Here is a 115,343-nt window from a genome sequence, read left to right as displayed (position 1 = left end):
AGGATCACTATTCGTTAATTACGACGAAAAGCAAGTGCAGAAAAGCTTGTCTTATTTAACCAAAACCAATGTGTTGGTGGCACTGACGGCGCCTGAAGTGGATGCCTATCGTGTTTCCAGGCTTTATGCCGCGCCTTATAGTTTGCGCGCGGGAATCCCCGAGATTATGGAATTAAAGCCTGCAGTGCGCCAGGAGTTGTCGCTGCCTGAGAAAAACCTGTTCATTCCAAAACGCTTGACGGTAAAAACCGGTTCTATGCTCGAGGAGCAGAATGATACCGTTAACTCTAAACCGGAATTGATTTTAAATAATAGAAATATGCGTGTCTGGTATACCCAGAATCGTGAGTTTATTCAGCCTCGTGCCACTATTAATCTGCGGATCAAATCTCCGCTTGCGTCATCTAATGCAGCTGGCGCTGCTCAGGTGCAGTTGTTTGTTGCGTTGGTCAACGATCAATTAAATGAGTTTGCATATCCCGCGCGGCTTGCCGGGATTGATTTGTCGTTGGAGGCAAATGCGAGTGGTTTTGACATTAAAATTTTTGGATATTCTGGTCGCCAGGGGTTGCTAATAAATAAAGTGATGGAGTCAGTGCGTGCGGGAAAATTCAAGGAAGAGCGCTTTTCTCTCATTAAGGAAGATTTGTTACGCGATCTCCGCAATCAGAATAAAGACCTGCCTTATCAAGTATTGCTCAAGCAAATTCCAGTTTTGCAAACTACACCGTCTTGGAGTAACTCGCAGCTGATAGAGGCGCTTGAAAAAAATACATTTGAACAGTTTAATCGATTCGTAAGTCGGCAGTTACTCGATGCGCGTATTGATGCATTTTTTTACGGGAATTATTTTCGCGCTGAAGCGCTCAAGTTAGCTGTGTTGGCGGAACACGAATTATTAAACCGCCAGGCTGTGCGCGATCTGCCAGCGTTAAAAGCATTGCTTTTGCCTGCGGCTTCCGACAAGCCCTGGCTCTACGTACAAGATATTGCTCAAAACGACTACATTATTGAGCTCCTTATCCAACCGCCGTCTGCTTCTACTGAAGACAATGCGCACATGTTGCTGGTTCGTCAATTACTGCAACCTGCGTTTTATCATCAACTACGCACGGAAAAACAATTGGGTTATGTGGTGGCCGCCGTAGCTATGCCATTGCGTACGCAAGAAAACACGCTAATGGTAGTGCAATCCCCGGTTGCTGATGAAGCAAAACTAATTTCCGAAATTGATCAATTCCTTGATGAGCAGGCCGAAACAATTGTTGAAAACTTTACCATTAATCAACAATCGTTAATTAGTGAGCTGCGTGAGCCAGCAAGGTCCTTAAAGGAGCAGAGTGATCGCTACTGGAATGCGATTGTAAATTTAGATGAGCAATTTTCGCGGCGACTGGATTTGGCTGATGCAGTTTCACGCATTACGCCTGAGTCACTGAGAAAATATTATCGTGCAGTATTTATGGATAAAAATCGCCGCCTTTGGTTGGGCTCGCAGAAACTAACGCAGCGTGAAAACTTTTTTCTTATCGATGATGTATCGGCTTACAAGAAACAAATTCAAGTCTCGGAGGTAAAGTGATTTCTTAAGGATTGTTTAGCAAATAATCGCGTGGTTCAAAATGATGCGCTCATTTGCTTTTTTATGGTGCAATTAGAGTAAAAATTATCAAAATTTTTACTGATTTCTGCTTGGTGAATCCGAAAATTTTGGGTAATAATGCCAGCCCTGTTGCCGACCTGATTTTTTAAGAGCGTTGATGTATTTAAATCTCAATGGTTGGTTAATAGCGCACCAAAGTTGTGCCCCTCCAGAGTGTTACCGTGTTGGCTAGGGCTGGTAAAAAATTCCCACTTATGCAAGAATTCGGGGATTTTTTACACAAGAAAAAGGAAGCTTCCTCCTGTAACTCCATGAAAAACTTGCATTTTTGTGCAAATTTTGTGCGAAGCCCAGATCCAAATTCCTAAATAGATACTACTGCTACATGATATGCGCGCTCGCGCATAGCTGAGGAGATTTGAATGCTACAAGATATTGATGCCATTGAAACCAAAGAGTGGCTGGACGCCCTTAAATCAGTTGTTCGCCATGCGGGTAAAGACCGCGCTGCAGAACTGCTGAAAGCTCTGTCCGAGTCCGCTGTAAACCATGGCATTGAGCAGCCTTCTTCTATTCAAACTCCCTATCGCAACACTATTCCTGTAGATAAAGAAATCCAATCACCTGGCGACTCCAAGCTGGAGCGCAAAATTCGCTCAATTATTCGCTGGAATGCCATGGCGATGGTAATGAAGGCCAACGATAACGATGACGGCCTGGGTGGTCACATCGCTTCATTCGCTTCATCAGCCACTTTATATGATGTAGGTTTTAACCACTTTTTCCGCGGCAACGACGGCGACACCCCCGGCGACCTGATTTACTTCCAGGGTCACGTTTCTCCCGGTATGTATGCGCGTTCATTCGTTGAAGGTCGTTTGAACGAGTCTCATCTGGACAATTTCCGTCGCGAAGTAAATGGTGGTGGTTTGTCTTCTTACCCACACCCTTGGTTGATGCCCGACTACTGGCAGTTCCCAACCGTTTCTATGGGCTTGGGTCCAATCAAATCTATTTATCAAGCGCGTTTTAATCGTTATATGGAAGCCCGTGGCCTTATTCCTAAAACTGATCGCAAGGTTTGGGCGTTCCTTGGTGACGGTGAGTGCGACGAGCCGGAAAGCCTGGGTGCAATTTCCCTTGCTACCCGCGAGAAGCTGGACAACCTTATTTTCGTAATCAACTGTAACCTGCAGCGTCTTGATGGCCCGGTGCGTGGCAACGGCAAAATCGTGCAAGAGTTGGAAGGTGTATTCCGCGGTGCTGGCTGGAACGTGATCAAAGTTCTCTGGGGCCGTGGCTGGGATAACTTACTCGCGAAAGACAAAACCGGCCTGCTGCAAAAGCGCATGGACGAAGTGGTCGACGGCGAGATGCAAAACTACAAAGCCAATGGCGGTGCTTATACCCGCGAGCATTTCTTCGGAAAATATCCGGAATTGCTTGAGTTGGTAAAAGATATGACCGATGACGAGATTCTCGCATTGGCACGTGGTGGTCACGATTCGCACAAGGTTTACAACGCTTACTATCAAGCCGTAAACACTAAAGGCAGACCAACTGTTATTCTCGCTCAGACCGTAAAAGGTTACGGTATGGGTTCTTCCGGTGAGGCGATTAACAAAACTCACTCGGTGAAGAGCCTTGTGATTGAAGATCTGAAAAAATTCCGCGATCGTTTTGAATTGCCGATCAGTGATGAAGAGCTGCCAAACCTGCCTTACTACCGTCCGGCGGAAGACAGCCCCGAGATGCAATACATGAAAGCGCGCCGCACAACCTTGAAAGGTTTTGTGCCTTCGCGTGATGCGAGTTTTGATCCTTTACTGGTACCCGCATTAGAGGCTTTTGCTGCGCAGTTAAAATCGACTGGCGATCGCGAAATCTCTACCACTATGAGTTTTGTGCGTATCCTGTCATCGCTGGTGAAAGACAAGCAAATCGGCAAGCAAATCGTACCGATTGTTCCCGACGAAGCGCGTACCTTCGGTATGGAAGGTATGTTCAAGACTGTTGGCATCTACTCATCTGAAGGTCAAAAATACGTCCCACACGATGCGGGTCAAATGATGTCCTACCACGAATCTGCCACCGGTCAGATTCTGGAAGAAGGTATCAACGAAGCGGGCTCTATGGCTTCCTGGATTGCTGCTGCAACATCCTACAGCAACTACAAAAAGCCGATGATTCCGTTTTACATTTATTACTCTATGTTCGGTTTCCAACGTATTGGTGACTTGGCTTGGGCGGCTGGCGATTCACAGGCGCGCGGCTTCTTGATGGGGGCGACTGCTGGTCGTACCACCCTGAACGGTGAAGGTTTGCAGCATCAGGATGGCCACAGCCATGTATTTGCCAACACCATCCCTAACTGTCGTTCTTACGATCCAACTTACGCTTACGAGCTGGCAGTGATCATTCAGGACGGCATCAAGCGTATGTACCACGACAATGAAAACGTGTTCTATTACGTTTCATTGATGAACGAAAACTACCAACATCCGGATATGCCTGAAGGTTCAGAAGAGGGTATCATCAAAGGTATTTATCAATTGGAAAAAGGTGCTGGCAAAGCCAAAAACCGCGTTCAATTGCTGGGTGCCGGTACTATCCTGCGTGAAGTGCGTTTTGCCGCAGAAATCCTGCGCAGTGAGTTTGATGTTGAAGCTGATGTGTGGAGTGTTACCAGTGTGAACGAACTGACCCGTGACGGTCAGCGTGCTACCCGCTGGAACATGCTGAACCCGACTGAAGCACAGCGTAAGCCTTATATTACTCAGGTATTGGAAGGGGCTGAAGGTCCGTTCATTATCTCCACTGACAACCTGAAAACCTATTCCGAGCAGCTGCGTGCCTATGTTCCTGGTCATTACACTGTGTTGGGAACTGAAGGTTTCGGCCGCAGTGATACTCGTACTCAATTGCGTCACTTCTTCGAAGTTAATCGTTACTTCGTAGTAATTGCCGCGCTCAAATCTTTGGCAGACCAGGGCAAGATTAAAGCCGATGTGGTTGCCAAAGCCATCAAGAAGTTTGGTATTGATCCGGATAAAGCGGATCCTATGAGTGTATAAAGCCATCGCCCTCTCACAAAGAGGGCGATGTTGTTTGTACTCCCCAAAACATTTATCAAATGTAGCAATAACCGATTAATGAGGAACTACTACAGTGGCAATTCAAACTATTAAAGTGCCAGATATTGGCGGCGCAGAGGGCGTTGAAGTAATTGAAATCTCCGTGAAAGTGGGCGATGTGATCGCAGAAGGGGATTCAATTGTCGTGCTTGAAACTGACAAGGCTTCAATGGAAATTCCCGCCGACAAAGCCGGCAAAATTGTCGCTATTAAAGTGAATGTGGGTGATAAGGTCTCGCAAGACAGCCTTCTGCTCGAAGTGGAGGCTGAAGGTGAAACTGCAGCAGCGCCGCAAGCAGCCCTTGCTGCCGCACCTGCCGCTGCGCCTGTAGCCGCACCTGCTCCGGCCGCAGCGAGCGCGGAAATCAATATGGTGGTTCCGGATATTGGCGGAGCCGAAGGTGTGGAAATTATTGAAATTGCAGTGAAGGCTGGCGACGAAGTTGCAGCGGGTGATTCCTTAATCGTCTTGGAAACCGATAAGGCCTCCATGGAAATCCCGGCAGAAGCGGCCGGAAAAATCGTTAGCCTCGCGGTAAAAGTTGGCGATAAAGTTTCTCAAGGTGCGGTGATTGGGGTGCTGGCTACTGTTGGTGGCACTGCAGCTGCTCCTGTAGCAGCCCCAGCCAAGGCAGAAGCGGCTCCCGCCCCGAAATCAGAGGCACCAAAAGTAGAAGCACCTAAACCGGCACCTGCTCCTGCTGCAGAAGTTGAGCAAACGGGTGATGTTTACGCTGGCCCAGCTGTGCGCAAACTCGCTCGCCAACTTGGTGTTGATATGGGCAAGGTGTCTGGCACTGGTCCACGTGGTCGTTTGCAGAAAGATGATATTCGCGCATACGTGAAGCCAATTGTGCAGGCTGCTCAATCGGGTGCTTCGCTGGGTGGTGGTTCCGGTATTCCGGCCCTTCCTGTGATCGATTACTCCAAATTTGGTGAAATCGAAATCGTTAAGATGAGCAAGATCAAAAAGCTGACTGCCGAGGCCATGACTCGCAGTTGGTTGAATGTTCCGCGCATCACGCAATTTGACGATGCTGACATTACTGACTTGGAGGCATTCCGCAATAGCATGAAGGCTGAAGCTGAAAAGCGTGGCAGCAAGCTGACTCCATTGCCATTCATTGTGAAAGCGGTAGCTGCGGCGTTGGTTGCTGAGCCTTCTTTCAATGTGTCTATGCATCAAGACGGCGAAAGTATCGTACACAAGAAGTTTGTACATATTGGTATTGCGGTAGATACCCCAATCGGCTTGCTGGTGCCTGTCGTGCGCAATGCCGATAAGAAAGGCTTGTTTGAGTTGGCCGATGAAATCAACGTGTTGGCCAAAAAAGCGCGTGATGGAAAGTTGACTCCGGCTGAAATGCAGGGCGGTTGCTTCACTATATCCAGTCTGGGAGCAATGGGCGGCAACGGCTTTACCCCAATGGTGTCTGCACCGACTGAAGTCGGTATTCTGGGTGTATCCCGTGCGCAAATGAAGCCGGTGTGGAACGGTAAAGAGTTTATCCCGCGCAACATGTTACCACTGTCATTGTCTTATGATCATCGCGCAGTAAATGGTTCTGATGCTGGCCGCTTTATGACTTATCTGGTTTCAGTAATTGGCGATTTGCGTCGTTTGTTATTGTGATAGGTCTGTTGTATTGATGTAAAAAAGGCCAGCAATTGCTGGCCTTTTTATTTTCCGCAGATACACTTTTGTTTTTTTAGCATTACAGTTTTTTCAATATTACATTTGGCTCAGATAATAATGTCGGCATAAATATTCGGTTATCTTCCTTTTGCTGCGAGTAGGTAACCATGACAACCAAACTATATTTTCTTGCAATTTTTTTTAGCGCTTTGGGGTTGAGTGCTTGCCAAACTATTACTCAAATTAAAGATCCCGCCAATACCTATACACCAGAAGTTACCTATCAAAAATTGATTGGTGAATATTCATTTATTTCAATTCCCGATTACACGCTTCCACCTTCGGTAAAAGAAATTAAAAACATCAGCTATGTGCGTTATGGAAACCGTGTATTACAACTGGATTTGTATTTACCAGCAAACAAAAGAGATCAATCACGGCCTGCGCTAATCTTTGTGCATGGTGGTGGTTGGGGGGGCGGGTATAGAACCAATTTTACACCTTTCGCAATAGCTATGGCAGAGCGGGGTTATGTGGCAGCGACTATTAGTTATCGTTTATCTGGTGAAGCACAATATCCGGCTGCGATTTACGATGCAAAAGCAGCGGTTCGCTGGCTGCGCACTCACGCTGAAAAATATGCAGTGAACCCGCATCAAATTGCGCTTGCCGGGGGGTCTGCGGGAGGGCAAATTGCCAGCCTTACTGGCGTAACCTCAGGTATTGCCAAATTCGATCCCCAAGCGCAAACGTCTGCTGTTTCTAGCGATGTACAAGCCATTATCAATATCGATGGTTTATCAGATTTTACGTCTGAAGCAGCGCGCTTGCATGAAGATGACCCGCGTAAAAAGCCATCTGCTGCCGGTGCCTGGTTTGGTGGGCGTTATGCTGAAAAAGCGGAGCTGTGGCATGAGGCATCGCCGATATTTTATGTTAATAAAAAGACACCGCCGATTTTATTTTTGATCAGCGCCCAGGAGCGATTCAGTGTTGGGCATAGGGAAATGATTGAAAAGATGAAGCCGTTAGGAATTCCGTATCAAGTGACGAAAATCTCTAATACACCACACTCCTTTTGGTTATTTGATCCTTGGTTGCAACCTTCTGTTGATGCCGTGGTTACGTTTCTCGATAAGCAATTCAAGGTAGTGCGTAGCGATAGTGGCCCGTAATCGGATACGCAAATAATACATCTTCCAGTTGCGGGCCGGCGCCGATATTGTGAACGATAAGTCGGCGTTGTCCATCTGCTGAAAGTCTGTCGGTCACCACACCTATGTGCGGTAATTTATTGGCAAGCATCCAGGTAACCAGATCACCGGGTTGATAATCTATTGTCACTTGGGTTAACGGAAGTTTCTTTCCGTGACGAGTGAAAAAAGTTTGCAGGTTGGGTACACGTCTATGATCGATATTGGTGTCGGTTTTTGTTTGTCCCCAATTGCGCTTTGCTGGATACAGTGAAAAATTTTCGCGCATATCCTTATGCACCAACTCTTGCAAATCTACTCCTATTTTTCGATAGGCCCGAATAACAACATCGGTACAAACGCCGTATTGTTGGGGTATATCGCCCATGGGATAGCTAATCTTAAAATACGCACCGTTATAGGTGATGTCATCCTGAGTTTGAGCGAGCGCTGCCGCAATAAAAGTTTTCTGTTTGGCCGAGGGTGTCTCTGCGTTCAGTACTGAAACTGGCAAACTGAACAGCAGCAAACATAGACAGCGACTAATTGTTGTCATGATTGGCGATAAATAATCTAGAGTGAGGGTGCTTTTTGCAATTTGGTCTTCCAGTAGAGCAGGCTGGAAAAAACGCTTACGTATCTGGTTAGCAGCAGCACTGTGCACAGCCCCAGAATAACGCCGCTGCTATTGGCGAGCATGTCAGTCATGCTAAAGGTGCGCGGCGGATTAAAGTGCTGGCCAATCTCGATTGCAAATGAGTAAACGATTAAAAGTGTTGCGCGTCGCCAAAGTACCCAGTGAGGGCGAGCAAAGCTAATTGAAAAGGCAGCTACAACGTAGCCGGTAAAATGCATTAATAAGTCATTAAAAACCGGGACGGAATTTTCTGGATGAGGTGTTAAGCCGAGATAAGTGTAGATAATCAATAATAGATAAAACTGCGCAACACAAACTAATCGCCACAACATGAGAATCTTCCTCAAAAAATTTCGGAAAAGATAACAGCTTTGCTAATTGTAGGCGATCTTGTTGTGTTTATTTAACCAAGCTTACCAGCGGCTCGGCGGCGTAAAGATCTTGCGGTGTATTGATATTAAAAAACGGATCATAGGTATCTGCGGCAAAGGTCACTTCTACCATTTTTTGTTGTTTAACCCATTCTTGCAAACGCGGTACATCCCCGGTCATTAATTGTTGTTCGATTTTATCCGCCAGAGACACATGCCAAAGCGCAAACACCGGATGGCTGCGCAAGCGGGAATTTGCGATGACAAGTAGGCTGTGATGGCTAGCTGCAGCAGCTAATAATTGGGGAACCAAATCCAGCGGAAAAAAGGGTGTGTCAGAAGCGAAGCTCACCAGCCATTCGGCATTGGGATTGTCTTTACGCATCCAATTTAGTCCGGCGTGAATACCGGCCAGGGGGCCCAGGTTGCCGGGCAACAAATCTGGTACAACCGGTAGGCGGTTACGTGCAAAACGCAGGCTGCTGCCGTTGGCATTCAACAGCAGTTTTTCTACCTGGGGTTGGGCGCGCTCAACAGTCCGTTGCAGCAGGGTTTTACCGGCGAGTGGCAGTAGGCATTTGTCGCCTCCGCCCATGCGTTTGGCAAGGCCGCCGGCGAGAATGATGCCAACAACGGATTGGGATTTACTCATAAAAATAACGTGTAAAAAGTTTGAATAAACAGTCGATAACGGAATCTGTAAAAGGGTTCGGCTGGGCCAGACTTGGTCGATGATTGGCAAATGGCATGTCCCGGCTGGTGGCGCAATAATCCTTTTATTTATGTCGCCTAGTGTAGCTGTTGCGTTGCTCAAGAACCATTATTTTTCGCGTGTTTCGCGTAAAAAGCCTGTGTATTGGTAGTATTTATCGGCTATACCCCGGCAATAAATATCGTTAGGATTGCAGTAGCCAGTTATCGGCAGGAAAAAATCATAATCAAAAACGTAAAAGGAACATGCATGATGCAAAGCTCCCCTTCAGTTTTTCTACGCTCCCCGTATTTTTGGGCTGTTTTCTTGATGCTTTCCTTTTTTGCATCGGTGGCCGCAATTAAATTGATGTTTTTGGCTGCGCCCGGTTTAAACCTGGACATCACGTTTTCGCGCGAGCAGGCTGTCGCTGCTGCACGGGTTTTCCAACAGCAACAATTTTCAAATTTAAAAACCGAGCGTTCCGCTGCCGTTTTTATTAGTGATCGAGGGCTGCAAAATTACGTAGAGCTGGAAGCGGGCGGCATAAAGGTATTTCAAACATTAATTCCGCAGTTGGATGCGGTGACTCATTACTGGAAAGTGCGCACTTTCTCCCCGGGGCAGGAAGAAGAATTAATTACGGCGTTTAGTCCGCGCGGTGAACCTATTTCGTTTGCCTATTTAATTTCGGAGAAAACTCCGGGCGCCGCGCTAGAGGAAAAAGCCGCGCGTGAATTGGCTGAAAGCGGTGCGCGCAAATTTATGGGCGAGCGATTTAACGCGTACAAAACATTTGAAACCAAGCAGCAGCGCCAAGCAAGCGGACGAGTGGATTACACCTTTACGTATGAACATGTACATCTCGCGGTTGGTGAAGCGCGTTTTCGCATCGCATTAAAAGTAGCGGGTGATCAATTGGTTGCCGTTGATACCTTTAAACATATTCCTCAGGCATTCAATCAACGCTTTGATGAGATGCGCTCGCTCAATACTCAGATCAGCCAAATAGCCAGTTATTTAATGGCCGTGATTTTTGGTTTGGGCGGTTTGGTGGGAGGTGGAGTTTGGTTGTTTCGTCGCCATCAATTGCGTTGGATAAATGCATTTGGACCAGCGTTAGTTGTTGGGGCAGGGCTGGGCGCGGCGTTAATCGCAAATATGCCAGTGGCCTGGATGAATTATCAAACTACCAGTTCTGAACAAACATTTATTTTTCAACAGCTGGCACAGGCAGGCGGTGCATTACTATTCGCCTCGCTGCTATTCGCAACCATTTATGCTGTGGCTGAAGGGCTTACACGCAACGCGTTTGCTGAGCACCCACGTTTGTGGGATATGTTTCGACCAGCGGCTGCCTCTCCTGAAATTTTGGGGCGTTTGTTGGGCGCGTTTGCCTGGACCGGATTTTTCTTGCTTTATGCAATGGCGTTTTATTGGTTCAGTACAAAAGTTTTGGGTTGGTGGACTCCGGCAGACATTACAGTTGATCCGAATATTCTTGCCAGCTGGCGGCCCGCATTAGGGCCCATTTTTACGGCGTTGCAGGCGGGCACCTGGGAGGAATGTTTATTTCGGGCTATTCCATTATCGCTTGCCGTGATCATTGGTAATCATTACGGCTTCCGCAACAAGCTGGTCATTTTTACCTTGATTGCACAGGCATTAATTTTTGGTGGTGCTCACGCAAATTATCCCAATCTTCCCGGATATAGCCGTCTCATCGAATTATTTATTCCTGCGTTGGTATTTGGTTTGGTGTATCTGCGCTTTGGTTTGATGGTCTCTATGATCACTCATTTTGAATATGACTTGGTGTTAATGAGCTTGCCGATTTTTACAGCGACCGATGTAAGCTTATGGGTTGATCGAGTGTTAGTTGTTCTTGCCGGCGTTGCACCGTTATTGGTATTTGCCTGGGCGTGTTTGAAACGGGGGCAATTTACAGCGTTGGCCGATGAATGGCGCAATGGCGTCGTTGAAGTTGTTGTTCCGGTGAATTCGCCTAGCGAGCCTATTAATGATGCACCTACGACTACCCGTGCAATTTTTATCAAACCAGTGTGGTCAGCTGCCTTGGTAATTATTTCTGTTGCCTTGATTATCACAACGGCAACCAAAGCACCACGCATTGATTGGACTCCTTACTCCTATCAAATTGATCGCCACCAGGCCAGAGTGGCGGCGGAAAATATTCTGCGCGAAAAAAATATCACTTTGACTGGGGGGTGGCACTCCAGTGTCATCACCCATAACGGGTGGTCGCAACCACTGGAGTATGTATGGCGAGAAACGGGTGCGGACAAAGTCCAAGGTTTGATTGGGAAATACCTGGATAAACCTTTTTGGGTTGTGAGCTGGCGTAAATTTGACGGGCCAGTCGAAGAGCGTGCAGAAGAGTGGCAGGCCTGGTTGTATCCGGATGGTAGCCTTCATGAATTAGTGCACAAGCTACCTGAGGCAAGGGCAGGAGAAAAATTATCGCGCGAGCAGGCCATTGTTAAAGCACAGGATTGGATTCGCCAGTTGAACTGGGCTGACCCCATGTTGTTGGAAGAAAAATCGGTGGAGGAAATCCAACGTCCTGCGCGCAGTGATTGGGTGCTGACTTATCTTGATAAACGCGCGTATGACCATAACAACGCGCGCGCAGCAATCATTATTAAATTGGCCGGTGATGAGGTGGTGAGTTATGTACGCACCATCGATATTCCTGAGGCCTGGACGCGTGCCGAAAGTGAAGAATATTCTCGTCAGCAACCCTATCGAATAATTGCGCAAGTGGCATTACTTGCCCTGGTTGGTTGTGCAGCATTGTGTTTTTTCCGCAAACAAACGACGCGCAGTTTTAGCTTCAAGGCGGCGTGGCCATGGATCGCGGTGGGCGTTGTTGCACAAGTGGTGGTGACGCTACTCTGGTTTGACCAGATACTAGGCGCTTTACAAACTACAATGGGTTGGTGGATACAAATCGCGATGATGCTGTTTGGAATGGGTGTTGCGGTGGTTGCCCAAGGTGTAGTGTTATTTTTTGCCGCTCAGGCAATTCACGGGCAGCGCCCGCGTCCGGATACCAACCTCGCGCGTGATTTTATGTTGGGTGCCACTTTGGCATTCGCGCTCACTGGCTTTCGTTGTCTGTTGGAGTTGACCTTACCTTCCACGTGGGCGCCGGGCTCGTACTCAGCAGATTGGGCGACGCCGATTCCCTGGCTCACAACCATCCTGAATGGTTTTAAAGGCGTGTTTCCGTTTGTAATATCGATCATCCTCGCATTGGGGTTGGTGCGCTTCAGCAGCAAGCCCTGGCGCTTTGCATTAATCAGCCTATTGGCACTGATCTGGCTATTTTGCTCGTCGCTGGCCAGCCGGGAATTTCCGCAGTTACTAGGTCAGCAGCTTTACCCTTTTATTGGTGTGGCGTTGGTGATGTTGCTGATTCGCTCACAACAGATGGGTGTAGCGCTTGTGATGTTCGGCATGCTAATTGTCTTGCGCCAATTGGGTGTAATGCATGCGATTTATCCGGGGGCCTTATGGCACGCGTTGCTCAGCGCAGTAATTTGTAGCCTGTTAACTTATGGATTAGTACGGCATTGGTATCGTCGTGGGTTAGAATAACTGGCGGTATCTGGCGCGCTGAAAAAGGCACGGCATTCAGTGCCTTTTTTTGTTTGCGCATACTGCTATCTTTAATTGATGAATTTGGTGGAGTTGTCGTATGGAATTAAAGCTGGAAGATTTTCGTCGCGAATACACCCAAGGTGGATTGGAGTTTACGGATCTCGCGGCTAGCCCATTCGAACAATTTCAGCGTTGGATGGAGCAGACCATTAAATCCGGCTTGCCAGATCCCAATGCGATGACAGTGGCGACGGTTGATGCGACTGGGCAACCTTCCCAGCGCATTGTGCTGCTAAAGCACATGGATGAAAGAGGTTTTGTGTTTTACACCAACCTGAATAGTCGCAAAGCCCAGGAGTTGAAACAAAACCCCAAAATCAGTTTGCATTTCCCCTGGTATTTTCTGGAGCGGCAAGTGAAAGTTTGCGGTGTGGTTGAGCAATTGTCGGCGGCAGAGGTTTTGAAATATTTTGTAACCCGCCCGCGTGATAGCCAACTGGGTGCATGGGCGTCCCAACAAAGCAAACCTATATCATCGCGTGCGCTGTTAATGCAGCAATTCGAATCCATGAAGAATAAATTCGCCAAGGGTGAAATTCCGGTGCCGGACTTTTGGGGTGGCTTCCGTGTTAATCCTCACCAAATTGAATTCTGGCAGGGTGGTGCGGCGCGTCTGCATGATCGTTTTCAATACAACTTGCAGACGGATAACTCCTGGTTCATCCAACGTTTGGAACCATGATAGGTACAATCATGGCACTAACGTAGGTTGGGTTAGGTACGAGTTACACGAGTACCGTAACCCAACAAAGCAACGTCAATAAACACCTAAAAACGCTGAACTATATTCGCCCAAAAAATGAAATTTATTCAATTAAAAACTCCCGGCGATGCCACTCAACTTTTTATCGATGAAGGTGAAGTTCCTGTGCCTAAATCGAATGAAGTTTTACTTCGCGTTCACGCCGCCGGCATTAATCGACCGGACATTTTACAGCGCCAGGGCTTATACCCACCGCCAGCAGATGCATCGCCAATTCTCGGTTTGGAAGTGGCGGGCGAAATTGTTGCGTGTGGTGATCAGGTTGCTCGTTGGCAAGTGGGCGATAAAGTTTGCGCATTGGTTAACGGGGGTGGATATGCTGAATATGCCCTTGCACCGGAAGCCCAGTGTTTACCAATTCCTGAATCATTTTCTTTCGTTGAAGCCGCTACGCTACCGGAAACTTTTTTTACCGTGTGGCACAACTTGTTTCAGCGCGCGCAAATAATGGCTGGAGAAACTCTGTTGATTCACGGCGGCACCAGTGGTATTGGCGTTTGCGCTATACAATTGGCGGTCGCTTTTGGTGTTAACGTAATAGCTACGGCAAGTAGTGCAGAAAAGTGCGCGGCCATTACCGCTTTGGGGGCAGTGGCCATTAATTATCGCACGCAGGATTTTGTCGCGGTTGTTAAACAGCTAACTGCTGGCCAGGGTGCCAATGTGATCTTGGATATGGTCGGTGGTGATTATATCCAACGTAACTTTTCTGCTGCCGCAAAAGAGGGGCGCATTGTAAGTATTGCTTTTTTAAATGGCAGTAAAGTGAATATCGATTTGATGCCGATAATGTTAAAACGTTTAACCTTAACCGGTTCTACCTTGCGCGCTCAGTCTGCTGTAGCAAAAGCAAAAATTGCGCAAGAGTTGGAGTTTAGGGTTTGGCCATTTTTTGCGGCGAAAAAAATTAAACCAGTAATCGATTCGGTATTTTCATTTGCACAAGTAGTTGATGCCCATCGGCGGATGGAATCGAATCAGCATATTGGAAAAATTGTTCTTAACTTGGAGTGACAACCAGCAGAATCGGATTAACTATGCAAGACTCGCCGTGAATACCCTTCGGGACCTGCCGGCAATAAATTGCGGTCGTTCAGTATACGCAAAACATGTTTTGCTTTTTGCATACTTCACCCTTGTAGGCTCGAACCGGAATCCATGCCTCATATGGTATATCATAGTTAATCCTATTCTGCTGGTTAAGGGCTTCGTAAGGAAATAAATAATGCAAAGTTTATTAAATAGTCGTCGCCCGTTGGATGGCGTTCGCGTTATTGAGATTGGCCAGCTGCTTGCCGGTCCTTTTGCGGGGTGTATGCTCGGTTACTTCGGTGCGGAAGTGATAAAAATAGAACCGCCTGAAGGTGACCCTATTCGTGGTTGGCGCGTGTTGGAAAACGGTACATCCCATTGGTGGCGTAGTATTGGGCGCAACAAAAAAAGTATTACGCTCGATTTAAAAAAACCGGAAGCTCAGAAGATTGCGCGGCAATTAATTGATAGCGCTGATGTAGTAATCGAGAATTTTCGTCCGGGCGTGATGGAAAGTTGGGGCTTGGGTCCAGAAGAAATTAAAAAGACTAACCCTAAAATTGTTTATGCGCGTATTTCCGGTTATGGCCAAACCGGTCCTTATGCAACTAAGCCGGGTTTTGCTTCTGTGTGTGAGGGTATGAGTGGCTTTCGTTATGTCAATGGATTTCCAGATCAGGCACCGGTGCGCCCCAATTTAAGTATTGGCGATACTATTTCCGGCATTCACGCCGCTTTGGGAATTGCTTTGGCGTTGCTGGAGCGCGAGCGTAATTCGGGTGAGGGGCAGGTGGTTGATGTTGCCCTTTATGAATCCATGTTTAATTTGATGGAAGCCGTAGTGCCGGAATTTTCCGGGGCCGGCGTGATTCGCGAGCCTTCGGGTACTACGGTGACCGGGATTGTGCCCACCAATACCTATCGCTGCAAAAACGGAAAATATGTTGTTATTGGCGGTAACGGTGATTCCATTTTTCAGCGCTTGATGGAAGTAGCAGGGCACCCGGAGATGGCGCATGATCCGCGCATGGCAAATAATGCCGGTCGGGTAAAACATGAGTTGGAAATTGACAATGCACTGGCTGCCTGGTGCATGAGCAAAGACGCTGATGACATTTTACAATTACTTGAGGTGGCGCTTGTTCCTGCCGGGCCGATTTATAATGTGCACGATATGTTTGCTGACCCACACTTTAATGAGCGTGGTATGTTTGAATCGGTGGAAATCAATGGCAAGCCATTAAAAATTCCGGCAATCCTGCCTAAACTTTCCGATACACCGGGGCGCACCGATTGGCCAGGTGGCAATGTGGGTAGTCACACTCAGGAAATTTTACAATCGCTATTGGATTTTTCGCCAGAAAAAATTCAGGAATTAAAGTCCGCAGGTATTATTTAGATGAATCTCAAACCCGGTTTATATCGCCATTACAAAGGCAATGATTATTTTGTGTTTCAGGTTGCCACTCACAGTGAAACCCGTGAGCCTTTGGTTTTTTATCGCTGTTTGTACGGCGACTATTCCTGGTGGGTGCGCCCACTGGACATGTTTGCTGAAACTGTCGAGTTAGCGGGGGAAACTATTCCACGTTTTCGCTTTGTGCGCGAATTAACGGTTGCCGAGCAGGAAAATTATCTCGCGCCTGTGGTGAGAGATAATAGGGCGAGAGAAAGTAATTCGTGAACAACGATTCAGTCGCAAATTATTCGGCAGATGATATTCGCTGGATGGAATATGCTATCCAACTCGCTGCAAAAGGCGAAGCGCTAGGTGAAGTACCTGTAGGTGCCGTTATCGTAAAAAACGGGGCTATTCTGGGGGAAGGTTTTAATCAGCCGATTACTAGCAATGATCCAACGGCGCACGCGGAAGTTGTCGCATTGCGCCAGGCAGCGAAACATATAGAAAATTATCGTTTAATTGATTCAACCATTTACGTAACGCTTGAGCCGTGCACTATGTGCGTGGGTGCTTTAGTGCACGCGCGTATCGCACGTTTGGTGTTTGGTACAACGGAACCAAAAGCCGGTGCCGTGGTGAGCAAGGCTCAATTGTTGGGAAGCGATTTTTTTAATCATCGTATTAATTATTCCCGCGGACTTTTGGCAGAGCAGTGTCAACATCAACTCAGTCAGTTTTTTGCGCAGCGTCGCGCACAAAAACGAAAAGAAAAATCATCTGAAAATTAATCTCACTAGAAGAAATTAATTTTCTTGGCTGCTGGTATTTATTTCCGTTTATAACTTCCCCGTTTGTACTCTCCGGGCATTGGTTCTTGCCATTGATTCTCGTTCATGAGCAATATTTATCCTATTGATCCTAACTGTCGCATCAGATAGCAATAGGTTTGACGCGTAAAGTTGCATATTTGTGAACAAATACCACTTTTCAGTAAAGAATATTTTATTTACCCTCTAGAAAATTATTTTCAATATGAGATACTGATTAACAATAAGAAGAAAATAATTTACAAACCGGAAAATACGATTTTTGGTTATAAGAAAAAAGTGCCGATTGTTATAAGTGGCACAAGAAACCACAAACCGTGCGATAACGAGAGAAAGCCAAAAAAGACAATAGATTGATTTTATTGCTCTTTTCCGTTTCGCCACCCAGCTGTATTTGAATGTCATTTACTCGATGTGAGCCAACTGGCGGTTGATGCTTCGGCGGTTTTTCTACACCCGAAAATCAGCTCATTACAACAACACATTCACACGATAAGGCGCGAACGATGAAAACCCTGATTGTTTATGCACATTTATTGGCTGCCTGCGTTGCTGTGGGCTTATTGCTGATTCAAGACTTGGCGTTGGCTAAGACTCGTGGTGGACGTTTGTCTGACTCAGCGGTGCGGGAGCTCACAAAAGCAGCCGACATTATGTTTATTGCCCTGGTGCTGTTATGGATTTCCGGCCTGGCGCTGGTGTTATTGGGTTATTTGGAAAACCCGCAGCAGTATTTGCTGAATGAAAAGCTTTGGGCGAAGTTCACGGTCGTGTCAGTGCTTACCGTTAACGGTATTGCATTGCATTACTTTAGTTTTCCCCGCGTTATCTCCACCCGTGGGTTGCTGGGGCAGCCTTCTGTAGACCAGGTTCTGGTTGCCCTGACGGGCGCAGTGTCTTCTGTGTCCTGGTTGTTTGCCTGCTATCTGGGTATCGCGCGGCCATGGAATTACGCCGTGGATTATAGCTACGTGATGTTTATCTATTCCGGCCTATTGGTGTGCGCTTTCATTGTGGCGGGTGAGGTATTGCGCGGGATGCGTAAAAATCAGACTCAAATGACAACCTTGTCAGAGCGTATTTCCGAGCAACTACCCGTAAACGCTTCACGCAAATTTGATTAAGGAATTTGCCGGCAATTTGCCGGCTTTTGTGGACCACCGCGGCACGTCAGTAATAGCCGTGATGTGTTGATGTAGCTCTAGTTTCGACTTGCTGTTCAGTCGACTTAATAACAACCAATAACTGGCTTGGCAACAACCGTTAATCCCCGCCGATTGTTTTCGGTTTTTCTTCGAGGAACGCATTATGAGTAGCTTTAAAGCCTCAGCGAAGAACCCTCGTCCTTTGGGTGTGTTATCTCGCACTCTGGGGGCGCTTGGGTTATCACTGGCTGTATCCACGCTTTCCATCCATGCCCATGCCGCCTGTGTGTACACAGTTAGCCAATGGAGTAATGGATTTACAGGCACGATAAAAATAACCAACGAAACCGCAGCGGCGGTGAGCAACTGGAGCGTGAGTTGGCAATATGCGGGCGATAATCGCATCACCAGCGCGTATGACACCACGTTAACCGGCACCAATCCTTACACCGCTAAAAATGCGGGTTGGAACGGCGCTCTCCAGCCAAATGCCAGTGTTACCTTTGGTTTCCAAGGGACCAAAGGTGCTGCCGCCGCTGAGATACCGGTGATAACGGGCAGCCTGTGTGGCAATTCCGTCAGCTCCAGCTCTCTGGCGTCTAGCAGTTCTTCACGCTCCAGCAGCTCCATTGCGTCCAGCAGTTCTATCGCACCGAGCAGTTCTTCGCGTTCCAGTAGTTCCATTGCGCCGAGCAGCAGTTCTACACCCAGTTCAATTGCTTCATCGTCCTCAGTGGCGGCAGTTGGTTGGACATTAAATGCCACCGACTCTTACCTGAATTTCGCGACCACCAAAAATACCCACAATCTGGAAGTTCACAACTTCACCAGTATTGGCGGTGATATCAATGCAGCCGGTGTTGCCACGCTGACCATCGATTTGAATACCGTGAATACCGGCATTGCATTGCGCGACCAACGTATGCGCGATCTGTTGTTTGAAACAGCGGTTAATCCAACCGCGACAGTGACTGTTAATGTTCCTGCAACCCTGATTAGTGGTTTGGCCGTTGGCCAGGCGACGCAAACGGATATCACTGCCACCCTTAACCTGCACGGTGTAACTGCGAACATCACTACCAAAGTCTCTGTGCAAAAACTGACTGCGACTCGTGTAGTAGTGCAAAGCCTGCCGCCAGTGTTGGTAAAAGCGGAAACCTATAACCTGACTAACGGCGTGGAAGCTCTGCGTGCAGCGGTGGGAATTGCTTCGATCAACGCCTCTGTCCCTGTGGACTTTGCGCTCGTCTATGACGCCCGTTAATTGGATGAAGCAGAGAGAGAAATTATCATGAAAAAATTACTGCAAGTATCGATGCTCTCCAGCGGGATTGCCCTGGGTCTTATGGCCTCAAGTGCGGCAATTGCTCAGGGAGCTTGTAGCATCGGCCTTCAAACCGAAAACAACTGGGGTTCAGGCGCCCAGTACAAAGTAACAGTAACCAATACCGGCGCGGCTAAAACCAGTTGGGAATTGTGCTGGAATTTTGCTGGTAGTGAAACTGTGTCCAGTCTGTGGGAGGGTACCTATACCCAGACCGGCAATAAAGTGTGTGTGAAGAATGTGGGTTACAACGGTAATCTTCCAGCAAGTGGTACGGTTTCTTTTGGTTATATCGCAACTAACCCTGGTGCGGCGCCAGTTGGGTACACACTGAATGGTGTTGCATGTGGCGGTACAGCCTCCAGCAGCAGCGTAGCAAGCAGTGTTGCAAGTAGTGTGGTTAGTTCGGCTTCTTCCAGCGTAGCGCCAGTTAATGCAGCGCGCTGGTTGCTGGATACCGCGAACTCCAACTTCTATTTCACCTCAGTGAAAAAGAGTACTGCTGGTGTCGAAACTCCGGAGAACTTTACCTTCACCCAGCTGCAGGGCACAGTGTCCTCGTCAGGTCTTGCCACTCTAACTATTCCGCTATCGAGTATCAGTACTAACAACACGGTGCGTGACCCGCGCATGCAAAGTATGTTGTTTGAATCTGCTTACCTGCCAAATCTGCATTTCACTACCCAGTTGGATCTGGCAGCGTTAGATGCTCAGGCTCCCGGCAGTATCAAAGTGCAAAGCGTAACTGGTAATCTGGTGTTGCACGGCGTAGTAAAATCCATCGTATTTGATGCGGTTTTGATGAAGCATGCCAACAACAGCATCAGCGTGTCGCCACGTAAGCCTATCGTCATTAACTCGGTTGATTTTGATATGGCAGCGGGCGTGGAAGCGCTACGTGCGATCGCAAGTTTGAGCACTATCGGTGAAAAGGTACCGGTTTATTTCAAAATGTTCCTGAAGGGTGATAACCCAACCAATGTGCCCGCTATCAGCTTGCCTACTGCGCCGATTACTCCTTCCGGATTGACTGGAACTGTAGTTGCGTCTGGCACCAGCTTGAACTGGGCAGACGTCAGCAGCAACGAAACCGGCTTTCTGGTTCGTCGTAAAGGGGCAGACGGCCGCTGGGCGACAGCAAGTAATCTGAGCGCTAACAGCGTTAGCTATATGGACGCGCTGACCTTGTCTGGCAGCTATGACTATAAAGTACTGAGCTACACCGACAGTATTCCATCCGCGGCGACTGCGCCTATTACGCTGGTTATCGATAACGGTTCAAGCTCATCTGCAAGTTCAACCTCGGTTACTTCTTCTGTCTCATCCGTAAGCTCATCGGTTCGCTCGTCCGTCGGTAGCTCCAGCAGTGCCGGTCCGATTGTTGGGAATGCAGCAAACGGCTCCAGTCTCTGGCAGCAGCGTTGCTATGGCTGTCACGGTGATACCGAGAAATTTACTGACGGTAGCTTCGCGATTCCAGTTAATCCGAATCGCGCGTATTACTATCAAACCAAGGGCGAGCAGTTGGCCTTGCGCGATTACATTGCCAAGTACATGCCGCAAGGGGAAGCTGGCAGTCTGACCGCGCAAAACGCAGCAGATCTGGAAGCCTTCCTGTTCACCAAACGCGCACCGTCTGATGGTATTCCGGACAACAGCATTGCGTCATTCTCCTGCCCGAGTACCGCAACTGCACCCGGTCAACGTGTGCTGCGTTTGTTGACTCGTGCAGAGTATCAACGTTCCGTTCGCGATCTGGTGAATTATCAGCAGGATGTAATTTCCCGTTTACCTGACGATGCAATTTCTGGTGCTTTCCAAAACAACAATCAGTTGTTGGTCGATAGCGCGCGTTATACCTCTTACGTATCGACCGCTGAACGTATTGCGGACGATGTGGCGACCCGCTGGAATGCTGTGCTGGCCTGTACTCCAGGCGCTGCAGGTTGTACCGACAAGCTGGTAACCGATTTGGGTCAACGTATTTTCCGTCGCCCACTGTCTGCCACAGAAAAAACAGATTACCTGGCGTTGGCCAAGGGTACTGCTGATGGTCGGACTGAAGCAGAAGGCATGAAAGTAGCGTTGGCCGCAATGTTGTCTTCACCGCAATTCCTGTATCGCTCGGAGTTGGGTGAATTGTCTAGTGGCAGCATCTACAAGCTGAACGCTTACGAAATTGCGACTTATCTGGCATATACCTTCACGGGTTCTACTCCAGACGCGAATTTGATTGCGGCAGCAGCGCGCGGTGACTTGAACACTGCAGCCGGCATTCGCGCTCAAGCAGCAACCTTGATGAACTCCGCTAACACCAAAGTGTTGATGGGTGAGTTGGTTAACCGTTGGTTGGGTACCGAAAAACTGGCCACTCAAAATAAAGTGGGCGTTGCTAACTTCGCAACTCTGGCCGGCGATATGCAGTTGGAGTTGGGTAAGAACTTCTCGGCAGCCGTGTTGGATTCAACGTCGACCTTCGCAACGGTTTACAACCCCAACTTCACCTACGTTAACCAACGTTTGGCGACTCACTACGGTCTGACCTACAGCGGTACTGCCGATGCGGACGGCTTTGTGAAAGCTAACACCAGCGATCGCGGCGGTATTTTGGTATCCGGTGCGTTCATGTCGCGATATGCCCGTGACAACGATGCCAACTTGATTACCCGTGCAGTTGCCGTACGCCGTAAGTTGATGTGTCAGGATATTCCTGAACCACCATCAGGAGTTTCTTTGGACCGTGAAGCGCTGGCTAAGAAACACGCTGCCTTCTTCGCTGATCCAAAAACGACTGAACGTATGATCGCGGACAAAATCACCGAGCCAACGACCTGTTCTAACTGCCACTTGGAAATTATTAACCCACTGGGCGGCGGTATGGAAAACTTCGATGCAACCGGTCGCGTGCGCACATCAGACTTAAGGGGCAATGCGATCGATGCGTCAGCAGTGTTCTTCTCGCCCTATCAGAAGTTGCAATTTACCAATGATCCGGACCGCGTGATTTACAAACCTGAGATTGTCTTCAACGGCGCGAAAGATCTGGCTCGTCTGATGGTTGAGCAACCCGATATTTCCAAACAAGCCAAAGCCTGTCTGGCAACTCAGTTCGTCAGCTTCAGCAGTGGCGTGAGTTCGCTCTTCCTGATCGACAAGGACAAGACTCGTGAAGTGCCTTTCAACATGTCTGATGCCGAGAAAACCGCCTATCGCTGCAATATTGAGAAGTTAACCAACGTGCTCAATACCAGCGGACCGCGCGCCATGCTGCAGGAAATTCCTGCGCTGGATTCTGTGATCTACCGGCAGGAGTGGGCGCGCTAAGGCGCGCTCCATTCTCCTTGTAAACGAATTGGAGTCAAAAAAATGAGATATAAAGATTGCTTCGATAAAGAACGCCGGGATTTCCTGGGTGCAGTTAAACGTTCGGGTATTGCACTAGGCGCAATTCAGGCTTCGAGTATGCTCGCAGGCGTACTGATGGCGCGCGTTGCCGAAGCGCAAACCGGCCCAGGTAAATCCGTAGCTGTGTTCATGCCCGGAGGTTGTACCCCGGCCAAGTTCTTCCCAACCGGCAGTACTTTGCCAATACAGACGGCACCGCTGCAAAGTCATTATGCAGCCGGTCGCATTGCGCTGTTGAAGAACGCCACCATGATGAATGGTGGTCACGGGGTTATGTTTAACCGTTTCAACGACCCAAACCCTTGGGGTAAGCAAAGCTTTGATGTGAATTTGGGTAAAACCCTGAGCGCAAACTCAAACGCACCGGTGAAATGGTTGAATCTGGGAACAACACCTGTTTCAGAGCTGTCGCGTGATTCTAACGGCATTCCTACCATCACTAGTCCGCAAGCCGCGTTGGATGTCTTGTTTGCTGGCGGTACAGGTGGCGGTGGCGGCGGCGCAGTTGCTCCGCGTAAATCGCTGGTCGATGTGCACTACAAGGCGGTCAACGAACTGAAAACCAAGTTGGGCCAACACGAAAAGGACAAGCTCGATAGCCATTTCAACGCTATTCGCGAATTGGAGAGCACCATTAGTTCAACTAATACGGGCGGCTCGTGCCCTACGATCAGCAACACTAGCGCCGTAGGTTTTGACGCGACGTCACGTCTTATGACTGACATTGCTGTTTTGGCGCTGAGCTGTAATTTGTCGTACTCAGTTTCGTTGGCCTTTGGTACTGATGAGCATACCCATGTACTTGACGGTGCCATGATCAAAAACACTCAAGGCGTTTACACGCCGAGACCTTCGCACGACTCACACCACAATCAGGGTAACCCAAGCTACGCCGGTTACTACGATCAGGATGTGACTTACTACATGTCGTTGACCCAGCAGTTGTTGGATAAGTTGTTAGCCAAGGGGTTGATGGACTCGACTGTGGTAACCCAGGTGTCTGACATGGGGAACGTTGACGCTCACGGTGGCCAAAATTGTCCAATGCTGGTAGCCGGTGGCGGTGTGCGTGGTGGTGTGATTGATGTGGGTGGCCTGAGTCAGGTTAACCTGTTCCAAACTGTTGGTGTGCGCCTGAAAGCCAATCAGGGGACCAACGGCAGTCAGTTCAGAAACTGGAGTGGCACCACCATCTCTGGTTTGTTTTAAGGCTTAATAACGACGGCGGGCAGTCTGCCAACTCGGGCTGCCAATGCTGGAAACAGGGATGTTTCATTCAGCCGGTTGCGAGGTGTGTAGGAGAGCCACTTTGTCGCTGGCTTTTTTATCGTCTGAAAAAGGGAAATGGATTTGATAGAGCTTCTTTAGGGCCATAAATGAGTTGGGGCCGCATAAGCGGCCCCATACTGAATCTGTCCCTAGGTCGAAGTAGTCAAAATTTGCGACGAGTTTCCTTTCGTATCCCTGACCGCCTTTCCTCCTGCGCTAGTGCAATCCTTTGATGCCTCCCGAGGCATCGCTTCCTTAACAGGTGGGCGCATCCATTGACCTTTCCTGGCCAGCGCACATCATTGTCTACTTCCTTGATGGTTCCCATTATCCAGACTTGGCGGCTGACGAACTAGTCGCATATTTCGCTAAGTTTTGTAGGAAATTGACTACAACCTATAACTGAAATTATAAAATCACCATTACTTTATAACCTTATAGCAGGGTATGTACTCCCTGCCGGGAAGTTTCATTCGGCTTTGACGTGCAAAGGACTCAAGCAGCTCGTCTACCGGGTGCATGATTTCGTAGTCGCCATGCAACTCAAAGTGCCCGAATCTCTCAATCGCGCAAATGCCTTCCTCTTTAACGTTACCTGCCACTATTCCTGAAAAGGCGCGACGCAAATTGGCGGCCAACTGGTTTACCGGCTGGTTTTTGTGCAGCTCCAGATTGCGCATATTGTCGTGGGTAGGAATAAACGGCTGCTGTAAATCCGGGCTGATTTTCAGTTGCCAATTGAAGTAATAAGCATCATCGCTGTGTTTGCGAAATTCACGTACCTTTTTAATACCGTCTTTCATTTCGCGCGCGACCTCATCGGGGTCGTTTACGATAATTTTGTAATGAGACTGGGCTTCGGCCCCCAAGGTATCGCCAATAAACTTGTCGACACGTTTGAAATATTCGGCAGAGCTTTCCGGGCCAGTAAACACCAGCGGGAAGGGGATATCTTTGTTCTCCGGGTGCAATAAAATACCGAGGATATAAAGAATTTCTTCAGTGGTGCCTGCACCGCCGGGGAACACAATAATGCCATGACCCAAGCGCACAAATGCTTCCAGCCGCTTTTCAATATCCGGCATGATTGCCAGCTGGTTCACAATTGGATTGGGTGCCTCCGCGGCAATAATTCCCGGTTCGGTAATGCCGATATAACGGCCGTTATTGATACGTTGTTTGGCGTGGCCGATAGTGGCACCTTTCATCGGGCCTTTCATGGCGCCCGGGCCGCAGCCGGTACAGATATCCAAGCCGCGCAAACCCAATTGGTAGCCGACTTCCTTGGTGTAATCGTATTCGATGCGATTAATAGAGTGACCGCCCCAGCAGACCACCAGATTCGGGTCCAATCCCGGCTTTAATAAATTAGCATTACGCAGCATGTGGAATACTGCATCGGTAATACCTTCCGAACTGGACAAATTAAATTTAGGATTGCCGTTAATTTCGTCGTTGGTATAAATCACATCGCGCAATACGGTAAAAAGATGTTCACTGATGCCGCGAATCATTTTGTCATCGACGAAGGCATTGGTCGGCGCATTTTTTACGGCGAGTTTAATACCGCGTTCTTCTTGCACAATACTGATATCAAAATCCTTGTAACGCTCCAGCAACTCTTTGCCATCGTCCAGATCGTTACCGGTATTGAGTACGGCGAGTGAGCAGCTGCGAAATAATTTATATAAGCCGCTCTGGCTGGAATCCAACAGTTTTGCCACTTCCATTTTGGAAAGGATATTCAATTGGTCGATAGGGGAAATTAATGCGTCTATCGTTTTGTACTCGCCGTTGGCGTGGAGTTCAGGTTGATTCGGATTAAGGTTGCTCATGGTATTCCTTAGCATCCAGTGATGCGCTGGTCGGTAATATTTCTAAGGCAGTTGCTACTAGTGTAGTGTTATTTTGTTAGCTGTGTATGCTGCGTTTGTCTCTCCGCCTGACAAAGCGTCAAAAAAGCGGATAAATTTATTGGGTAGTGCAAAAATTAATCGAAATGAGGTGCTTATGGGCTATTTGCCTTGTGTTGAAGTGGAGAACTCTCCAAGTGTGCCGGTGACTGCCAGTGTAATTTGGTTGCACGGTTTGGGCGCCGATGGGCATGATTTCGCGCCGTTGGTTCCCGAGTTGCAGTTGCCAGGATCATTGTCGATTCGTTTTATCTTCCCTCATGCGCCACAAATTCCGGTCACTGTGAATGGCGGTTATTTTATGCCTGCCTGGTACGACATTCTGGAAATGAATCTGGAACGAAAAATTGATGAGGCTCAACTCGTTGCGAGTGCAAAAGCGGTTCATAATTTAATTCTTCGCGAGATTGAGCGCGGTGTTTCTGCCGAGCGAATTATTCTTGCCGGCTTTTCGCAGGGCGGGGCAGTGGTGTATCAGGCGGGTTACACATTTAATAAAACACTCGCCGGTTTTCTGGTGTTATCCAGTTATTTTGCAACGCATAGTAGTATTCAAATTGACGATACAAACAAAACTACTCCATTGCTGATTCAGCATGGTACTCGCGACCCGGTGGTGTCTCCATTATTAGGTGAGCGCGCCTTCCAGTTTACGCAAGGGTTTGGTGCTAATGTCAATTATGAAACCTATGCGATGGAGCATACGCTCTGTGGTGAGCAAGTCATTTCAATATCGCGCTGGTTGCAAGAGCGCCTGGCTTGATTTGGCTATTCAGTTAGGCAGGCGGGATCAAATTGATACTCGCCATCGAGCCAATCAACAATTTCCTGTGCAAATGGATTGGGCAAAAATTTTTGATAAGTATTGCGCAAATTTTCTTTTTCACTGTTCGTTAAGTTTTTTAAGCCTTTGTCTTGCAGTTGTGAAATATCTTTTTTTAGTTGTGTTGCGAGTTGATCTCCGCATACTTCTGTGCAAAGTTCTTCGAAGACTTGTTTGGGGTTGTAGTTGCCTTGTAACTCATAAGCTTTGGGTAAACTGGCGAGTGGAATTTGTGAAAGCCATGCTTGATTCATTGGATTGATCGCATGGCCAGCAATATTGCCCGGCAGTAGTGCGTGGGTTTTATCAAGCGCGCGCAACTGCAAAAAATTAGACTTAACGGCGCCGTCATTTACTGGATAGTTATCCCATAAAAACGGCTTTCGTCCGAGCAGAGTGGTGACTTGGTCCAGATGCGACTGAGCGTATTCAATTGAGCAGACTTTTTCCCCGGTCCAGAACATGTCTATCTTTGGGTCAAGACGCTCAGCAAATGTTTGCCAATAGTTTTCCGGCATAGCCCCAAATACTTTTTCCAGCACAGGATCAAAGCTGTAATAGGTTGGGCAAAAAATTATTTTTTTTGCAGTAGATACTTGCGCGGCTTGATGGGCAATATCAATTTGAATTTGCGCCAAGCCAGGAATATCGCCGCGCATGTCATCAAATAGTATGCAGAGAATATCAGGTGTCAATTCATTAATTTGCCGAATTCGTTGCGTGAGCATTGTGCGTTGATCGCGTGTGGCATCCAGATAAATTTCATGGGGACTTAAGCCAATACCAAATTCGATACCGGCATCCTTGTAAATTGCCCGCAATTTTTGCAGTTGTTGTCTTTCAGTGACAGGCCAATCCAGTTGCCAGCGCTTGCGTAAGTGCTTGTCGCTTTTTGGTGCGTAGATGTAAAAATTGAACTGATGTTGTGCAAGAAATTGCGCGTAGGCGTCTCGTACGCTCCAACTCCAGTGTCTGCCGAAAAAACCCTCAATGATGCCTATTGGGGTTGTACGGATTTTATTCGCAGAGCTTGGGCTTTCAGGCATAAGTCGATATCCGGTTAATTTTATTGCGAGTTTGTTGTTTGTGGCAGTTAAAAATGCATCAGGCGCTCATACAAAAAAACGTCAGTGCAATTGAAGTTCTTGCGGATTTTTTTTTGTGTAAATTCCATGATAATTGTCAGTTGCGGCTGCGCGTTGTCGCTTGTGGTTTAATTGACACCTAAAACCCATCTGCCTATCATAGCGGCCTTTTTGAGCCGGACAATTTTTGTTTGCTGCTGCTGAATTTTTTCAGGGATTTTTTAGCTTTTGCTGTTGTTTCAATAGTTGGCTTCTTTTTATAAGACTCTCTCTTTTTAAGGCAAAAATCTAGGATGGTATGCGTGCAAGGGTGTTTTGCTGTAGGAAGTTTATCCTTTCCTTGGTTGGCTTTCGTGCCAGCACCCTGGTGGCGAAATAAGTAACGGCAATTGAGTGTTTGCAAAAGGCGTAGACCTGCAAGTTCGGTTCTGGTACCCCACTAACAGCATTAACGAAACAACGACAATAGGAATCAACCACCTGTTCTTAGGAATACCATCTATGCAATTTGTTTGCGGAGTAGTAAATGACTAATCCAAATCTACGTCCTACTGACTTACCATCCTGGAAGGCCTTAAGTGCCCATGCAGATCAGTTGAAATCACAGCACATGAAAGCGCTGTTTGCTTCCGATGATAAGCGGTTCGACAAGTTCTCCCTGCAACTCCCCAATTTCCTGTTTGACTACTCCAAAAACCTGATTACCGACGAAACTAAAGCCGCATTGCTCGCTCTGGCAAAAGATGCCGAGGTAGAAGCCTGGCGTAGCCGGATGTTTGCCGGTGAGCACATCAATGCCACCGAAGATCGCGCTGTAATGCATGTTGCCCTGCGCGATAAGTCAGTCAACCCGATTATGATTGATGGTGCAGACGCTCGCCCGGCAGTGAATGCCGAGTTGGAGCGTATGCGCAAACTGAGCGAAAAGCTTCGTTCTGGTGCTTGGGTCGGTTACACCGGCAAGACCATTACGGATATCGTTAGTATTGGTATTGGTGGTTCAAACCTCGGCCCGCTGATGGCTTGCGAGGCACTCAAAGCCTATAGCGACAAGCGCTTCAATATCCACTTTGCCTCTAATATTGATGGCGTGCAGATTGCAGAAGTGTTGGAAGGGCTGAATCCAGAAACTACGTTGTTTGTAATCTCCTCCAAGACCTTTACGACACAGGAAACCATGACGAACGCCCGTACCGCGGAGCAGTGGCTCATGAAGGCGGCGGGCGACAAATCCGCTATTGCGAAGCACTTTGTGGCAGTGTCGACTAACCGCAAGCTGGTGACTGCATTTGGTATCGCCGAAGAAAATATTTTTGATATGTGGGATTGGGTTGGTGGTCGCTTCTCTTTGTGGTCAGCGATTGGTCTCCCGATAGTTCTGTTTTTGGGGTATGAGTTATTTGATGAGCTGCTGCAGGGCGCTTACGAAATGGATCAGCACTTCCAAACAGCACCTTTGGCGGAAAATGCGCCGGTGATGCTCGCATTAGTGGGGATCTGGAATCGCAACTTCCTCGGTTATCCCGCGCATGCGTTACTACCCTACGATCAGTGTTTGCACCGTTTCCCTGCTTACATGCAGCAGGCGGAGATGGAGAGTAACGGCAAATCTGTTAACTGGGCTGGAGAGCAAATTTCTTACGCCAGCGTTCCACTGGTGTGGGGAGAGGTGGGTATTAATGGTCAGCACGCCTTTTATCAGATGTTGCACCAAGGTACCGACATTATCCCGGCAGATTTTATTGGTTCGGTAACTCCAAATATTGCTGTTGAAGGTCATCATGATGCACTAATGGCAAACTTCTTCGCCCAGACCCAAGCGTTGATGTTGGGTAGTGATGCTGATCAGGTTAGGCGCGACTTGTCGGCCAAAGGGGTTAGTCCGGCGCGTATCGAAGAAATCGTTGAGCACAAGGTGCATCGCGGTAATCGACCAACCAATACCATTTTGTTAAATAAGGTTGACGCTCGTACGCTGGGTGCACTGATTGCGCTTTATGAGCACAAAATCTTTGTACAAGGTATCATCTGGCGCATTCACTCCTTTGATCAATGGGGTGTTGAATTGGGCAAGGTGTTGGCTGCTGGAATTCAGCCGGAGTTGGATGTGGCCAAAAGCACCAGTGCCAGCCATGATGCCTCAACCCGCAATCTGATTGATTTTTACAAGCGCGCAAAAGCGGGCGAATAAGTTTTAACGCTTGAAAAACGGCACCTTCACTGTGGCAAACGTCAAGGTGCAGGGTACCAAGAGAGACATTATCAAAGCGCCGGGCAAAGTATCTGGCGCTGTGCGTAACTAGGTTGCGCAGGCTTCACAGGTGATATGCCTGTGCCAGGTACAGACCCAATGAGCAATGGTATTCCCATGACTGACGTGTTAGCTACAGATCCAAGACTTGTTGCAATTACCGAGCGTATTATCGCCCGTAGCAAAAATACCCGCGCCGCCTATCTGGCGCGCGTCGATAAATTCCGCAGCAACGGCCCAGCCCGTCATCATTTAGGGTGTGCCAATCTCGCGCACGGTTTCGCTGCCTGTAATGCTTCCGACAAAGAAGCCCTGGCAGAAGGTCAAGCGCCAAACTTGGGTGTGGTTTCTGCGTACAACGAAATGTTGTCTGCCCATGTCCCCTATGGCGAATATCTGGAGCCGATCAAGGCGGCAGCTAAAGAAATGGGCATGACTGCACAGATGGCGGGCGGTGTACCGGCTATGTGTGACGGCGTCACCCAAGGCTTTCCAGGAATGGAAATGTCCCTCTTCAGTCGCGATGTAATTGCTATGAGTACCGCTATCGCGCTGTCACATGACATGTTCGACGGTGCGATTTGCCTTGGTGTGTGCGACAAGATTGTTCCGGGTTTGATGATGGGGGCATTGTCCTTTGGTCAATTACCAATCGTCTTTATCCCTGCAGGCCCAATGACTCCCGGTTTGTCCAATGCCGAAAAAGCCAAAGCGCGCCAGCTGTTCGCCGAAGGTAAAGTGGGGCGCAAAGAGCTGTTGGCTGCGGAGAGCGCTTCTTATCACAGTGCTGGAACCTGTACCTTTTACGGTACGGCGAACACAAACCAGATGTTGATGGAAATCATGGGTATGCATCTACCCGGCAGTACTTTCATCAACCCTTATACCGAGATGCGCGATGCTTTGACCCGCGCGCATGTGCATCAATTGGCGCGTATTACTCGCGCTGAAAGCCGTGTAACCCTCGCTGACATTGTCACAGAAAAGTCTGTGGTAAATGGTATTGTTGGTTTGATGGCTACCGGTGGTTCAACCAATCATGCGATGCACGTAGTGGCGATTGCTCGTGCAGCGGGTGTGATTGTTGATTGGCAGGATTTGTCAGATATTTCGGATATAATCCCGCTCATGTGCCGTATCTACCCTAACGGTCTTGCCGATGTAAACCGCTTCCAGGCGGTTGGTGGTATGGGGTATTTAATTCGCGAGCTGCGGGCTGCGGGCCTGTTGCATGACGATGTGAAGACCATCATGGGTGCCGAGGGTGGTTTGTCGCATTACACCAAAGAGCCGTTCATGGACAATGGCGAATTGGTATGGCGTGATGCAGTAGCAGAAAGCCTGGATGATTCGGTATTGCGCCCAGCGTCCAAGCCGTTTGCTCCTGAAGGTGGTCTGCGCTTGCTGAAAGGCAATATTGGTCGCTCAGTTATCAAAATTTCGGCAGTGAAAGCCGAGCATCGCATGGTGAAAGCCCCAGCAATTGTTTTCCAGAGTCAGGAAGAGCTTCAAACGGCGTTCAAGCGCGGCGAACTGGAAAAAGATTTTGTCGCGGTGGTTCGCTTCCAGGGCCCTAAAGCCTGTGGCATGCCCGAACTGCACAAGCTCACTCCTCCGCTGGGGGTGTTGCAGGATCGCGGTTTCAAAGTGGCGTTGGTTACTGATGGCCGTATGTCCGGCGCCTCTGGTAAGATTCCAGCGGCTATCCACATGACCCCGGAAGCGCTCGATAATGGCCTTATCGGCCTGATCCAAACTGGCGATATGATTGAATTGGACGCAGAAACGGGAACCTTGCAGTTATTGGTCAGCGATGAAGAATTGGCAAAACGCCAACCGGCCCAATGTGATTTGACTAATGTTCACTACGGTATGGGGCGCGAGCTGTTTGCGCCTTTCCGCGCCTCGGTGGGCTTGGCTGAAGAAGGAGCTACGGTGTTTAACTGGTAAGCAGTTAAATTTTCGACCCCGAACCTCTGTTCGGGGTCTTCGTTTTAAAAATACGCCGGATATTAACAAGGCGTTTTCACGTATATCCACTGTCCAGATTCATAAACAGGATTACTCCTCATGCTCGAAGCGTTTGATTTTGTCATTTTTGGGGGCGCTGGCGATTTGGCTTTGCGCAAATTGATTCCCGGTCTTTACCGCGCTCATCGTGAAGGCTCTCTGCCAGCTAGCGCGCGTATTATTCCGACATGTCGCAATACCCAAATGGTTGCCGAATACAAGCAAAAGGTGCGTGATGCTGCTGAAAAGCATCTGGGTGGTGAAGAATTTGTCGCGGCCGATTGGGACGAATTCGCCAAATGCCTGTTTCCGGTTTTTGTTGATATCGGTACTAAAGACGAGCATTGGGATGCGTTGGCGCAATTACTGAATTCGGGTGGCAACAGCCAACGCGTGTTCTACCTGTCTACTCCGCCATCGGTGTTCAGCATTTGCTGTAAGCATTTGCATGAAACCGGACTGATTACTGATACCGCGCGCGTAGTTGTTGAAAAGCCGCTTGGTTACGACGCGAAAACTGCCGAAGAAATTAATAGCCAGATCGCTGAATACTTCCGTGAAGACGCGATCTTCCGTATCGATCATTATCTCGGTAAAGAGACCGTACAAAACCTGTTGGCCTTGCGTTTTGCCAACGGGATGTTCGAGCATTTGTGGGACGCCAAATCAATCGATCATGTGCAAATCAGCATTTCTGAAACCGTTGGTTTGGAAGGGCGTGCGAGCTTTTATGATGGCGCTGGTGCGCTGCGCGATATGGTGCAAAATCACATCCTGCAATTGTTGTGTTTGGTGGCGATGGAGTCACCTAACAAAATGACTGCCGAGCGTATTCGCGCTGAAAAATTGAAAGTGTTAGAGAGCCTGCGCCCATTGACTGGCAATACCGTTAAATACAACACCGTGCGCGGCCAATATGTGGCGGGTGAGCTCAGTGGAAAGCAGGTTCCAGGTTATTTGGATGAGCTGGGTCAGCCAAGCAACACCGAAACGTTTGTGGCTATCCGCGCTTACATCGATAACTCGCGTTGGGCTAACGTGCCATTCTATCTGCGTACCGGCAAGCGCATGAAACAGCGCTTTGCTGAAATCGTTATCCAGTACAAAGATGTTGCACACCGTGTTTATCCTGAGTCAGCTGGAGCTGCTACACCTAACCGTTTGATTATTCGCCTGCAGCCGGAAGAAAGCATTAAGATCATCATGGTGTCCAAAGATCTGGAAAAACATGAAACCCATTTGCGCCCTGTGGTGTTGAATCTGAATTTTGCTGACACCTATAAAGATTTTTACTCGGATGCTTACAAGCGTTTAATGTTGGATGCAGCCGCGGGCGATGCCAGTTTGTTTATTCATCGTGCCGAAGTTGATGCCGCTTGGGCGTGGATCGATCCTATTATCGAAGCTTGGCAACGTCCAGAAAACAAACCGCACGGCTATATGGCGGGCAGCTGGGGTCCACAAGCGTCGGCGCAAATGCTGGCAAGTGATCGTCGCCGTTGGTTCTCCATTGATGAAGTTCTGTCGGGAGCTGATCAGGAATGGTAAGCGAGCGTTTATTCGACAATCGCGCGGAAATGATCGCCGCGCTGCAAGCGGAATGTGAAAGTGCTTTGCGTGCAGCTATCGACGACCGTAGTGAAGCTACATTTATGGTGTCGGGTGGCAGTACGCCTGAGCCGCTCTACAAGGCTTTGAGCAACTCCGATCTCGATTGGGAATCAGTTTATGTTGCTTTAGTTGACGAGCGCTGGGTTGATTTTGATCACGACAAGAGCAATGAAGCTTTTACGGTTAAGCACCTAATCCAAAACAAAGCAGCTGTAGCCAATTTGGTGGGGATGAAAAATACCGCAGAAACGGCTGCTGAGGGTTTGGCAGATTGTGAAGCGGCTTATCAGCAATTAGCGCAACCCTTCGATATCACTATTTTAGGTATGGGGTCTGATGGTCACACAGCGTCTCTTTTCCCCTATGCACAGGGATTGGATGAGGCATTAAATCCGGAGTCCAATGAACTTTGCGCAGCGATTACTGCGCAGCAAAGTGAAGTCACTGGTGCAATTGTCGAGCGTATGACCTTGTCACTTGCTGGGCTGCTGCGCTCCAAAGTGCTCATTTTATTAATTACCGGCGATGAAAAATTGGCGGTATTGCGCGCGGCGCAAGCAGACGGTGACGTAAAGGAAATGCCAATTCGGGCTGTGCTGCGTCAGCAACAAGTGCCAGTTGTCGTTTACTGGGCGCCGTAATTAATTGCAAATTCCGAACAGCTCTTGAACAGGGCGTGTTTTTCGAACTTATTGAACAACGAGGGATATACAGTGGCTTTAACTATCGATCAAATTGTCAAAGTAGCACCAGTCGTACCCGTAATGGTGGTAGAGCGTATTGAAGATGCAGTGCCTTTGGCGACTGCGCTCTATAACGGCGGACTGAAAGTGTTGGAAATTACTCTGCGTACTCCCTGTGCTCTGGATGCAATTACCGCTATGGTTGAGGCTCTGCCGGATGATGCAGTGATTGGTGCGGGCACAATCATCACTCCAGCTGATTTGGAGAAAGCAGTGAAAGCCGGCTCGACTTTTTTGGTTAGCCCGGGTACCACTCCGGCTTTGATAGAAGCGGCCAAAGCCTCACCCGTTCCCTTGTTAGCGGGTGTTGCCACGCCCACAGAAGCAATGAATCTTTATACTCAAGGTTTCACTCACCAGAAATTCTTCCCTGCTGAAGCGGCGGGTGGTGTGCCTATGTTGAAATCTATCGCTGGGCCGTTGCCGCAAATTACCTTCTGCCCAACCGGTGGAATTGATTTGGCAAAGGCGCCTAGCTATTTGGCGCTGCCGAACGTTCACTGTGTCGGCGGAACCTGGATGGCACCGAAAGAATTGATGAAAGCAGGTCGCTGGGATGAAATTGAGCGTCTTGCGCGTGAAGCAGCCAGTCTGCCGCGTTAAGTTAAAAGTTTGTAGGGGGCGCAATTTATTGCGCCCCTGTGTTTTTTAAATCCATGGGTGCAATTATTTGTACCCCTACAGCAAAAGAATCAGTTAAAAAGGTTAGGAGAAAGCAATGACTATTAGAGTGGCAATCAACGGTTACGGTCGTATTGGTCGCAATGTTCTGCGTGCGTTGTATGAATCAGGCAAGCGCAGCCAAATCCAAATCGTTGGTATTAATGACTTGGGGGATGCTCACCTGAATGCTCATCTCACCAAATACGATTCGGTTCACGGTCAATTCAACGGTACTGTGAAATATGAAGGCAGTTCCATGTTTGTAAATGGCGATGAGATTCGTATTACTGCTGAGCGCGACCCTGCGAAATTGCCTTGGGCTGAATTGAACGTTGACGTGGTTTACGAGTGCACCGGCATATTCACCAGCAAAGAAAAAGCGGGCGCGCACATTACCGCCGGCGCGAAAAAAGTAATTATTTCTGCTCCTGGTACCGATGTTGATGCAACCGTCGTATTCGGTGTAAACGACAAAGTATTGAAGTCAACTGACACCATCATTTCCAACGCGTCTTGCACCACTAACTGTTTGGCGCCTGTTGCTAAAGTATTGAATGACAAGTTTGGAATCGTGCAAGGTTCCATGACTACTATTCACGCTTACACCAACGATCAAGTGTTGTCTGATGTGTTCCACAAAGATATTTACCGCGCTCGTTCAGCTACTCAATCCATGATTCCAACCACTACCGGTGCTGCAAAAGCGGTAGGTTTGGTGTTGCCGGAATTGAAAGGCAAAATGGATGGTATTTCTGTTCGTGTTCCAACCATCAACGTTTCTCTGGTGGACCTGAACGTGTTGGTTGAGAAGGACGTTTCTGTTGAAGCGATCAACGCAGCCATGAAAGAAGCCGCTGAAAAAGAAATGCCGGGCGTATTAGCGTATGTTGATGAGCCTTTGGTATCCGTTGACTTCAATCACAATGCTCACTCTTCCAACTATGACTCATTGCAAACCAAAGTTTACGGTAAGTGGGTAAAAGTACTGAGCTGGTACGACAACGAGTGGGGTTTCTCCAATCGTATGCTGGATAACACTATTGCATTGATCAACGCTAAATAAGAGAACCCATCATGTTAAGACGTACTAAGATCGTCAGTACTTTGGGCCCGGCTTCTGAATCGCCGGAAGTTCTTGAGCGTTTGATTCTGGCGGGTGTAAACGTTGTGCGCCTGAACTTTTCGCACGGCTCACCGGAAGATCACAAGCGTCGTGCTGAAACTGTGCGCGCTTTGGCCGCCAAGCACAATCGCTTTGTTGCTGTATTGGGTGATTTGCAAGGCCCTAAAATTCGCGTAGCACGTTTTGCTGATGGCAAAATCCATCTCAAGGTGGGCGACAAGTTTGTACTTGATGCGGCCTTGGGACGCGATGAAGGCAATCAACAACAAGTCGGTATTGATTACAAAGAATTGCCGAATGACTGTAAGGCTGGCGATATTTTGTTGCTGGATGATGGTCGCGTTGTATTGCACGTCGACAAAATTGAAGGCACTCGTATTTACACTACGACCAAAGTAGCGGGTCCTTTGTCTAACAACAAAGGTATCAACCGTCAGGGTGGTGGTTTGACGGCGCCGGCGTTGACTGAAAAAGACAAGGCCGATATCAAAACTGCCGCAGAAATTGATGTGGATTATCTGGCAGTATCTTTCCCTCGCTCAGCTGACGACATGAACTATGCGCGCAAGTTGATGCTGGAAGCTGGTGGCCGTGCAGGTCTCGTTTCCAAAGTTGAACGCGCAGAAGCTGTTGCCGATGACGAAACACTGGACGATATTATTCGTGCAAGTGATGCGGTAATGGTTGCGCGTGGTGACTTGGGTGTTGAGATCGGCGATGCAGCGTTGATCGGTGTGCAGAAGCGCATCATTGCTCGTTCACGCGCGTTGAATAAAGTGGTAATCACTGCGACGCAAATGATGGAGTCAATGATCAACAGTCCGCTGCCAACTCGTGCAGAAGTGTTTGACGTTGCTAACGCTGTATTGGACGGTACTGATGCGGTAATGCTCTCTGCTGAAACTGCAGCAGGTAGTTTCCCCGTGGAAACCGTTGAGGCGATGGTGCGGATTATTCTCGGTGCCGAGAAGCATCCGACCGCCAGTTTCGACAACTACCGTATGGATCAGGCATTCACCAGTGTAGATGAGTCTATTGCATTGGCTTCTATGTTTACCGCAAACCACCTCGCAGGTGTGAAGGCGCTGATTGCATTTACCGAGTCAGGCAGTACACCACGTTTGATGTCGCGTGTCGGTTCACAATTGCCAATTTTTGCGTTCTCCCGTCACGTGAATACGCAGCGTAAAATGGCGTTGTATCGCGGTGTACAACCCATCGCATTCGATACTTCAAGTGCTCCTTGCTCAGACGATTTCAGTCGTGCAATTGGCATGCTGAAAGCGCAAGGTGTTTTGGTAGATGGTGATCTGGTGATTGTATCTCTGGGCGATACCACATTGCTCGGCGGCACAAACACGCTGAAAATTCTGCGTGTAGGCGATACACTCGCTTGAGTCTGAACGGCTTGAACAAAAACGGCAGCTCGGCTGCCGTTTTTTTTGTCCCGCGTTTTTATCTGGTGATCCTATGAAGCTGGTTGTGGCAGTATTTTTATCCTTGTTAGTTATTCCTGCATTGGCAATGGAGTTGCGCGGGCAGTGGCAACAAGGTGGAGTAATTATTGGCAAGGCGCCTGCAGGGGTCCAGATAGAATACCAGGGTAAGAAATTGCACTTATCGCCGCAGGGTGAGTTTGTTGTTGGTTTGGGGCGCGATGCAAAACCCAAAGCAATTCTGGTAGCGATCAATGCCGATGGCAGTCGCACCGAGCTGGCGTTTTCTGTTAAACAGCGCAAGTACAATATCCAAAAAGTAACCGGTGTTCCGCAGCAAACGGTAGACCCCGATCCCGCTCAGGTGGAGCGCGCAAAACGCGAGGCCCAGATGGCAGCCGATGCACGTAAAGGCGATTTACCGCTCACTTTTTTTGCACAAAAATTCCAGTGGCCGTTAGTTGGCCCGATTACCGGTGTGTACGGTAGTCAACGAATTTACAATGGTGTACCTAATTCTCCGCATTACGGTGTCGATATTGCCAAACCCGTCGGCACTTTGGTTGTTGCGCCAGCGGGCGGTGTTGTAACGCTGGTACATCCGGATATGTTTTTTTCTGGTGGAACATTGATTATCGATCACGGGCACGGTCTGTCATCGACTTTTATTCATTTGAGCGAAATTTTGGTAAAACAGGGCGATGCAATTACCCAGGGACAAACTATTGCAAAAGTTGGAAAAACCGGGCGCGCCACAGGTGCGCACCTTGATTGGCGGATGAACTGGTTTGAAGAGCGTGTCGATCCGCAATTATTGGTTGACCCAATGCCGGCAAATTAAGCAGGATATTTTTCATTGAGTGAAGCAGGAGTGCTATGAAACGTTTTGTGCAAGTTGGTGCAATATTTTTTGTCGGCGTGATTGTGGGTTTGATCTCTGTGCAAGGGACCTTTAATCATTTGCGCCACACATTTTCTCCATCGCTCAGTTTTGCCGATGGCTCAACCTATGTAGGTGGATTAAATGAGCAGGGGCAATTGGATGGCAATGGGCGTATGCAATGGAAAAATGGTGATACTTATGAAGGCAATTTTGTTGATGGTCTCTTTCATGGACAGGGAACATTAGCCAGTGCTTCCTCGGGTGTTTATCGCGGCAATTTTGTTGCGGGGGAAATGGAAGGACAAGGTGAATTGGTGTATGCCGATGGCTCACGTTACAGCGGTGAATTTAAAGCGAATCAGTTTCAGGGTAAGGGTAAATTGAACTATCCAGATGGTTCTTATTATTTGGGTGATTTTGTGAAGAGTCGGCCAAATGGTAAAGGTCAGTGGTTTTTCGCGGATAAATCAACTTATTCCGGTGATGTTGTGAATGGCGTGCTTACCGGAAAGGGTGAATTAATTCGCGCCGGTTCCAAATATATCGGTGAATTTGTTAACGGAAAAATGCAGGGAAAAGGCGTATTCACCGATGAACAAGGCAATAGTTACAGTGGTGAATTTGTGAATGATTCATTTACCGGTGAGGGGACTTACACGGGTACTGATGGCGATGTATTCATAGGGCAGTTCAACAGCTGGGCGTTGAGTGGACAGGGAATGCAAACCAATAAAAAAGGCAATCAATGGCAGGGTGAATTCGAACATGGCTTGCTGGAAGGGCAGGGCAGCTATCTTGAAAAAGATGGGCAGCAGTACACCGGTGAATTTGAATTTGGAAAATATTCCGGCAAGGGAAAATTAATTGCCAAAAATGGCGATATCTATGAAGGGGAATTTTCTTATGGACAAAAACACGGCGCTGGTACCTTGATCTATAAGGAGCCTATCGATGGTGTCAGTAAAATTACCGGCCGCTGGAGCTACAATCGCCTTGTTGATGGTGGTAGTGACGTAAAAATTTATTCTGCAGAAGAAGTTGCTGAGCATGCGCTTTACGGGGAGCAAGCAGAATTGCAGCGAGCACTGGATTCATTGCAGATATCAAACCCGGAGAAAATCGAACTTTATAGTTTGGTTGTTGCAGGCTACGGCACCGAAGAGGTATTTCGCCGCGAGAGCAAATTTATTGAAAATTTATTCGCCGAACTCTATGGAAATCGTGCTACCGCGATATATCTCGCTAACAGTCAGCGTTCACTTGCCGAGCATCCTATGGCAACGCGCACCAGTATCAAAGCAGCGATTGAAAGAATCGCTGAGCGTATGGATAAAAACCAGGATATTTTCTTTTTATATATCACCAGTCATGGCAGTAAAAATAAAACCATCTCGCTAAACCATAACGGCCTGGAACTGAGGGATATAGATGCAAAATGGTTGGGTGATTTGCTTAAGGCAACCGGCATCAGACATAGGGTGGTAGTGTTATCGGCGTGTTTCTCCGGCGGGTTTATCGATGAAATTAGCGATGACAACACGCTCATCATGACTGCCGCATCCGCTAAAAAAACGTCCTTTGGCTGTGCGGACGACAGTCTGTTTACCTACTTTGGCAAGGCGTACTTCAAGGAGTCTCTGAAACCTGGGGTGGATTTCGAGCAGGCGTTCTATCAGGCGCGCAATCTGGTGGAAGCTTGGGAGAAAGAGCAAAAAATCACTCCTTCAGAGCCGCAGATCAAACCAAATGAAAGGGTAACACACCAGGTTAAACGTTGGTTGGAAAGCACAGGTTCGGTGGAATTGCCGAATTTAAAACCTCAATCACCCCAATAGCCCTGCGGTTCTAGAGACAGGGCTGTAACAGGCAGTGTAAGATACCGCCCCCCGGTTAACTAACCATGACCCAAGATTATGATAGATAAAAAGTTACTCAGTATTTTGGTATGCCCGGTGAGCAAGGGCGAACTTGAATATCGTCCCGAGCAGCAGGAGCTGGTCTGTTGGGATAGTGGTTTGGCTTACCCGATTCGCGATGGCATTCCGGTGATGCTGGAGCATGAAGCGCGCAAACTCAGCGCGGAAGAACTGGAGCAGCACCAGGCCTAAGGGCAGGGTGCCAACGATGTTGAAGACGAGTTAGATAATGATGAAAAGCGCTGAAATCCGCGATGCATTTTTGAAGTTTTTTGAATCCAAGGGGCACACTATTGTTGCCAGTAGTTCCTTGATTCCGGGTAACGATCCGACCCTCCTGTTCACTAACGCAGGTATGAACCAGTTTAAGGATTGCTTCCTGGGTGCTGACAAACGTTCTTACAATCGCGCGGTAAGCTCCCAGCGTTGTGTGCGCGCGGGGGGTAAGCACAATGACTTGGAAAATGTCGGTTACACTGCGCGTCATCACACCTTCTTCGAAATGCTCGGGAACTTCAGTTTTGGTGACTACTTTAAACACGATGCTATCCGTTTTGCCTGGGAATTTTTGACCTCCAAAGACTGGTTGGCGATCCCCTCTGAAAAACTTTGGGTAACTGTTTATGCCTCTGACGATGAGGCGTTTGATATTTGGAACAAAGAGGTAGGCGTTCCGGCGGAGCGAATTATCCGCATTGGTGACAACAAAGGGGCTCCCTACGCTTCAGATAATTTTTGGGCAATGGGTGATACTGGTCCTTGTGGTCCCTGTACTGAAATTTTCTACGATCACGGCGCGGATATCTGGGGCGGTCCTCCCGGTTCGCCAGAAGAAGATGGCGATCGTTATATCGAGATCTGGAACAACGTATTCATGCAGTTCAATCGTACTGCCGACGGTGTTTTGCATCCTTTGCCAGCTCCTTCTGTAGACACGGGGATGGGGCTGGAGCGTATTTCTGCAGTTATGCAGCACGTACATTCCAACTATGAAATAGATCTGTTCCAGCACTTATTAGCTGCGGCCGCAGAGGCAACCGGTAATCACGATATGGAAAACAAATCACTGCGCGTGATTGCAGACCATATCCGTTCCTGTTCTTTCCTTGTTAGCGATGGTGTTTTGCCTTCCAATGAGGGGCGTGGTTATGTATTGCGCCGCATTATTCGCCGCGCCATTCGTCATGGTAATCAGCTTGGTCAAAAGCAGCCATTCTTTCACAAACTGGTAAAGGCGCTGGCAGAGGTGATGGGTGATGCCTATCCGGAACTGCATAAAAATCAGGCACATATTGAGAAGGTGCTGTTGCAAGAAGAAGAGCAATTTGAGAAGACTCTCGATAAAGGTATCGCTGTTCTTGAAGATGCGCTGACTAAACTTTCGGGGACAGAAATCCCCGGTAAAGTTGTATTTACCCTGTATGACACTTATGGCTTCCCGGTTGACCTGACCGCAGATATCGCACGTGAACGCGGTTTAACGGTTGATCAAGCTGGCTATGAAGCGTCTATGGCAGAGCAGCGCGCCAGAGCTCGCGCTGCCGGTACATTCAAAGTGGATTACAACGCAAAAGGCCTTGAATTCCCGGCGTCTGAATTCCTTGGCTATAGCAGCCTGGCTGAGCAGGGCAAGGTGCTTGCTCTGGTTAAAGATGGTCAGAAAGTAGAGCAGTTGGTTGAAGGTGATGATGGCGTAGTCGTGTTGGATCGTACTCCGTTCTACGCTGAATCCGGCGGTCAGGCTGGCGACTGTGGCTATTTGGAGTTGGGTGGCAATCGTATCGAAGTTCGTGACTGCCAGAAGCAGGGCGCATCCAATTTACACATTGTGCGTATACTTCAGGGGGCTATTTCAGTTGGTGATAGTTTCTCAGCTAAAGTCGACAGCAGTGTGCGTCAAGCAACGGCACTAAACCATTCTGCAACCCACTTGATGCACGCCGCTTTGCGCAAGGTACTCGGTGAGCACGTTACCCAAAAGGGTTCGTTGGTTGATTCCGAGCGCCTGCGTTTTGATTTCTCCCACTTCGAAGCGGTGACTGCTGATCAGCTTAAGGCCATTGAGGCTTTGGTAAATCATCAAATTCGCACCAACTCAGTTGTGGCAACTGAGTTGTGTGATATGGATACTGCAAAAGCCAAAGGCGCTATGGCACTGTTTGGCGAGAAATATGGTGATACAGTGCGTGTGTTGACCATGGGTGATGGCTTCTCGGTGGAGCTTTGCGGTGGTACGCATGTTAATCGCACCGGCGATATTGGTCTGTTCCGCATTATTTCCGAGTCTGGTGTCGCAGCGGGAATTCGCCGTATTGAGGCTATTACGGGTGTCAAAGCATTGGAGTTGTTTGATGAGGTAGAAACCCTTGTTGATACCGCTAGCCGCAGCCTGAAAACCAATCGCGATTCCTTGGTAGAAAAGCTGGAAGCCCTCGTTGCCCAGAATCGCAAACTTGAGAAAGATCTTGCACAACTGAAAACCAAACTGGCCACTGCGGGCAGTGGTGATCTGTCTGCGCAGGCTAGGGATATTGGGGGCGTTAAGGTGCTCGCCTTGAACTTGGAGGGCGCAGACGCCAAATCACTGCGTGACACAGTGGATCAGTTCAAGAACAAGCTTGGTACAGCGGTTGTTCTGCTGGCGGCTATTGAAGGTGATAAAGCGGCATTGGTTGCTGGTGTTACCCAGGATATCACTGGCAGGGTAAAGGCTGGTGATCTGATGGGGTATGTTGCGAGCCAATTGGACGGTAAAGGTGGCGGTCGTCCTGATATGGCGCAAGGTGGCGGTACTAACCTGGCGGCCCTGGATTCGGCACTGGCATCTGTCGTTCCTTGGGTTCAGGAGAAGTTGGGCGCCTAAGCCTGTTGATTGTTTGTTGTGCAAAAAAATGAAAGAAGTGCGATTAATCCGCTTTTTATCATCCATTTGGGTTAACTTTTGTCTCGAACTGGTGTTTAATTGGCGCCTTTTTGTGATCTGGTTAGTCAGAATTCGTATTCGTCAAAATTAAAGAAGGATAGGCTGTAATGAGCTTATTGGTTCAGAAATACGGTGGTACCTCAGTGGGATCCATCGAGCGCATAGAGCAAGTGGCTGATAAAGTTGCAGGCTTCCGCGCCCAAGGGCATGACATGGTGGTGGTTCTCTCCGCCATGAGCGGTGAAACCAATCGTTTAATTGGACTCGCCCAGCAAATCCAGGCAGTACCTGATCCACGTGAGTTGGATGTATTGGTATCGACTGGCGAACAAGTCACTATTGCACTTTTGTGTATGGCGCTGAAAAAGCGCGGGCTTGATGCTCGTTCTTACACAGGTGGACAGGTTCGTATTCTTACCGATAGTTCTTTCACCAAGGCCAGAATTCAGGCTATTGATGAAGAAAATATGCGTGCAGATTTAAAGCTTGGTCGTGTAGTTGTCGTAGCTGGCTTCCAAGGGGTAGATGAGCACGGCAATATTACTACCTTGGGGCGCGGTGGTTCGGATACTACCGGTGTGGCCCTGGCGGCAGCCCTGAAGGCTGATGAGTGCCAGATCTACACAGACGTAGATGGTGTTTACACCACTGACCCGCGTATCTGTGAGCGCGCTCGTCGCCTCGAAAAAATTACCTTTGAAGAAATGCTGGAAATGGCCAGTCAGGGCTCGAAAGTTCTGCAAATTCGCTCTGTTGAGTTCGCGGGCAAATATAAGGTGCCTTTGCGCGTGCTGCACAGTTTCAAAGAAGGCCCTGGAACCCTGATTACCCTCGATGAGGAAGACTCGACTATGGAACAACCAATTGTTTCCGGTATCGCGTTCAATCGCGATGAAGCTAAAGTGACCGTTACCGGTGTGCCTGATACTCCGGGCGTTGCTGCAAAAATTTTGGCGCCAGTGGGCGAAGCTAATATTGAAGTAGATGTGATCGTACAAAACGTATCTGCCGATGGTACTACTGATTTGACGTTCACTGTTCATAAAAATGATATGAATAAAGCCGTTGCTGTACTAGAAAGCGTTGCCAAAGAAATCGGCGCGCGTGAGGTTCGCAGTGACGACAAGGTTGCTAAAGTATCTATCGTGGGTGTTGGTATGCGCTCTCATGCCGGTGTTGCATCGGGCATGTTTACTGCGTTGGCAGATGAGCGTATTAATATTCAAATGATCACGACCTCGGAAATTAAAATTTCGGTGATCATTGATGAGCGTTACTTGGAGTTGGCTGTGCGTAGTCTGCACACCGCTTTTGGTTTGGATGCCGAACCGTCCGAAAGCCGTGTGAGGGGCTAAGCTTTCTTAAAGGCGGTTTAGTTAAGGTGTTTGAGTTGCATTGCTGCCTGGTTCAAAAACAGGTAGAAAAATGTTGGGGGTTTCTTCCCTTTCGCGAAAAGTAGACGATACTTATGCCAAGGCATTCGGTTGTCAGGACGCGACAGGGGGTATTCGGGGGTCGATGGTGGCAAGGGGTGTCTAAGTCGTACTCTTACAGGATGAGTGAAGGAGATTAAAGATGTTAATTTTGACTCGCCGTATTGGCGAAACTTTGATGGTTGGTGACGAAGTAACCGTTACCGTATTAGGGGTAAAAGGCAACCAGGTTCGTATTGGTGTTAATGCTCCTAAAGATATCGCTGTGCATCGCGAAGAGATTTATCAGCGTATTCAACGTGAAAAGCAAAATCAGGAAGAGCAGGACAGTTAATTTTAATTAATTGCTTTGTTGTTCAGGCTTTTCAACTACGCGGCGGTATGATTTATTCATCCGCCGCGTAGGCGTTTTTGGGTTTCCCGCTTATTGATATTTTGCTTACTCAAAATCAAGTTGTATATTCGTGTAGCAGTCTGTCGATAATTTCCTCTCCTTGATTGCAAATTACGCGGAAGCTAAAAATTTGTGAATTATTATTCTGTAATTTTATATTCAAGACTTTGATTTTTAGTGAATTATGGTATTATGCCGCACCTGCTGAAGCGGAGCCTGCTTTGCTCCAGTAGATGTGGAGAAGTGGCCGAGTGGCCGAAGGCACTCCCCTGCTAAGGGAGCATACCTCAAAAGGGTATCGGGGGTTCGACTCCCCCCTTCTCCGCCATTGAATTCAAGCAAAAAGCTCAATCGAAAGATTGGGCTTTTTTGTTTTTTAATTGGACAATTTTTTGTTATCAAGTTTGTCGAATGGGCTGGGCAAGTTGGTGCTGAGCGTAGCGATGTTCAGCGCGATCCAGCAACATGGTCTGTATTGATGTAAGTGCCCGTCAAAAAAATCCAATAAAAAAAGCCGATGTGTTTGCATCGGCTTTTTTTATTGGGCGTGAAAAATGAATTTTACAGTGCGCTAATTTTTTGGATTTGCTCGCGCAATTTTTCTACAGCAAGCTTATTTTCATTCACGCGTTTGCGCTCGTTTTCGACAACTTCAGCTGGTGCTTTTTCGACAAATGCGGCATTGCCCAACTTGGCTTCGGTGCGCTCAATATCTTGCTGTAGTTTGTTGCTTTCCTTGGTTAGGCGCGCAATTTCAGCGTCCTTATCGATTATGCCTGCCATAGGCACCAGGATTTCCATTTGGCCTACCAGCGCCGTTGCAGACATGGGTTCAGCGTCTCCCGGATTTAACCAGGTAACGCTTTCCAGCGATGCCAGTTTCTTCAGGAATTGCTGGTTGGCTCGCAAGCGTTGCTGATCATCTGTGCTGCCATTTTTAAACAGGACGTTGAGATCTTTGGCGGGCGAGATATTCATTTCACCGCGAATGTTGCGCACACCCAGAATCACCGCTTGTAACCACTCAACATCTTTTAATGCCTGTTGATCTATCTTGTTGTCATCGGCGATAGGGTAGGCTGCATGCATAATGGTTTCGCCACTAACACCAGCCAACGGTTTGATTTTTTGCCAGATCTCTTCGGAAATAAATGGCATTAACGGGTGAATCAACCGCAATACGGTTTCCAGCACGCGAATCAAGGTGCGACGTGTACCTTTCTTGCGCGCATCACTGCCTTCGGATTTATCAAACAGTATTGGCTTGGATAATTCCAGATACCAATCGCAGTATTCGTTCCAGACGAATTCGTAAATGGCCTGAGCCGCAAGATCAAGCCGGTAGCTATCCAAGGCTTCTGTAACTTGCTTCTCTGCAAGTTGGAGCTTACTGATGATCCAGCGATCTGCGACCGACAATTCGAAATCGGTGCTGCCATCCTGACCACAATCCTTATCTTCGCATTGCATTAACACATAGCGAGTGGCGTTCCAGATTTTGTTGCAGAAGTTTCTGTAGCCTTCTACGCGGCCCATATCAAATTTGATGTCGCGTCCGGTCGAGGCCAGCGAACAAAAAGTGAAGCGCAATGCATCAGTGCCGTAGGCCTGAATGCCTTCTGGAAATTCTTTGCGGGTTTGCTTTTCGATTTTTTGTGCATCTTTTGGATTCATTAGTCCGGTGGTGCGTTTTTGCACCAGGGTTTCCAGATCTATGCCATCAACTATGTCGAGCGGGTCGAGCACGTTGCCTTTGGATTTGGACATCTTCTGGCCTTGGCTATCGCGAACCAGACCGTGCACATACACAGTTTTAAATGGAACTTGCGGGGTGCCATCGTCATGCTTCACCAAATGCATAGTGAGCATAATCATGCGTGCTACCCAGAAGAAAATAATATCGAAGCCGGTGACCAACACGTCAGTCGGATGGAATTTTTTCAGGAATTCAGTTTGTTCCGGCCAGCCCAGCGTTGAGAAGGTCCACAGGCCCGAACTGAACCAGGTATCCAGTACGTCTTCGTCCTGATTCAGGCTGACATCAGCACCCAGATTGTATTTGCTGCGCACTTCGGCTTCGTTGCGGCCTACATAAACTTTACCACTCGCGTCATACCAGGCGGGAATGCGGTGGCCCCACCACAACTGGCGACTGATACACCAATCCTGAATATCGCGCATCCAGGAGAAGTACATGTTTTCGTATTGCTTGGGCACGAACTGGATGCGGCCATCTTCTACGGCAGCGATGGCAGGCTCTGCCAAAGGCTTGGTGCTCACATACCATTGATCGGTCAACCAAGGCTCGATCACCACGCCCGAGCGATCACCGCGCGGTACTTTTAAGCCGTGGTCATCAATTTTTTCAAGCAACTCACTAGCTTCAAAAGCGGCAACGATTTGTTTGCGCGCCTCGTAGCGATCCATGCCGGCAAATTGCGCGGGCAGACTGCTATCCAGTTGAGTGTTGATGCCGCCATCGAGATTGAATATTTGTGCCTGTGCTAATACCGCCGCGTTTTTATCCAGTACGTTAATGAGCGGCAGGTTGTGGCGTTTGCCAACTTCATAGTCATTGAAGTCGTGGGCCGGGGTGATTTTTACGCAACCGGTTCCGAATTCGCGATCTACATAATCATCGGCAATAATAGGTATCAAACGATTTACCAGCGGCAGTAATACAAATTTTCCGATCAGGGATTTATAGCGCTCATCGTCAGGATGAACTGCGACAGCGCTATCGCCGAGCATGGTTTCGGGGCGAGTAGTGGCAACCACCAGATAATTTTTGCCTTCCGCCGTAGTGGCTCCATCGGCCAATGGGTAGCGCAGATTCCACAGGCTGCCTTTCTCATCGTGGTTTTCTACTTCCAGGTCGGAAATGGCGGTGTGCAGTTTCGGGTCCCAGTTCACCAGACGCTTACCGCGATAAATCAAACCATCGTCATACAGGCGAACGAAGGCTTCCTGTACTGCCGCCGACAAGCCGTCGTCCATGGTGAAGCGCTCACGGCTCCAGTCTACTGATGAACCCAGACGGCGAATTTGGCGGGTGATGGTGCCACCGGATTGTTCTTTCCACTCCCAGGCTTTCTCCAGGAATTTCTCGCGGCCCAGATCGTGGCGGCTGATATTTTGCGCGGCCAGTTGGCGCTCCACCACCATTTGGGTGGCGATACCGGCGTGGTCGGTTCCCACTTGCCACAGAGTGTCGTCACCGCACATGCGGCGATAGCGAATTAACGCATCCATTACCGCATTGTTAAAACCATGACCCATGTGCAGGCTACCAGTCACATTGGGTGGTGGGATCATAATGCAGTAGGGGTTTTGCCCGCCTGCCGGCTTGAAGTAGCCTTTTTCTTCCCAGGTTTGGTACCACTGGCGTTCGATAGCATGGGGTTGGTAGGTTTTATCCATCGCGTAGTGACTCTCTTCGACTAAGGCCCTGCTTAAGCAAGCCGGAAATGACAAAAAATGGGGTGCGATTATAGCCTTTTTTGACCCGCTTGAGCGGCCATTTGCACCGGTGATTTTCGCGATCTTGGTGTAATATGATCACCATTTTTCACGGGTTGGAATCGAGTGGATGACAAGCAGCAGTTTTAATCAGGCTATTGATGCAGTGATAACCTGGGTAGATGGGGCGGATCCTTTTCATGCCGCAAAATTAGATCATTACCTCGCAAGTGTAGGTAAAAAGCGTACGGGTTCAGCCAGTTCAACTCGTTTTCATGATGCAGGAGAGGTGGAGTATTGTGTTACCTCTATTCTTAAGTTTGCTCCCTGGATCAGAACCATTTTTATTGTAACTGATCAACAGGTTCCTGATTTGATGAGGAAGTTGCAGGGTACTCGCTTTGAAAATAAAGTAAAAATAATTGATCACCGGGAAATCTTTGCTGGCTACGAGCAATTCCTTCCTACATTCAATAGCAGTTCTATTCTAACGATGCTCTGGAGAATTCCCGATCTCACCGAACAGTTTATTTTTTTTAACGATGATTTTATTCTCATTAAACCGGTAGTGCCCGAGAATTTTTTTGTCGCTGGGGATGTATTAATACGTGGGAAATGGCACTGGATGAGTGACTACCTGCCTCACCGCTGGTTGTTTCGGTTAATTAAGCGAGTGTTGGGCACGGGCGCATCCAACGCTAACATTCGACCTGGGCACAGAGTCAGGCAAGAGCTGTCTGCGCGAATTGTTGGTTTTAATCGGAAGTATTTTCGATTGCCTCACGTGCCACATGCATGGCGGCGTTCTAGCTTTCAGTCATTTTTTACTGCAAATCCAGACGTGCTTCATAACAATATTGAACCAAAATTAAGGTCGTCTAATCAATTCGTAGTTGAAGCATTAGCTTGTCATCTCGAAATTTCGGCGGGTACTGCGAGGATTGACCCGAAAGTGCGCAACGTTCAATTGAAGCCGGGTCAGCAGTCGTTGATTAGAATACGACAAAAGTTGACTTCTGCCGTGAATGATCTCGATAAACTGTTTTTGTGTGTTCAGAGTTTGGAGGCGTCATCGAAGGTAAAAAAAGCTTTTATTTTGTCATGGCTGGATAAAAATATTGGAACTCTTGAACAGTTTTTGAAAAATGAAGAGACTCGTCCCTGAGTCTCTCGATTAATCTGACCTTTGGTACAATCGTTTGCGATAAAGAATTGACGGCATAAGTACATGCGCCAAAGCTCGTTGCTGATCAGTTTTTTCAACTGGATCGCTCAGCAGGTTTACTGTTTTGGTTGCAGGGTGATAGGTGGCTGCCACAGCAGTTTCATCTGGCTTGAGAATAGTTAGCCGATAGTCCACGTCAGTGTCCTGAGTCATTAGCGCGAAATAATCTTCAAACTGGATTAATGCGCGGCCAGGGCTCTGGCGATCGGCTGCAAGATCGCGTCCCAGCATTGGGTGCTGGCCAGAAACGCCCATTAAAGACAACAGGGTAGGGGCCAGGTCGATTTGGCTGGCGAGGGTTTTTACTCGCTCAGGTTGAATATTAGCGCCAAGAATTAAGCCCGGAATATGGAATTTATTGACCGGTACCAACACATTGCCGTACACGCGGTTATCGTGATCAGCCACGATTAAAAACAGTGTGTTGTCCCAATAGTCACTCGCTTGCGCTTTTTTGAAAAACTCTCCCAGCGCGTAGTCCGCGTACTTCACCGCATTATTAACCACTTGTTTTGGCTGCTCATGTAGCTCAATTCGGCCATCGGGAAATTCAAAGGGCGCATGGTTGGATGAACTGAAAATCAAGCTGAAGAACGGTTGATTTCTTTTGCTCAACTCCTGCAAATGTTCATGGGCGTGATTGAATAGATCTTCATCGCTGGCGCCCCAGCTACCGACGAATTGCGGATTTTTTATATCGTTAAAATCGATAATTTGTTCAAAACCGTTGCCGGTAAAAAAGCCGCGCATATTGTCAAAGTGAGCTTCGCCGCCGTAGATAAACTCGGTGTGAAATCCTTGGCTTTGCAAAATATCCGCGATGGTGAAAAAATTCTTTTGGGAGAGGGATAGCTTCACTGTACTTTGCGCCGGTGTGGGCATAAATCCCGCTACTACGGCTTCGATTCCGCGTACCGAACGAGTACCGGTTGCGTACAATTGTTCAAACCACCAGCCTTGCTCTTTTAATTTTTCCAGCTCTGGCGTTACGGGTACACCGCCAAGGCTCTCCACAAAAGTCGCGCCAAGACTCTCTTCCAGTACTATCACCAAATTCAATGGTTTTTGACGCGTGACTGCAGCGGTTTGCTGGTGGAGCGTGGGAAGTTTGGGATTGATAAATTGATAATTTTTCAGCCAAGGCCAATCGAGATTCGCGTTGATAACCTCTTGCTCGGGCATCTTGCCATACATTTCGCTGGATTTAGCTTCGTGTTTCATACCGTAAATCGCAAAGGCGACCGAGTAGCTGGAGCTGATTACGAGCGAGTTAACTAATGCATCGCCCGTAATGGCAAACATTGCGGGATTCGCGGGGCGATGTTGAGTGGTGGAGCGAATGGCCATAATTAATGCCAGCACAATTAGCGGCCACACCAGCAACATTCGCACATAGGAAATTTGATAGGGCCCGGCGCTTTTACCTCTAATTAACTTGGCCGAAATTAACGTTAAAGCTACCGTTAAAAATATGCCGCCCAAGAAGGGGCCGCGAAAGCCGTTCCACAAGGTAGAAAACACTTCTTTGGGGTATTTTAAATATTCTATAAATAAGCGGTTCGGGCGAATATCGTACTGCTGAACAAATGCCGGTGTTGCCAGCTCCATAAAAATAAACAGAGCCACGCCAGTAACAGACCACCAGTAGGTAAATATTCCCCAGGATTTTTGCCATTGATTGGGTCGCCACAACGGCATTAGTAGGACCGGGATCAACACCCAAAAACCGACGATGATCAAATCAGCGCGCACGCCTTGAATGATCATATTCAGCCATTCGCCCGTTGGCGCAATTCTGTCCCATTGCCACGCGACCAATAGCAGTCTGCTCAAGGTCAGAATTAACAGGCTTAGTCCAAACATTCGGAGCAAAAAGCGAAGCGGGCCTGTAAAAAGGACACTGAAAAAGTTATTTTGGATCATGATTGTGGTGTATCTGTGTTGAGGTTGAGTTGCTCTTTGCGTCAGTTATTGGAGCGGCCAATTAACTCGCGTCATGTGCATTGATAGTTAGTCAACGGGCTAAAAACGGATCGCCATTATAGGGTTTTTGTGTGCTGGGTTGTGGGTAAAATCAGGAATATTTCAACTCTTGGTTGCGTCTGGTTGTTTAAATTGCGTGCTCCGCAGCTGGGTTTACATGGCGGTGTTTTAAATTGTTTCAGACTGTGCCTGATTTTTTTGGGGGCTGTTACAATAGCGGGCCTTTTCAGGTAGTGCTGTATTTCTAATCCCTGATCCTTAACTCCAGGGTCTACTTCCTCGCGCGCGATAAATTCGGGTAATTTTAGTGTCTGCTCAAACAAATACTGTGAAGAAAGATCTAGGTCACTTCAGTGGTGCCGTGCATCCAGATTTTGATACGCCAGCGATGACCGCATGGCTGGAGAATGTGTCCGATAGACTCAAGGAGGTTACGACCGAGCGGCTTTCGTATGGTCCTGACTATGTAGTCAAGTTGACTCTGCCTGTTGAGGTCGGAGGACAAGTCGTCGCCTTAAAGATTTTTAAGCGGCAGGGATTATTTAAAGATTGGTACGATCAACGCCATGGTTCTAAAGCAGAGCGGTCGTTCGTTGCTGCCAGCTATTTGCAGTCAAACGGCATAGGGACCCCGGCCCCCATCGCCTGGTTGGACAAGTGGAAAGATGGGCGTTTATTGGAAAGCTATTATCTTTGTTTGTTTGAAGCGGCACCCTGCCTGCGCGATTTATTGTCAGAAATTTTGCATGATCGTCGCGATAATGCCCCGATGTTAGAGTTGATGCAATTAGTGGCTCCCGCCGTAAGGGCAATGCATGATGCAGGGTTCATGCACGGTGATATGGGCAATCAAAATATTTTATTGCCAACGCGTGAAGATGGAACTTGGGGGCAGCCTCAATTTATCGATTTGAACCGGGGTAAAATTTCGCCATCTGGAGTCTCAGCGGCTGAGCGTGCGTTTGATATCTCGCGTATGATTTTACCCGGCGCCTATCTAAAAATTTTCAAACTCATTTACTCCCATCACGAAGACACCTCTGTTGAACTTGATAAGTATGAGCAAAAGTATCGCGTAAGGTATGAACGACATCGCGCCTCCCGTAAATTTCGCCGGCCACTACGTTACCTGCGCAATAAAAAGAATGCGAGCCAGCGTCCCGTTTATCCGCTATTAAAAGATATTTGGTTGTGGGACGAGAAATCGGCACAACCAATGATTGCCTTGGACGCGCGTGAAAAGCGTCAGCAGCGGCAGATTGGTTATTTGTTGCGTATGTTTTTGCGCGCTATCGGATTGTTGCCGCGGATTTATCGCCATTATCGAAAATTGTTGGCAAGTAGTTATCAGCAGCAAATTAAAATGCACGGGCGTATCGGTGTCGCACTCCATCCTCATCCAGCATACATAGATGCAGAGTTATCGTTGTTGGAATCCTTAGGTAATCCACCAGTTCTGATACGTTTTTGTCATCACGAAACCCCAGTCGATTGGCAGCGCGGAATTGGTGTGGTTAATTACTTGCATCAGCGAGGAGTGGCTATTACAGCGGCCATTTTGCAGGACCGTCGCGCGGTAACCAACCCTGCGGAATGGAGTAGCTTTCTGGAGTTAGTTGTCTCCGCAATCGCCGATAAAGTTGAGCAGATAGAGATTACTCATGCGATGAATCGCGTGAAATGGGGAGTTTGGAGCGACCGTGAGTTTTCAACCTTGTTGGAGCCTGCGTTTGCATTGCAAAGGCGTTTTCCGCAAGTGAAATGGATTGGACCTGCGTGCATCGATTTTGAATACATGCCGCTGTTAACCGCATTGTCAGCAGTACCGAAGGGCGCAAAATTTTCTGCGCTATCGCACTTGCTTTATGTTGATAGGCGAGGCGCGCCTGAAAATAAGCAAGGTTATTTTTCCACCCTGGAGAAGAGCGCGTTGTTGCGGGCGGTTGCTGAAACTTCTGAGCACACCGAAAATCAGGTAATTATTTCGGAAGTAAATTGGCCGCTAAAAGATACCGGTGAATGGTCACCCGTGACTTGTCCTTATGTGACCCCTAAATGGCGGCGTTTGCGCCCGGGTGAAACAGAAGATGAGTACGCAAATTATTTGGTTCGCTTTTACATAATTACCCTGTGCTCGGGCCACGTTGATCAAGTGTTTTGGTGGCGGTTGTCGGCGTTTGGGTATGGCTTGGTTGATGATGTGCATGAGTTCAGGCAGCGCCCGGCGTTTGTGGCATTAAAAATGCTTCTTGCTACGTTGGGTGAAGCCGTGTTCATCCGAAAATGGCCAACTCAGAGTTCACTTTACTTATTTGAGTTTGAGCGTAACGGAAAGATTATTCGAATGGCGTGGGTTCATGGTGAATCCACTGTCAGTCTTCCTGAGTTTGCTTTTGATCAAGTGGTGGACCGTGACGGTAATGTGACCGAGCACTGGGTGTTATCTGAGTCGCCTTTATATTTTATCTAGTAAATATTTATGCTAAAGGAGTATGTTAGCTGGTTATGTTTGGTGAAAATTTTCCCGCTATTGATGCGGTAGTTACCTGGGTAGATGGGCAGGACCCAAGGCATCTGAAAAAATTAAACGAATACATTGCTGAAATTGGTGGGCAGCGGCCAGTTACGGCCGATCCGACCCGCTTCCACAATGATGGTGAAATAAATTATTGCGTTGTTTCGCTGCTCAAGTTTGCTCCGTGGCTTCGTTACATCTATATCGTAACGGATGACCAGGTGCCAAATATTTTTGACCAACTTCGGGGAACCCCTTGGGAGGAAAAGGTAAAGCTGGTTGATCATAAAGACATCTTTGTCGGTTACGAGCATGTGCTACCGACATTTAATATTCGCAGCATCATGACTGTGCTTTGGCGGATACCGGGATTATCAGAGAATTTTTTATTTTTAAATGATGACTTTTCCCTTATCCAACCGGTAATGCCTGAGAATTTTTTCCATAAAAATGGCGTAGTGTTAAGAGGACAGTGGCGCCCCATGGAAGATAAGCGCCTCATCAGTAGATTGCGTAACTACTGGTTTAAATTTGTGCCGAAAACAAAACAGCAAAAATTGCGTGATCGAGCCAAGCATCGCGAGGCGCAAAAAAACAGTGCGCGTCTGGCCGGGTTTGTTGATCGGTATTTTTGGTTGAGGCATGAGCCGCATCCTTGGCGGGTGTCCACGACTAAAGCGTTTTTTGAGCAAAACCCAGAGTTATTTAAAAAAAATTTGGAGCCGAAGTTACGGCTTCCTGATCAATTTATTTGTGAATCTCTTGCAGCATTCCTGGAGCTGAAAGCTGGCACTGCAATCCTGGATGAGTCGTTACTTGCCTTGAAGATTGACCCACCAGACCAATCGGAAAAAGAGCTCCGTAAAATGATTGAGCGCGCAGATCGCGATCCGTCTTGCGCATTTATCTGTGTTCAGAGTTTGGAAAAGGCGCCGCCTGAATTGCATCAGCACATTGTTAATTGGCTGGATCGACGAATCGGTTCACTGGCGGATTTATTGGCTGAGCAAAGCGCCGAACAGCAGGTATTAATGCGCTAGGTTATCAATACAGCGGTATAACGGGGCGCTGAGCGCAGGAGCATATGTTCCTGCGCTGGTATTTAACTTCTCCAGTAATCCATTTGCCTTCTTAGTTTGAACTTGCGCAGCAAATTCCAGGGTTTGGATTTTTTATTCCTGCCGCCCTTGTTAATAAAATTATCAATGGCGTCCAAAATTCGCTCCGCCGATTTTCCATCGCGCGCGGGATGAATTTCTGCTCCAAATTGTGCAATGGCGTCCATCAAGCCCGCGGGGCGAGACAAAGCTTTACGAATCGCAGGTTCAAAATCTTCTACTTTATCGATGTCGATGAGTTGCGGGCCAGGTCGGCGATTTTTAAAGGTGACGACTGGTTTGCGGGTTAATAAAAATTCGCTCAACGCTGATGAAGTGTCTGAGCACATCATGTCCGCATCGGCAAAGAGTTCCAGAATATTGTCTGCATCGGAAAAGACCAGGTGTTCATTTTCCAGTGCTTTGAATTTTGCACGGGTATCTGGATTCATTTTGGGGTGCAGGGTAACTACCCACTTCCACTCGCCAGTTTGGCTCAGCCGTTTTACTTCCGGATAAAGAATTTCGGCCGCGCTCCAGGAGGGTGAAAATGTAGAGTGATAGAGCACTCTGGGTGGTAGTTGCACTGGCGGTATTTGCGCGGGTTGTTGCGTGAAGAAATAGTCCAGCTTGGGCCAGCCAGTTTCTACCACGCTGAAATGCCCCAGCTTATCGGCCAGTGCTTCAAATTGACGAGTGTCGGCGGGGCCGGTAGTGCAGTAGAGATCAAAAAAGCCGCGAATATAAATATGCCGGGGTTTGCCAGCATCAAATCCGTGGAAGGTTTGCACCTTAACACCGGGAAAAAAATGCGGAACCATATTGTTGGGAGTAATCACCGCAATCGGATTCCAGCGCATGACTTCATCAACGCTGGTCAGTAACTGGTCGCCTTCATGCAAGTCCTCGGCACCTGGGCCGTTAAAAAACCAGCCGACTTTACCGCCGCGTGCTTTTATCGCTGCATCTATCGGTCGCATGATTGCCTGAGTGTAGCGCTCTGAACCGTAAAATAAATAGTGTTTACTCATAGGTGTTCCAAACGATTTTCCGTTGTGCCCTTGCGCGATTATTTGCTCTTCAGAAAGCGCGACATCTGTTCAATTGCATGGGTAAGGACATCCGGCGGTAACTCGTGGTTATCGACTGGGTCGTAGTTTTGATCCACCACATCAATATCGCCCAAAGGGTCAATCAGATAAAGGTGGTTATCATACAGGATTGCTCTGTCTGTCCAAGTCTCCATGAGCAATCCGCGTGCATCGGAAGACTTGCTATCGTTGTTGGAAGACAACAATAACTCTCCGGTGGAGTAATCGCGGATGGGATTGGTGCAGGCAAATACCTCGCTCAGCAAGGTGGGGAGTAAATCCTCATGGCTGGTCAGCCGGCTGACGGCCATGGAGGGTTTGCCTGGCCACAACAGTAGCAATGGTACTTTGGTTTGCCACTGGCTGAAATTGCCATTGTGACCCCAGAAATTTTTATGGGTTTCATTAAATTCCTGGCCGTGGTCGCTGGTAATTATCACCAGGGTGTTTTGCAAGCGTTGTTGCGCGGCAAGTTCGTCCAGCACTTGTTGGATTAAACCGTCGACGAAATGTGCTGTCGTCTTATATAAATTGAGAAACGGTACCGGATCGTAATTGTTATCCAGGCTCAGATAATTAACGGTTTCCAGCATTGGTTCGAATCGGCGAGGGTAGTCTTTTGGGATGCCAAAACCATGAGGGGCATCAAAAAATAAAAAACCGAAAAAGAGTTTGTGGGTGGGCAGGCTTTTTAAATTGTCAATAAAGCGCCGAGTGATATCTATGTCGTTTTCAGCACTATTTTTGTAATTTCCAGAACGAATTTGGTCGCGTAGCGCAGAAAAAATAGTACGATCAAATTCAGGAAATGTGAGCGTGCTACTTCCGTAAATAAAATGCTGGTAATCGAGCTGTTGAGTTACGTCAAACAACACGGTGCCGCGCTCGGCTGCCAGCATGGGCTTCCAGTAGTTGCCGGAGATTCCATAAAGCATGCTGAATAAGCCGTAGCGTGTGGCATTGCTAGTGCTGAAATGGTTTTCAAACGATATCGCCTGTTCTTTCAGGCGGAAGCTGTTCGGCATAACTTCAGCGTTGAGTTGGTCAAAGCGCAGCGAATCAACTACCAGCATTAGCACATTCAGTTTATGTTGCGGTGTACATTGCAGAGGAGCGATGGGGTAGTTTAGGCCGTCTTTTGAATCGGGTAGTAGATTTCCTGGTTGCTGTTTAACGTCAAAACCCATTTTTTCCAGCGAGGAGCGCATGGTAGTGGTGGGCATCCAGGGAATATAGCGATTTTGGGTGGTAATGGTATTCCAGCCGAACGCGTCGGCGCAGCCGCTTAACAATTGCAAAAAGAGATAGCCACAGAAGAAAAATCCGAAATGGTGGCGATTGCTGAGCTTGTGTCTAGTGGAAATTTTATGACTGAGCGCAAGTAATAGGCGTTGGCCAAACAGCGCTCCAAGCAGAATTGCGGCAATGGACAGCCACATAATCCATGAGAAAGCGAGATTTTCCAACAGCGCACCGCTAAATAAAAGATTAATCACCATACCATTAAGGTGAAAGTGGTAGAGATTAAAAACTTTTACATTGGCGATAACGATCAACTGCGCTGCCGCAAATAAAACAATTGCCAAACTCAAACGGTGTTTTTCCAGACGCAATGCTAAACTGATTGTTAGTACGCAAAGCGTGATTGCAAACGCGATGACAGAAAAATGAAATATCATTCCGGCAACTAAATAAAACTGGGCACCTATCGTATCTGGCCATTGGCTGTGCCAGAGGCTGATGAAGGCCATAAGCAGTGCATTGATGCTGGTAAAGGGAGCCAGCCACCGACGCCCCTGATAAGGATGTGCGCTAGCTTCATAAAAAGCTAATGACATAGTAGGAAGGTCCTTTTAAATAAATCGATGATGCCTAAAAAACGGTGTATATAAAAAATTAATCTTGCTGAATTTTTTGTTGTAGCTTCGCCCATACCAAGTTGGCGTTGATGCTGGTCATACACTGGGGAGTGTCTATGCTGTGTTCGGGGAGCCATTTGCAATGGCGCTTGTGGCAAGGCATACAGTCCAAAAGTTCTGGCATTTGCAAATTACAGGTGTGTTCGCCAATCAGGCCCACTTTTGTGGGTGATGTTGCACCATAGAGTGCAATGGTGGGCGTTTCCAATGCGCCTGCGAGATGGGAAAATCCTGTATCCAATCCGATTACTCCAACCGCTTCTACTAATTTTTCTGCAATAGTGGTGATGGATAGTCGTTGCTCCGGGCGTGAGGCCTCGGGGCAGCTGGCTATAATGCTGTCGGCGATGGCTTGTTCCTCCGCGCTACCCCAAATAATTTCTACCTGGTAACCGGCATTAATGGCAATTTGTGTTAGTGCTTTCCATTCGCTGGCTGCCCAGAGTTTGGTAACCCAACTTGTTCCAATAATAAAAACCAGCTTGCGTGGATTTTTTTGAATGTGCGTGAAGTTTTGGTTGATGCCAAAATTTAGCTTTTGGCTCGGTGTGTAGCCCAAGGCTTTGCCTGCCAACTCGCGGGTGCGTTCCACCGCATGTTGCTCTTTAGCGACAGCAAAAGTTTTCTGGTAAAACCAGTGGCTTACTGGTTCGCGTGCTGATTGCCTGTCGTAGCCGCTGATACTTTTACCTTTTGCGCTGCGTGCAACGGCGGCACTTTTTAGTAATCCTTGTACATCCAGAATCAGGTCATAAGTTCTGTTGCTCAGTTCGCGGCGCCAGGCGATGAATTCCCGCCAGTCAGCGCGCGTGCGGCTTTTTGCCCAACGGCGCAAGTGAATAGGGATAACGTTGTTGATGGCCGGGTGCCAAGCCACAATTTCTTTAAAACTGTCTTCTACTACCCAGTCTATTTCTGCATGAGGGAAGTGTTTCTTAATATCGCTGATTGCAGGAAAGGTGTGGAAAATATCGCCCATGGAGGACATTTTGATCAGCAGTATGCGCATGGGCGAGTTCTTCAATAAAACGGTGGTAAAAATATCAGCGTTGGCGGGGACTATTGATAATTCTTGTACGACTTTTCTTCGATCAATTCCGAGCCAAAGGCGAGGTTGATATCTTTTTTCACTGCCGCGCGTTTATCGTTGGTGAAATATACCGCGCGTGCTAACTGAATAAATTTATCGCTGAAGTCTTTATCGCGTTCACAATCGCGGATGTCGTCTTCAATCACCCATAATTCCTGGTTGATATCTTTCAGCGATTTTTTGAGTGGTGCCAACTTGGCTTGACCTGCGGCATCCAGCAGCTCATTGACTTTGTTATCAAGTATGGTCAGTTCGTGGGTAACATTTTTGAGTTTGGCTTCATCACCGATATGCACGGCTTTGATTTCCAGGATGGTGATTTTATCGATCAGTTCGCCGAGGGAGATAGGAGCTTGGATCAGCATGGGTGTGTTCTCTGCGGAATTTTTTGAGGTCGCGATTCTAACAAATCAATAGAGATGTAGCGAATGGAGAAATACCCCCTCCCAGCCTTCACTTTGTCAGGGGGAGGGGCTTTACTCCCTCCCCCTTAAGCGGGGCGCGCAGCCGGGAGGGTTGGCGTGGGGGAAAAAAACAGAATTACGCTTGTCCGCATGCGCGGTTGGCCGGCACCGCGACATCCATCAGCGCTGGATTCGGCAGTTTCAGGTTGTGCATAAAATCGACATAGGCGCTGAGCTCTTTCAGCTGCAGACGCGGGTTGTGTTGTTTTTCCTCGCCAATGGTGCTTACTTGCCAGCCTTTGTAGTCGTGGCCGGGGTAAACCCAGGTTTGCTCGGGCAGGGTCAAGAGTTTGGAAAACAAACTGTGGTGCTGGGCTTCGGCGCTGCCATTCTGAAAGTCAGTGCGACCTGTGCCCCGAATCAGCAGGGTATCGCCGGTAAAAACATAGGCTTGCCCCCCAGTTTCCAACAAATAGCTGTAGGAATCGTCAGTATGCCCCGGGGTGTAAATTGCCTTGAGTTGCAGCTTGCCGACTTGAATCAGGTCACCATCTTTAATCCCCACGGATACGCAGGCGGAGTGGGCTTCTTCCCCTAGCAGTGTTTTGCAGCCGGTTATGTTGCGCAATTCGCCTGCACCGGTTATGTGATCGGCATGAGTGTGAGTATCCAGCGCATATGTCAGGGTTAAATCCAGCTCACGCACTAGCTGTAAATACTTGGGAACCTCAGCTTTGACGGTATCGATAAGTGCCGCTGCGCGGGTTTCCTCGCAGGCTATTAAATAGGTGTACGTAGAGGATTCACGTTCAAATAATTGACGAAAAATCATAGGTAGTGCCTCGCAAGGGTAATTACACAAACAAGAATCAGGCTAACTGCAAAGCTTTTTTGCAGCAGGGCATTCGCGACTTTACGGCTAATTTTTTGGCCGACTAACATACCCAATAGGCCGCCGCCAATAATCAATGCCAGGGTTGAAAAATCGTTCGGGCGATGGATGATAAAGTGGCTGATAAATCCGGTGCTGCTGACAACCGCAATGATCATAAGGGAGGTACCGACCGCCTGTGCCATGCTGATGGCACTGAGTGCCAACAACAGCGGCACAATCAAAAAGCCACCGCCAACACCAAATAAACCAGATAACAAGCCAACTCCCAATCCACCGATCAGAAGGCCGCTGACACAGCGGGGGCGCAATTCAAACTGTCCGGACTGGCTGAAGGCACAGGTCATTTCCGGTGCGGGTGTCTGGGCAAAATTACTGGCACGCACCCAGTTGGTGGATTCGGGGTCGCGCGCCGCGCTGCGCCACATGCGCAGGGCGATAACCACTGCCAGCACACAAAAACCGATAAGCACTATATCGGCCGGTAATTGCAGGGCCAGCCATTGGCCGAGCGGAGCAGTTAACGCACCCGCCAGCGCCAAAATGGCACCCGGCATCCATAAAATTGATTTGCCGCCAAGACTATTGCGAACGCTGGCAAAGAGGGTGGTCGCTGCTACTGCCGCAAGCGAAATACCGGTGGCTTCCCCTAATGTCATGCCCGCCATTAACAACAGTGGAACTGCAAATACCGAGCCGCCTGCTCCGGTCAAACCGAGCACCAGCCCTATAATCAAGCCGATCAACAGCAACATGAGGTGGTCCTCTCTGTCGTATTTTCGTGGTGAGTTGAACGGCGTTAACGATTCCAGGGCATACGGGCGATTAGCATGCCCATCATGCAAGTATCAGTAATCCCCGCGAACATCAGCCCTCCGCCGACAAAGCCGGAGAGCAGGAAAAAGTTGGTGTTCACCTGAAAACCGAGAATTACCCCGATCAGCACCAAAAAGCCCGCGGCTATGCGCACTTGTCGCTCCAGCGACATCACCCCCTTGCCTTCGTTAAGTGGGATATTTGCCGCTTTCACTGCGTTAATGCCGCCTTCGATCACAATCAATTCTGCATTAATTTTGCCCTGCAATTGCTCGGCGGCCATCTGTGCGCGTTTGCCGCCCTGGCAGAGCAAATACACACAGCTGCCGTTTTTGCCGCGTTTGGCGATCTCGCTTTGCAAACGTTCCGGTGTTAATTCATGCAGCGGAATATGCAGGCTATCCGGCATATGGGCCGCTTTAATTTCTGCCGCCGTGCGCACATCCAGTATGCAGGTGTCGGCCGATTTGTTAGCCATTAAATCCTGGGGGTTGATGTGTTTGTGGCTCATAAAAACCTCGGTGTTGTGAGTTCGATTTGCGGATCAATTTATTCGGCAGGGCAGTAGATGGATTGCAGTACCGCGATAATTTTTTGCGCCTCATCGCCCAGCAATGAGTAGTAAACCGTCTGGGCCTCCTTACGCGTCGCGACCAATCCAGCTTCGCGCAGGCTGGCGAGATGCTGCGAAAGAGCCGACTGACTGAGTGGCACGCGGATATTGAGTTCACCGACGGAAAGCTCGCCATTAATCAGGGTGCACAGAATCATCAGACGGTTTTCGTTAGCCAGTGCCTTAAGCAGATTGGCGGCGGCCTGTGCATGTGTCTGCATGGCGGCCAGGTTGGTTGTCTCCATAAACTGTCTCGCGTAAGCGTTGGTTGTTGAAATCAGTATATTAGAAATTATTAAATTAGCAATATCTAATTTAATAATTTCTAATATATAAACTTCTAACGATGAGGAGATTGTCATCTAAATGAAATATGTGGCTTGTAGGTTGGCGGGAAATGGCCCTGGTGCCTTGGATAACCTGCGGGTGGCAACTAATGAAATTAAAACAACTGCCGGCGTCGTTGCTGATGACGCGTCGTTTGAAAGGATTGGATAGTAGGGCCTTGAACAACCGCAAAGAGCAAGCGCTTCCGGTGATTGTTTCGCTGACTTCCATTCCGTCGCGGTTAAAGGCGGTCGCGCTGACAGTTCGCAGCCTGCTAGCTCAGGATGTGGCGGCCCAGAAAATAGTGCTTTGGTTACACGAAGAACTGCGTACCCAAATCCCGCCAGCGCTCGCGTCATTGCAGGGGGAGATTTTTACAATCGCCTATGTGGATCTTCATTGCCCTCATCGCAAGTTAATTCATGCGCTCGCGCAGTACCCTAAACAGGTCATTGTGACCTGCGATGACGACCTTATGTATCGCCCCGAATGGCTAGGTCGGCTATATGAGGATCACCTGCGCTATCCGGGTGCCATCATTGCCAACGAGTGCCGCAAAATTGAATTTGAACGTTGTGGGACTCCCAAGCCCTATAACGAGTGGCCAGTGGAGCAGGGGCGTGACTTGACGGATCCCTGGCTGATGTCGATTGGCTATGGGGGAGTGCTCTATCCTCCGGGCGCATTGCATGAGGATGTGCAACAGCAAGAGCTTTTTCTGACGCTAACGCCACGAGCCGATGATTTGTGGTTCAAGGCGATGTCATTAATGCGCGGTACCCACGTGCGCCGCGCCTCGTCGCCGGGGCTTAAACCCGTTCCTATCTGGGGAACCCAACGGGATTCATTGAAACGCACTAACGTGCGACGTGAAGGTAATACCGAACAGTGGCGCGCGCTCTATGCGCATTACAACTTAGACCGCTATCGCTAGCAGTAACCACCAGGGCAGTTACTGCCGGTCGGGGGTTTGGCGTTAGCTGATTGCTGGCGCCGGTTTTTGGATGCTTATCTGACGGGGTTTTGTGCTTGGTGGGTTGATTGCAAATGCTTCCACAGGGAGTGAGGTTTTGCTAATTCCATTGGGTGTCCAATAAAGACCCAAGCGCTTTACCTCGGCGCGAATCGCGTAGTTCTTTGCCCAGGTTTGCGGGTTGTCATACGCACGTGGATGGTCCAGGTGCAGGCAGCTAATACTGTAGCGCACCTGCTTGCCTTTTAATCCTGCATTGTACAAGCGCTCACCCAGTTCTCGGTCCAGTCCGCCGTATTGCATATCTTCATTAAAGCCGTTGCAGGCGCGAATTGCCTCGGTCCAGGTTGAGCTGTTCATACCGTTCCAGGTGGCTTTGGTGGGGGTGATTTCATTGAGTAGAATTTTTAGCCACTGTGGCTTAACCAGTTTCCATAATTTATGGCTTCTGGGTTGGCCGTTGCGGGTGAGCCAATTAATGGAGAATGGGTTGCCTGCAGAAATGTCCTGGGCATTAATGGTTTTGGAAACTGGCATGGTTAATTTTACGTAGCCACCAGAAAGAAAGTACCCTGGCTGCGCCAGCTGCCGGTGCTGCGCAACAAACTCTGGCTCGGGGATGCAATCGCCATCGGTAAAAATCAAATAATCGCAATCGGTTTGGAAAATAACTTTATTGAGAATCTGACATTTCCGAAAACCCTGGTCTGCGTGCCACACATGCTCGATGTTCAGCTTGCCGCGTCGCTTTGCCGTTTCAATGATTGAGCGAGTCGCCTCGCCGGAACCGTCGTCAGCGATGAGAATGCGGAAGTCAGAAAATGTTTGCGCCTCATAACCCAGTAGTACTTTTTCCAGCCATTCGGGTTGGTTGTAAGTGGTAATTACCACACCGATATTCTCTGGTGCCCAGGTCTCCTGAGCAAAGACTGTTGCTTGCATGATGGTGTCTCCGCCGTTTTCTTTTCAATCAAGCTTCCTTAATAAAATCACGAAAGTATTGAGCTTTTATGACAGCTGAAAATGGCGTTGGCGGGATGTGGTCAGATTAAAAACTAGCTGGGATGGAAGGTGCCACTTCACCGTAAATGGCAACTGGCACCCGTTTGAATTGTTGCCCGGCGTGCTGCCTAAGTGATTGATTTTGGTTGTAACAGCGATAAGTTTTGTGCGCTGGATCTGTTTTTGCCGTTCGCAATCGGCTTTTTGATAGTCACTTTATTGTCATCCCTATAGTGGGACGACACCTTCATTTGCACTTCCTACACTCTGTTGCTGCGCTATTACATAAATTTAAAAAATCCTGTTTAACCAATGCCTGCGCTATTTCCAGCGGGGCTTGTCGTAAATGGGGTAGTGCATACCAGCAAAGGAAGCTGCTTATAAAAATGCGGATTGAATGAAATCAACCGTTGCTCCCGTCTCGCTGTCCGCAGGGCAATCTCGTGTCAAACAACTAATGACAATAATTTAACAACAATAAATCTAAATGAGAGGCAAGATCACATGCACTTACTACCGCTCAGCTTCAGGGCTGTTTGGTTATTTATGGCTTTGGCCAGTACCGGCCTTTGTTCGCAAATAGCAAACGCACAAACCATCAACATCAACCCTGTTAGTGCCACTGGAAGTACTAATCTACAACCCGCCAGTTTGGCAATTGATAACAATGCGACAACGCGTTGGGAATCTAACCACGGTGTTTCACCCAGTTCACTCACGCTCGATTTGGGTCAGGCTTATGCGCTCAATCAAGTGGTGATTAATTGGGAAGCGGCCAACGCCGCGAGTTATGAATTGCTCGGCTCCAACAACAATTCTACCTGGACCCAAATGAGCCTGCGTACCGGCGGCACCTTTGGCAACCGTACCGATACTGTGGGCATTAGCGGCACCTACCGCTATGTGCGTATGAATGCGTTAACGCGCAGCACGGGCAATAATTGGGGCTATTCGATTTTTGAAATGGATGTGTATGGTTCTTTGCCCGCAACCTCTTCATCAAGCGCTGGCAATTGCAATCAGGGCTGTGTCACCACACTCAATAGCACCACACTGCGCGCAACGGTAAATCAGGCGGACATTGCCGATATTCACTACCGCATTAATGGTGGTGCGCAACAAAATGTGCGCATGAGTGTTTCAGGTGGCAATTGGACTTATGACATTGCCAATTTAAAGAGCACGGATGTGGTGAGTATCAACTTCACCATAATTCGCGCCGGTGTAGGGCAGGATACGTCTTGGCTGAATTATTCTGTCAGTGCAACGCCTTCAAGCTCAACTCCCGCAAGTGTTGTGCCCTCAAGTTCGTCGCGCTCAAGTGCTCCGCTATCGAGTTCGTCGCGCAGTTCGCTAGCGGCTTCAGTGATGCCATCCAGTTCATCACGCAGTTCTGCGGTTGCTTCAGTCGCGCCGTCCAGTTCGTCGGCTGCAAATTTAGGCAGCATTGTACCGTTATACAATTCATCGACTGTCCTTGAAGGCGCAATCCAATTTGATCGCGGCGATGCCTTGGTAACTCGCATTGCAGATCGCGGCCGCGATCGTCACGCGAAAGAAGATCAGTTCCAGGCTTACGATCATTTCCTCAGTTTCTATTGGGAGCATCGCACGGCGGAAATAGAAATAGTGGACTACGTTGCCAAAGGTGGCACGACTGTACGTATGAATGTACGAACACAATTTAAGCTGAACGACACCGAAGCAGAAAATCGCTGGTTCTATCGCGGTGTAGGAACGGTTGCCGAGTATTACGACAACGGCACCATGAATGTGATTGATAATTTAAATTACTACAAAGAGCGCAGCTACAACGCACGTGAAGGACGCAACATTCAAATCGGCGATAAACTTGAATTTGAATTGAGTCAATTTCTGGATCACACAGTGCCCCACGGTCGCTCGGCGTATTACGGCACCACTTATTTATATATTGTGGGTGAAGGTTTGGTACCTTGGGATATCACCGGGCCCTTCGGTAATATCGGTGGCCGAAAAGATTCGGTAAAAATTCCCGAGAAAGCCTGGCTTGGTGGTAAGACAACGCTTCCCTATAACCACTCCAACGAACCGGATAATCACTTTATCCAAATGGCCACGAACCTTGCATCGCAAAATGGTCAGCCGTTTGTGTTAGGTCGCCGCGTGCATCACGCATCCTTTGTTGATGGGTCGCACGATGAACACGTTGCCGATAACGGCACATTCGCCGATACCGTTGGAAAAGCCGGGCCACATTATGTGCATGATCGTTGCGCCGGTTGCCATGTACGCAATGGTCGCGCGGCACCTGCACCGGTTGGTCAACCCTTGGAGAAATGGGTATTTAAAGTGGCGGACGCCAATGGCAACCCGCATCCAAACCTTGGCCGCTCACTGCAACCAAAATCCGCCAATGGTGTTGCCAGTGAAGGCCAGGTATCAATCGCCTTCTGGAGTGAATCCAACGGATTACGTAAACCTAATTATCAATTCAGTGGCGTAGCTCCCGCGCGTTTTTCAGCGCGAGTTGCACCGCAATTGGTTGGTATGGGTTTATTGGAAGCAATTCCTGAGTCGGCAATTCTTGCAAAAGAAGATATCAACGATGCAAACGGTGATGGCATTTCCGGCCGCGCCAATCGTGTTTTAGATCCAGCGGGTCAAACCCGTTTGGGCCGCTTTGGCTACAAAGCCGGAACCACCAGTGTGAAGCATCAAATCGCTGCGGCGTTTAATTCCGATATGGGGGTGATGACCAGTGTATTACCTAATCCGGATTGCGGTGCGGCGCAAACCGATTGCGGCAGCAGTGGCTCTGAGTTATCGGATACGCATTTAAATAATTTGGTGAAATATATTTCAACCCTCGGTGTGCGTCCGCAACGCAATCTTAATGATGTAGCAGTGCAGCGCGGCGAAACACAATTCACCTCTATCGGTTGTGTTGCTTGCCACACGCCGCAACAGGTGACCAGTCAATACCATCCACTGGGCGAATTGCGCAGTCAAACCATCAAGCCCTACACCGATCTGTTACTGCACGATATGGGCGCTGATATGGCAGACAATTTGGGTGAGGGTCAAGCGAGCGGCGCTGAATGGCGTACCGCACCTTTGTGGGGGCTAGGTTTGTCAGCCTGTGTAACGGGCGGTGTGACCAATGCAGCGCAAGGTGCACAAGTCTGTACACCTGTACACAGCTATTTACACGATGGCCGCGCGCGCACCATTGAAGAAGCAATCCTCTGGCACGGCGGTGAAGGCCAAGCCGCTAAAAATGCCTATCAAGCATTATCGGCCTCACAAAAGCAGGATGTATTGCGTTTCCTGGAATCGCTGTAATTTTTCAATCTGCTGCTTAGGTCATAAGTAGCTGTCCTTTGCCCCGACTATATGCCGGGGCTTTTTTTACGAATTCTCAACATTGAATTACGAAATTTTATAGCGCCCCAAAAACCACATGCCTGAGGACTGTATTACTTTAAAGAGTTGGCGAGGCAGGGTGCTTAGCCAGCAACAGGCGTAAGTTACCAAGGTGCGTGAAGGCTCCTGTACGAGTATGCGTGGATCAGTAACCAGTGCTTGATGAATTAGCGCCAGGGCTTGCAAGCCTGCGCCGGATTGTACCGCTCGGCGCGCGAGGTAGCGTTTTTGGTAAGCTTCTGCCAGCGGTAGCCAGTGTTTGAAAAATCCTTCGTGACCGCGCAGGTTTTTGCGCATTGCTTCATCCCAGGAATTTTTCTGTTTTTGAATGTTCGCAGATAATCCACCATCATTGACGCGGTAGTAGGTGAGGGGCTCTGCTATGCCTTCAAATTTCCACTGGGTATTCAATGCAATTCGCAACCAACAGGGCGATTTACCGGTAACCATGTCGTCATTAGTTGTGCGTCGCCACCTATTTGAAAGCCTGGGCGGTTTCCCTCTGGGTGAACCCATGGGTGAGGATCAGGATTTTTTATTTCGCGCCGCATTTGCGCACCCCATCGCCTACGATCCCAAAGTATTAGCCTTTTATCACCTGGATAGCGACAACCGCGCCTGTGTTCGTCACGTACCTAAAACCGAGTGTCCGTTCAGTCAACGCCTGGGTACATTAGCGCTGCGCGATTCAGTACCCGAGTGGCAAAAACGCGATATAGAATCCTGTCGCGCTGCTCATGTAATGCACTTGGCGCGGCGAAACTTACAGGTGGGCGATATTGCGGCGGCACAAATTTTATTGCGTCATCCCGTGTGCGCTGCCAAACCGGTTTCGCGCGCTGCGTTGCGATTAAAAACTGGTGTGATGTGGTTGGTGCGGTGTGCGAAATTGGTTGTCGTTAATCAATCGCGTTTACAAAATCTAACGCACGAATGATGTGCTACTGACAGGTTCAGACGAAAAGCTCCTGTACATTGCGTGGATGAAAGTGCAACTCAGCGAAAATCCATATCAATGAACAGGAGTTTTTATGAACAACGTAAATCCCTCAATTATGTCCCATGTATCTATCGGGACAAATGATTTTGAAAAAGCGCGCGCTTTTTATCAGCACGTATTGGCTTCTCTGGATATTCACATGTTGATGGATTTCCCCGGTGCTACTGCGTTTGGTCGTTACTATCCGGAGTTTTGGGTGCAAACTCCGATTGATGGAAACCCCGCCGCTGTGGGTAACGGTACTCATTTTGCGTTTGTTGCGGAAAATAAAGCGCAGGTACACGCGTTTTATGATGCTGCCATCGCAGCAGGTGCGACCTGCGATGGCCCACCCGGTCCGCGCCCCTTGTACAGCGATGCCTATTACGGCTGTTTCCTGCGCGACCTGGATGGTCATAAAATTGAAGCCACTTTTTGGGATGAGTCCTTAGCGCCAGCGGCGAATCACTAAAGAAATTCCGACCTAGTTGGTTAGCGATATTTCACTTAATAAATATTCCCGCACCAAAGTTCTTGCCCGGTGCAAGCGGCTTTTGATGGCGGGAATTTTTTCATGTAACTGTTCAGCTATTTCCGCGATACTTAGTTCCTCAAAATCTCGCAGTAAAATAATCTCCAAATAATGTGATGGGAGCGATTCGAGCGCGGCGATTAACTCCAGCTTTAACGTAGGCGCTGGTGTCTCTGCAATAAATTCGCTCCATTCGGCGTCGGTTAAGTGGATATCGATATTGAATTTGCGGAATAAATAATGACATTGGCGTTTTAGAATGGTGACCATCCAGGCTAACCAGGAATGCAATTGACGCAAACTGTGGATATTGCGCGTGGCAATCAGCAGGGTTTCCTGAATGGCATCTTCTGCGTGGCTCGCGTGACAGTGCTTTTGTGCGTAGCGACGCAAGTCCGGGTAGCAGTGAGCAATCAGTTGCTCAAGTGCTGCGGGATCACCGGTTTGCGCGGCGCGTATTAATAGTGATGCATCAGCTTTCACGCGGCCAATTCCTCCTTATCGTTTTTGAAAATCGCGGTGTTGATCTTGTGTAATTCGACCAGCTTTAACAATTCTTCAATCGACCATTGATCGTAGGCGTGCGTACCGTAGTGGGCAGCGATAATTTTGCCTTGGCTATCGATCAAGAAATCCGCTGGCAGGCCATTCATGGTTTCTTGATCGCGCGGCAATTGCACCCCAAATTTCAGGGCGCCTTTAATCGCCGGAAGCCAAACGCGCGGATTAAACACCGCCAGCGGCGAAGTTTCTACACCAAATTCGCTATACAGATATTTGCGTGGGTCAGCAATGATCGGGAAGGGGCTTTCGGCCATATCTTCCAGAATGCGCTCGCGCCCTGAATTAAAAATTACAATTTCGTTTATATCGGCAGTGCGCAGCTCCTGCTGGCGGCTGATAAAACTTTGCAGGTGGAGATTGCACACCGCGCAGCCCGAATAGCGCCGAAATTGCAGATGGGTTAAACCCGTGGGGGTAGGGATTATAATCTGATTACCCTGCACATCCTGCCAAACCCGATTCGTTATTAACTCACCTGACTGACGTTTGCTCATACCTAGACCTTTTTATTGGTTCATTGTTAATCTCATAGTGGGTGCAAACGGCAAAAAGGATTCGTCGAGGTTTAAAAATAAATTGCTGCTTATCCGCAAGCAGCAATTTATTTTTTTGGAGGGGGGTTAGAGAAGTGCTTGAATTTCGGGGTTAACTTCCGTATGGGTCAGGTGGTTTGGCGATTGGCCTGAGGGCGAAAGCTATTTGCAGGCTTTTGTTGATTCGCTGTAATCGTTATTTTAGAGCTGTACATTCTCACGAATAGCTGACAGCCCTATTAGACTGAAACATTGCTTTGCTACTGGCGTCACTCATCAACCCGTTAGCAATATTTTAATATTGCGTTGGCTGCTGTGGTCTTTGAATATTTTGGTTCCCCAATTGTGCACCAGCCAAACTTGTACCCATGTCATGAGGCAAGCGGCGCTTAGCACGAGTAAATATTTAACCGGAAAAGGGCCGGTGGCGACTTTTACAAAAGGAATGTGCCATAGGTAAATCCAGATACTATTCTGCGCGATAAATAATGTAATCGCCTTGAGCAACGTCACTTTGTCCAGCAAGCGTTGCACGGATTCACTCAGCACCCAGGCTATTAACGCGATACCCAATGCATAAGAAAAATAGTAAAGAGTTGGTGGGTATTTGTGTGTTTGCGTAGGAACAAACCCTCCGGTTTGTATAAACAAATACAGCGCTACAGAGACAAAGAGCAAGAGGCATATAGCGGCGCTCCAGAGTACTTCGTCTCGTTGTAGTGATGGTAGACGTAGGCCAATAGCGAAAACTAATGAATAAGGAATCAAATAATGGCTGATGGCTTCAACGATTTTACCTGGTTCGGTGTTAAAGAAATCTTGCGAGAGTAATCGCGCTATTTCGTAACCTACGAAAGCCAATGACAGGTAAGAAAAGTAGACTTTGTTGCTGGATGTTGCTTTGTGAAACCGATGTATCAACGGAGATACCAGTGCGACCAGCAGGAAAACTTTAATAATCCAGACATAGCCAATTCCATCGATTAATAAGTAAGAACGAATAATTTTTCTGGCCGACAAGGTTTCAATATCCAGGTCTAACAGCGCTAAAGTGGCAAAGTAGCCAGTGAGGAAAATCCACACCGGAAATACCAGTCGCTTTATTCGTTTCCAAAGATAGTGATTATAAGCTTCCTGTTTGAACGAAAGCCCAAACGCCATGCCCGAAATCAACACCATCAAGGGCACGTCAAAATTGCGCATTTGCTGGATGACCGCGGGGGGTGAAATGTGAGCGAGAATAATCATTGCCAGTCCCAGGGCACGTAGTATGTCTATTTGTATATTTCTCATGACGTCCTGTTTTGAATTGCTACGGGTATTAATAATTGGGGAAAAAGTGGGCTTGCTCAGCGGGCGGCGATTGTAGAGGGTGGCACTTAAGTTTGCAAAAGAAAAGTGTGAAATGTATGCGATCAGGGTAAATATTAACCGCAGCGGCAGATGGTTGTGCGCTGGCGGTGAAGTGCTCGGCGCTTGAAGTAATCTCCTTTATAATGCCGGCCTTTTCTACTTATCTGGTTATGCTAAAAGGCCAATCCATGTCTGAAGTTCGCACCCGTATTGCCCCATCGCCCACTGGCGATCCCCACGTAGGCACTGCCTATATCGCGCTGTTCAACCTGTGTTTTGCCCGTCAGCACGGCGGCAAGTTCCTGTTGCGCATCGAAGATACCGACCAAACCCGCAGCACCCCGGAATCCGAACAGGCGATTCTGGACAGCTTGCGCTGGTTGGGTTTGGAGTGGGACGAAGGTCCGGACGTAGGCGGCCCGCATGGCCCTTATCGCCAAAGCGAGCGCATGGATATCTATGGCAAATACGCGTTTGAGCTGATCGAAAAAGGTCACGCCTTCTATTGCTTTGCCACCGCTGAAGAGCTGGATGAAATGCGTCGCGAGCAGCAAGCGCGCGGCGAAACCCCCAAGTACGACGGCCGTGGTTTGAAGCTGACGCCCGCTGAAGTACAAGCAAAACTCGATGCCGGCGAGCCCTATGTGATCCGCATGAAAATCCCGGAAGAGGGTGTGTGCGAGATCGACGATATGCTGCGCGGCAAGATCGAGATCGAATGGTCGCAAGTGGATATGCAAGTGCTGCTCAAAGCGGACGGCATGCCCACCTATCACCTTGCCAACGTGGTGGACGATCACCTGATGCAAATCACCCACGTGATTCGCGGCGAAGAGTGGATCAACTCCGCGCCCAAACACCTGAAACTCTACGAATACTTCGGCTGGCAGGCGCCCGTGTTGTGCCATTTGCCGCTGCTGCGCAATCCGGATAAATCCAAACTCAGCAAGCGCAAAAACCCCACCAGCATTCTTTACTACAAGCAAATGGGTTACCTGCCCGAGGCGATGCTTAACTACCTCGGCCGCATGGGTTGGTCTATGCCGGACGAGCGCGAGAAATTTACCCTCGCCGAAATGCAGGAGCACTTCGATCTGATGCGTGTCTCCCTTGGCGGCCCGATTTTCGATGTGGAAAAACTCAATTGGTTGTGCAGCCTGTGGATTCGCGAAAACTTCTCTATCGATCAACTCGCCGAGCGTTTGCACGGCTGGCTGTTCAATAAAGACATGCTGCTGCAAGCACTGCCACACGCCCAATCGCGCATGACCACCCTGAGCGATTTCGCCCCGCTTGCAAGCTTCCTCGTCAGCGGCATGATGCCGGTGACCGAAGCGAGCTTCGCAGGCAACAAACTGGATATCGAAAAGCAAAAAGAGTATCTGCAATTCGCCCTCTGGCGTTTGGAAGCCCTGCGTACCTGGGATCGCGATAATCTGTTTGCCGAACTCAAACTGCTCGCCGATCAAATGGGCATCAAAATCAAAGACGCCCTGGCTCCAGTCTTTGTCGCCATTGCCGGCACCACCGCCAGCTTCTCGGTAGTGGACTCCATGCAAATCATCGGCCCCGACATGAGCCGCGCCCGCATTCGCCATGCGATCAACGCCTTGGGTGGCTTCGGCAAAAACAAACAAAAAGACCTGGAAAAACTCTTCGACAAACTGGGCGCAGCCCCACAAGAACCTGCCGCACAATAAAAAAGGAGAGCGCAACACTGGCAGTGTTGAGGTCAGCGGTTCGATCCCGCTTAGCTCCACCAATCACTACCGGACTGCTTAGATGCAGTCTCTGTTACAAAATGAAGAGGAAACTTGAGGCAATGCTCTCAGTTTAGCCACGAAACTTAGGGGTTAGTCGCGCAGCAATGCGCGAATAACTCTATGAGTTTCGTGTATTTTTCTTTGTTTTGTCAAGCAATCCGTATTTTCTGGCTTGACCCTTCTTGTTTTCTTCCCAATTTGCTCAATCGATTTACAACCTTCCCAAGGTGATGGACTCGGGGTTGGACATAGATCCTGGTTGTTTTTAAGTCCGTGTGTCCCAGCAATTGTTGCACCGCAAAAACATCTGGCGGAGAGTCATCCTCAGGATTACAAAGCGCAGTGGCAAAGGTGTGCCTAAATCGATGCGCGCCTACGCGGATATCAAACTTTTTGCTTAGTCGCTTGAAATAGCCTGTAATTGACTCAGGTAGCATTCGTCCATGACTATCTTTTTTGAAGCGCGGAAATAGCTCAAATGCCCTAAAAAGATAATCGCGTCGAGCGAGTTTTTTACCTCTGCGTAGTTCGGTTTTTCGAATCAACCGAAGCAAAGTTTCTTTTAGCTCACTATGCATCGGCACAGTCCATTCTCGGCGCGTCTTCGAGCCCTGATAACTCAAGCGAATTGTCTCCCGGTTAAAATCGATATCGTCCAAGCGCAGATTGACTAGTTGTCGTCGTCGCATGCCTGTGTAATAGAGGCATCGAAGAACAGCGGCCCAAAACCACCCCGTTTGGTAAAGGTCTTCTTCCAGCATCAGGGCATAGTCCAATGTGCCAATATCCTCCAGCTCAATTGTTTTAGGAGGGATTGTGCCTACTGGAATTAGCTTTAATTCTTCAAAAGGGTTGGTTGTTAGATAGCCAACTTCTACACCATAGCTGCCAATTAGCCGCAGGTATTTGAGATAGCCGTTGTAGGTGACAGGTTGAACCACTTTTAACGATTCGTTTTTGAATCGCATCAGTGCCAGGCGATTGATATCGGCGGTCTTTAATACCGCAGATCGCTTCGTGAACAGTTTTGCAATGGTCAGCACTTGTTGTTGGGTGTATGAGTTAACCAGCCTCATACCCGCATATTCTGCTGCTAAGTCTAAAAACATCATATTTCTTCACTCCGTGATGCAATAAATCCGTATGCGCTACCGCATACCTAGGTGTTCATTTAGGCGGCGCAATCTTACCCAGTTGCATTCCTAATGCAGCTTTCACCGCCAAATGGTGTGATCTTTGTCTCATAATATTTGGGAATAAGTCATTTATTGGCCATGGTCACCTCCGAGGTTTTTCTTGATGTATTTGTTGGGTTTGGGAATGGGGTAGTCGTTTTCGTAAATGACATTGAACGGCAGTAACCAGCCATTAATCTTCGTGGCTCGGTTTGTAGAACTCACCCAGTAGGGGTGAATATTCAGGTCATTAAAACGGATATTTTTACGAAGATTGGCGAAACGTCTGCTCAAATTTTTATGCTTTTCTTCAGGGATGTCGTGCAATCGTAAAAACGTTTTGAATATGGCTGGAGCCAATAGGAGGATGCCTTCCTCGACAATATGAACCTCTGCTACCGGGTTATTGATGAGGATAGTTTTTTCGAGTAAGCCTCGCTGCAGCCATGACAGGAATTTTTGCGCGGTATCCGGCGCTTCAAATTCCAGATTTTTGATAATACTGACCGAGGTTTTTACCGGCCCTGCATTCTCCTGAGTGTCTGCAACAGTATCCGAAGCGGTGGCAGTTTCCTGAATGACTTCGTCATTCCCCGTCGATGATTCAGTTTCCAAAACGGTGCTATCAGTTGCCTCATTGATCGTGTCTTGCGTTGAAATGGTTGAGGCAGTTTCCTGGTCGCTGCCAACGTCCTGAATGTATTCCGCAGTTTCTCCGTCTCCCTCAGTAGCCATGCTCTGCAGTGGCTGTCCATTCTCTTGCGGCGCAGATTCGGTAACTGATTTTGCAGGTTCTTGTGATCCAGGTTCCTGAATGCGGATAACACCGTCCAGTGGTTTTAATTCGCGTGAAGAAGGGATGAGTCGGCGCGATTCAAATTTCAGGCAGGTGAATTGGTGATGGTACGTTTCAGTTTCCACAGCGATAGTCCAGATCGCTTTACCGTCGTCCGTTGATAATGCGTATCCATGTTCCTGAAGGATGTCGTAGACACGTACAGGATCCTGAGGCAAATTTTTCAGCCCGAGAGAATTGCACTCCTGGATTAACTTTTCAGCGAGCGATCGGCATACCAAATACAGATGGCCATGTTCATCAACCCAGCCCATCCCGCCATTGGTATTGATACGAATGGCACCGTCCTGTATCCACTGCCGTAACAATTTCAGGTAGCGCTCGATGGCAGGAATAACGTTACTGAAACGATGATCCGGAGGAGCCTGGAGATTCTTGGCCGTAGACTCCCGGTCTGCATACTCAATAATTTGTCCAATGGTTCCTGACTCAAATTTGTCTCCCCATAACCATGCGGTCAGCTCTGCCATGATATGCGGTGCTTCAATTAGCCAGGCTCTGCCAGAGCGTGGCAATAAGTTCCAGTGAATTAATGCAAGATGTTCGTGATATCGATAGGGCGTTTTCCGAAATTCAATCCGATAACCTTGCAGTGGTACGCGCACATTGTCTTTATCGACGAGCGTGGTTAATGGGCCGCTGCTGGGTGTCCAGGATAATTCCTTGCCCGATTTATGGATGGCGATCAGACGAGTGTTCGCGCTGAGTTTTCCAATGTCGTGGAGTAAGCAGCCGACAAATACAGCATACGTCCACAACAAGCGTTGCTTGCCTATATCTGTAAGGCTTCCCCCTAATGGCAATTGATACCCTTTGCGTTTTTTAAGGGCAAGCGTGGCAACATCCAGAGTGTGCTTTAGCAATCCGCCTGGCCCACTGTGGTGATGAGCCTCACTGGCAGGTGCCAGTTGGACAAGTTCAGCGTAATCGTTTAGCGGTTCACCAATCAGGACATTGAAAATGGCAGCGTCAAAACCAGCAATGGTTCGAAGCTCGGAAAAGTGACTATCAATTTTGCAAAGTTCAAATAACTTCGCGGCATTCAAAATCGGTAACAGCTGGCTCAACGTAAATTCTCCCGAGCCCAGCGTTTGATAATGTCAGTCGAGGGGTAGGGGGATGTGCTTTGTTGGATAGTGATATCACTTTCAAAATCCGCACTGCTATTGGTCAGCGGATCCAGATAGCGATGATGGCCTGAGATGTTGCGAAAAAAGCGATACGTCCAACAATTGAGGCTGGACAATCGAATGGCCATCATTTGGCTAAGTGGCAGGCTGGCATCGATGCCAATAGCCTGATGTAGTGAATGGAGTATGTTAAGTATGTCGGCGCTGAAACTTGTTTCATCTTCTGGAAGCTGGCGAAATTTTTGCTCCAAACCCTTTAATGGGCTCGCCCATTCCTTTTTGTCTAACAGTTCGAGAATGATTGAAAGGGAAGTTTCAAAAGAAGTGGATTCAGTCATTACATTTTTGGCCTTTTTGCGGTTTGGTTTTTTAACCCTTTACGGCTTTTTCCCTTTCAGCAGTTAACCCTTCTCATCCTTTAGCCCTAGCGCTTTCGCGCCCGCGCCTCCGGACGATTAAACGAGGAGGAGGCGCGGGCTTTTTTCCTTGGGTAAGCCCCTTGACCCTGCTTGCGCGCTTTGTAAAGGTTTTGCCTTTTGGGTGCAGCAATCAAATTGCACGTGGCGAGTTCGAATTGATAACTGACGATGTTGTTTTGATCGTTATGATTCGCGCCCATGAGCACTAAGCACCCTGTTGAAAATTTATTGCGTCCGGCATATGAAACGATGTCGGCCATGGCATACGGACTTGCTGGCACACTTACATTAGTGTCGCCGGCGGTGCTTATGGGTGCGTTGAGCACACCATCACTGACGTATGGAATTGCGGCAGGATTATTTGCGCGTTGTGGCCAGCGCTTTTTGCAAGCGCGAAAATTGTTGAAGTACCAATACGAAATGCACGTACTGCCGGGATTCACCATCGACAGTAATGACATTCCGATTTCAAAAGAAAATTTATATTTAGGTCTGGGATTTGAATGGACAGCGCGGCATACGCAGCGCCGTGTTGATTTTGATCGACAGGAATTTGATTGGCATCGTTACCGTCACCAAACATGGCAATACAAAGCAGCACGCACTTTGGAAAAAGTATTGCGTCGTTCGGCGATCACTGCATGGATGGCATGGGCAAGTTCAACGCAAGCCTGGTATAACCCTGTCGCTCCAATTCCTTACGTCGAAGGCAATCCCGAAATTCACGCTGTAGGTTTATGGGAAGGTGAAGTTCCCATTTATGAGCGTCAAGCGGAACGTGTTGCACACACGTTTGTTGTAGGCACGACCCGCGTCGGAAAAACGAGGCTTGCCGAAGTTCTCATCACACAAGATATTCACAACAATGAAATCGTGATTATCTTTGATCCTAAAGGCGATCCTGACTTACTTAAACGAACTTACATTGAAGCGGTTAAAGCGGGTCGTGCACATCAGTTTTATTGTTTCCATCTGGGATATCCAGAAATTTCTGCGCGCTATAACCCTGTCGGTTCATTCAGTCGTATTACTGAACCTGCATCCCGTATCGCAGGGCAATTACCCGGTGAAGGTAACTCGGCGGCATTCCGCGAATTTGCCTGGCGTTATGTGAATGTTATTTCCAAAGCGATCACAGCACTGGGCAAACCAATTTCCTACGAAACCTTGCTGGCCTATGGTTCCGATATCGATCCATTGTTGCTGGAATATTTGTCATTCGTATTTGCACAACCACAATCCGAGAGTGCATTGCATCGCGCAGGATGCGGTGATTGGAATAAAGCCATTAAAGCCATTGCTGAGTCTGATCGCAAACCTTCCGATAAGGCACAAGCATCACGTGATCGTAAGACATGGGCAGCGGTTGAGATTTACAAAGAAGCCAAAATTGTTGATCCGGTTGCGCATGCGCTAATCAAAACCTTCGAATACGAAAAAACATTCTACGACAAACTGGTTGCGTCACTTTTCCCTCTGTTGGAAAAATTAACCTCAGGCCCCACTGCTGAATTGCTTTCACCGAATTACGACGATTTGAATGATCCGCGCCCAATTTTTGATTGGAGCGAAATTATTCGCACCGGTGGAATTGTTTATTGTGGCTTTGATGCATTGACAGATGCAGAAGTTGCACAAGCGGTCAGTAGCTCCATGTTTGCTGACCTCACATCAACAGCGGGTTCAATTTATAAATTTGGCCAAACACAAGGCTTGTCTGCCGAATTAGCTTCACTTCAAACGAAACGCAAAATTTGTATTCACGCTGATGAGTTTAACGAGCTTGTGGGCAAAGAGTTTGTCCCGATGGCGAACAAAGCCGGTGGTGCCGGATTCCAGCTGACGGTTTACACACAAACCTTATCGGATATCAAAGCGCGCTTTGGTGATGATGCGAAAGCAGGCCAAGTTATCGGTAACTTGGGCAACCTGATTATGTTGCGTGTGAAGGAGCATGCAACGGCGGAGTTGCTGACAAAACTATTACCGAATGTCGAAGTAAATCATCTGACGTTGGTGTCGGGTACCTCGGATGACACGAACCCTGATAGCCCGAATGATTTTACCTCCAATACACAACAACGTATTTCCACCAAGGAAATCCCACTGGTTGCTACCGGTGATTTGACGCGCTTACCGAAAGGTCATGCCTACGCGATGCTCGGTGGAAAACTTTATAAGTTGCGTATCCCTCAATTCAAAGCCACTGGCGAATTGCCGGATGATCTTGATTTCTTGTACACCAAAATGCGTGAGACCTACGACAACGGAAGTGCAAATGATGAATGGTTTAACGTTGCTGACATCAAGGTGGCTGCATGACCGTCCAACGCACTGAACGTCCAGCTCGGCCGAAGCGGCCGGGTGTATGGGCTTGGTTAGCGCAAACCACCATAGGCAATGTGTTTCGTTTGGCTGGCTGGTCGTTGGCCGCTATTTGTGTATCGGTGCTTATTGAATGGGTAGGCATGATTAAATTTTGGGAGCCAGACCATTCCCGAAAAATTCTCGAACTGGAAATAACTTATCTTGGTGCGTACAACCGTAATTTTATTACAGGGCTTTATCCCCAAGATGTTGCTACCACTTTTATGGGTTGGGCAGATAAAGCTGTATCCATTTTGCATTTGCGTGAGATTTCAAACTGGTTTGCCGCCGATGTAAGTAGCTTCATGATGATCATTGCTTATGGGCTTGATGCAATGATTAACACGATTTTTATTTTTGCAGTACGTAGTGCGATTTGTGTCAGCGCGATGTCGGGATTTGTGCTGGTGGGACTGGTGTCCTTTATCGATGGTTTGGTGGAGCGCGATATACGCAAAGCGTGTGGAGGAATTGAATCGGCCATGTTGTACCATCGCGCAAAACGAATACTGATACCGATCTTGTTTTTATCTTTTGGTGGTTATCTCACCGCGCCTATTTCAATTCATCCAACACTGGTATTCCTGCCGGTGATGGCGGTATTTGCGATTGCTGTTTTTGTGACGGCAAGAAGTTTCAAGAAATTTTTGTAAGCAACATTATTTATTCAGAGGATGCCATGAACGAGTTGCCAGATGTTCCCGGATTACATGCAGAGCCAGATCAGCGGTCGAGTGATCGTGATGAACGTAGTGTAAAAAAAGAGCGTACCGGTTCATCGCGTACGGCCATCATTGCCAGTGTCGTATTGTCAGTCCTGTTTTCAGGCGTAGTGACGCTCAGTGGCTTGCTTATCGGCAAGCAAGCCATTCTTGAATTATTTGGTGTGTCAGCGGAATCCAAAAAACCGGATCCCTATCTGGTAGCAATTGACGATGTGAAAGGGATGGTACAAATCCTGGCTGATGATGTGGATGCGCTTAAATCAAAGCAATCGGAGCTGCAGGAGTCCATTAATACCGCCAGCTTTACAGCTGAAAGAGCTTCACAACGTTTAACAACGCTCGAGCGCTTTTCATCGGATTTAGAGAAAAAAATTGCAGAGCAGAAAAAAATCCAACAAGTAGCCGCTGCTAAACCTATCGCCAAACCGGTGCCGAAACCAGCGCCTGTTATTCCGGTGGTATTGGTGTCAATCCGTAATATTGCGGGCACTTCTTATGTGTCGCTACGTGACGGTTTGGATGATTCAGATTTGCTGATGCCGGGTGATAGCTGGCGTGGATGGACATTGGTTGCTGCAGATCCATCCAGCAAAACCGCTAGCTTTACTGTGGCAGGCAAGCCACAGGAGCTCCGCCTGTGAGACCGCTATCGGTTAAGCGTTGTGTGATGGCTAGCATCATTTCAGCGGGTGCAATGTTGTACGCGGTTGCCGTATCAGCTCAGCTGCTACCGCAAACGCCTATCGTGTACACACCCACAACGACAACAGAGTCTCTGCTGTCTCGTTACTCACAAATGCATTCCAAGCCAAATGCGTATTGGCAATTGACGGATGAAGAGTGGGCGAAGTATCAGGCATTGAAAGAAAAATCGCCGTGGTCTGTCTGGGAAAGTCATGCAACGCCCTTGTCGATGCTTGCCTACTACGCGCCTTCCATCGAAGAAAAACGACGCTATGCGCGTATTGAAGCAGAGCTGGATGTATGGCGTCAGTTTTCCGTAACGGAATTCCAACTCCTGTATGACAAAGAACGCAAAATTGTGCAGGAGCGTTACGTTGAATACATGGAAAAGCGCATGCCCACGTTGGGCACCTTAAGGCCTTATGACAAGTTGAGATTATTTGTCGAGGCGGGTGAATGTAATACCCACTGCCGATCACTGGTTAGTCGGGTATTGAAAACCCAAGCCAAAGTTGATGTGTTTGTGGTGGGTGCCAATGACGATCAAGTGATTTTTAAATGGGCAGAGAGTGCTGGTATTCCAGTTGAGCGTGTAAAAACAAAAGAAGTCACGCTGAACCACGACAATGGATTGTTCAAAATAATTTCAACCAACGGCGTAATGACCGTTCCAAAGCTGCCTGCACTCTTTAAACAAACGGCGGGTGGCGGTAATCAGGTGGTGGCGATATGACAAGTCGTTGCATGGTGATTATGTTTCTAGCGGTGAGTTTTATTTCATCGGCTTGTCATGCAGAAATACCTCGTGCCTATCGCATCATTGCAGATCATTACGGTATGCCTGCTGATGTATTTTTTGCAGTCACGCTACAAGAAAGCAGCAAGGCAGGAAATGGAAAGACTTTACCTTGGCCATGGACACTCAACATTGATGAGAAACCATTTTATTTTGATACACGTGAAGAGGCCGAAGCGGCATTAATCAGCGCAATGACACGCGCAGCGCGTGAAGGTCGTGTGGGAAAAGTGGCTGTGGGTTTGGGGCAAATTTACATGCCCTCACATGCCAACAACTTTACATCACCGCTGCAAGCGTTAGATCCTACTATCAATTTGAATTATGCCGCACGACTGCTGGTAAAGCACTATGTATGGACAGTTGAGCAAGGTGATCCGGATTGGTGGATTGCCGTCGGAAAATACTACAGCCCGGGCAACGGCCCCAAAGGTAAAGCCCAAGCGAAGTCCTATCGCCAATTAGTTTTTAATCGTTGCTTACGTTTTAGTGAGCGTTGTTATGAATACGGCCAGTCCATGCTGCCTGAGCGTGAAGGCGGTGCAGGATGATTCGATTATTACTTTTGGTATGTCTGTTGACGATTGTTTCTCCCTGGGTAATGGCTCAACCGGAAGTCATTGCCGATTTTGGCGGTCGAGAAACTGAATTTCCAAAAAAGTCACAACTCAAGCAGCAACTTCTGCAACGAAAATCATTGGCGGACAACGTACCACTGGCCAAAGCACCGGATCATTTTCCAGTTAGATCGACTTTGACGGTTGGCATTGTTGAATCGATGAAGCATTCCTATCAAGTGACTCGGCCGATCTTTATTGTCGGTGTCGATAGCCTGTCCATTGAATGGCTGATTGCCAATAAAGCACACCTGAAAGCCATTGGTGCACAAGGCATAGTCACGAATGTGTCTTCACAAGAGCAAATGAATTTTTTGCGTGCACGCGCACCGGACTTAACCCTGAGTGCGGTTCCTGTTGATGACATCGCACGCATTTACGGCGTACAGCATTACCCTGTATTGATTGATAAAGAGGATATCAAACAATGAAAAATATGTTAGCGGTGTTGATGAGTGCTGCACTCATCTTCAGTCACTCTGTGTTAGCAGAAGTTGATACCACAACAGAAGCAGAAAAGCGTTATTTGATCAAAGTTGCTCAAGAATTAAAGCATCTTGATGAGCTGGCTGCGAAAGCGGCGAGCAATGCGGATCCGGATGCACGGGTCACACTGGATTATGTTGCATTGCGAAATGACCTGCAGGAAATGCGTAGAGCCCTGGAAGCGCATTTACAGAAGCCGTCACGTAGTCCCCGTCGTATAGACGAATTGACTTTTGCAGGTCGCACCGCGCAATGAATTCTGATGCGAAAGAAGTATTTCTAAGTTATTTCGGTGCAGTCGATAGATTGCATTTAGGTTTGGCCGTCGCGTTGTTTGTGCTGGCCGCGTTGGTGTGGATTTATATAACGATTAAAGCTTTCAAGGATCGAAGCGAAGATAGTGATAGTGATGAAATGAGTGTGTTTGGGGTGGTGTTGAGAGGACTGGTGATGCTGCTGTTTCTGGTAGCCATTTTTATGTCTTCTTAAAATCATCGGAGTTAATTATGTTACAACTAGTTCCGCCCTCACGGATGGTGATGGCTCGCCTGCACGCCCAATTTAAACGTTGGGTTTCTCTGCTAAATCTTCCTTTATTACTGCTTGTCGGTTTGTTCAGTATCAATGCTGTATATGCTCAGGACATCACCATGCCGGAAATTGATATTGACGGTATCGATGAAGATTCTGATGGTGCTGATATTCTCATCATCATTCTTAAATTCCTCGGAAAAATCGCCATTTGGGGAGCAATGCTGTACGCCGGATTCGTTGCGCTCAAAACCATTTTGAAATCCTGGAACGAACAAAAATCGAATGACCAAGGCCGTTGGGGTGCTGTGATTGGCGACTCCCTGGGCAGTGTGGTGATGGTGATTTTCGTGATTGCCGTTGGCACTTGGGTTTTACGTTTTATGAGTTAAGCCGGGAGGCCACTATGTCAGAACATGATGATCCGTTAGCAGATGCGGTTAACCAGGAACCCATTGTTTATTACGACTGCACGCAAACCGAGTTGATGACTTCAATTTTGATTGGTGCGGTGGCGGGATTAATTATCGGTGTGATTCTCGGCATCGCTATCGGAATCATCATGTTCGGCATCGTGATTGGTTTGATTATCGGTCTGGGTATTTCGTGGGGTTTGTTGGAATGGCTGAAATACATTCGCCAGAAATACTACCTCACCTGGTTTAAGGAAAAGGTGTTGTTGATGAAGATCAATTTCGGCTTGGTTAACACCAAGTATATCGGTGATTCAAAACGTTTTGGAAAAGGAGCGCGCCGTGGGTGATGCACGCAACGCGCTTCATTCGCGCGACTCACATATTTGGACGCTTCGTATTGCTTTGGTTTTGGCATTTGCGCTGGCGTTGTTCCAGTCGTATGTAAATTACCAGCGACAAAACGAAATTACGGTACATGTTCCGCCTGATTTGTCGAAGGGGGCCACGTTAAAGCCCGGTGCACTACAGAAGCCTAATGCATATTCCTTTGCACATTACGTGTGGAGCGGATTGAACGACTGGCCTGAATCGGGAAAAACGGATTACAAAAAAAATATCGAAAAATATAAATGTTTAATTACACCTGAATTTGAAACTTGGCTAAAACGAAATTTGGCACACAAAAATAAAGGTGGCGAGCTTGATCGCACGCGGTCGTTAACCGAGGAATTGTTTTATCAGGAAGGATTTGTCAGTGATGTAGGCGCGAATGTGGTCAGTGTGGCTATGGTTATGAAGCTTCAGGAACGTGTCGGAGCGATGAGGATCAAGAACGTCACCATGAATTACTCACTCCGCATAGTGCCCGATTTGCGACGCTGCAATGAAATGGGCATGGCGGTCGATGGTTTTATGGTAGACCCGACCCGCGCTGAAAATGAGGCCGAAGAAAAGAGTAAAAAAGAGAGGGCGAACAAGTCATGAAGAAATTGCTAATACTGTTTTTCCTGTTCAGTTATTCGCTAGTGGCGCAGGCAGACCGGACACAGGTTTGGAATAACAATCCCATCACGATCATCATCCCGGTGGGTGAAGAAGTGAGAATTACGTTTCCGACTGATGTGTCATTGCAAATTCCTGCGGCACTGGTTCAGTCATTGGAATCGCTTGCGCCCAATCAGCAAATTGTTTACTGGAAAGCGAAAGAACCCTTTGATAAAGCACGTGTCATCGCGCCGAGTACAGACAATGAAACGGTTTATCTGATTGACCTGGTGGCGCAGGACAACGCGATTGCTGAATCGATAATTATTGAAGACCCGGACAGAGTTATTGCGCAGCACAACAATGATGTTACAAATGCCGATAGCGCCACCGAAGTTTCTACTGCGGAACTGTCGGATCCACCTGAAATTGTGCTTACGCGCTTCGCATCGCAATCGCTTTATGCACCACGTCGATTAATGCCAGTAAATCCTGATATTGCCGCTATGCCAGTGGTGCAAATGCCATCCAATTTTCCACTGATGCGCAGCCAGCAAGGCGAGCAATACCGTTTTAGTGTGGTGGGTGCCTGGTCAGGATACGGACTGCATATAACGGCCATCTTACTGATCAATGAAAGTCAGTTAACGCTGCCTGTTAATCCTGGCTTGGTACAGGGAAACTTTACTCATATCACCCCTCAGCATTTACAGCTTGGCCCAAAAGGTAGTCTTGAAGATCGGACAACCTTGTATTTGGTGTCTGACGCTCCTTTCAGTGCGGCAATCCAGGAGGATGGTTATGGCTACTAGCATGAGCAGCAACAAACTGGTGTGGCTTGGTGTTGTCGCACTGGCAGCTATTGTGATCGTGGCGGTAGTGAATTCCGACAGTGAGCCTACCGGTAGTAAAACGTCCGGACAGTCTACGGAACAAACGGCGGCTAAAAACGATACATCAAAAGGAAAGCCCAAATCTTCGTCCACCAGTGAGGACGGTGACACTGTGGCTGAAACTATCCGTGAAGTACAAGCGCGCTTTGTGGAGTCCGAATCGAAAGACGACAAAATGGCAAAGGATATTGATGAAATAAAACGTCAATTGAATTTGATGCAAAGTAAAGGCACTGGAGGAACGCAAAGCACTGTCACGGATCCGCGAGTGAATGATGTTCTAAACCAATTTTCGTCGCTACAAGATACGGTGCAAACATTGGCCAAAAATGTGGTGCAACAAAAAGATGACGTGACGGCAGAAAGTAACGGGTATGAAGTGACGTCATATGATTTGGGTTACGGTGATGACGGTAGTGGCGCCGCTGGAAATAAAAAGAACAAAAATAATTATGCCGTAGGCCCGCAAGTAATGCCCGGGTATGTTGTTGTTCGTCCAATGACGAGAACACAGCTGCTCACAACGGATCCTAAACTCGCCGAAAAATTGCTTCGCGAAAAACTGGGTAATGGATTGGCGGGTGCGCAATCCGCTGCAGGTGCGATGACCCAACAAGCCGGTAAAACTGAATTAACGAACACCTTGAAAAAATCCGGTGGGAAAGCACTGGCAGAGGTTACACCCTATTACACGATTCCTGCCCGGGGCACTATTTTTGAAGCCGTGGCCATGACGGCTTTAATTGGTACTGTGCCGCTGGGTGGAAAAGTGAATGACCCATTTCCCGCCAAGTTTATTGTGGGTGAAGAAAACCTTGCGACCAATGGATTACGCATCCCAGGATTAAAAGGCATTGTGTTTGAGGGCATTGTACGCGGCAATTGGAATTTGTCGTGCGCTGCCGTGAGTTTAACCAAAGCAACTTACACGTTCACCGACGGACGTATTCAGCACATGGGGTATGACCAGGAACAAGGTGGCGGAGGATCGAAATCCGGTAAATCCCAATCGCCATTTGCTGAGGGTGAAGCTTCTGCAAGTATTGGTTATGTCACCAACCCTCAAGGCATTCCGTGCATTCCCGGGAAGCGTGTTACTGACGCGCACAAGCAATTATTCACCATGGGTATGTTAGGGGCAGCAAAATCGTATTTCGATGCGAAAGCGGCCGCTGAGACAACCACAACGGACAATCCATTGGGTGGTGGCTCTACCTCTGTCACCGGTGACAAATCCGCGTTTATCAACAATCAAACCTATGCAGATTCCATGACGACGGTTATGGAGTTTTATGACAAACGTATGCGTGATTCTTTCGACGCTATCTACGTCGATCCCTCTGCAAAAGTCTCACTCAACATTACCCAGGATCTGTACATCGACTATCACAGCGATGCACGCAAGCTCGCCTATTCCCAAGGAGGCAATCATGTTAATCGCATGGATTAATCGCATTCTCGTTATCGTCTTTATCGCGCTCTGTACCGGGTGTGCGTCGTCATTGGATGGCGTAACAAACCCGGATGCCCCCAACATGAAACAGGTGTATGAAGATTACACCGGTACTAATACTGAGCAGCTTGATAAGCGTCAGGCTGAATTGCTCCAGCGTCCGGCTTTACATGACGATGATTTGCAATTGGAACTACCACCATACCCGGCGCGGTTGGATCACCTGTATCCGCGACTGCCCAATCCGGATTTATTTATGTATGTGCGCCCACATGCTGTGGGTGCAACGGGTGCTCCAATTCCAGCGTACATCACACGCTTTTCGATGTACGAACGTCAGCCATATGCACTGCCGGGTGAAACCTTGGATGCCGCAAAAATCGTGACTGATTATCGCGTGAAAAAAATAAAAGAGCGCGAAGACGCACAGAAAAAAGAAAAGAATAAATCACAACCACGGGAGTTATTTCACGAATGACTTCAGATCCATTTCAAAAAGTTTCTGAGGGCATTCGCGATTTCCTATTGCGTGGATCGCCCTTGAATGGCAAGCCGGTAACCACGGCGGATATCAAGCGTGCCTACAGCTACCGCTCACCGATTGCAGGGTATTTGCCCTGGTTGGATATCATTGATGACGACAAGCTCTTGTTGGAAGATGGCCGTAGCGTTGCGGCCGTATTTGAGCTGCAACCGGTACCTACAGAGGCGCGCTCGAAAGAGTTTCTATTGCAGCAACGCAACCAGATCCGTGATTTTATTACCGGCGCATTTGAAGAACACACCGCATCACCTTGGGTCGTTTCAACCTATTCCTGGTTGGATACTGCTGCATTTACGTCGCTAGCAGACGCGGTGAAAGCCCATGCCATTAATGTGCACGCGCAGCGTGGTGTTGTGATCGATAAATACACGGATCACTTTATTGAAAATATTCTGCGGCCTCATGTTGAGGATATGTCTCGCAAAGGTGGATTGTTCACAGATCCCCTGGCCAATGATCGTCCTTGGGGTGGATCAAAGCGTAAATCCTATGTGGTGTTCTATCGCCGCCATACGGGAGCCAGCACGCGCCGTAAAGGCATGACACCAGAAAAAGAATTGGACACCCAATGTGAACGTGTTCATCAGATGTTACGCGCAGCGGGTTTGAACGGTCGGCGGTTAAAAGGTAAAGCTATCCGCGATTGGTTGTTTCGTTGGTTTAATCCCAATCCGAAACAAACCCAGGGGGATGTTGAAGCCTGGTTGAACATGAATCCTTATGCCCACACCGAGGATGAAAAAACGGCTGAATACGATTTGTCGAATGACATCATGACCCGCGATGTACGTTCCGACAAATCCACCAACTGTTGGTACTTTGATGGCATGCCGCACACGGTCTTATCCGTTGAACAAATGAGTCAGGTTCCTAAAATTGGACAGCTCTCAGCAGAGCGTTACATCAGCGAAGAGGAGGTGAGCGGCGCTAACGCACGTATCACCTGCTTGATCGATGAGCTTCCGGAAGGCTCCATGGTTATCACCAATTTTGTGGTGAAGCCGCAAAGTGCTGTACGAAAGCATTTGGAAAAATTGGCGAAAAATTCAAAGGGGGATACACCTGAAGCTACTGCAACGCGGGAAGATGTTGCGCATGCCCGGGCACAGATCGCCCGCGGCAATAAACTTTATCCTTACAGCATTGGAATTGCTGTTCGCGCTGCAGATGATGACGAAATGGATAACGTGATTATGCAGGTGGATACCAAACTCAGTGCAAACGGCTTACAACTGATTGATCCGGAATATGATGAGGTACGGCTTGATCGCTACATTCGTTTTATCCCGGGTGCCTATGATCCTGCATTAGCGCAAGTCGAGATTCGCCAGCGCCTGGTGTACGCCCACCACCTGGCGAACTTGCTGCCTGTTTATGGTCGCAGCGTTGGTACTGGTAATCCCGGCATTCTTGGTTTTAATCGTGGTGGCGAAGCCTTTACCTGCGATCCGTTATACCAGGGAGACCGTACCAAGAATGGCCATTTATTTTTGTTTGGCCCTACCGGTGCCGGTAAATCGGCCACATTGGTATGGCTACAAATGTTAATCACCGCTGTACACAATCCTCGATGGGTCGTGATTGAAGCCGGTAACAGTTTTAATTTGCTTTCCGAATTTTTCAAACTCTGGGGTAAAAGTGTTGTTGATATTGTCCTGCGTCCTGGACAAGCCCCATCAATTCCGCCCTTCAAGCCTGCACTCGATTTGTTTGATGACAATGGTGAGCTGAAACAAAACCATTCTGTTATTGAAGAAGTGTTGGATGGATCCGCCGAGCTGGAATCCGCCACCAAAGAAACGGATGAACTGGATAACTCACAGCGCGACATTTTGGGTGAAATGCTCATTATCGCCCGCCTCATGGTGACCGGCGGTGAAGAAATGGAAGAGGCTCGCATGAGTCGTTCTGATGTGGGGCTTTTGAAAAACGCCATTTTGAATTCAGCAAGAGCAGCAAAGCTTGCCAGGAAAAAAGACCTGCTCACAGAGGATGTTATTAACGCACTTGCAGACCTGAAGGCGCATAAGCCTGAACGCGCTGGACGCATCGATGAGATGGTGGAAGCGATGGGTTTATTTATTGATGGTTTTGCGGGTGAACTGTTTAACCGTCCTGGTGATGAATTACCTGATGCTGATTTTATCCGTATTGAAATGGGAACTTTGGCATCCGGTGGATCCAACAAAGATAAACTTTCTGTTGCCTATATCTCCATTGTCAATCAAATCGTTGCACGGGCGCAGCGCACGCAGCGTGATGGACGTCCAACGATAAACCTCACCGACGAAGCGCACGTAATCACTACTGATAAGTTGTTGGCGGCATACCTGGTTGTGCTTTCCAAATTGCTTGGGCGTCGTATGGGATTGTGGTTGTGGCAAGCCACGCAGAACATGAAAGATTATCCCGATGATGCAGAAAAAATGTTGGCCATGTTTGAGTGGTGGATGTGCTTATTTGTGGATCAAGGTGAGCTCGCCAATATCGAACGTTTTAGAGCATTGAATCCAGATCAACGCACCATGTTGCTCTCAACTACCAAAGCACCACGTAAATACACTGAGGGCGTCATCATGAGCGATACCGTCCAGGGCTTGTTTAGGATTGTGCCTCCCGGGTTATGCCTGGCATTGGGGCAGTCGGAGAAAGAGGAAAAAACGGCGCGAGCGAGATTGATGGATGAGCACAACATCACTGAGCTTGAAGCCGCAACGATGATCGGAGAAATGATTGCCAGCGGTCGTCGTAAAGCCGCGTAACCGAGGAGGTAGGTATGAGCGAATCGATAACCTATGCATTAAAAGTTATACCCGATGACAAAGAAATTCCGTGCCATCTGAGTGAGTTGAAAAAAGATGATCTTTTTTATCTGGTGCAAGCGAGCAAAAAAAGTGAATTGCTGGTTGCAACGGATAATGCGTTTCAATCGAATGTAAATGGCCAAACGATATGGAGCATCCCTCATGAAGCTCACGCATAGCGTTCCTTGTTTATTTTCGTTGATGCTACTTTTCGGTATCTCTATCAATGGTCACGCACAAGTACAGGTTGAAGTATTTACGGATATGCCAATGCAGTTGGGTAGCGTACTGGGTATTGATGTCATTCACTATGATCTGAGTGCGCCGGAAAAAGTGAAGTCAAAATATTTACCGGCGTTGCCGGGGGATGTTGGTCTCGCGTCGCAGATCATGAAGAACTATTTAGCCTCTCCACAAGGGCAGGAGTTTAAAGCGGTAATACGTGAAGCCTACCGTGGCCATGAAAAAATGGTGCGCTACCAATTGGAAAAAATCCCAGCAGTGGTTTTCGAGCAAGGGCAATACGTTGTGTATGGCATCACGGATGTACAAAAAGCACTTGCTCTGTATAACGCTCACCGTAATCAGAGGGCATTGCCATGAAAAAATGGATTATGCCCTTGCTGATTATTTTTGTTTCGGCGACGACATCCGCACAATCCATTAAAAATGGAAAAAAGGACGGCAAGTTTGAAACGATGGATATTGTTGAATCCGCTATTGAATGTACTGATTGTTTTGATTGGGAATTAATTGGCATATGCTTTTGGTTAAAGTGCAAATTATTTTCTTGTAGTGTCGAAACATCTATGCGTGTGCGTCACTTTATTCCTGACTTGGTGGTGTCTAGCTATACGTATCAATCCGAGTGGGAGGACACCAAAGATTGGAATCACAATCCGAGTGGTGCGATTGGGCAAACTGAGAGTATTCGTGACCAGGCAACGGCATTGGATTTTAAAAGTGTCGATATTATTTCGCATCCGGCACTACCCATATACAACGCATTGGGCGGCGAAGAATATTTCTGCGAATCGATGCTTGATATACCGATGATGCCGCATTTTCTAAGCAGCCATGATCCCTCCTGGAGTGAGCCTGGCATCGAGCAGCTGTACCCGCAATCAATTCTGGGCTGGCCCCGGTTCAGAACCGGTACCGGCTCCTGGATGGGACTGCTTGAAGGCTCTTGGGCGCCTTTGTATCCCCGTTGTGGATGGGGTGCACATCCTTACGATCCTATTAATGCTGCTGTTGCTGCGCATCGAGCGGCAGAAATTGTGACACGCAATGCACAACCTCATATCTACATGCCATTAACGGGTAATTGTGACAACCGTTGCTGGAAGCCTGGGGCCGTAAACGTCAACAACGGCACCGACAATCGCTTTCAAATGCTGGTGCCTTGGGTGGAAGACTCCACGCGCATTTTGAACGGCTCGGCAGCGTGGGCAAATGGAAAAAACCGTACACGTGAAAGTTATATGTGGACGTTGTGGCGGCGTTACTCCTGCTGCGAGAAAAAAGGCCAAGCATTCCTCTTTAAAATTGACTTTAAGAGTTAATCCTATGAACAAATTCCTATCACCAATTGCAAAAAAACTCGTACTCGGATTTCTCATGTCTATGGCTCCATTGGCGAAGGCTGGAGACATTGTTCGTCCGACGGGTGATGGTTCCTGGTATTACGCGATCGGAGGTGGTGACCCAATGATGTATTACCACCAGTCCAATAAAACCACACTCAATCTGTCTGCAGGTGCAGAGTGGAATATGTTTCGCGGATGCAGCTTTGATCCGAGCTTTGGAATCTCTGAAACATTCTCCGATATGGAACACAACGTGTACGGTCTTACTGAAGATGTGCTGGGTGCTGCGACCGCAGTTTTTAGCGCATGGGGTTTACAAAAGATCCAGGAGAATTGGCCAGGCTTATACGACACCTTGACGAAAGGCCTTAAAGACGCAAAAGAAACTTACACCTTGTCTTTGAAAACCTGTCGTGATGCAAAAGCAGATCTTCGTGCTGGTCGGGATCCTGTCGAGGGATGGATTGCGGTTACGCGTAAAAGCTCATGGGACAAAGCGTCCAAAGCAGGGGAGAACCCGGTGGAGGCGGAAGAAAGCATCGAAGCTTCTGCAGGAAATAGCGGTGTTACTTTTGCGGGTGGCGTTAAAAAAGGTGGCATTGGGCAACCGCCCATTCGGATCGTTGAAGATACTGTCGGCGCTGGTTATGAACACTCGGTAGGTTCACTGACGCCGGAGGATCCGGATAGCGTTACCGGTGATTCAAATATTGCCCGGGTATTTCCAACGGCGACCAGTGCAACAACCTGGGCCACTGCCGTAGTTGGTGAGCGTGAGGTGAGAACCTGCGCAAGCTGCGAGAAATTAAGAACGAAAGTAGGGCAAGGTTTGCGTTTCCAATATCGCAAGGAGCGTGAAGTTGTAAATGCGGATTTGAAAGCACTGATGAGCAAACCGCTCAACTACAAAATGTCGGCTGCTGAATTGGATAAATTATCGGTTCCTGCGATGGGGCTCGTGATTAATGATTTGACGATCCAGGATTTGAAGCGCGCACCGATTGATCAGCAAACCATTCTAAGCAACAAATTGGTTGGTGAAATTGCATTGGCGCGAGCAATGGAGAAAGCATTGATTGTGCGTGATCTATTAAATGCGGGAGCACAAGAACCCAATATTTCATCAGTGGGTGATGCAGCGGCGGTAGAAATTGATTACTCGCGTAAACGTTTGCAATCGGAAATTGACAATATTTTATTTGAAACTGAAGTGCGTCAAAAAGTAATTACCAACGCGGCCGGTAGTATTGCCAGAATGGGAACTCAACGAAATAGAGATGCCGGAGCAACGGAATACATGCGCACCAAGAGCAAAGAACCGCGCATGATGGATGGAGCGATCAGTGATGAATAAACCTTCTCTGGTCAAGCGTAGTTTTAAACATCTTTTGTGGTTCATTTTATCGTTCATCCTGTTATTCGTTTTTGTGAAAATGGGATTGAGTTTGATGGGGACGGAAGCAGAACAAATTGAAACGCTTAATCGTGTGAAACATTCTGCATGGTTGGTGTGGATCCGCTATGCACTTTATGCGTTGTTGTGGTTTGGCTGGAGGCCGTTATTGCTGCAGCTCAATTCGAAATTGCCTGAGGAATTTATCAGTGCCAGTCGGCGGCCGGTAATTGCGCTCATCCTCATGTATGAGATTTTTATCGCAAGGGATGTGATTCGCTTGATTTCAAGCTGGATAGCATAAGGAGAACACTATGCCTGTTGGCAGTACGATTGAGCTCTATACCACCATCTTGGGGTGGATTCTTTACGATGCAATCTGGGGAATATTGGCCTACACCGGGTTAGTCCTGGTGCCGTTCATCATCACTATTGTGAATGTCGTGATCGATACCCGGGACTCTGCCCAGGAGATATCGGCAAAAGGTTTAATTCGCATCCTGGAGACACGGATTTACATTATGATTGGGGTGGTGATGTTTGCAGCACAGCCCCTTATCAATGTGAATCCATCAAAGACTACCTACACGCAATATCGTTGTGGTGTTACGGCATCCAAAAGCCTTACGAAAACCATGACGGAATTAGCGTATGGGGATAGTAAGAGTACTTTGGACAAATCTACGGGTACCTTTGGGGTCATGTTGGATGGGCGTACACCGCGTGCACCGATTTGGTGGTACCTGACTACCAAGTTAAACCATGCTATCGCTCAAACCGCACGGCAGGAGCTTCCATGCCAGGCGGATCTGCGGACGATGGGTGCTGGTTTGTCCAAATTGAACATTGCCGATAAAGCACTCAAGGATGAGCTAAAGGATTTTTATAAGGATTGCTGGCAACCGGCGGCTAACCAGTTTGCCCGGGAGCGTCTTCCAGAGGCTGAATTACCCGCGAAATTTAAGGACGGCGCAATCTATGACGACATCACCTGGCCTGGCAGCGAGTTCTTTATAAGCCGTGCTGGCTACTATGACACCTTGAGAGCAACAAAGGCGGTACCGGCATTTCCTTACAGCCCGTCACGAGACAATGTGAAATTCCCTGAGCCGCCTTTAGGCGTTGAAATGGGCGGCTTTCCGACCTGTCATGAGTGGTGGCTAGGGTATGCCTCCGATGGGGTTAGTTTTGACAGCGACAAGGGCCTGCGGGAACGCTTACTGACCTACATCAAGAATGACGCCATACCAGACGACTCCGAAGACAGTACCGGCGCCTGGTGGAAGTTCTGGGCCGAGGATAAGTTTGCCACTGAAGCGGATGCTGATGACGCCCTCATCAAAACGACCCTGAATGCAGAGAGCGAAGAGATCCAGTTGGAACTCACCAATGGAGCAACTGAGTATGGTGGCATGATGGGATCTACTACAGACCATGTTTTACGTGGAATGCGATCACTGATAGGTGGGGCAGGGCTATTGATTGGTGGTGCCAAAAAAGCAGTAGAGGTTGAAATGGTTCGCCAGGTTGCACCGATGGTGCAATCCATGGTTCTGCTCATCTTTACCGTTGGTTTGCCGTTGTTATTGGCCATGGGATCATTTTCCCTCAAAACCATGATGGCGCTGACGCTATTGCAATTCAGTATCATTTTCTGGGCGTTCTTGTTTGCATTGGCGGCGTGGTTGGACAATTTTTTATTGTCGGGGCTTTGGTCAGGAGCTGACAAGAATGCCAATATGCTCATGGATACATTAATGCCTAATACCAGTGGTGTTGGTACCCAAATTCTTGCAATCAGCTGGGTAACGTGGGCGCTCTATACATTAGCTCCATTGGCGTTTACTTATGGTTTGGGTGTAATCGGAGTTAAAGCAGGTTCAGCTATTGCAGCTATCGGAGGGAATAGCGGCGACATTGGTGGTGCGGGCGGCAAGGGCGTTGATTTAGCAACCAAAGTAATGACAAAAGGGAAAGGCGGTGGCGGCAAAAAATAACTAAGGGGTAAAACCCTCAGTTATTTAAAGTCACTAATCAATTTTATGTATGAAATCCACTCCGTCATACAGATCAATTTCACCTTCGCCGTCATGTCTCAAATATGAATCAGGTTTCTCGTCATCTTCATCATTTGGTGAGGATGACGTAGAGCCTGCAACTGATAAGATCGCAACAAACACTTTTGCCATAACCGTCAATACCGCAAGCAGGAGCAAACCCGCATGTTTGGTTAACCACCAAGTGCCTTTAGCCAAGGCCAATAACACCACGCCAGTAACCTGGGCAGTTTTGTTCCAATCGATGCTGTGGGTGTCTTTGGTGATCATGGCTTAATCCTCAAGGCATGGGTGTCTAAGCAATATATAGCAGGTTCGGGGTGAATGGAAAGTGAACAGCTTTGCACAGGCTTTCTTTTGGCACTTGATATAGCATCTATGACTCAATATTGCAGAAAGTGATGATGAAGCGAGAGACAGCTGAAAAAGCCGAAACGCTGCTCAAATTAATGCGAGAGCATGAACACCTAGAGCAGAGAATCCGTGATGCATATCGATTAGCTAAAGATGGCGATCAGGATGCCCTGCATAAATTGACAAACGTATGTCTGGAGCTTAACGACCAGGTTAAACGACACCTTGAAGAAAATTTGGCGGCTTTGTAAGGGCAGCTAATTAATGAGATTTCATTTACCTGGTTTGAAACTATGAATAGTAATGAGCATTACAATAGCCTTCCGCTGCAGGAGCGCAAGTCGGGGAATTTCAGTGAGCAATCAATCAGAGCTCACCAAGATATTTTAAAGAGGGAATTCTATGTCGCTTTTAAATATCGAGCAAAGACCGTGCTAATTAATTCTGCTCTATCATTTTGCGTCTTTGCTGGCTTGGTGCTCGCTGTGACCTATAGCCACCAAATTTCGGGTATTTTGAACTGGTTTTTAAATCTTGAATCAACGACTTGTGGTTAAAGAATAAATTTTTTTATCGATCCAATTCTTTCAAGAAAGTCTTCACCAACAATCGTTGGGTGATACCTTATTCCATTTTTTAATTCGTCAGCATGTTCCGCGAGTAGATCGAAATAGTGGTCTGGTCTACTGTATGCAACTGCATAAGTTGAGAGTAGGGAATAATCCATAATTTCCATGGAGGGAAATGTTAGCCAGGTATGAAGGTTTAATTGGGGTTTCGCTGTCTTGGATTGCAGCAAATTAATAATATCGTTTTTGTCATGGTAAAAGCGATTGTCAAATTGATTTTCTACATAGCCAATGGTGTAATAAAGCTCGGTGTTAAATAGTTCTTCCAGCGTTTTCTTGATATTGTAATGAATAGCTATGCACTGCCCTGCGACTTGTTCAATAGGCAATTTGCCAAGTCGTTTCTCTATCAGTTTTGGAACTCTTCTTAGAAGATTTTCTGTAATTATTCTTTTGGATTGAAATTTTACATGGGGAGTATCTAATTTCAATTCACGCGTGGTATTTAATGCTTTCAAAAAGTTGTTAGCATAAACACCCTGAGGTTCAATATTGAGAAGTTCTTCTTTTTTTGTTCTGATTCTTAATAGTTTGGTTAGTAGATTCATTCTGGTGAGTCCCCGTGTAATTAGCCCGCTTTGATAAATGTATCCGTTTTTGCAGCTTTTATTTCGCGCATCATACTAAAGCCAAGTTTTTTCAGTAGTTTTCTAATTCCCACGCTATGAGGGCTTTTAAATACTCTTGCATAAATCGCCGTTTTGTCAGGTAGGTGACTTAAGCAAAACTGGCTAAGTTGTTCTGCGATGCCTTCTCGTTGGTAGCCGGGCTGAACTGACAGCATAAAAATCTCCCAAGCATCATGGTCTGATTCCGTGATACTTCTCATCCAGCAGTATGCGACTGGTTCGCTGCCAGCGTAAGCTGCAATCACATACGCCCTGGATACACCGCTAGGAAATCTCATTAGCTGCAGATAAATGGAGTGGGCGAATTGTTCCTTGAGGCTGTCTGATATGCGTACATCTATTTCAATATTGGGCAGGTGGTAGTGTCCCTTGTTGGCATGTAGGGATGCTAATTTTATAAAGCTATCGATGTCATTTTTTGATGGGGTTTTGAAAACCAAATTTTTTTTAATCGATACAGGTTGAATTTTAATTTCTCGATATTTTGAACCGAATATCCATAACTTGAAAATAAACCAATTCCAGGAAAGCCTCTTTCTCATGCGTGTTATCCAGGATAAATAACTTGAACAATAAAATAACTGCTTGGGATCAAGATCAATACCAATACGAACCCCAAGCATCCTGCATTATTTTTATGTCTAAATACAGGCTTGCCTGCGTTGGATTCTAACCATCTTTTGTGGCAGTCATTGCAGTAGGGCTTTTTATTATTGCGCCAAGCCGTCAACGTGCGCTCGGTATGGACTGATTGGCCACCACATCGGGCGCAGTTGAAGAGGGTGGGTTCTTTGTTACGTTTGGCGGGTAACAATTTAAAGAAAAGAGCTACTAATAGAATAACGAGAATACCGATAACAACCCCAAGTTCCATAATGACATCCTGCTCTAAGCGCTATTTTCTGTAACTGCCATTGCCAGCAATTCTATTGGTTTTGTCGCTTATTATTGCCGCATTTGAGTGTGGTATCAATAAACCTTAAACGGAGGATTAAAAGCGTTGAGTGTGATGCCATGTAATATCGTGTAATTGATTTATTTAAAACAATAGAGATCAACAGGTAATTTTTCATAGGTGTACCTCGCATATTTTTGGCGCAGAACACGTCAATAATCGCTTGCAGGAGCTTGACCGGAGCGTAGCTGCTCACCAGAATGCTCATGCTTTTAAAAGATGTTTTTCTAATGATCACTGTTATCTGGGTTTACTTCATGTTTAAGCCTTAATAGTAATATTTAATATGGAAGTTCATAGATGCGAAAACAAATTAAGTTCTTTGCCTGTTTGATATTTATTTTTTTCCCTCACTTAGCTTCTTCACAAGAAGAGGCTACCCCAGCGGCGGTTACAGGAACCTCAGTAAGTGGTGTCGGGTATGTTGATGTGTCGTCAGATGCAACCGGCATTAACGCTACAATCGGTAGGTGGGACACTCCCTACCCCTACGGATTAAATGGCCCGAGAGTTCCTGGCCTTGAGCCAAATGGCCCTAGTATTTTTTATATCGACGTAGATGTAAATGATGGTGGCAGAGCATCCTTTAGCTATTCCTATAAAACGTGGGATAGTGGCGTTTATAATTGGTATGATGTCTATGTCGAAACGCCCACTGGGGTTGTTAACTTGGTAAATAAGTTAGGTCAACCTGGAAGCAATTACGGAACGTTTTTTTCTAGCTCGGAAGTCGCACTGTCTGTAAGTTTAGATGAGTGGAGAGATCAGCAAGTAAGATTTGTCTTTTTAGTTCAGCAAGATGGTTGGGGAGACCAAAGTCAAGGTGCAGTAATTGGCTTTGGATTGCGCTCATGTACCGTTGCGCCATTAACACCCCTAACAGATGCTGCCGCGCTTGCCTTTGAAGGTGGCCAAACAGTTGATACCGCCAACTTAACAGCGGAAATGCAGACAGCTTTGAGCTGTGTTCAAACAGCGGTGGCAGAGGAAGGTGGGACAGTAAGGGTTAACTCGGCTTACCGTCCTCCGGAATACCAAAATCATTTGCGCGCAGTATGGGATAAGTGGAATCTATTGCGAAATATGCGTGAGCCAGAATGCTCTGATTTAAGAGATGAAATTCAAGCTGAGTTTCAACGGCACGGCTTGTTATTAACTCAAAGGCCAGCTACTGGTACAGGGCCTCATACTGAAGGGCGAGCAATTGATATGAGATCCAGTTTAACGACTGCTCGATTCTTAGAAATAACTGGTCAATGTAGTCTTTACAGAAGGCTGCCTGTTACCGATCCTGTCCACTTCGAACACCAGTAAACGGAATTAATTTATGAACAGAAAACTGAAAATATTTTTTTACAGCATTGCGACAGTAATTTTCTTTGTGACGTTTATCACTACAAAGAGCTTTGCTCAATTGCCAGCGAATAATGTATCTGTGAATGTTTCAAAAACTTCCTTATCTGGCGGCAAGACCATTTATCAATATACAGTTGTTAACAATAGCTCTCAGCGCATAGTTAGTTTTTCTCTTGGGAGCGATTATGCTCACGGAGTATCTGAATTAACTTCTTATCCTGATAGCTGGTCTGTTGATAATGGTATTAAGCCTGGCTCTATATTATCTCCAACCAAATGGGATCCATTAGTTTTAACAACGGAAGGAAGTGCAGCAGTAGAGATTCAATGGAGCAACAATGATCCTTCGGGAGATATATTGCCGGGTCAGACTGCCACAGGTTTTGCAGTCACTCTCCAAGGACAAAGCAACCAATATTTAAATTCACATTGGACTGTGGTTTTTGGTAATGCTACTGCTGCATCTGGATTATTAACTCAGATAGGTTTGCCGCGTATTGCATTATCTCTAGAGTCGATATTGCCGCAAGGTTCGAACATGTTTAACGTTAAGATTACAGTGGCAAATAATGGCTCTGCCGTTGGAAATGTAACAGTATCCAATATTATCTTGAAAACTCTGGCTGGAAGTGGGGATGTTACTTTGGTATCGCCTTCGCTCCCGTTGACGGTAGGAAATGTTCCTGCTGGCGGTAAAACAACAATTTCGCTTTTAGTAAACGCCCCTCAAGGTATTTCTAAATTTTCAATTGCAGAGCAAGGTAGCGTCAACTCAAATGGAGTTAAATTCGCATTCTCTGGCTCTCAAGTGGCATATACAAAACAATAGGAAATTAGCGTATGAAAAGGGCTTTAAAAAGAACATTTGGAATTTTTGTCGTTTGCATGTCTGTGATTGCTAGTGCTTCGCATGCGGCTCTAATAGAGTTTAGCGTTTTTCCAAATAGTGGTGATGTAGCAGGTGCTCCTGGAACTACTGTTGGGTGGGGATACTCAATTACTAATAATTCGTCGAACTATCTTGTAACAACAGCAATCAATGCTGATTTATTCCAACACGGCATGCCATTGGCGATTTTCGACTTTCCTGTAATCGCTCCTGGAGATACCATTCTGGAAGCATTTGCTGTTGATACATCTGGTTTGTTCCAATTATTGTGGGATATAGATGCTCCTTTAGGGTTTGTAAACTCAGGTCTATTTTTCTTAAGCTCTGACTTTTACACAAATGATCCGTTACTGGGTGGTGTATTTATTTCTTCAGCCGAAGAGGTTGTTGCTGCGTACTCCGCTATAGCTCAAGAGGCTGCTGCTTCAGTGCCGGAACCATCAACTTGGTCATTATTACTAATTACTTTATTGGCTCTTGGAATTCATTCATTTAGAGTAAGAGCAGTGAAAGATGGCAGTACTTCGTTAGTTGGGTAGTGTGATACTGCCCAATAAAATGTAAGCGCAAGTCAAAATAACCGCGACATTGTTCGCGGTTATTTTTTATGACGAAGAAAAATCCGCATGAAGCGTTTTTTTTCAGTGACATCGCTGTTATTTCTTTTCAAGCAGATATTGAAGTGTTGGACGCATTTCCTCAACAAAAGGATTCACATCAGCTCGATAGTTAAAATACTTTATAGTGACTTGGGTGACATTTTCTTCAAGTTCAACAAGTCCAATCGAAACGCTGCATGAACTAGGGCAATAAGTGAAATGCTCCTTGTCAGGGTAATACGCTCGATAAATCGAATTGCCGAAATTAACAGACTCTTGACCAAAAGGGCCATAACTATCAGGCACCCAATTGCCGGTAGGGCGCACAACTTTACTAGTATTCGGATCTTTTATTGCTGCCCATTTTTTGTATACCGTCGAAATTGGATAAGGAACAGTGAACGTCTCTTTAATAAGGTCTGTCTTTGCGGGTGGCTTTTGTTTGGGTGGAGTGTTTGATGCCAGGTTTGGCAATCCTGAGCATCCCAAGATGGAAAGGATGGTAAGTGAAATTAAAGCTAGCCATAATTTGTTATGCATTTCGAATTGCTCCTTTTGAGATGATTAAAATGAGAACGTAAGCAGTTCGGACTGAATGGGAACTTAACAGTTAAGGTTTATTAACATTGTGCAAACTGGATCGCAAATATGAACGCGGCGGATATTCATGAGTTTTGTAAAGAATTAAATGAGTTCTATCGTGAGCGCTTTAAATATAACCCCAACTATAGAAGGTATCGTTGCCATGTCTGGGCCAATAAAATAGATGTGAAAACCCCTAAATATAGGCTGTGTCTTTCTTGGCAGGACTATGATAATAAAATTGCAATTACTTCTATCTCATTTACACAGACTCATGCTGGCCATGGAACAGCGTTTCTCACTTTGTTAGTTTCGCTTAGTAAAAAATATGGGTATGAGAGAATCGAGTTCATCAGTGTATGCACTGAGCCAATGAAGCAATTTGTTAAGAAATACAATTTTATAAATCATCCTCAGCAAAAATTATTTGATGAGGACGATGGTTGGTCGAAAGACTGGAGTTGCTCAGTAGCAGATTTAGTAAATATGGGTTTTTCACATTATGATGCAGGGTATTGAAAAGTCGGTAACTGCTTTTCCCATATTCATTAATTTCATACATGGTCGCATTCAGGGTGTGGTTATCCTTTAAGGGGTAAGGCATTCCCTAATGGGAGGTTGACAGTGTTCCATAGGATTGAAAATGTGACCTTGCGAGCATTTTGATAGGGGACGCTTGTATTTGCCTGACCGGAAATAGGAAAATGTCCCATTCACGAATGACACCCCAACCCAAGGAAGCGTTATGCGATACCTGTTGATTGCCTATTTATTCCCCCTGCACGCATTTGCAACCCCCGCCCCGGAATCATTGCTCCGGGAAGCAAGCGACCTGTACATGGTGGCAAAACTCCCTTACGGCGAAGTGACTGAACCCAATCTCGCTAAGTGCCTTGAAAAAGGCAATGAAGCGCAACAAAAGCTCAACGAGTTATTCAACGCCTATCCAGATCACACCGTAAGTCGTTCTATTGATGCTTTACGCTTAAAAGGAAAAGTCAAAGCTGCGATTTCGCAATGTGAAAAAATAAAAAAAGATTCAAGTAAAAAGCCTTACGAGCCCAAAAATAGAGACCACAGCGCTAATTTTTAGCCGGTCAACAATATATTTCTACAATTACATTGACTGTTGGAATCATCATGAAATCAAACGCTTTCTTTATTATATTAATTTCAATTGTTTTACTTGGATGCTCAGGTGATCCTTACGATAAATATGTCGGTTATTGGCAAAAAAAGGATGTTAAACATTATGAAGTTCTACAGATTAGCAAGGATGGCGAAACCTACTTAATGAATGACAATATCTTTCGTGAAACTGATGCATTTGGACGTAAGAAAAATGCAACGGTGCTAAAAAAATCGGAAGGTCAGTTTTCAGTAGAAAATGGATTTGGATCAATTGTATTAGGGCTTTCTGAAGACGGAAATACACTTCATGCTGCAAACCATACTTTTGTAAAAATATCTGAAAACGAGATATCGCCTATCCTTGAAAAAATTGCTCAAGAGAAAAAAGACAAAGAAAAAAACAAGGCCTTATGTGATGCATTGTCTAGCGAGTACAAAGAAGCCACTGCCGCGCTTTCCCAAACTGATATGGGCTATAAAGAAAGGAATGAAAAGCGTAAAGCGCTGAATGAAGCGACCAAGGAAAAAGCGAAGGCAATACCTGGCTGCAGACCTGGCTCTTTTTGGTAGATTATGATTCGCAACACACATCAATTTTTAAAACAATAGCGGTAAAAGGAGTTTGTTATGCTTGTGCTGACGCGCCGCCCAGGGGAAATGGTACGGCTATACACCAGTGATGGTGTCATTGAGATTTATCTTAACGATTGTAATCATCATCACGCCAAAATTGGCTTTGTTGCACCAGACAGTGTCGATATTGTCCGAGAGGAAATTGACGATCAGGCTGCGGAAGGTTCAGAAATGCACTCGTGACGCTACTTTTACTCGTTGTGGTGCTAAAGGGTTATGTGTTGACACACCAATGGTCGCCCAGGCTTGATTGTCTTTTCCCAGGCTTTGTCTCCGATAACACATTGCCGATAATGGTTGGTTATGCAGCTTTTACATATGTGTTTACTGCAACATATACAGCTAACTGAGAGTGTATCTTGCAAAGGTAATCCGCATTGCTCACACCAATTGCTTGTGGGGTGTTGTATCTTCTTAAAAAATGCCTCTTTCAAAAGTTCGTAGTATTCGGATGATTGGGGTAAAACCGTCATGACTTGCTTGGTGTTTTTGTCAAATGGGAAAATATAGAATTCATCATGCAAATACACTGCCCATAGCGTTACTCGATGAGACTGTTTGCGTACCACTACACCTAATTGGATGTTTATCAATTTGACAACGTCATCATTAGTTGTGTCAGAAGGCATGCGCTGCTTTTGGCGCACATAAAAATGATGACGTTGTTGTTTTTTCTTTGAGGTCATACCTAAAGTTCAATTGCGAATTCTTTATTGCTCCATTGCTCAACCTGATCCAGGCTCAATGAGCCTGATTCAAGGCCTGCTTTGCGCAAATAATCCTTGATATCTGTAATGCTCCAATTAACAGGAAGATTGTAAAAGGTCAAAAATAAATTTCGCGCTTCTTGATTGGTTAAAAATTTTTTTCTACGTTTGACCTGCTCATAAGAAAACTGTGAAGGGTCGCCAAAATAGAGCTCATAGTTGCTGATAACCCCTTGCCGTAGACCGGGGTATTTTTTGGCAAAACTTTCTAATTGATTGCGGATATGGCTTATATCATCGGTGTCTTGAATGATATTTTCTTCAACGTAATATCTGAGGGCTTGTTTTCTATATCGGGCGCTATTGAAAAATAAAACACGTAGCCGCTTATGTTTCACATCCAGGAGTGATTCATCACCAAATAACCAAGTGAAAGTGTTTTTTGGAATTTTTTCTGATTTTCCATCGCTGTCGGCTATTGCATTATCCAATGCAATAAAAAAGTCGGTACCAACAAGTCCTTTGAACTTTTCGGTATCAATGCCTTTTGACGCAAGTCGTTCATGCTCACTGCTGGTGAAGATATCAAACTCGGGGACGTCATCATGCAAAGCTTTAGCTTTGTAGGCCATAAACAGGCTTTGAGCAAAGCCTTCATTCAGGCCGCGAACATCATAAAGCATGCGTTGAACAATAGCGTACTCATTGTGGTTCAAAGGTCTGTACGGCATGTTGGGTATCCTCATTCTGCAGTCGTTTGCATTGGTTGTCATTGTCCTGCCTGATTAACTTGATGTAGGCCCACACCATAACAACCCAGATAACGATGATCATTGCCAGAAAAAACAAAAGCGTTATTTCCTGGTCGGTAAATACATTTAATACCGGCACTGTCTGCTCCTTCGGATCCATTGGTTTTATTCGGTAGGTGTTGAATCCTGGGTGGCGTTCAGTATGCGATAGATGGTGGTACGCCCTAATTTATGCGTTTTCATCAATTCGCTTATTGGTTTGCCCTGGGCTCGCTCTTGTCGAATAAGTTCCTCTTTAGCATAGTCAGACAGTTTAGGCCTTCCAAATTTCACCTTATTACATTTGGCCTTCTCGATACCCTCCCTTTGCCGCTCTGCACGAAGTTGTGTTTCAAATTCCGCGATGGCGGCCAATAGCGTAAAGGTCAGTTTTCCCGTGGGTGTTGAGGTATCAATATGCTGATCCAGGACGTGTAAGTGAATACCTTCATCCTCAAATCGTTGGGATATGTTGACCAGTTCATGTACTGACCTGGCCAGACGATCCAAACGGGTAATGACCAATGTATCTCCCTCCCGGAGAAAGCTCATGCAAGCCTTATATTCCGGCCGTGCTTTTTTGGTGCCACTGAGCTTTTCCCGATAAACGCGCTCACAACCGGCGGCGGTCAATTTGTCCAGTTGGATCTCCAGACTCTGGCCAATAGAGCTCACACGCGCATATCCGATTCTTGCCATAGGTTCCAGAAGTCGCTAATAGGTTATGGAAATCATATTATGGCACCACTTTTGGGACGGTCAACAGAGGGTGTCCCAAAAGGTGCACTTTTTGGGACGCAATTGCTGTTTGGTAATGGGGAGAATTAGCGTTTGCTTGCTCAAAAATGATTAATTGACTATATTGTCAATACGGGGACGCAAAAGAGCGTTTTTGGGCTAGACCTCCAGACAGCGGTCACCCAATGTGAGGCGGTAGAGAAACTGGCTCTCTCTATAGCTGGTGGCAATCCTAACGGGTTGATCTCCGAACCAAGGGCTTTGTGGCCTAATGTTAAGGAGAGGCGGCGACCAGACCCCGTACATATTACAAGGCGTTGCGAAAGCAGCGCCTTTTTTATTGCCATTTTCCAATTAGCTTTCCTCGTGGGTTTCTGCGTCGGTAAGCTGTTACCACCGAATAATATATACCTTCATCAAAGCTGTAATGCTGCTCAAGTACTACCATCCCTTGAGGTGTTTGAAGCACTATAGGGCGGTCGCCTTCCAGATAAACCTGAGCGCCTGGTTGTAGTATCTCATCGACATATCTGATGATGTCGTCTCTCGTTGCATATCCATCTTTTTGCAGCTCTGGGCCATGCTTTTCCAGAATATGGGTCAGTCCATATCCCTTGAAATCTCCTGCTGGCCCCCAATTGTCGCCCTCAAATAAATAGATGTTTCCGCTAATTACAGAGTGAGGCGACCCTGGTTCGCCTATGGCCGGAAGAACGGCAAAAACAGTAGATCCGGCTCTAGGGTTTACGATTCTTGTTTTTTTAGAGTTCTTTTTGCTCACGAGTCACCAATGCTATTTTGCTAGGTATTATATCCATCGTTTAAATATCTGCCAGACAAGCCCATATTGCACATCAAGCGGGGTTGGCATGTGGTTATTCTGTCATGAGGAGAGTTAAGTACAGGGCTCCAGAGGCGTTCAAAATGAGCCTTCCAGGGAGAGCCTTTTCCAGATTGCCAACCGTAACCAGCCGGGTTGGCCATTGATTGTGTAATTGTTCAAATTTGATTACATTGATGGTTCGTATCCCTATCCGCTTCGGCGGGTAGGCGCGGGGGTGAAAGCCCCCAGCACCTTTTGCCTATCCGATTCGATGATTGGGTGTGTCCTCTGGCTATATTGACAACTCTGTCAGTAATCACTATCTTAATACGCAAGTCGGGAGCGCTGACCTCATTTGCAGTGCATTGGAATCTCTATTCCGCCTGGCTTACCTATTCATACAGGCCGCTTTCGAGCGGCCTGTTTTATTTTGGAAGGGAATATGCATTTACTGTACGTTGATGAATCAGGATCGGTCAGTGATCCATCGCAACAATATTTTGTACTTGCCGGCGTTTCTGTTTTTGAACGAAAAACGCATTGGATGGAACAAAATATTAACGATATTGCCAAGCAATTTTCTCCTGCTACACCTCATGCCATTGAATTACATGGCTCGCCCATGCGATCTGGACGTGATGGATGGAAGTCCTTTGCCTTGAGCGACCGTCTAAATGCTATTAAAGATGCTTTGAAAGTAGGAATTGCCGATCATTGTCCAAAAGGTGTTCGGTTGTTTGGTGTGGTTATAAAAAAGCAGGCTCTTACGGGGGAGGATCCAGTAGAGTACGCTTTTGAGCAACTTTCTAGCAGATTTGATTTGTTCCTTAAGCGGCAACATCATAAATATAACGATTCACAGCGCGGAATAATGTTATTCGATGAGTCTACTACTGAGCAGCGAATACAAACCCTTGCTAGAGAATTTAAATACAGTGGACACACTTGGGGCAAAACCAGTAACTATGCTGAAGTGCCTGTTTTTTTGGATTCGAAAGCATCCCGATTAATTCAGTTAGCAGATTTGGTGGCTTATTCTCTCTTTCGCTTTTATGAGCACGGTGATCCATCTTTCTATGATGTGATCAAGGATTGTTTTGATACAGAGGGTGGTGTTCAGCACGGTTTACATGTGCGCCAATAGTTCTGAATTCTCGTGAGGCTGATTAAGGCTTTTGTATAATTAAGAGAAATTTTTATGGTCAGAGCAGCACGATATTTCAAATAGAGTGAATAGGTTTAAGTAGATGCGTACGACAGTTAAAAACTGGTTTTCAGAAAAAGGTTATGGTTTTTTAAATAACGGAAGCGAAAATGCTCCAGATATTATGGTACATGTCAGCGAGCTGAGAAATTGTGAGTATCTGAAAACTGGTCGAACGGTAGAGTTTGAGTGCCACATTAATCAGCGAGGATTGGTGGCGAAGAATGTAAAACTAATCTATGACGACGCAATAACCTCTACAAAACCCTACCAAAATAATTCGCCAGTAATCCCACCTTATCGCCCGCCACACAGTAGATATTGAGCAGCATAATTCATATTGTATTGGTGTTGGTCAAATACTTTCTGTTTATCAATCCCCACGCATATATTAGAAGAGTAATGTGAATGCTCATCAGTACAGCTGCTGGGAAAAAGGATCTCCAACGATAAAAAAATGAATCATTTTTGTCGGGGTCGAAATCTGGTAGCTCCATATAACCTAGATCTTTCATTGTGAATTGATAAGAAGACCCTTCTGACGTAGTGAGCAGAAAATCTCCATTCCATTGCATAGATAAATTACCGATTACAACTGAATCATTGCCATCTAATTTAACTTTTACATTCGAACTTGGATGTGTGCGTGCTTCCCAAATGCCGCCATATTTAAGTGCTTGCGGTGTGCCGAACCATAAAAATAATATGCTGATTATTGAAATCAAGGTGCTTTTAGCCATGATTAGAATTGCCCATTGTTTAATTCTGCACGATAAAAAAGCCCCCTGCATTGAATGAGGGGGCTTTTCGTTTTACTGGCATCGTAGCCTCGGCAATCAAAAAAGTGAATGAATTGAATTCATTGCAAATCCGTGATCGTTATCTTTCAGCCAATCAACCAGTTTGTTGTATTGCGCAAGCATCATGGATTTTGAAAATGTTTTGTCCGAGAGCTTATCGCTCACCTTCACATCACATAATCCAGTGTCACTGTTCAAGGTAAGATTTACTTCATGACGAGCATTAGCTGAGAAGCACATTTGATTGGCCATAATTGTCTCCAGGGGTGGTTAGGGGTTCTCCCGAAGCATCCTGTTACCAGGCATCTTGGGGAGAACCCCTAACCGGCTAAAGCCAGTTAGGGATCGTGCTTATCGCTTGAAGCGCTCTTTTGCCATATTCATGGCATAGATGTGCTCATGCTCTTTAAAAAACTCCACAATCTCATTGTAAGTCAGCAAAGGAAACTCACCCTCAAAATCATTATCAGGAACTCGAGAGTCCGTAACATGTATTTTGATGGTTTCGCCAAACGTTGCTTTGATAGTGCGGAATTTACTTACGTTGAACGTGTGTTCCATGATGGACTCCTAAGGTAAAAAACAGTAGGAGTCAGGCCGACCCTGGAGGGGAGGATTGAACTCCCCGGGTGGGTGGCGGTGATGCAGGTAGAGGGCAAGCTTTCGCTTAGCTGCATGAGGCCCTGTGTGCAGCAAATTAAGGGTCAGCGAAGAATGTCACTGGGCATTAGCATCTTTACTATAGCCTCTGTTGTGCACAGGTGCAATCACTGCTCATTTCTGCGTCATATATAGGCGTCTTACGCCTGTATCCACATGGAAAAGTGGTTTTTTTGGCTATTTTTCATGGCAATTATTGCCAAAATATACCCACAATGCCCATCAGCATGGTCAATGACTCATGTGCTTTGTGGCGTCAAAAACATTGAGCCTAGCTTAGGGCTTCTATCAATAGTCTGGTATCGAATAAAAGGGTTGATTTGTGAAGGCATATTTAAAAAAAGTAATATTATTTTGCGGAATTGCAGGGCTGGCGGCGGCTTTGATTTGTACTGTTTATCAAGACTACAAAAAAGAAAAGCTTATTGTAAAAACATTGCATGAAGATATTCACTTGCCAAAAGCAACCATTGCAAAAGCCTGTAATCGTGATGAGACATATTGTCTGGATAACGTCGTGCTTATAGTGGGGGAAATTTCAGATAGCACAGTATCAGATGTAAATAAATTGCTGGAAACATGGCGCGACAAAGGAATAACTACTGTCTGTTTTGATACTCAGGGAGGAAATGTTCATGATGCAAGCTCACTCGGGCAGTGGATTTTGAAAAATGGACTTTCTACTTGCATGGCAGAAACATACTTTATCAAAGACAAAAATGAAAAGCCTCGACAGCTTATCAACACAAAATGTGATTCTGCGTGTAATTACTTACTTTTGGCCAGTAATAAGAGAATTGCAATAGGTCAAAGCTATAAAATTGCAACTCATAGTGCTGGAGTAAATGTATCCCTGTGTATTTGTAATGTCCCTTTGAGTTCAGGTTTTATGAATTCCTTTATTTTTAAATCTTTATTGGATCGAAAGGATAATCCAGATAAGGATGTGCATTTGGAGTTTTTGGCATTAAGTAAACGCGTGAGCTTTGCTGACAGCTATAAACTAACGCTATCTGATATTCAAAGGTTTAGGATATTTACAGAAACTATGGGCGATTAACATTGCTCTTTAAGAGAACAGCAATTGCCTTTTATAGTAACTAGGCTTGAAGCGCTCTGAAATAGTGGCTAATATGTAACCCGTTAAGGCATCAACGTCCATACGTTGACTCTTAAAGAGATCCCCACGAACGCTGCAACGGGATCAAGTTATACAGCTGCGTTTTAACCTCTATCCGAAGCGTGAAGCTTCATGACCGCCCGGTGGGAAAACTACTCCCATCGGGCTGTGTTTTCCTCCGGGCTTTTTTATTTTCTAAATCCGGAGAAAACATCATGGCTATTCAATCTAACCAATCCAATCAATCTGTTTTTAACCTGCGCTACAGTGCCTTTTTGGGCATGATGTATCTTTCCAATGATGAGTCTGAGGCCTTAATTAGTGAGGCTAAATCGCTCGTTGGTGTGGAAGAGGCAAAGAAAGGTTTTAAAGGTAGCAAAGGTGATTCAGCGTCTGCAAAGGCCCTGGACTTCCTGCGTCAGAAAGGCGTTACACCGGTCAGTGTGTCAGGCATCCTCAACAGTGCTCGTATTATTGAGCGTGATGTGGAAGGTAGACCAACGCCATACCTTCATATCGGCTTGAGAGAGGGAGATGAACGCTATTACGTGTCCGTCAATCTCGCACAAGAAGCTGCTCAAATGTTGGTGCGTAAACTGATCAACGCTGAGTTTGGTGTTCACACCGACCTGCGTATGTTTGCTACCTATGGCCAACGCGAAGGTGCTAATCGCGCTTACGCCGACCATGGTGCCAGCTTGCGTCAAGGTGGTAGTGAGATCAAGTCTGTTAGTCCTAAAGAGCATCTTGCTCCCAGGATTGATGCCGACAAAGAAAAGCTACAGGCCGCAGGCATTACCGATAAGGAAACGCTTGCAGCACGTCGCGCTAAAATTGAATTGGAGTTTCATGTTGAGTTGATGAGCGCTGTGGCTGCTAAAGTCGAGGCGTATTTTTCTCAAACCGAATTACCCCAGACCGATAATAGCGCTGCAGCCTGAGTACCTGTTAGACCCTTAAAACCCCTGAGCTATTGCTCCGGGGTTTTATTTTTTTTCGCCTGAAAAAAGCCCTCATGATAGAGGGCGTTTAATAAAAATAATAATTACGATTTGAGTTTGCGTAGACCATCGGCCAATAACCACAATGCTCGATTTAATTTAATATTTTGATCGATACCTGCGACTGCTCGAGTTCGTTGGCGGTTGCCAGTAGCGGTTCGACCAGGCAGGCCTCCTTTGATAAGATTTTCTTGTGTGCGATTAAACACGCTCCATAAATCTGAATTCCGATCGTCTCTGCGACGCGGCATTAAAATTTGACTTTCTGTAATCGGCGCAGGCCTTTCCGGATCATCGTATTTTAATGTGAGTGCCGCAGATGCAAACACTTCAGCTTCACCTGAATCCAGGCTAATTGCTTGCATGGCTTCCTGTGATTCTGCGACTCGTTCGAACCCACCCAGGACTTCATAGGCACCTTCGATTACATGCCCGGTGACGTCACCTTTGTGTGGTATGCGAACGTCCATCAGAGTATCGCCGTAGACCAAGCCATTCTGACATACAAAGCGAAACATACCCGCTAACATTTGATAGCTGCTGGTGCCGTCATGAGAATTCAGCAATATTATTTCGTTTGCTTCTGCCCCGTTAATTTGACTGGCGTGACGCAAACGAATCATATGCTTGGTGAATTCACGACGATCATCATTTCTGACTCTTGTCTGACACACCATAAAGGGTTGAAAGCCTTCGGATCGCAATTCATTCAACACAGCGCAGGTTGGAATGTAACTGTATCGTTCCGAGCGACTTGTATGTGGCATTTCTGCAAAGATTGATGGGGCTACTCTACGGATTTGATCATCTGACAGTGGATAATCAGATCGTAAAGCGGGTGCGCCTGATTTGAATCGAGATGAAAGTTGCATGATATTTTCCTCTTGGAGTTAGATGATAAAACCCCAACAGAAATACCTTGCCCATCGGGTAGGTAATCCCGATGGGGGTAGGTTCAGGTATAAAAACCGCGCTATCTTGCAGAACCCATGGATAGCTTTTTAAGAACAGCATTTTGCTGGCTTAAATTTTATTCGTGAATATTTTCAGAAACGCGATTAAAAATATTCACGAATAAAACCCAACCGGAAAACCGGTTGGGAGTGTGACGTGAGTTATGTCGATTCAGTTAATGCAGGTACAACAAGTTGCTCCATAAATTCTTCAACGCTCCATTCGTTAGCATATTCCGTTACTGATTCAACATAGTTTTGATTAACTTCAAACTCGATGTTACCAGTTTGGAAATTAATTGAAAAATGTCCTTGGCCACCGTCATTGTTATACCAGTCAACACCTGTCATTTCGAGATAGCCATATACGATATCTTCAATGGCTTTATCTAGTGGCAAGTCGCGACCGCATTCACGATGAATCCATTGCCCGTCCTGATAGTCCCGGGTTTGATCCAGAATGTGAACCACAGGCATTGTCGCAGGTGGCGGCTGCATCTCGACGTAATCAATATGGCCATCATCACCGGATCCGGAAAAGCCCACATAGATTTCTTGAATGTCCAGTTTTATCAGCACTGGCAAAAGCGCCGTGAGATTAATCTGGTGCAACGCCCGGCTTCCATCAGGCGAGCTGGTTTCAAGTCGAGGGAAATCCAAACCCAGGTAGTTATACACCTGTTTGCGAATTTCATTCGACGCGACAGCGTTTAACCGTGTTTTTATTTGGCCAATGCGAACTGGAGTTTCGCTATGGTTTGTTTGGATTAATTCGACAGTCCATCGGGTGTGATCCAGGAATAGACAGAGAATTGCAGTTTGCTGGGACGCTAACCGCTCGTGATAACTGGCTACACAATGTTGCTGGCGTAAGCCTTCCATTCCCAAGCGGCGTGATGATTTAATCAGATACCCGGGATAGCTTGATGCAATATGTTTTTCAAAAAATGTTACATCATAGGTTACATTTTTTGCTGCCAACATTTTCAGCGTTGCCAGACGTGAGAGCTTGTTGTGCTCATTGCGCCAACGTTGCTCCGACCATTCAAGGCGAATTTTACGTTGGTGTTGTTTGGCCATGGCCACAACATCTCCGACCGGTACGCCTTTACTGCGCAGGAACAAATAGCTGCCGGTAAACCATAAGCTTTTACTGATATCGCCGGCGAGCTGAGCGGCATCAAGTACCGTATGCAAAGTAGGAGCATCTACATGCCCCAGGGAGAATTGCCCCAAGAGTTTTTTTCCTACTTTTGCGGGTAACTCGGATAAACGTTCTACGATTGGATCCACAGTGGCAGCGCTCATGATTGCACCTCCGTTTTAGAGAGATTGCCCAAAAAAGTACCGCGAGACATCCATACCTCCGGAACGATTTTAGACAGCCAATCTGCCAGATTGGGAACTCGGCCACCGCAATCCTCCATTACGTGTTGTTCGCCAATATAGCGAACAGGAACGGGTTTGCCTTCCGAATTGATGATAGTGGTACCGAACAACCGCTCCGCTTCAAAAATCCCCTCAGCGTGATGCCGAAGTGCGCGGTGCCGATAATCACAAAATGATTCTTTGGTTTCATCAAACCATCGATGAATGGCCAGATAGTCATCAGGGATACCGCCAAACTTGCGAGCTGACGATTCAGCATGAAAATAAGGGTGCGTCATAAGATGCTCCTTGATAGTGACGGGGCATCCTCCTGACGGGGAATTCCCGTCAGGGTTTAAGGATAGGCTTTCGCCCATGTTTGAGTTTAGGATCCGGCCTAAGCCGCGTTGCCTTTCAGATCCCGTGGGCAACTTTTTAAGGGTGGTAAATATCGCCACGCTTAAATCTTTATTTCGCAATCCTCTTCACGAAAAGGATTCTGAAATAAGGCCCATTCAAGAGAATGGGCAATCAGTTATTCAGTCTTCACAACTGCAACAATTTGAAACAGGCCATTGATACTGCGATGAAAGTTCGTCCGCATATTCCATGGCCATAGCATGTTTTGAAAAATCGCCTACAGACTCAATCCCTCCCTCGGTACAGTGCAAATAAACACTGTAGAGTTCAGGATTTTCATCATCAATCACATAATAGGTATCTTCAGGGTCATCCTCTTCATTGAGGTTAACCACACCATGAACTTCAATGGCGTCGTACCAGTTGGGAACACCTTTAATGATGCTTTCTGCATAACGATCATTTATTAATACAAGCATTGGATCTTCTGAAGCAACACACATATATTCTCCTGAAATAATAATTCCAGTGGGAAAGCACCCATTGGGAAGTGCTTCCCAATGGGTAGTTAGCTACGGTGTTAACCAATGAATGTTCGGGTATAAGTTCCGTCCACCATTGCATGGCGAACATCTTTATTGCCCATTTTGACTTCCCCATCTTTCTCAATTTCTAGAAGCATTTCAGTTGGGACTGAAATATTCAGCGCAGTCAATTTTTCGAGATAAGGTATTAATGAGTCAGGATGTGGATTCCGTTCCCATAAGTTTGAATAAACCAAACCCTCATCGTCGTCATCTTCTGGATCCTCCTGATAATCAATTACCATGAAAAAGCCATTCAATGGGCGATCAAAACCCATCAGTACTTCAATAGGTTTTCCGGCATAGGTTGTTTTGAAATAATGACGAGACATAGAAATTTCCTCGGTGTGGCTTAGCGAAAGCCGTGATTGATTGTTTGAATGCCTTTTTCGGCAAGATGTTTTGTTAGTGCATCAGCGAATAGTTTGGCGTGATCCAATTCCTGAAAATCGGCACACCACATCAACTCATCTGACTTACCGGTATACACACCAAATAGATGCGCCTTTTCCACTGCAGAAACGGGTAAGGTCTCGTAGATATCGCCAGTTTCACTGTTGATAAAACAAGCCCGAACTTCTATTTCCAGCATTTCATTGTTCGCAACTTCATTGTTCATATTTTCTCCGGTACGGATAATGTAATTAGTTAATCGCTGATAAAATTAATTGCCCCTCAGGATGTAGTCGTGCGTATTCGT

The 115,343-nt window shown here is 47.3% G+C and carries 113 protein-coding genes and 1 tRNA gene (2 of these 114 only partly in view); 70 read left to right on the top strand and 44 right to left on the bottom strand.

What is annotated here, in order from left to right; all coding sequences use genetic code 11:
- From D0C16_RS08975 to D0C16_RS08960, 4 genes are all read left to right on the top strand, one after another.
- Positions 1-1,582, top strand: partial view of an insulinase family protein gene (locus D0C16_RS08975; RefSeq protein ID WP_225318959.1) — the 3' portion only. Its footprint begins 1,313 nt before the window's first position; the window shows 1,582 of its 2,895 coding nt (coding positions 1,314-2,895); its start codon lies off the left edge, out of view; the stop codon is at positions 1,580-1,582.
- Positions 1,583-2,025: 443 nt separating this feature from the next.
- Positions 2,026-4,677, top strand: coding sequence for a pyruvate dehydrogenase (acetyl-transferring), homodimeric type (gene aceE, locus D0C16_RS08970; protein WP_151032004.1), 2,652 nt, complete (start codon positions 2,026-2,028; stop codon positions 4,675-4,677).
- Positions 4,678-4,771: 94 nt separating this feature from the next.
- Complete coding sequence (gene aceF, locus D0C16_RS08965; RefSeq protein ID WP_151032003.1) at positions 4,772-6,370, top strand: dihydrolipoyllysine-residue acetyltransferase; 1,599 nt, start codon at positions 4,772-4,774, stop codon at positions 6,368-6,370.
- 170 nt (positions 6,371-6,540) lie between these two features.
- A complete protein-coding gene (locus tag D0C16_RS08960; protein WP_151032002.1) occupies positions 6,541-7,548 on the top strand; it encodes an alpha/beta hydrolase in 1,008 nt (335 codons plus the stop codon).
- On the opposite strand, the gene D0C16_RS08955 is transcribed toward D0C16_RS08960, so the two are convergent.
- From D0C16_RS08955 to mobA, 3 genes are all read right to left on the bottom strand, one after another.
- A complete protein-coding gene (locus tag D0C16_RS08955; protein ID WP_225318958.1) occupies positions 7,517-8,080 on the bottom strand; it encodes a DUF1287 domain-containing protein in 564 nt (187 codons plus the stop codon). The genes D0C16_RS08960 and D0C16_RS08955 overlap by 32 nt on opposite strands.
- A gap of 59 nt (positions 8,081-8,139) precedes the next feature.
- Positions 8,140-8,535 (bottom strand): VanZ family protein, encoded by a 396-nt coding sequence (locus tag D0C16_RS08950; RefSeq protein ID WP_151032000.1) that lies wholly within the window; start codon positions 8,533-8,535, stop codon positions 8,140-8,142.
- 67 nt (positions 8,536-8,602) lie between these two features.
- The gene (gene mobA, locus D0C16_RS08945; protein ID WP_151031999.1) at positions 8,603-9,226 is read right to left on the bottom strand and encodes a molybdenum cofactor guanylyltransferase MobA; all 624 of its coding nucleotides are present in this window, start codon (positions 9,224-9,226) and stop codon (positions 8,603-8,605) included.
- A 366-nt stretch (positions 9,227-9,592) separates the two neighbouring features.
- Here mobA and D0C16_RS08940 point away from each other — a divergent pair, with 366 nt between their 5' ends.
- From D0C16_RS08940 to D0C16_RS08895, 10 genes are all read left to right on the top strand, one after another.
- Positions 9,593-12,886 carry a CPBP family intramembrane glutamic endopeptidase gene (locus D0C16_RS08940; RefSeq protein ID WP_151031998.1) on the top strand — a complete coding sequence of 1,098 codons (3,294 nt, stop codon included), beginning with the start codon at positions 9,593-9,595 and terminating at the stop codon, positions 12,884-12,886.
- Positions 12,887-12,986: 100 nt separating this feature from the next.
- Entirely contained in the window at positions 12,987-13,631 is a 645-nt protein-coding gene (pdxH, locus tag D0C16_RS08935; protein WP_151031997.1) for a pyridoxamine 5'-phosphate oxidase, read from the top strand.
- A 117-nt stretch (positions 13,632-13,748) separates the two neighbouring features.
- Complete coding sequence (locus D0C16_RS08930; RefSeq protein WP_151031996.1) at positions 13,749-14,726, top strand: NAD(P)H-quinone oxidoreductase; 978 nt, start codon at positions 13,749-13,751, stop codon at positions 14,724-14,726.
- Between the two features lie 211 nt (positions 14,727-14,937).
- On the top strand, positions 14,938-16,143 hold the full coding sequence (locus D0C16_RS08925; protein ID WP_151031995.1) for a CaiB/BaiF CoA-transferase family protein: 1,206 nt from the start codon (positions 14,938-14,940) through the stop codon (positions 16,141-16,143).
- On the top strand, positions 16,144-16,428 hold the full coding sequence (locus tag D0C16_RS08920; RefSeq protein WP_151031994.1) for a DUF1653 domain-containing protein: 285 nt from the start codon (positions 16,144-16,146) through the stop codon (positions 16,426-16,428).
- 44 nt (positions 16,429-16,472) lie between these two features.
- A complete protein-coding gene (gene tadA / locus D0C16_RS08915) occupies positions 16,473-16,934 on the top strand; it encodes a tRNA adenosine(34) deaminase TadA (protein WP_304487116.1) in 462 nt (153 codons plus the stop codon).
- 545 nt (positions 16,935-17,479) lie between these two features.
- Entirely contained in the window at positions 17,480-18,097 is a 618-nt protein-coding gene (locus D0C16_RS08910; RefSeq protein WP_151031992.1) for a DUF2214 family protein, read from the top strand.
- 184 nt (positions 18,098-18,281) lie between these two features.
- Positions 18,282-19,382: a cellulose binding domain-containing protein gene (locus D0C16_RS08905; protein WP_151031991.1), complete on the top strand. Its 1,101-nt coding sequence runs from the start codon at positions 18,282-18,284 to the stop codon at positions 19,380-19,382.
- Between the two features lie 27 nt (positions 19,383-19,409).
- Positions 19,410-22,766 (top strand): DUF1592 domain-containing protein, encoded by a 3,357-nt coding sequence (locus D0C16_RS08900; RefSeq protein WP_151031990.1) that lies wholly within the window; start codon positions 19,410-19,412, stop codon positions 22,764-22,766.
- A gap of 42 nt (positions 22,767-22,808) precedes the next feature.
- Positions 22,809-24,056 (top strand): DUF1552 domain-containing protein, encoded by a 1,248-nt coding sequence (locus tag D0C16_RS08895; protein ID WP_151031989.1) that lies wholly within the window; start codon positions 22,809-22,811, stop codon positions 24,054-24,056.
- A gap of 482 nt (positions 24,057-24,538) precedes the next feature.
- Here D0C16_RS08895 and ppnN read toward each other — a convergent pair whose 3' ends face one another.
- A complete protein-coding gene (ppnN, locus tag D0C16_RS08890) occupies positions 24,539-25,951 on the bottom strand; it encodes a nucleotide 5'-monophosphate nucleosidase PpnN (protein WP_151031988.1) in 1,413 nt (470 codons plus the stop codon).
- A 175-nt stretch (positions 25,952-26,126) separates the two neighbouring features.
- Here ppnN and D0C16_RS08885 point away from each other — a divergent pair, with 175 nt between their 5' ends.
- The gene (locus tag D0C16_RS08885; RefSeq protein ID WP_151031987.1) at positions 26,127-26,792 is read left to right on the top strand and encodes an alpha/beta hydrolase; all 666 of its coding nucleotides are present in this window, start codon (positions 26,127-26,129) and stop codon (positions 26,790-26,792) included.
- Positions 26,793-26,797: 5 nt separating this feature from the next.
- Here D0C16_RS08885 and D0C16_RS08880 read toward each other — a convergent pair whose 3' ends face one another.
- Positions 26,798-27,898: a beta-N-acetylglucosaminidase domain-containing protein gene (locus tag D0C16_RS08880; RefSeq protein WP_151031986.1), complete on the bottom strand. Its 1,101-nt coding sequence runs from the start codon at positions 27,896-27,898 to the stop codon at positions 26,798-26,800.
- 196 nt (positions 27,899-28,094) lie between these two features.
- A complete protein-coding gene (locus D0C16_RS08875) occupies positions 28,095-28,340 on the bottom strand; it encodes a hypothetical protein (RefSeq protein WP_151031985.1) in 246 nt (81 codons plus the stop codon).
- 123 nt (positions 28,341-28,463) lie between these two features.
- Between D0C16_RS08875 and pgi the strand changes: the two genes are divergently transcribed.
- The 14 genes from pgi (at position 28,464) to D0C16_RS08805 (ending at position 45,651) form a co-directional block, all read left to right on the top strand.
- Positions 28,464-30,128 (top strand): glucose-6-phosphate isomerase, encoded by a 1,665-nt coding sequence (gene pgi, locus D0C16_RS08870; RefSeq protein WP_151031984.1) that lies wholly within the window; start codon positions 28,464-28,466, stop codon positions 30,126-30,128.
- Positions 30,129-30,305: 177 nt separating this feature from the next.
- Positions 30,306-32,138 (top strand): phosphogluconate dehydratase, encoded by a 1,833-nt coding sequence (edd, locus tag D0C16_RS08865; RefSeq protein WP_151034857.1) that lies wholly within the window; start codon positions 30,306-30,308, stop codon positions 32,136-32,138.
- Between the two features lie 120 nt (positions 32,139-32,258).
- Positions 32,259-33,746, top strand: a complete 1,488-nt coding sequence (gene zwf, locus D0C16_RS08860) for a glucose-6-phosphate dehydrogenase (RefSeq protein WP_151031983.1) — start codon at positions 32,259-32,261, stop codon at positions 33,744-33,746.
- Positions 33,740-34,450 carry a 6-phosphogluconolactonase gene (gene pgl, locus D0C16_RS08855; RefSeq protein ID WP_151031982.1) on the top strand — a complete coding sequence of 237 codons (711 nt, stop codon included), beginning with the start codon at positions 33,740-33,742 and terminating at the stop codon, positions 34,448-34,450. Before zwf ends, pgl begins: the two co-directional genes overlap by 7 nt.
- Positions 34,451-34,522: 72 nt before the next feature.
- Entirely contained in the window at positions 34,523-35,155 is a 633-nt protein-coding gene (gene eda / locus D0C16_RS08850; RefSeq protein WP_049632116.1) for a bifunctional 4-hydroxy-2-oxoglutarate aldolase/2-dehydro-3-deoxy-phosphogluconate aldolase, read from the top strand.
- A 115-nt stretch (positions 35,156-35,270) separates the two neighbouring features.
- Positions 35,271-36,278 (top strand): type I glyceraldehyde-3-phosphate dehydrogenase, encoded by a 1,008-nt coding sequence (gene gap / locus D0C16_RS08845; protein WP_151031981.1) that lies wholly within the window; start codon positions 35,271-35,273, stop codon positions 36,276-36,278.
- A gap of 11 nt (positions 36,279-36,289) precedes the next feature.
- Positions 36,290-37,735: a pyruvate kinase gene (gene pyk, locus D0C16_RS08840; RefSeq protein WP_151031980.1), complete on the top strand. Its 1,446-nt coding sequence runs from the start codon at positions 36,290-36,292 to the stop codon at positions 37,733-37,735.
- Between the two features lie 73 nt (positions 37,736-37,808).
- Positions 37,809-38,615, top strand: coding sequence for a M23 family metallopeptidase (locus tag D0C16_RS08835; RefSeq protein ID WP_151031979.1), 807 nt, complete (start codon positions 37,809-37,811; stop codon positions 38,613-38,615).
- 35 nt (positions 38,616-38,650) lie between these two features.
- Positions 38,651-40,492, top strand: a complete 1,842-nt coding sequence (locus D0C16_RS08830) for a C13 family peptidase (RefSeq protein ID WP_151031978.1) — start codon at positions 38,651-38,653, stop codon at positions 40,490-40,492.
- Positions 40,493-40,570: 78 nt separating this feature from the next.
- Complete coding sequence (locus tag D0C16_RS08825; protein WP_151031977.1) at positions 40,571-40,765, top strand: Trm112 family protein; 195 nt, start codon at positions 40,571-40,573, stop codon at positions 40,763-40,765.
- Positions 40,766-40,805: 40 nt separating this feature from the next.
- On the top strand, positions 40,806-43,436 hold the full coding sequence (gene alaS, locus D0C16_RS08820; RefSeq protein ID WP_151034856.1) for an alanine--tRNA ligase: 2,631 nt from the start codon (positions 40,806-40,808) through the stop codon (positions 43,434-43,436).
- Between the two features lie 167 nt (positions 43,437-43,603).
- Complete coding sequence (locus D0C16_RS08815) at positions 43,604-44,851, top strand: aspartate kinase (protein WP_151031976.1); 1,248 nt, start codon at positions 43,604-43,606, stop codon at positions 44,849-44,851.
- 220 nt (positions 44,852-45,071) lie between these two features.
- Positions 45,072-45,263: a carbon storage regulator CsrA gene (gene csrA, locus D0C16_RS08810; protein ID WP_062060719.1), complete on the top strand. Its 192-nt coding sequence runs from the start codon at positions 45,072-45,074 to the stop codon at positions 45,261-45,263.
- A 297-nt stretch (positions 45,264-45,560) separates the two neighbouring features.
- Positions 45,561-45,651, top strand: a tRNA-Ser gene (locus D0C16_RS08805).
- A gap of 233 nt (positions 45,652-45,884) precedes the next feature.
- Here the strand turns inward: D0C16_RS08805 and D0C16_RS08800 are convergent.
- A complete protein-coding gene (locus D0C16_RS08800) occupies positions 45,885-48,743 on the bottom strand; it encodes a valine--tRNA ligase (RefSeq protein WP_151031975.1) in 2,859 nt (952 codons plus the stop codon).
- A 169-nt stretch (positions 48,744-48,912) separates the two neighbouring features.
- Here D0C16_RS08800 and D0C16_RS08795 point away from each other — a divergent pair, with 169 nt between their 5' ends.
- Positions 48,913-49,947, top strand: a complete 1,035-nt coding sequence (locus D0C16_RS08795; RefSeq protein WP_151031974.1) for a stealth family protein — start codon at positions 48,913-48,915, stop codon at positions 49,945-49,947.
- Positions 49,948-49,956: 9 nt separating this feature from the next.
- Here the strand turns inward: D0C16_RS08795 and D0C16_RS08790 are convergent, their stop codons facing one another.
- Positions 49,957-51,870: an LTA synthase family protein gene (locus D0C16_RS08790; RefSeq protein ID WP_151034855.1), complete on the bottom strand. Its 1,914-nt coding sequence runs from the start codon at positions 51,868-51,870 to the stop codon at positions 49,957-49,959.
- 427 nt (positions 51,871-52,297) lie between these two features.
- On the opposite strand from D0C16_RS08790, the gene D0C16_RS08785 reads away from it, so the two are divergent.
- Positions 52,298-54,460, top strand: coding sequence for a lipopolysaccharide kinase InaA family protein (locus D0C16_RS08785; protein WP_225318957.1), 2,163 nt, complete (start codon positions 52,298-52,300; stop codon positions 54,458-54,460).
- Positions 54,461-54,495: 35 nt separating this feature from the next.
- Positions 54,496-55,545, top strand: coding sequence for a stealth family protein (locus tag D0C16_RS08780; protein ID WP_151031973.1), 1,050 nt, complete (start codon positions 54,496-54,498; stop codon positions 55,543-55,545).
- Positions 55,546-55,607: 62 nt separating this feature from the next.
- On the opposite strand, the gene D0C16_RS08775 is transcribed toward D0C16_RS08780, so the two are convergent.
- From D0C16_RS08775 to D0C16_RS08740, 8 genes are all read right to left on the bottom strand, one after another.
- Positions 55,608-56,633: a CDP-glycerol glycerophosphotransferase family protein gene (locus tag D0C16_RS08775; protein WP_151031972.1), complete on the bottom strand. Its 1,026-nt coding sequence runs from the start codon at positions 56,631-56,633 to the stop codon at positions 55,608-55,610.
- A 38-nt stretch (positions 56,634-56,671) separates the two neighbouring features.
- Entirely contained in the window at positions 56,672-58,531 is a 1,860-nt protein-coding gene (locus tag D0C16_RS08770; RefSeq protein WP_151031971.1) for a sulfatase-like hydrolase/transferase, read from the bottom strand.
- A 58-nt stretch (positions 58,532-58,589) separates the two neighbouring features.
- A complete protein-coding gene (gene waaC / locus D0C16_RS08765) occupies positions 58,590-59,621 on the bottom strand; it encodes a lipopolysaccharide heptosyltransferase I (protein WP_151031970.1) in 1,032 nt (343 codons plus the stop codon).
- A gap of 50 nt (positions 59,622-59,671) precedes the next feature.
- Entirely contained in the window at positions 59,672-60,067 is a 396-nt protein-coding gene (locus D0C16_RS08760; protein WP_151031969.1) for a DUF6165 family protein, read from the bottom strand.
- 175 nt (positions 60,068-60,242) lie between these two features.
- Entirely contained in the window at positions 60,243-60,938 is a 696-nt protein-coding gene (locus D0C16_RS08755) for an MBL fold metallo-hydrolase (protein WP_151031968.1), read from the bottom strand.
- Entirely contained in the window at positions 60,935-61,753 is an 819-nt protein-coding gene (locus D0C16_RS08750; protein WP_151031967.1) for a sulfite exporter TauE/SafE family protein, read from the bottom strand. The genes D0C16_RS08755 and D0C16_RS08750 overlap by 4 nt, the downstream gene beginning before the upstream one ends.
- A gap of 44 nt (positions 61,754-61,797) precedes the next feature.
- Positions 61,798-62,325, bottom strand: a complete 528-nt coding sequence (locus D0C16_RS08745) for a rhodanese-like domain-containing protein (protein ID WP_151031966.1) — start codon at positions 62,323-62,325, stop codon at positions 61,798-61,800.
- Positions 62,326-62,363: 38 nt separating this feature from the next.
- Entirely contained in the window at positions 62,364-62,672 is a 309-nt protein-coding gene (locus D0C16_RS08740) for a metalloregulator ArsR/SmtB family transcription factor (protein ID WP_151031965.1), read from the bottom strand.
- 191 nt (positions 62,673-62,863) lie between these two features.
- Between D0C16_RS08740 and D0C16_RS08735 the strand changes: the two genes are divergently transcribed.
- Positions 62,864-63,688 (top strand): glycosyltransferase family 2 protein, encoded by an 825-nt coding sequence (locus D0C16_RS08735; RefSeq protein WP_151031964.1) that lies wholly within the window; start codon positions 62,864-62,866, stop codon positions 63,686-63,688.
- A gap of 42 nt (positions 63,689-63,730) precedes the next feature.
- Here the strand turns inward: D0C16_RS08735 and D0C16_RS08730 are convergent, their stop codons facing one another.
- Positions 63,731-64,669: a glycosyltransferase family 2 protein gene (locus D0C16_RS08730; RefSeq protein ID WP_151031963.1), complete on the bottom strand. Its 939-nt coding sequence runs from the start codon at positions 64,667-64,669 to the stop codon at positions 63,731-63,733.
- Positions 64,670-65,233: 564 nt separating this feature from the next.
- Between D0C16_RS08730 and D0C16_RS08725 the strand changes: the two genes are divergently transcribed.
- Positions 65,234-68,053, top strand: a complete 2,820-nt coding sequence (locus D0C16_RS08725; RefSeq protein ID WP_151031962.1) for a di-heme oxidoredictase family protein — start codon at positions 65,234-65,236, stop codon at positions 68,051-68,053.
- Between the two features lie 87 nt (positions 68,054-68,140).
- Here the strand turns inward: D0C16_RS08725 and D0C16_RS08720 are convergent, their stop codons facing one another.
- Positions 68,141-68,545 carry a hypothetical protein gene (locus tag D0C16_RS08720; protein WP_191968678.1) on the bottom strand — a complete coding sequence of 135 codons (405 nt, stop codon included), beginning with the start codon at positions 68,543-68,545 and terminating at the stop codon, positions 68,141-68,143.
- Here D0C16_RS08720 and D0C16_RS08715 point away from each other — a divergent pair.
- Both D0C16_RS08715 and D0C16_RS08710 read left to right on the top strand, forming a co-directional pair.
- On the top strand, positions 68,517-69,071 hold the full coding sequence (locus D0C16_RS08715; protein ID WP_151031960.1) for a hypothetical protein: 555 nt from the start codon (positions 68,517-68,519) through the stop codon (positions 69,069-69,071). The genes D0C16_RS08720 and D0C16_RS08715 overlap by 29 nt on opposite strands.
- Before the next feature lie 94 nt (positions 69,072-69,165).
- Positions 69,166-69,585, top strand: coding sequence for a VOC family protein (locus D0C16_RS08710; RefSeq protein WP_151031959.1), 420 nt, complete (start codon positions 69,166-69,168; stop codon positions 69,583-69,585).
- Positions 69,586-69,597: 12 nt separating this feature from the next.
- On the opposite strand, the gene D0C16_RS08705 is transcribed toward D0C16_RS08710, so the two are convergent.
- From D0C16_RS08705 to D0C16_RS08695, 3 genes are all read right to left on the bottom strand, one after another.
- The gene (locus D0C16_RS08705; protein WP_225318956.1) at positions 69,598-70,128 is read right to left on the bottom strand and encodes an RNA polymerase sigma factor; all 531 of its coding nucleotides are present in this window, start codon (positions 70,126-70,128) and stop codon (positions 69,598-69,600) included.
- Positions 70,125-70,703 (bottom strand): peroxiredoxin-like family protein, encoded by a 579-nt coding sequence (locus D0C16_RS08700; RefSeq protein ID WP_151031957.1) that lies wholly within the window; start codon positions 70,701-70,703, stop codon positions 70,125-70,127. The genes D0C16_RS08705 and D0C16_RS08700 overlap by 4 nt, the downstream gene beginning before the upstream one ends.
- A gap of 315 nt (positions 70,704-71,018) precedes the next feature.
- Complete coding sequence (locus tag D0C16_RS08695) at positions 71,019-72,035, bottom strand: acyltransferase (RefSeq protein ID WP_151031956.1); 1,017 nt, start codon at positions 72,033-72,035, stop codon at positions 71,019-71,021.
- 248 nt (positions 72,036-72,283) lie between these two features.
- Here D0C16_RS08695 and gltX point away from each other — a divergent pair, with 248 nt between their 5' ends.
- Entirely contained in the window at positions 72,284-73,795 is a 1,512-nt protein-coding gene (gltX, locus tag D0C16_RS08690; RefSeq protein WP_151031955.1) for a glutamate--tRNA ligase, read from the top strand.
- 212 nt (positions 73,796-74,007) lie between these two features.
- Here gltX and D0C16_RS08685 read toward each other — a convergent pair whose 3' ends face one another.
- The 4 genes from D0C16_RS08685 to D0C16_RS24425 form a co-directional block, all read right to left on the bottom strand.
- On the bottom strand, positions 74,008-74,970 hold the full coding sequence (locus D0C16_RS08685) for a site-specific integrase (protein WP_151031954.1): 963 nt from the start codon (positions 74,968-74,970) through the stop codon (positions 74,008-74,010).
- A 153-nt stretch (positions 74,971-75,123) separates the two neighbouring features.
- A complete protein-coding gene (gene mobH / locus D0C16_RS08680) occupies positions 75,124-76,956 on the bottom strand; it encodes a MobH family relaxase (protein WP_151031953.1) in 1,833 nt (610 codons plus the stop codon).
- A complete protein-coding gene (locus D0C16_RS08675) occupies positions 76,953-77,357 on the bottom strand; it encodes a hypothetical protein (RefSeq protein ID WP_151031952.1) in 405 nt (134 codons plus the stop codon). Before D0C16_RS08675 ends, mobH begins: the two co-directional genes overlap by 4 nt.
- 86 nt (positions 77,358-77,443) lie before the next feature.
- Positions 77,444-77,698 (bottom strand): hypothetical protein, encoded by a 255-nt coding sequence (locus tag D0C16_RS24425; protein ID WP_225319069.1) that lies wholly within the window; start codon positions 77,696-77,698, stop codon positions 77,444-77,446.
- Here D0C16_RS24425 and traD point away from each other — a divergent pair.
- Genes traD through D0C16_RS08570 form a run of 21 tightly spaced genes read left to right on the top strand, consistent with a single transcriptional unit; the run spans position 77,697 to position 95,717 of the window.
- The gene (gene traD, locus D0C16_RS08670) at positions 77,697-79,760 is read left to right on the top strand and encodes a type IV conjugative transfer system coupling protein TraD (protein WP_255482027.1); all 2,064 of its coding nucleotides are present in this window, start codon (positions 77,697-77,699) and stop codon (positions 79,758-79,760) included. The genes D0C16_RS24425 and traD overlap by 2 nt on opposite strands.
- Positions 79,757-80,458, top strand: a complete 702-nt coding sequence (locus tag D0C16_RS08665) for a DUF4400 domain-containing protein (protein ID WP_151031950.1) — start codon at positions 79,757-79,759, stop codon at positions 80,456-80,458. Before traD ends, D0C16_RS08665 begins: the two co-directional genes overlap by 4 nt.
- 26 nt (positions 80,459-80,484) lie before the next feature.
- Positions 80,485-81,171 (top strand): hypothetical protein, encoded by a 687-nt coding sequence (locus tag D0C16_RS08660; protein ID WP_151031949.1) that lies wholly within the window; start codon positions 80,485-80,487, stop codon positions 81,169-81,171.
- Complete coding sequence (locus D0C16_RS08655) at positions 81,168-81,947, top strand: hypothetical protein (protein ID WP_151031948.1); 780 nt, start codon at positions 81,168-81,170, stop codon at positions 81,945-81,947. Before D0C16_RS08660 ends, D0C16_RS08655 begins: the two co-directional genes overlap by 4 nt.
- Positions 81,944-82,561, top strand: coding sequence for a transglycosylase SLT domain-containing protein (locus tag D0C16_RS08650; protein WP_151031947.1), 618 nt, complete (start codon positions 81,944-81,946; stop codon positions 82,559-82,561). Before D0C16_RS08655 ends, D0C16_RS08650 begins: the two co-directional genes overlap by 4 nt.
- Positions 82,558-83,058, top strand: coding sequence for a PFL_4695 family integrating conjugative element protein (locus tag D0C16_RS08645; protein WP_151031946.1), 501 nt, complete (start codon positions 82,558-82,560; stop codon positions 83,056-83,058). Before D0C16_RS08650 ends, D0C16_RS08645 begins: the two co-directional genes overlap by 4 nt.
- Positions 83,055-83,369 carry an RAQPRD family integrative conjugative element protein gene (locus D0C16_RS08640; RefSeq protein ID WP_151031945.1) on the top strand — a complete coding sequence of 105 codons (315 nt, stop codon included), beginning with the start codon at positions 83,055-83,057 and terminating at the stop codon, positions 83,367-83,369. Before D0C16_RS08645 ends, D0C16_RS08640 begins: the two co-directional genes overlap by 4 nt.
- Positions 83,366-83,602, top strand: coding sequence for a hypothetical protein (locus D0C16_RS08635; RefSeq protein WP_151031944.1), 237 nt, complete (start codon positions 83,366-83,368; stop codon positions 83,600-83,602). Before D0C16_RS08640 ends, D0C16_RS08635 begins: the two co-directional genes overlap by 4 nt.
- A gap of 17 nt (positions 83,603-83,619) precedes the next feature.
- Positions 83,620-84,036, top strand: a complete 417-nt coding sequence (locus D0C16_RS08630; protein WP_151031943.1) for a hypothetical protein — start codon at positions 83,620-83,622, stop codon at positions 84,034-84,036.
- 14 nt (positions 84,037-84,050) lie between these two features.
- Positions 84,051-84,407, top strand: a complete 357-nt coding sequence (locus D0C16_RS08625; protein WP_151031942.1) for a DUF3487 family protein — start codon at positions 84,051-84,053, stop codon at positions 84,405-84,407.
- Complete coding sequence (locus D0C16_RS08620; protein ID WP_191968677.1) at positions 84,400-85,044, top strand: DUF2895 family protein; 645 nt, start codon at positions 84,400-84,402, stop codon at positions 85,042-85,044. Before D0C16_RS08625 ends, D0C16_RS08620 begins: the two co-directional genes overlap by 8 nt.
- Positions 85,041-85,856 carry a TIGR03749 family integrating conjugative element protein gene (locus D0C16_RS08615; RefSeq protein WP_151031940.1) on the top strand — a complete coding sequence of 272 codons (816 nt, stop codon included), beginning with the start codon at positions 85,041-85,043 and terminating at the stop codon, positions 85,854-85,856. Before D0C16_RS08620 ends, D0C16_RS08615 begins: the two co-directional genes overlap by 4 nt.
- Positions 85,846-87,387, top strand: coding sequence for a TIGR03752 family integrating conjugative element protein (locus tag D0C16_RS08610; RefSeq protein WP_191968676.1), 1,542 nt, complete (start codon positions 85,846-85,848; stop codon positions 87,385-87,387). Before D0C16_RS08615 ends, D0C16_RS08610 begins: the two co-directional genes overlap by 11 nt.
- Complete coding sequence (locus D0C16_RS08605; protein ID WP_151031938.1) at positions 87,368-87,868, top strand: hypothetical protein; 501 nt, start codon at positions 87,368-87,370, stop codon at positions 87,866-87,868. Before D0C16_RS08610 ends, D0C16_RS08605 begins: the two co-directional genes overlap by 20 nt.
- On the top strand, positions 87,865-90,696 hold the full coding sequence (locus D0C16_RS08600; RefSeq protein ID WP_151031937.1) for a conjugative transfer ATPase: 2,832 nt from the start codon (positions 87,865-87,867) through the stop codon (positions 90,694-90,696). Before D0C16_RS08605 ends, D0C16_RS08600 begins: the two co-directional genes overlap by 4 nt.
- Before the next feature lie 14 nt (positions 90,697-90,710).
- Positions 90,711-90,917: a hypothetical protein gene (locus tag D0C16_RS08595; RefSeq protein ID WP_151031936.1), complete on the top strand. Its 207-nt coding sequence runs from the start codon at positions 90,711-90,713 to the stop codon at positions 90,915-90,917.
- Positions 90,901-91,341: a TIGR03757 family integrating conjugative element protein gene (locus tag D0C16_RS08590; RefSeq protein WP_191968675.1), complete on the top strand. Its 441-nt coding sequence runs from the start codon at positions 90,901-90,903 to the stop codon at positions 91,339-91,341. Before D0C16_RS08595 ends, D0C16_RS08590 begins: the two co-directional genes overlap by 17 nt.
- Positions 91,338-92,303, top strand: coding sequence for a TIGR03756 family integrating conjugative element protein (locus D0C16_RS08585; protein ID WP_151031934.1), 966 nt, complete (start codon positions 91,338-91,340; stop codon positions 92,301-92,303). Before D0C16_RS08590 ends, D0C16_RS08585 begins: the two co-directional genes overlap by 4 nt.
- A gap of 4 nt (positions 92,304-92,307) precedes the next feature.
- Positions 92,308-93,681 (top strand): integrating conjugative element protein, encoded by a 1,374-nt coding sequence (locus D0C16_RS08580; protein ID WP_191968674.1) that lies wholly within the window; start codon positions 92,308-92,310, stop codon positions 93,679-93,681.
- Positions 93,674-94,024 carry a hypothetical protein gene (locus tag D0C16_RS08575; protein WP_151031932.1) on the top strand — a complete coding sequence of 117 codons (351 nt, stop codon included), beginning with the start codon at positions 93,674-93,676 and terminating at the stop codon, positions 94,022-94,024. The genes D0C16_RS08580 and D0C16_RS08575 overlap by 8 nt, the downstream gene beginning before the upstream one ends.
- A gap of 10 nt (positions 94,025-94,034) precedes the next feature.
- The gene (locus tag D0C16_RS08570; RefSeq protein ID WP_151031931.1) at positions 94,035-95,717 is read left to right on the top strand and encodes a conjugal transfer protein TraG N-terminal domain-containing protein; all 1,683 of its coding nucleotides are present in this window, start codon (positions 94,035-94,037) and stop codon (positions 95,715-95,717) included.
- 33 nt (positions 95,718-95,750) lie between these two features.
- Here D0C16_RS08570 and D0C16_RS08565 read toward each other — a convergent pair whose 3' ends face one another.
- Positions 95,751-96,047, bottom strand: a complete 297-nt coding sequence (locus D0C16_RS08565; RefSeq protein WP_151031930.1) for a hypothetical protein — start codon at positions 96,045-96,047, stop codon at positions 95,751-95,753.
- A gap of 119 nt (positions 96,048-96,166) precedes the next feature.
- On the opposite strand from D0C16_RS08565, the gene D0C16_RS08560 reads away from it, so the two are divergent.
- Complete coding sequence (locus tag D0C16_RS08560; protein WP_151031929.1) at positions 96,167-96,382, top strand: hypothetical protein; 216 nt, start codon at positions 96,167-96,169, stop codon at positions 96,380-96,382.
- A gap of 302 nt (positions 96,383-96,684) precedes the next feature.
- Here D0C16_RS08560 and D0C16_RS08555 read toward each other — a convergent pair whose 3' ends face one another.
- From D0C16_RS08555 to D0C16_RS24005, 3 genes are read right to left on the bottom strand one after another with little or no spacing between them, the layout of a single operon-like run.
- On the bottom strand, positions 96,685-97,308 hold the full coding sequence (locus D0C16_RS08555; protein WP_151031928.1) for a hypothetical protein: 624 nt from the start codon (positions 97,306-97,308) through the stop codon (positions 96,685-96,687).
- Between the two features lie 20 nt (positions 97,309-97,328).
- Positions 97,329-97,931 carry an N-acetyltransferase gene (locus D0C16_RS08550; protein WP_191968673.1) on the bottom strand — a complete coding sequence of 201 codons (603 nt, stop codon included), beginning with the start codon at positions 97,929-97,931 and terminating at the stop codon, positions 97,329-97,331.
- Positions 97,932-97,936: 5 nt separating this feature from the next.
- On the bottom strand, positions 97,937-98,263 hold the full coding sequence (locus D0C16_RS24005; RefSeq protein WP_191968672.1) for a hypothetical protein: 327 nt from the start codon (positions 98,261-98,263) through the stop codon (positions 97,937-97,939).
- 381 nt (positions 98,264-98,644) lie between these two features.
- On the opposite strand from D0C16_RS24005, the gene D0C16_RS08545 reads away from it, so the two are divergent.
- From D0C16_RS08545 to D0C16_RS08535, 3 genes are read left to right on the top strand one after another with little or no spacing between them, the layout of a single operon-like run.
- Positions 98,645-99,658, top strand: coding sequence for a M15 family metallopeptidase (locus tag D0C16_RS08545; RefSeq protein WP_151031926.1), 1,014 nt, complete (start codon positions 98,645-98,647; stop codon positions 99,656-99,658).
- Positions 99,659-99,671: 13 nt separating this feature from the next.
- The gene (locus D0C16_RS08540) at positions 99,672-100,529 is read left to right on the top strand and encodes a hypothetical protein (protein WP_151031925.1); all 858 of its coding nucleotides are present in this window, start codon (positions 99,672-99,674) and stop codon (positions 100,527-100,529) included.
- 11 nt (positions 100,530-100,540) lie between these two features.
- Positions 100,541-101,128 (top strand): PEP-CTERM sorting domain-containing protein, encoded by a 588-nt coding sequence (locus D0C16_RS08535; RefSeq protein ID WP_151031924.1) that lies wholly within the window; start codon positions 100,541-100,543, stop codon positions 101,126-101,128.
- Between the two features lie 117 nt (positions 101,129-101,245).
- On the opposite strand, the gene D0C16_RS08530 is transcribed toward D0C16_RS08535, so the two are convergent.
- A complete protein-coding gene (locus D0C16_RS08530; RefSeq protein ID WP_151031923.1) occupies positions 101,246-101,728 on the bottom strand; it encodes a hypothetical protein in 483 nt (160 codons plus the stop codon).
- A 108-nt stretch (positions 101,729-101,836) separates the two neighbouring features.
- Between D0C16_RS08530 and D0C16_RS08525 the strand changes: the two genes are divergently transcribed.
- The 4 genes from D0C16_RS08525 (at position 101,837) to D0C16_RS08510 (ending at position 103,717) form a co-directional block, all read left to right on the top strand.
- Positions 101,837-102,289 carry a hypothetical protein gene (locus D0C16_RS08525; protein ID WP_151031922.1) on the top strand — a complete coding sequence of 151 codons (453 nt, stop codon included), beginning with the start codon at positions 101,837-101,839 and terminating at the stop codon, positions 102,287-102,289.
- Between the two features lie 226 nt (positions 102,290-102,515).
- On the top strand, positions 102,516-102,863 hold the full coding sequence (locus D0C16_RS08520) for a hypothetical protein (RefSeq protein WP_151031921.1): 348 nt from the start codon (positions 102,516-102,518) through the stop codon (positions 102,861-102,863).
- Positions 102,864-102,910: 47 nt separating this feature from the next.
- Positions 102,911-103,471 (top strand): hypothetical protein, encoded by a 561-nt coding sequence (locus D0C16_RS08515; RefSeq protein ID WP_151031920.1) that lies wholly within the window; start codon positions 102,911-102,913, stop codon positions 103,469-103,471.
- Positions 103,472-103,528: 57 nt separating this feature from the next.
- Complete coding sequence (locus D0C16_RS08510) at positions 103,529-103,717, top strand: carbon storage regulator (RefSeq protein WP_151031919.1); 189 nt, start codon at positions 103,529-103,531, stop codon at positions 103,715-103,717.
- Between the two features lie 505 nt (positions 103,718-104,222).
- Here the strand turns inward: D0C16_RS08510 and D0C16_RS08505 are convergent.
- The 4 genes from D0C16_RS08505 to D0C16_RS08490 all read right to left on the bottom strand — a co-directional run bounded on the left by D0C16_RS08505 (position 104,223) and on the right by D0C16_RS08490 (position 106,551).
- Complete coding sequence (locus tag D0C16_RS08505; RefSeq protein ID WP_151031918.1) at positions 104,223-104,972, bottom strand: hypothetical protein; 750 nt, start codon at positions 104,970-104,972, stop codon at positions 104,223-104,225.
- Positions 104,944-105,132, bottom strand: a complete 189-nt coding sequence (locus D0C16_RS08500; RefSeq protein ID WP_151031917.1) for a hypothetical protein — start codon at positions 105,130-105,132, stop codon at positions 104,944-104,946. The genes D0C16_RS08505 and D0C16_RS08500 overlap by 29 nt, the downstream gene beginning before the upstream one ends.
- Positions 105,133-105,158: 26 nt before the next feature.
- Positions 105,159-105,731, bottom strand: coding sequence for a recombinase family protein (locus tag D0C16_RS08495; RefSeq protein ID WP_151031916.1), 573 nt, complete (start codon positions 105,729-105,731; stop codon positions 105,159-105,161).
- Positions 105,732-106,107: 376 nt separating this feature from the next.
- Positions 106,108-106,551 carry a hypothetical protein gene (locus D0C16_RS08490; RefSeq protein WP_151031915.1) on the bottom strand — a complete coding sequence of 148 codons (444 nt, stop codon included), beginning with the start codon at positions 106,549-106,551 and terminating at the stop codon, positions 106,108-106,110.
- Positions 106,552-107,035: 484 nt separating this feature from the next.
- On the opposite strand from D0C16_RS08490, the gene D0C16_RS08485 reads away from it, so the two are divergent.
- Positions 107,036-107,737 (top strand): DUF3800 domain-containing protein, encoded by a 702-nt coding sequence (locus D0C16_RS08485; RefSeq protein WP_151031914.1) that lies wholly within the window; start codon positions 107,036-107,038, stop codon positions 107,735-107,737.
- A 103-nt stretch (positions 107,738-107,840) separates the two neighbouring features.
- The gene (locus tag D0C16_RS08480; RefSeq protein ID WP_151031913.1) at positions 107,841-108,122 is read left to right on the top strand and encodes a cold-shock protein; all 282 of its coding nucleotides are present in this window, start codon (positions 107,841-107,843) and stop codon (positions 108,120-108,122) included.
- A gap of 10 nt (positions 108,123-108,132) precedes the next feature.
- Here the strand turns inward: D0C16_RS08480 and D0C16_RS08475 are convergent, their stop codons facing one another.
- The 3 genes from D0C16_RS08475 to D0C16_RS08465 form a co-directional block, all read right to left on the bottom strand.
- Positions 108,133-108,537 carry a hypothetical protein gene (locus tag D0C16_RS08475; protein ID WP_151031912.1) on the bottom strand — a complete coding sequence of 135 codons (405 nt, stop codon included), beginning with the start codon at positions 108,535-108,537 and terminating at the stop codon, positions 108,133-108,135.
- Between the two features lie 96 nt (positions 108,538-108,633).
- Positions 108,634-108,849, bottom strand: coding sequence for a hypothetical protein (locus D0C16_RS08470; protein WP_151031911.1), 216 nt, complete (start codon positions 108,847-108,849; stop codon positions 108,634-108,636).
- A 99-nt stretch (positions 108,850-108,948) separates the two neighbouring features.
- Positions 108,949-109,158 carry a hypothetical protein gene (locus D0C16_RS08465; RefSeq protein ID WP_151031910.1) on the bottom strand — a complete coding sequence of 70 codons (210 nt, stop codon included), beginning with the start codon at positions 109,156-109,158 and terminating at the stop codon, positions 108,949-108,951.
- 421 nt (positions 109,159-109,579) lie between these two features.
- Between D0C16_RS08465 and D0C16_RS08460 the strand changes: the two genes are divergently transcribed.
- Together D0C16_RS08460 and D0C16_RS08455 are read left to right on the top strand one after the other, a co-directional pair.
- A complete protein-coding gene (locus D0C16_RS08460; protein WP_151031909.1) occupies positions 109,580-110,317 on the top strand; it encodes a hypothetical protein in 738 nt (245 codons plus the stop codon).
- A gap of 275 nt (positions 110,318-110,592) precedes the next feature.
- Complete coding sequence (locus tag D0C16_RS08455) at positions 110,593-111,318, top strand: hypothetical protein (RefSeq protein ID WP_151031908.1); 726 nt, start codon at positions 110,593-110,595, stop codon at positions 111,316-111,318.
- A gap of 104 nt (positions 111,319-111,422) precedes the next feature.
- Here the strand turns inward: D0C16_RS08455 and D0C16_RS08450 are convergent, their stop codons facing one another.
- From D0C16_RS08450 to D0C16_RS08420, 7 genes are all read right to left on the bottom strand, one after another.
- Positions 111,423-112,250, bottom strand: a complete 828-nt coding sequence (locus D0C16_RS08450) for a DUF932 domain-containing protein (RefSeq protein WP_151031907.1) — start codon at positions 112,248-112,250, stop codon at positions 111,423-111,425.
- Between the two features lie 243 nt (positions 112,251-112,493).
- Complete coding sequence (locus tag D0C16_RS08445; RefSeq protein WP_151031906.1) at positions 112,494-113,639, bottom strand: DUF6878 family protein; 1,146 nt, start codon at positions 113,637-113,639, stop codon at positions 112,494-112,496.
- A complete protein-coding gene (locus D0C16_RS08440) occupies positions 113,636-113,998 on the bottom strand; it encodes a hypothetical protein (protein WP_151031905.1) in 363 nt (120 codons plus the stop codon). Before D0C16_RS08440 ends, D0C16_RS08445 begins: the two co-directional genes overlap by 4 nt.
- A gap of 240 nt (positions 113,999-114,238) precedes the next feature.
- Positions 114,239-114,562: a hypothetical protein gene (locus D0C16_RS08435; RefSeq protein WP_151031904.1), complete on the bottom strand. Its 324-nt coding sequence runs from the start codon at positions 114,560-114,562 to the stop codon at positions 114,239-114,241.
- A gap of 77 nt (positions 114,563-114,639) precedes the next feature.
- Positions 114,640-114,975, bottom strand: coding sequence for a hypothetical protein (locus D0C16_RS08430; RefSeq protein WP_151031903.1), 336 nt, complete (start codon positions 114,973-114,975; stop codon positions 114,640-114,642).
- A gap of 20 nt (positions 114,976-114,995) precedes the next feature.
- Complete coding sequence (locus D0C16_RS08425) at positions 114,996-115,262, bottom strand: hypothetical protein (protein WP_151031902.1); 267 nt, start codon at positions 115,260-115,262, stop codon at positions 114,996-114,998.
- A 25-nt stretch (positions 115,263-115,287) separates the two neighbouring features.
- Positions 115,288-115,343 carry the final stretch of an antirestriction protein gene (locus tag D0C16_RS08420; RefSeq protein ID WP_151031901.1) on the bottom strand. The gene runs 370 nt beyond the window's last position, so only the last 56 of its 426 coding nucleotides appear in the window; its start codon lies beyond the right edge, outside the window — the gene reads right to left on this strand; the stop codon is at positions 115,288-115,290.

Source organism: Cellvibrio sp. KY-GH-1 (assembly GCF_008806975.1).
GTDB lineage: Bacteria > Pseudomonadota > Gammaproteobacteria > Pseudomonadales > Cellvibrionaceae > Cellvibrio.
Note: the sequence above shows the minus strand (reverse complement) of the source record. Positions and strands in the feature narration are given on the sequence as shown.

Bases quoted from the DNA above. Each gene is read 5' to 3' on its own strand.
- D0C16_RS24005 (WP_191968672.1), bottom strand. From the start codon at position 98,263: ATGGAACTTGGGGTTGTTATCGGTATTCTCGTTATTCTATTAGTAGCT.
- D0C16_RS08895 (WP_151031989.1), top strand. From the start codon at position 22,809: ATGAGATATAAAGATTGCTTCGATAAAGAACGCCGGGATTTCCTGGGT.
- D0C16_RS08910 (WP_151031992.1), top strand. From the start codon at position 17,480: ATGAAAACCCTGATTGTTTATGCACATTTATTGGCTGCCTGCGTTGCT.
- D0C16_RS08610 (WP_191968676.1), top strand. From the start codon at position 85,846: ATGGCTACTAGCATGAGCAGCAACAAACTGGTGTGGCTTGGTGTTGTC.
- D0C16_RS08920 (WP_151031994.1), top strand. From the start codon at position 16,144: ATGAATCTCAAACCCGGTTTATATCGCCATTACAAAGGCAATGATTAT.
- D0C16_RS08630 (WP_151031943.1), top strand. From the start codon at position 83,620: ATGTTACAACTAGTTCCGCCCTCACGGATGGTGATGGCTCGCCTGCAC.
- D0C16_RS08595 (WP_151031936.1), top strand. From the start codon at position 90,711: ATGAGCGAATCGATAACCTATGCATTAAAAGTTATACCCGATGACAAA.
- D0C16_RS08835 (WP_151031979.1), top strand. From the start codon at position 37,809: ATGAAGCTGGTTGTGGCAGTATTTTTATCCTTGTTAGTTATTCCTGCA.
- D0C16_RS08590 (WP_191968675.1), top strand. From the start codon at position 90,901: ATGAAGCTCACGCATAGCGTTCCTTGTTTATTTTCGTTGATGCTACTT.
- D0C16_RS08695 (WP_151031956.1), bottom strand. From the start codon at position 72,035: ATGAGAAATATACAAATAGACATACTACGTGCCCTGGGACTGGCAATG.
- D0C16_RS08675 (WP_151031952.1), bottom strand. From the start codon at position 77,357: ATGACTGAATCCACTTCTTTTGAAACTTCCCTTTCAATCATTCTCGAA.
- D0C16_RS08760 (WP_151031969.1), bottom strand. From the start codon at position 60,067: ATGCTGATCCAAGCTCCTATCTCCCTCGGCGAACTGATCGATAAAATC.
- D0C16_RS08570 (WP_151031931.1), top strand. From the start codon at position 94,035: ATGCCTGTTGGCAGTACGATTGAGCTCTATACCACCATCTTGGGGTGG.
- D0C16_RS08960 (WP_151032002.1), top strand. From the start codon at position 6,541: ATGACAACCAAACTATATTTTCTTGCAATTTTTTTTAGCGCTTTGGGG.
- D0C16_RS08660 (WP_151031949.1), top strand. From the start codon at position 80,485: ATGAACGAGTTGCCAGATGTTCCCGGATTACATGCAGAGCCAGATCAG.
- D0C16_RS08455 (WP_151031908.1), top strand. From the start codon at position 110,593: ATGGCTATTCAATCTAACCAATCCAATCAATCTGTTTTTAACCTGCGC.
- D0C16_RS08755 (WP_151031968.1), bottom strand. From the start codon at position 60,938: ATGATTTTTCGTCAATTATTTGAACGTGAATCCTCTACGTACACCTAT.
- D0C16_RS08880 (WP_151031986.1), bottom strand. From the start codon at position 27,898: ATGCCTGAAAGCCCAAGCTCTGCGAATAAAATCCGTACAACCCCAATA.
- D0C16_RS08800 (WP_151031975.1), bottom strand. From the start codon at position 48,743: ATGGATAAAACCTACCAACCCCATGCTATCGAACGCCAGTGGTACCAA.
- D0C16_RS08930 (WP_151031996.1), top strand. From the start codon at position 13,749: ATGAAATTTATTCAATTAAAAACTCCCGGCGATGCCACTCAACTTTTT.
- D0C16_RS08625 (WP_151031942.1), top strand. From the start codon at position 84,051: ATGTCAGAACATGATGATCCGTTAGCAGATGCGGTTAACCAGGAACCC.
- D0C16_RS08515 (WP_151031920.1), top strand. From the start codon at position 102,911: ATGAAATCAAACGCTTTCTTTATTATATTAATTTCAATTGTTTTACTT.
- D0C16_RS08795 (WP_151031974.1), top strand. From the start codon at position 48,913: ATGACAAGCAGCAGTTTTAATCAGGCTATTGATGCAGTGATAACCTGG.
- D0C16_RS08780 (WP_151031973.1), top strand. From the start codon at position 54,496: ATGTTTGGTGAAAATTTTCCCGCTATTGATGCGGTAGTTACCTGGGTA.
- D0C16_RS08550 (WP_191968673.1), bottom strand. From the start codon at position 97,931: ATGAGAAAGAGGCTTTCCTGGAATTGGTTTATTTTCAAGTTATGGATA.
- edd (WP_151034857.1), top strand. From the start codon at position 30,306: ATGACTGACGTGTTAGCTACAGATCCAAGACTTGTTGCAATTACCGAG.
- D0C16_RS08645 (WP_151031946.1), top strand. From the start codon at position 82,558: ATGATTCGATTATTACTTTTGGTATGTCTGTTGACGATTGTTTCTCCC.
- D0C16_RS08640 (WP_151031945.1), top strand. From the start codon at position 83,055: ATGAAAAATATGTTAGCGGTGTTGATGAGTGCTGCACTCATCTTCAGT.
- D0C16_RS08950 (WP_151032000.1), bottom strand. From the start codon at position 8,535: ATGTTGTGGCGATTAGTTTGTGTTGCGCAGTTTTATCTATTATTGATT.
- D0C16_RS08445 (WP_151031906.1), bottom strand. From the start codon at position 113,639: ATGAGCGCTGCCACTGTGGATCCAATCGTAGAACGTTTATCCGAGTTA.
- D0C16_RS08525 (WP_151031922.1), top strand. From the start codon at position 101,837: ATGAACGCGGCGGATATTCATGAGTTTTGTAAAGAATTAAATGAGTTC.
- D0C16_RS08485 (WP_151031914.1), top strand. From the start codon at position 107,036: ATGCATTTACTGTACGTTGATGAATCAGGATCGGTCAGTGATCCATCG.
- D0C16_RS08770 (WP_151031971.1), bottom strand. From the start codon at position 58,531: ATGTCATTAGCTTTTTATGAAGCTAGCGCACATCCTTATCAGGGGCGT.
- D0C16_RS08740 (WP_151031965.1), bottom strand. From the start codon at position 62,672: ATGGAGACAACCAACCTGGCCGCCATGCAGACACATGCACAGGCCGCC.
- D0C16_RS08470 (WP_151031911.1), bottom strand. From the start codon at position 108,849: ATGGCCAATCAAATGTGCTTCTCAGCTAATGCTCGTCATGAAGTAAAT.
- D0C16_RS08750 (WP_151031967.1), bottom strand. From the start codon at position 61,753: ATGTTGCTGTTGATCGGCTTGATTATAGGGCTGGTGCTCGGTTTGACC.
- zwf (WP_151031983.1), top strand. From the start codon at position 32,259: ATGCTCGAAGCGTTTGATTTTGTCATTTTTGGGGGCGCTGGCGATTTG.
- D0C16_RS08615 (WP_151031940.1), top strand. From the start codon at position 85,041: ATGAAGAAATTGCTAATACTGTTTTTCCTGTTCAGTTATTCGCTAGTG.
- D0C16_RS08710 (WP_151031959.1), top strand. From the start codon at position 69,166: ATGAACAACGTAAATCCCTCAATTATGTCCCATGTATCTATCGGGACA.
- D0C16_RS08565 (WP_151031930.1), bottom strand. From the start codon at position 96,047: ATGATCACCAAAGACACCCACAGCATCGATTGGAACAAAACTGCCCAG.
- D0C16_RS08440 (WP_151031905.1), bottom strand. From the start codon at position 113,998: ATGACGCACCCTTATTTTCATGCTGAATCGTCAGCTCGCAAGTTTGGC.
- D0C16_RS08535 (WP_151031924.1), top strand. From the start codon at position 100,541: ATGAAAAGGGCTTTAAAAAGAACATTTGGAATTTTTGTCGTTTGCATG.
- gltX (WP_151031955.1), top strand. From the start codon at position 72,284: ATGTCTGAAGTTCGCACCCGTATTGCCCCATCGCCCACTGGCGATCCC.
- D0C16_RS08530 (WP_151031923.1), bottom strand. From the start codon at position 101,728: ATGCATAACAAATTATGGCTAGCTTTAATTTCACTTACCATCCTTTCC.
- D0C16_RS08745 (WP_151031966.1), bottom strand. From the start codon at position 62,325: ATGAGCCACAAACACATCAACCCCCAGGATTTAATGGCTAACAAATCG.
- D0C16_RS08435 (WP_151031904.1), bottom strand. From the start codon at position 114,562: ATGTGTGTTGCTTCAGAAGATCCAATGCTTGTATTAATAAATGATCGT.
- pgl (WP_151031982.1), top strand. From the start codon at position 33,740: ATGGTAAGCGAGCGTTTATTCGACAATCGCGCGGAAATGATCGCCGCG.
- tadA (WP_304487116.1), top strand. From the start codon at position 16,473: ATGGAATATGCTATCCAACTCGCTGCAAAAGGCGAAGCGCTAGGTGAA.
- gap (WP_151031981.1), top strand. From the start codon at position 35,271: ATGACTATTAGAGTGGCAATCAACGGTTACGGTCGTATTGGTCGCAAT.
- D0C16_RS08715 (WP_151031960.1), top strand. From the start codon at position 68,517: ATGCCTTCAAATTTCCACTGGGTATTCAATGCAATTCGCAACCAACAG.
- D0C16_RS24425 (WP_225319069.1), bottom strand. From the start codon at position 77,698: ATGGCCGACATCGTTTCATATGCCGGACGCAATAAATTTTCAACAGGG.
- D0C16_RS08775 (WP_151031972.1), bottom strand. From the start codon at position 56,633: ATGAGTAAACACTATTTATTTTACGGTTCAGAGCGCTACACTCAGGCA.
- D0C16_RS08685 (WP_151031954.1), bottom strand. From the start codon at position 74,970: ATGATGTTTTTAGACTTAGCAGCAGAATATGCGGGTATGAGGCTGGTT.
- D0C16_RS08480 (WP_151031913.1), top strand. From the start codon at position 107,841: ATGCGTACGACAGTTAAAAACTGGTTTTCAGAAAAAGGTTATGGTTTT.
- D0C16_RS08665 (WP_151031950.1), top strand. From the start codon at position 79,757: ATGACCGTCCAACGCACTGAACGTCCAGCTCGGCCGAAGCGGCCGGGT.
- D0C16_RS08600 (WP_151031937.1), top strand. From the start codon at position 87,865: ATGACTTCAGATCCATTTCAAAAAGTTTCTGAGGGCATTCGCGATTTC.
- D0C16_RS08510 (WP_151031919.1), top strand. From the start codon at position 103,529: ATGCTTGTGCTGACGCGCCGCCCAGGGGAAATGGTACGGCTATACACC.
- D0C16_RS08905 (WP_151031991.1), top strand. From the start codon at position 18,282: ATGAGTAGCTTTAAAGCCTCAGCGAAGAACCCTCGTCCTTTGGGTGTG.
- pgi (WP_151031984.1), top strand. From the start codon at position 28,464: ATGACTAATCCAAATCTACGTCCTACTGACTTACCATCCTGGAAGGCC.
- D0C16_RS08605 (WP_151031938.1), top strand. From the start codon at position 87,368: ATGTTAATCGCATGGATTAATCGCATTCTCGTTATCGTCTTTATCGCG.
- traD (WP_255482027.1), top strand. From the start codon at position 77,697: ATGGCATACGGACTTGCTGGCACACTTACATTAGTGTCGCCGGCGGTG.
- D0C16_RS08575 (WP_151031932.1), top strand. From the start codon at position 93,674: ATGAATAAACCTTCTCTGGTCAAGCGTAGTTTTAAACATCTTTTGTGG.
- ppnN (WP_151031988.1), bottom strand. From the start codon at position 25,951: ATGAGCAACCTTAATCCGAATCAACCTGAACTCCACGCCAACGGCGAG.
- D0C16_RS08735 (WP_151031964.1), top strand. From the start codon at position 62,864: ATGAAATTAAAACAACTGCCGGCGTCGTTGCTGATGACGCGTCGTTTG.
- D0C16_RS08520 (WP_151031921.1), top strand. From the start codon at position 102,516: ATGCGATACCTGTTGATTGCCTATTTATTCCCCCTGCACGCATTTGCA.
- D0C16_RS08555 (WP_151031928.1), bottom strand. From the start codon at position 97,308: ATGAATCTACTAACCAAACTATTAAGAATCAGAACAAAAAAAGAAGAA.
- D0C16_RS08815 (WP_151031976.1), top strand. From the start codon at position 43,604: ATGAGCTTATTGGTTCAGAAATACGGTGGTACCTCAGTGGGATCCATC.
- D0C16_RS08425 (WP_151031902.1), bottom strand. From the start codon at position 115,262: ATGAACAATGAAGTTGCGAACAATGAAATGCTGGAAATAGAAGTTCGG.
- D0C16_RS08650 (WP_151031947.1), top strand. From the start codon at position 81,944: ATGACAAGTCGTTGCATGGTGATTATGTTTCTAGCGGTGAGTTTTATT.
- D0C16_RS08495 (WP_151031916.1), bottom strand. From the start codon at position 105,731: ATGGCAAGAATCGGATATGCGCGTGTGAGCTCTATTGGCCAGAGTCTG.
- D0C16_RS08725 (WP_151031962.1), top strand. From the start codon at position 65,234: ATGCACTTACTACCGCTCAGCTTCAGGGCTGTTTGGTTATTTATGGCT.
- D0C16_RS08700 (WP_151031957.1), bottom strand. From the start codon at position 70,703: ATGAGCAAACGTCAGTCAGGTGAGTTAATAACGAATCGGGTTTGGCAG.
- D0C16_RS08545 (WP_151031926.1), top strand. From the start codon at position 98,645: ATGCGAAAACAAATTAAGTTCTTTGCCTGTTTGATATTTATTTTTTTC.
- pyk (WP_151031980.1), top strand. From the start codon at position 36,290: ATGTTAAGACGTACTAAGATCGTCAGTACTTTGGGCCCGGCTTCTGAA.
- D0C16_RS08450 (WP_151031907.1), bottom strand. From the start codon at position 112,250: ATGCAACTTTCATCTCGATTCAAATCAGGCGCACCCGCTTTACGATCT.
- mobA (WP_151031999.1), bottom strand. From the start codon at position 9,226: ATGAGTAAATCCCAATCCGTTGTTGGCATCATTCTCGCCGGCGGCCTT.
- D0C16_RS08635 (WP_151031944.1), top strand. From the start codon at position 83,366: ATGAATTCTGATGCGAAAGAAGTATTTCTAAGTTATTTCGGTGCAGTC.
- D0C16_RS08790 (WP_151034855.1), bottom strand. From the start codon at position 51,870: ATGTTTGGACTAAGCCTGTTAATTCTGACCTTGAGCAGACTGCTATTG.
- D0C16_RS08825 (WP_151031977.1), top strand. From the start codon at position 40,571: ATGATAGATAAAAAGTTACTCAGTATTTTGGTATGCCCGGTGAGCAAG.
- csrA (WP_062060719.1), top strand. From the start codon at position 45,072: ATGTTAATTTTGACTCGCCGTATTGGCGAAACTTTGATGGTTGGTGAC.
- alaS (WP_151034856.1), top strand. From the start codon at position 40,806: ATGAAAAGCGCTGAAATCCGCGATGCATTTTTGAAGTTTTTTGAATCC.
- D0C16_RS08925 (WP_151031995.1), top strand. From the start codon at position 14,938: ATGCAAAGTTTATTAAATAGTCGTCGCCCGTTGGATGGCGTTCGCGTT.
- D0C16_RS08430 (WP_151031903.1), bottom strand. From the start codon at position 114,975: ATGTCTCGTCATTATTTCAAAACAACCTATGCCGGAAAACCTATTGAA.
- D0C16_RS08475 (WP_151031912.1), bottom strand. From the start codon at position 108,537: ATGGCTAAAAGCACCTTGATTTCAATAATCAGCATATTATTTTTATGG.
- D0C16_RS08465 (WP_151031910.1), bottom strand. From the start codon at position 109,158: ATGGAACACACGTTCAACGTAAGTAAATTCCGCACTATCAAAGCAACG.
- D0C16_RS08540 (WP_151031925.1), top strand. From the start codon at position 99,672: ATGAACAGAAAACTGAAAATATTTTTTTACAGCATTGCGACAGTAATT.
- D0C16_RS08580 (WP_191968674.1), top strand. From the start codon at position 92,308: ATGAACAAATTCCTATCACCAATTGCAAAAAAACTCGTACTCGGATTT.
- D0C16_RS08900 (WP_151031990.1), top strand. From the start codon at position 19,410: ATGAAAAAATTACTGCAAGTATCGATGCTCTCCAGCGGGATTGCCCTG.
- D0C16_RS08585 (WP_151031934.1), top strand. From the start codon at position 91,338: ATGAAAAAATGGATTATGCCCTTGCTGATTATTTTTGTTTCGGCGACG.
- D0C16_RS08885 (WP_151031987.1), top strand. From the start codon at position 26,127: ATGGGCTATTTGCCTTGTGTTGAAGTGGAGAACTCTCCAAGTGTGCCG.
- pdxH (WP_151031997.1), top strand. From the start codon at position 12,987: ATGGAATTAAAGCTGGAAGATTTTCGTCGCGAATACACCCAAGGTGGA.
- aceE (WP_151032004.1), top strand. From the start codon at position 2,026: ATGCTACAAGATATTGATGCCATTGAAACCAAAGAGTGGCTGGACGCC.
- D0C16_RS08730 (WP_151031963.1), bottom strand. From the start codon at position 64,669: ATGCAAGCAACAGTCTTTGCTCAGGAGACCTGGGCACCAGAGAATATC.
- waaC (WP_151031970.1), bottom strand. From the start codon at position 59,621: ATGCGCATACTGCTGATCAAAATGTCCTCCATGGGCGATATTTTCCAC.
- D0C16_RS08830 (WP_151031978.1), top strand. From the start codon at position 38,651: ATGAAACGTTTTGTGCAAGTTGGTGCAATATTTTTTGTCGGCGTGATT.
- D0C16_RS08505 (WP_151031918.1), bottom strand. From the start codon at position 104,972: ATGCCGTACAGACCTTTGAACCACAATGAGTACGCTATTGTTCAACGC.